Raw genomic sequence first — 115,343 nt, forward strand, 5'->3', positions numbered from 1 at the left:
GGGAGCCCTCTGTGTCGATATGGACTCCGCCGCTGTGGCAAAAGTGTGCCACGAGAACGAGAAGAAGTTCCTCGCCATAAAGACGATCGTTGACATATGTGGAAAGGAAACGGAAGAAGAGTTCAGAAAAAACTACGAGAGATATGGCTTCCTCTCCAACCTGATCCTCCTCGACGTTCTGAAAAAGTGTGTCTTCTAAGCGAAGACCGCCGAGAGGGCTATGGAATAAAACTTCGTTTCTTCCGAGTCTGCACGTGATGTGAGAACTACAGGGACTTTCCCACCAAGAATGATAGATGCGGATTTCGCTTTAGCAAGAAAAACCAGAGCTTTGTACAGAATGTTCGCCGCCTCTATATCTGGCAGTATCAAGATGTCGGCCTTTCCCGCCACAGGGCTTTGTATCCCTTTCTTTTTCGCCGCTTCTTCCGACACAACGTTGTCCAGCGCGAAGGGCCCATCGACGATACACCCTTTTATTTGCCCTCTCTGGTTCATCTTCGAGAGAACGGCCGCTTCCATCGTGATGGGCATCTTTGGATTCACGACTTCTATGGCACCGACAACGGCAACTTTCGGTGTTTCTAAACCCATGACGTTTGCCACTCGAACACAGTGTTCTATCATGTCAACCTTCTGTTCCAGAGTGGGGCTTATCAGCATACCGGGATCGGAGATTATGAGAGGCCTCGGGAAATCGGGTATCTCCATCACGCTCACCATCGCCATCGTTTTTCCCGTTCGAAGTCCGTACCTTTCGTCCAGATAGATCTTCATCAAATTTCCTGTCTTTATCTTTCCCTTCATCAGAAAATCGCATTCTCCCTTTGAAACGGCCTCCACAGCGAGTCTTCCCGCTTCTTCTGGGGGACAATCTACGATTTGGGGCGTCTTCCATTCAGGGACGAGTTCCTCGATGATCCTGGTGATCTCTTCCTCTGGACCGAACAGAACGGGCTCGCACACTCTCTCTTTCCAAGCCCTGCAGACAGCTTCTATCACGTGATCATCGTTCGCAGCCGCAACTGCGAGCTTTTTTCCCTTTCCTTGAGCCATCTCAACCAGTTTTTCCAGAAACATTCTATCACTCCTCACAGAAGACCTTTTTCCTTGCCGTACTCGAGGACAACTTCCTTGAGCCTTTTGATCCCTTCAACGATCTTTTCATCTGGCGGCAGACAGAAGGAAAGCCTCATAGAGGGACTCGGCTCGTCGTATACTTTGAAAACCATTCCAGGAACGTAAAACACCTTCTTTCTCTTCGCGTACTCGAACATCTCCCAGGTGTCGAAACCCTCGGGAAGGGTGAGCCAGATGAAGAGACCACCTTCCGATTTCACCCATTTCACGCCTGGTATGTCGGAGAAGTACTCTTCAAGAGCGTTGAGCATCACCGTTCTCTTTCTTCTGTAGAGTTCGATGGTGGGTTCCAACTGCTCGAGAAGATCGTACCTCTCCAAATAACGGGCAGCGAGACGATGAGTGATAGCGGGACTGCACAGATCCGCAGACTGCTTTGCCTGAACGATCTTTCTGATGAACTCCTTGCTTCCCGCCACCATCCCTATTCTGAGACCCGGTGCCAAGACTTTGCTGAACGTGTTGAGAAGAACCACCCTTTCTGGTCCACCTATCTTGAAGATGGGATCCACAGTTTCTCCTTCGTACCTCAAAGCACCGTAGGGATCGTCTTCTACTATGAAGAGGTCGTACTTTTCTGCGATTTCGACGAGCGCTTTTCTCTTCTCCAGAGAAGTCGTGACTCCCGCTGGGTTGTGGAAGTTCGAAACAACGTAGATGAACTTCACCTGTTTTATTTTTCCATTTTTGTCGAATTCGGAAAGCTTTCTTTCCAGAACATTGAGATCCATTCCGTCGTCTTCGAGCGGGACCACCACGAAGTTCGCAAGGTACTGTCTGAACGCGTTTATGGCTCCGAGGTATGCGGGATCATCGAGGACGCAGTAACTCTCATCGTCGAGGAAGAGTTTTCCAATTAGATCCAGTGCCTGCTGGGATCCAACGGTGAATACCAGATTGTCTTCGTCGAGTCCTGTGATACCGTACATCTTCTCCAGAAGTTTCAAAATTTGCTGTTTAAGAACGGGATCGCCTTCCGTTGTGGAGTACTGAAGGGTGTAATGGTACTCTTTCTCTATGATTTCCTTTGCGATTTCTGCAAGTTCTTTCCTCGGAAAAGTCTCAGGATCGGGCACTCCCCCTCCGAAAGAAATGGCATCTTTGTCCGCAGCAAATTTGAGAATTTCCCTGATGATGGAGGATTTCATGTTTCGGCCTATCTTTGAGATCTTGTCTTCTAGATTCACAACAACACCTCCTGGGGTATTTTTTCTTCTGAAGAATTATACACCAGTACTGGTGAAATTTCTGCATTAAAATTCAACGTGTATTCTAAAAATTGAGAATTTGATAGAAAAACTGGTATACTTTGAAGTATGCAAACACTATTCTGGAGGGATCCTGGGTTGATAGAGCGGGTGATAAACAACATCGAAAAGGTGATAAAAGGAAAGAGAGAAGCCATCGAAGTTGTTGTCGCAGCGCTTCTTGCAAAAGGGCACGTTCTCATGGAAGATGTGCCAGGAGTTGGAAAGACGATGCTTGCAAGAGCCCTTGCGCTATCCCTTGGAGTGGATTTCAGACGGGTTCAGTTCACACCGGACCTCCTTCCGACAGATCTTACCGGTCTGTACATATACGATAGAAAGAAAGAAGACTTTGTCTTTAAAAAGGGGCCCGTGTTCACCGATGTTCTCCTCGCGGACGAGATAAACAGGGCAACACCGAGAACACAATCTGCGCTCCTTGAGGCGATGGCAGAAGGTCAAGTGACCGTGGATGGAGTCACACACAGGCTTTCTGAGAGATTCTTCGTGATCGCCACGCAAAACCCAATCGAGTACGAAGGGACCTTCCCTCTCCCGGAAGCTCAGCTCGACCGTTTCATGATCTGTGTGAAGATGGGGTATCCCGATGAGGAAGCAGAGATTCAGATGCTCACATCCCAGGAAAAAGAGCATCCCATAAGCCAGCTGGAACCGGTCATGAACCCTGATGAGCTTTCAGAACTTCAAAAAAAGGTGAGGAATGTTTTTGTGAGCGACGAAGTGAAGAAATACATCGTCGATATAGCCAGTGCCACAAGAAATCACCCATCGCTTCTTTTGGGCATGAGCCCCCGTGGAAGTATAGCCCTCATGCACTTCTCCATGGCTCTCGCTTTTATGGGTGGGAGAGATTTTGTCCTTCCAGACGACGTGAAAAGAGCCGCTGTGTACGTGATACCCCACAGAGTGATCCAATCCGCAGAGTCCAAACTCAAAAGGGAGAAAAAGGAGGATATAGTGAGAGAAATTCTCGACCGTGTGAAGGTGGTCAAATGAGGGTAAGAAAGAAACCACTTGTGATTCTCACAATCTTTTCCGTCGCAGTATGGATCCTCACACAGAACAACATTTTTCTTCTGATGGTTTTCTTTACCGCAACGAGGTGGCTGGATCTTCTCTTGACTCTGAAGGCCATTCCAAAAATAAAGATAGAAAGGCATATCACAAAAACCAGACTCTTCGTGGATGAAAAGGCAGAGATGATCTACAAGATCAGATATTCTGGTCATTTGCGGATTTCGATGAAACTCAACCCGAGTTTTTCTCCCGTCAGATTTTTCAAAAAAGACACCGAAGAAGTTTCTCTGACACCATCTTCTTCAGAAAAGCTGGTGTTCATTTTCTCGTTTGGAACACGTGGAAGAAAGATCCTGAAGGGATTTTCTATAAAAATCGAGGACACGTTCGCAACTTTTTCTGTGGAAAAGGAGTTCAACGCAGAGGACGAGGTGATCGTTTTTCCCGAGTACGTGCCGATCGAATTCTACAAAGAGGCCCTGAAAGAGCTCCTGCCGGGTAGAAAAAGCCCCCAGAGACTTCTCGAGGACAACACGATGCTGAAGGGACTCAGAGATTACAACGGAGAACCGATGAACAGAATACACTGGAAAGCCTCCGCGAGATATGGAAGGTTGCTCGTGAAAGAGCACGACCACACTGCACTGGGAAGGGTGAAGATTTTTCTCGATCTGAACCTTCCAAAAGGTGTCCAGCTGGGAGAAGTCTGGAAAGAACTGAGGAGGTACTACGAAGAGGAAGCGGTGCGGTTCGTGGCGAGCGTGGTGAAAGACCTGAAAGAACGTCACACACCAGTGGAATTAACGGTCATAGGTGAAGAAATCTGGAAGAATCACGATCGAGACTGGGTGATGGATTTTGAACTGCTCGCCACCGTGAGAGGAACGGACAATCCTCGTTTCGATACGAAGAGTGTCCTGGAGACGGTCGTATTTGATCCTTCGGATACTGTTCTCCTTTTCTGCGTACACCTGACGGAGCAGGAGCTTCCCTTACTTCTCAGAGTGAGGTCTCAGGTTTCAAAATTGATCGTATTTGTCATACCATACGGTTTACGCGATCCAAACACGAAGCCTTTCAGGAGCTATCTCCTCATGAGGAAGGATCTCCTCGATCTTCTGGAAAAGGTGAAGCTGCTCGAAGAGAACCACGTGATCGTGAGGGGAGTGCGGGAGAACATGACCGTTCAGGAGGTTGTAGAAAGTGTTCCATGATGTGTTGTTTGGTAGCGCTTTACTTCTGGTTCTGATGAAAGATATCAACCTCTACTCTCTGTTGCTCCTTTCAGGCTCAGCGGTAACGGCGATACTAAAGAGAATCTCCAGAGCCTACCTGATCGTTCTTCCGGTCTCAGGGATCCTCCTCTGGATACTTTCGAAAGAAAAAGACCTGGTTTTCGCATCTCTCATAATTACTTTCTTCCTTGTGTTTTCAGATTTCGAAAATGAAAGGTCAAAAGTGTATTCGCTGGCCTTCTTTTTCGTGCTTTCGTTGATATTTGAGAAAAATCCATCTTCATTCCTTTTTGTCTCCGGAGCTATGGCCCTCTTTTTCCTTCATGAGAAGAAGTTCCTCTACGCTTCTTTGGTTCCACTTCTGGCTTTTGTTCCAGAATTCAGACTTCCATTCCTTCTTCCAGAAACGCATCAGCCAGAAAGTGGTGAATCGGTCCAACAGATGGTGAAAAACGTTGTGGTCGTGATAGAAAAATTCACCCAGAGTGGTAGTCTTGCTATGAAGCTTCTCTGGGAAGTCATTTTCTGGGTCGCTGTGGCAGGTGTGGTGCTACTCGTTGTTGTTTTCTTCAAAGAGTTTCGAATGAATTTAAAGGTGTCACATTATGTCCTTGCTGCTCTCGGTGTTTTTGTGGTCAGCTTTTATCTGTTCGTATTGTTCGTGAACACGGTGGTTCGGAACGTGAACCTCGACGTAGGAATTCCAGAACTCACACCAGTAGGTCAGATGCTTTCGTCCACACCTTCCGCTTCTGTGACCGTCGTTGAAATTGAAAGAAATCCTTCGTGGAATTCGGTAAGATGGATTTTAACCGCTGTTTCTCTTTTCGTGGTGGTATTGTTCTTCCACACCACTTTGAAGCTCTTCCTTAGAACGTTGAAAACGTCGAGCGAAGAAATTGAAACGGAAGAATCGAGAGAGGAAGAAAAAGAAGATGTTGAAGAAAAGGAACATCACACCGAACGAAGAGTAATACACACGTTAGAAGACGCGTACCTCTTCCTGAGGTGGAAATATTTTCCAGGAAAGGAACATCTCACTCCGTACGAGTTGATATCCGGGAAAAAGTTTCGACACTTTAGAGATTTGACCGAGCTGTACGTCGAAAGTAAATATGCAGGAAAAGGAATAAAACTGCCTGAGAAAGAAATAGCAAAGATTTTCTCGGAATCAGAGAAAGAACTGAAAAAGACAAACATTAACCTCCAGAAAAATCTGCATTAAGATTCAAAAGGATTTCTTGACCGTTTCGTGGTGAGCCTGTAAAATACTTATAAAAATCATTCTCATGAGGGGAGGGAAGAGATATGAGGAAGGTACTGGTAACCGTTCTTCTTGTATTGACAGTTTTGAGTCTTTTCTCCGCTGTTAAGATCGCTGTGATTCTTCCAATGACGGGTGGCATTTCCGCTTTTGGAAGGATGGTGTGGGAAGGTATTCAGATCGCTCACGAAGAGAAACCTACGGTTCTGGGAGAAGAGGTAGAACTCGTTCTCCTTGACACCAGAAGTGAGAAAACAGAAGCAGCGAACGCAGCAGCAAGAGCCATTGACAAAGAAAAGGTCCTCGCAATAATCGGTGAAGTGGCCAGTGCACATTCTCTCGCCATAGCACCTATTGCAGAAGAGAACAAAGTTCCTATGGTGACTCCTGCCTCCACGAATCCACTCGTAACACAGGGAAGAAAGTTCGTCTCCAGGGTTTGTTTCATCGACCCGTTCCAGGGAGCAGCCATGGCAGTATTCGCTTACAAAAATCTGGGTGCAAAAAGAGTGGTTGTGTTCACAGATGTCGAGCAGGACTACAGTGTCGGACTCTCTAATTTCTTCATAAACAAGTTCACTGAACTCGGAGGACAGGTGAAGAGGGTGTTCTTCAGAAGTGGTGATCAGGACTTTTCCGCACAGCTTTCCGTTGCGATGTCGTTCAATCCGGATGCAATCTACATAACAGGGTACTACCCGGAGATCGCCCTCATTTCCAGACAAGCAAGACAGCTTGGATTCACCGGTTACATTCTGGCAGGTGACGGTGCAGACGCACCGGAACTCATAGAGATCGGTGGAGAAGCAGTGGAAGGCCTTCTCTTCACCACACACTACCATCCGAAGGCAGCCAGCAACCCTGTTGCAAAGAAATTCGTTGAAGTGTACAAGGAGAAATACGGAAAAGAACCAGCTGCGCTCAACGCTCTCGGATACGACGCTTACATGGTGCTTCTTGACGCGATCGAAAGGGCAGGAAGCTTTGACAGGGAAAAGATCGCTGAAGAGATCAGAAAAACGAGAAACTTCAACGGTGCCAGCGGTATCATAAACATCGACGAGAACGGAGACGCTATCAAATCCGTCGTTGTAAACGTTGTGAAGAACGGTTCCGTTGACTTTGAGGCTGTCATCAATCCTGATGACCTCAAGTAAAAACTTCCATTGAAACAAGCAAAAGCGAGGCCCCTCAGGGGCTTCGCTTTCTTTGATTGAAGAAAGGAAGGTGAAAGAGTGGTATTCTTTCTCCAGAATCTCTTCAACGGAATCATGCTCGGAGGTTTGTACGCGCTCATAGCGATTGGTTACACCATGGTTTATGGTATTCTGAGGCTCATCAATTTCGCCCATGGCGATGTTATGATGATGGGTGTCTACTTCGCCTTCTACGCTGCTACTCTTCTTTCTCTGAATCCACTTTTTTCTGCCATCGTAGCGATCCTCGGAGCAGCGCTATTGGGTTTTCTCATAGACAGAGTTGCTTACAAACCTCTGAGAAACGCTCCCAGGATTTCCGCTCTTATCACCGCTATCGGAGTTTCTTTCTTCCTTGAGAGTCTCGCTGTGGTCGTTTTTGGAGCCATTCCCAAGTCTTTTCTGAAGGTCTTCAAGGACAGGACCATACTGAACAAAGTGCTGACTGTAGCGGGAGCCAGAATACCACTCCTCACGTTCCTCGTGATCTTCATCACCGCTGTCATTCTGATAGTCCTGTTCTTCATCGTTTATAGAACGAAGATCGGTATGGCTATGAGAGCGATTTCCATGGATATTCCAACGACTGCCCTCATGGGTGTCAACGTGGACGCCGTCATCGGTTTCACGTTTGCCCTCGGTTCGGCACTCGCTGCTGCGAGTGGGATCATGTGGGCAATGAGATTTCCGAACGTACATCCTTACATGGGTTTCATGCCAGGTCTCAAGGCTTTCATTGCGGCGGTGTTTGGAGGAATAGGTTCGATCCCCGGAGCTGTTCTCGGTGGCGTTCTTCTCGGTCTCATTGAGATATTCCTCGCAGCTTATTTCCCAGCTGTTATGGGTTACCGGGATGCGTTCGCTTTCATCATCCTGATCATCATACTGCTCGTGAAACCTTCTGGACTTCTCGGTAAAAAAATCGTGGAAAAGGTGTGATGAAGATGGAGAAGAAACTATCTGCACGAACGAACTTCATTCTCACGGTTGTTTTCCTGATCTTCATGGCCCTTCTTCTCTATCTGGCCGATAGATACATGGACAGCTACAAGCTGAGAGTAGTGAGGCTCATCGCCATATACGGTATCATGGCGGTGAGTTTGAACCTGATAAACGGTATCACGGGTATCTTTTCTCTTGGACACGCCGGTTTCATCTTGATAGGTGCTTATACGGCGTCTCTTCTCACACTTTCACCAGAGCAGAAAGCGATGTCTTTTATAATAGAGCCGATCGTTCCCTGGCTTGCGAACGCGCACACCGACTTCTTCACCGCCACAGTGGCAGGCGGTGTTCTGGCAGCCGTCTTCGCTTTTCTCATAGGGTGGCCGGTTTTGAGGCTTTCCGGTGATTACCTCGCGATAGCGTCCCTTGGGTTCGCAGAGGTGATAAGGATCATCGCTCTCAACGCCATCAGCATCACAAACGGCCCTCTCGGTCTCAAGGGAATTCCGGAATACTCAAACATCTGGTGGTGTTACGGCTGGCTATTCGTAACGGTTCTGTTCATGGCAAGCCTTGTGAACAGTAGCTACGGAAGAGCTTTGAAGGCCATCAGAGAAGACCGCATAGCAGCCGAAGCCATGGGAATAAATGTTTTTAAACATCAGCTTCTTTCTTTCGTCATAGGAGCCTTCTTTGCGGGTGTTTCTGGTTCGCTCTACGCGCACTGGCTCACCACGATAGATCCCAGAACGACCACACTCGGTCCCATGCTCACCTTCTACGTTCTCATCATGATAGTTCTGGGTGGGCTCGGCAGTATTTCCGGTTCGCTCATAGGAGCCGCTCTCTTCGCTATACTCTTCGAGTGGCTCAGGGATCTGGAAGAGCCTTTCACGTTCTTCGGCATACACGTTCCCGGTATAAAGGGAATGAGGATCCTCGTGATATCCGCTATTTTCATCCTTGTGATGATCTTCTGGCAGAGGGGTATCATGGGAAGGGAAGAACTCACCTGGAACAATCTTTACAGATGGCTCTTTGCTCGTCGCAGGGGTGGTGAAGAGAAATGACGGTCACGGATCTTTCCAAGAAACCTCTCCTCCTTCTGGATCATGTGACGATGCAGTTCGGTGGACTCGTAGCTGTGGACGATTTCACGAACGAAATCAGAGAGGGAGAACTCGTCGGTCTCATAGGACCAAACGGTGCGGGAAAGACAACCGTATTCAACGTGATAACGGGTATATACACCCCTACGAAGGGAAGAATCGTGTTCGACGATATAGATATCACAGGGTTGAGACCGTACCAGATCACACACCTTGGAATCGCAAGGACTTTCCAGAACATCAGGCTCTTTTCTGACATGACCGTCCTCGAAAATGTTCTTGTGGCTCAGCACCACGTTCTCTCCAATCCCGATGCAGACAGAATTCTTGTGAAGCACGGAAAACCGAGAAAGGGCCACGGACGTTTCTGGTTCTGGAGGGCTGTCACGAAAATCGGATACTTGAAGAAAGAAAAAGAAATGGTGGAAAAGGCCAAAGACCTCATCAAAAGGGTGGGACTCGAAAAGGTGATGTACGAGAAGGCTTCCTCGCTTCCGTATGGAGAGCAGAGAAAGCTGGAGATAGCCAGAGCCCTCGCAACGGAACCGAAACTGATCTTGCTGGACGAACCCGCCGCAGGTATGAACCCGAAGGAAACAGAGGACCTCATGGAGTTCATAAAACAGATCAGAAAGGACTTCAACCTGACGGTGCTTCTCATAGAGCACGATATGAGAGTGGTCATGGGAATTTGTGAGAGAATCATAGTGATGGACTACGGCAGAATCATAGCGGAGGGAACGCCGAAGGAGATTCAGAACGATCCACGTGTGATAGAGGCGTACCTCGGAAGGGAGTGGGAGAGTGTCTGACATCGTCCTTGAAGTCCAGTCTCTCCACGTTTACTACGGTGCGATCCACGCCATCAAGGGAATAGACCTGAAAGTCCCGAGAGGTCAGATCGTAACGCTGATCGGAGCAAACGGTGCGGGAAAAACCACAACACTCTCCGCGATAGCAGGACTCGTGAGAGCGCAGAAGGGAAAGATCATCTTCAACGGCCAGGACATAACAAACAAGCCAGCTCACGTGATAAACAGAATGGGAATAGCTCTGGTTCCCGAAGGAAGGAGAATCTTTCCGGAACTCACCGTCTATGAGAATCTCATGATGGGAGCGTACAACCGGAAGGACAAAGAAGGAATAAAACGTGACCTGGAATGGATCTTCTCGCTTTTCCCGAGGTTGAAAGAGAGACTAAAACAGCTGGGAGGTACTCTTTCCGGTGGAGAACAGCAGATGCTTGCAATCGGAAGAGCTCTGATGAGCAGACCAAAGCTTCTGATGATGGACGAACCTTCTCTGGGGCTTGCTCCCATCCTGGTCTCCGAAGTTTTCGAGGTCATCCAGAAGATCAACCAGGAGGGAACCACCATTCTCCTGGTAGAACAGAACGCCCTCGGTGCTTTGAAGGTTGCCCACTACGGTTACGTCCTCGAGACTGGACAGATCGTTCTCGAGGGAAAAGCCAGCGAACTTCTGGACAACGAAATGGTCAGAAAGGCCTATCTCGGTGTTGCATAAAGGGGGGAAAACATGCTTGTCAAGGACTTCATGACGAGAAATCCCATCACTATCGCTCCAGAGACCTCTTTTTCTGAGGCCCTCAAACTCATGAAACAGAACAAAATCAAACGCCTCATAGTGATGAAGAATGAAAAGATCGTCGGTATCGTAACAGAAAAAGACCTTCTCTACGCATCTCCCTCCAAAGCCACGACACTCAACATCTGGGAACTCCACTACCTTCTTTCCAAGCTCAAAATCGAGGAGATCATGACAAAAGATGTCGTCACAGTGAACGAAAACACACCGATAGAAGATGCGGCAAGGATAATGGAGGAGAAAGATATAAGTGGGCTCCCCGTAGTTGACGATGCGGGACATCTTGTTGGAATCATTACACAGACTGATATCTTCAAAGTCTTCGTGGAGATATTCGGAACCAAGAGGGAAGGAACCATAAGGTACACGATGGAAATGCCAGACAAACCGGGTGAACTTCTCGAAGTGGCAAAGAGAATCTACGAAGCAGGCGGGAACATCATCTCCATCGCAACACTTTTCGAAGAAGGGAAGGATTCTTACCTTGCCACACTCAGGGTGGAAAACATCGACCATGAAAAGTTCGTGAAATCCCTCGATGAAATCGATGTGAAGCTTCTGTATTACCATTCAAACTGAATCGTTAGCCCCCTCGCTGTGAGGGGGTGTTTCTGTGTTATAATTATTTTGGACTTTTTCAGTAGAAAAAATGAAGAGGAGAGAGAACATGAGTTTCGCCGTTGCGGAAGTGAGTTACTGGATGGCTCTTGGATACGGCCTCCTCGCATTTTTCAGCCCATGTGTTCTGCCCCTGATCCCCGCTTTTCTTGGCGTGCTCTTTGCCTCGAAAGGAGATTTCCTGAAGGTCATAGGTTTTTTCGTGGGAATATCTTCTCTCTTTTCAGTCATAGGAGTCCTTTTTGGACTGTTTGGAAATTTCATTCCTACTTACATACTCACATGGATTTCCGGGCTTGCTCTCGTAGTCTTTGGATTGTTTTACCTGTTCGATGTTGAACTTGTGAAGATGAAAAAGAATCCCAACGTGTGGCGCTACAAAGGGGAAGGATTCCTGAACGGTTTCTTACTCGGTGGTAGTGTGGGACTCGTGTGGATTCCCTGCTCGAGTCCTATACTGGGAAGTATCCTCGCGATAGTGGCGAGTGGAAGAGAACCGGTGAAGGGGGGAGTTCTCCTTTTCCTCTACTCTCTGGGTATTTCGATTCCGTTCATACTGATGGGAGGATTCGTCAACAGACTTTTGAACCGCGTCAGTTTCAAAAAACCTGTGTGGATGAACGTTCTCAAAGTAGTGGGTTCTCTCTCACTCGTTCTCGTTGGAGTGCTCATTCTCACGGGAAGGTTCATCACATACTGATGGGAGGATGGTACTGTGAAAAGGTTCTTAATCATCGCGATTTTGGCTTTGAGTGTGATCTCACTGGCCCTCACTTTAGATGATGCCTACAGACTCGCAAACATCACCCAGAGAAAGCTGATCATGATGTTCTCGAGTCCAACCTGTTACTACTGTAATCTGTTCAAGAAAGAAGTATTCCCGAAAGAAGATTTCCAGGAAATTCTGATTCCAAACTTCGTCTTCGTTGAGCTGTACGCCACAGATGAAAAAACCACACTCTTTGCGAAGGAAGTTCTGGGAGAGGAATCGGTTAGCTACAGGGATCTCTTCGCTGGATTTGGTGTGAGAGGAACGCCTACGTTTTTCTTTTTCAAGGGAAAAGAAGGTCTGGGATACCTTCCTGGCTACGTGGACAAAGACAACTTCATAAAGATTCTGAAATACGTCGCTCAGGAGTTGAAAGAAGACTTCCAGACCTACCTGAAGAAAGACGATCCGTTCGTGGGTGAGCCGTTGATCATCGAAATTTCCAAAGAAGACGCAGATTTCGTTCTGAAAAAAGATAAAAACGCTGTGAAAGTGGATACCGTACCGAACGAAGTGAGAAGAGACAGGATATACGTGACGGATTCGCCAGATGTTGCAAAGACCCTTCAGGAAAAAGGCGCTCTCCGTGTTCTGCTCGTTAAATGAAAGAGGGTGCTTCCGCACCCTTTTACTTTTTGCAACGATTTCCTCTTGAGTCAAATTTCACGAAAGCGTTAAATGAAACGATGAAACTCCACATCTGAAGTCCAAAAAAGGATGGTATCATTAATAATAGCAACGATCACAGAAAAGGAGGTACGAAGAGTGGAGAAGATCAAGGTTAAAAACCCCATTGTCGAACTCGACGGTGACGAGATGGCACGCGTGATGTGGAAGATGATCAAAGAAAAACTCATCCTTCCCTATCTCGACATCCAGCTGGTTTACTTCGATCTCGGAATAGAGAAGAGAGATGAAACAGACGATCAGATCACGATCGAAGCGGCAAAGGCTATCAAAAAGTACGGTGTCGGCGTCAAGTGTGCAACGATCACCCCGGATGCGGAGAGGGTAAAGGAGTACAATCTGAAGAAAGCCTGGAAGAGTCCAAATGCCACCATCAGAGCGTATCTCGATGGAACGGTTTTCAGAAAGCCCATCATGGTGAAGAACGTGCCACCGCTTGTGAAGCGCTGGAAAAAACCGATCATCATAGGAAGACACGCCTACGGTGACATATACAACGCTGTGGAAGCAAAAGTAGAAGGCCCAGCAGAAGTGGAACTTGTGGTGAGAAACAAAGAAAACAAAACACTCCTCGTACACAAATTCGAAGGAAACGGTGTTGTCATGGCAATGCACAACCTGGAGAAATCGATCAGAAGCTTCGCTCAGTCGTGTATAAACTACGCTATCTCTGAAAAGGTCGACATCTGGTTTGCGACGAAAGACACGATCTCCAAGGTGTACCATGCGTACTTCAAAGACATATTCCAGGAAGAGGTCGACAAAAGAAAAGAAGAACTCGAAAAAGCTGGAGTGAACTACAGATACATGCTCATAGATGATGCGGCTGCGCAGATTTTGAGAAGTGAGGGCGGCATGCTCTGGGCCTGTATGAACTACGAAGGGGATATCATGTCCGATATGATCGCCTCAGGATTCGGCAGTCTCGGCCTCATGACGTCGGTTCTCGTCTCTCCCGATGGGGTCTACGAGTTCGAGGCAGCCCACGGCACGGTGAGAAGACACTACTACAGATATTTGAAGGGAGAAAAGACCTCGACGAATCCAACCGCATCGATCTTCGCGTGGACAGGTGCTATAAGGAAAAGGGGAGAACTCGACGGAACACCGGAGGTGTGTGAATTCGCAGACAAACTGGAGAAGGCTGTGATAAACACCATAGAATCCGGTGTGATCACAAAGGACCTTCAGCCTTTCACAGAACCACCGATCGACAAGTATGTCACTCTCGAAGAGTTCATAGACGAAGTGAAGAAGAATCTCGAAAAATTACTGTGAGCGGGCGTGTCCCGCTCTTTTCAATATCTCACCCTGGGATCTATCAGAGCGTTGATCACGTCGACGAGAATGCTTATCACCACCACGATCAAAGCGAAGAAAACGACCGTGCCCTGTATGGCAGGAAAGTCCCTGTACCTGATCTTCATCACAAGATAACTTCCAAGACCGGGCCATGAGAAAGTGGTTTCTGTGAGGACCGCACCTCCCAGAAGGAGTGCGAACTGCAATCCCATCATCGTGAAGATGGGTACCAGAGCGTTTTTCAGGGCGTACCTGAACAGAACCACCCTCTCCTTCAAACCGCGAGCACGAGCCGCCTTCACGAAATCCTGGGCCAGTGTTAAAACGGTGTTGTTTCTCACCATACGGACAAAGACGCTGGAGATCACAAGGCCGAGCGTGAGTCCCGGAAGTAAGAGATGTTCGAAAACGTCTTTCAGCGCTTCCCAGTTTCCTGTGAAAAGCGCATCTATCGAATAGATACCCGTTATCACTTTCAAATTCATAGTGGGTGACAATCGTCCGCCAACGGGAAGCCATCTCAAGATAACTCCGAAGATGTACTGCATCATCAAACCGAACCAGAAAACCGGAACCGCGTACATCACCATTGAAAACATCCTGGCACCTATATCAACTCCACTGTCCCTTTTGTACGCAGCGAAGCTTCCCCAGAAGATGCCTATGAGAACGGCTACGATGAAAGCGAAGAGTGTCAGCTCCAAAGTCGCGGGAAATCTCTCCTTTATTTCTTCCCAAACGGGTCTTCCCGTCAGTGTAGATTTTCCCAGGTCACCTTTGAGAAGATCTCCGATGTAATCGAAAAACTGGACGATGATAGGTTTATCGAGACCGAGTTCGTGTCTCTTTTGTTCGATGACCTCCTTCGGTGCTTTCCCTCCGAGAATAGCGAGCACCGGATCCCCGGGTATGATCCTGAGCACCAGGAATATGAGTGCCAGAAGGATGAATATCATGGGGGCAGCGAGGAGAATTCTTGTTATCACGTAGTTTTTAAGAGACATCACGGCACCTCCGAAAGCCGCCCCGGGAAGGGGCGGCGGAGTTCACTCTTCCCAGTAGAGTATGTAGTATCTGAATATCTGTGTGGGTTCAAGCAGAATTCCTTTCACCTGTTTTTTCGCTGCACAGGTTGCAACTCCCTGCCAGAGCGGTATGTAAGGAACATCCCTTGCAAGAATCTCCTGGACTTTGTAGTAGATCTCTGTTCTCTTTTCCAGATCGGTGAGTTTTCTCGCTTCTATCATCAGGTTTTCTACCTCAGGATTCGAGTAGAAGCTACCGAGGGATTTCGCACCACTCTCACTGAGGAACGGCCAGACGTAGTCATCCGGATCAAGGTAATCGGGGTACCATCCAAGGAGGAAGAGACCCATCGTTCCGTTCAGGAAGTACTCCACGTAGGTGGACCACTCCGCATACTTCAGGTTCACTTTTATGACACCGGTTTCTTCGAACGACTCTTTCAGCACCTGAGCGACATCCGCTTCTGTCGTTCCGTAGTGTGAAGGTGTGTACCACAGGTCTATCACGAGGGGATTGTTCTCATCGTAGCCAGCTTCCTTGAGGAGCGCTCTTGCCTTTTCTAGGTCTCTTTCAGGGAAAACATCCTTGTGTCCCCACATGCCTTCCGGGATCATCGAGTACAGTGGTTTTGCAAGTCCCACGAACACATCTTCAACTATGACATCTCTGTTCACCGAATAGGCGAGTGCCTGTCTCACCTTCACGTTGTCGAACGGGGGTTGTGTGACGTTGATCACCAGATATCTGATCTGTGGACTGTTACCTTTGTAAACGACGATGTCTTCTCTTCCCTCGAGATCGATAACATCTCTGGGGTCGAGATGTCTGTAAGCGACATCGATTTCTCCCGTCTCGAGTGCCAATCTGAGTGTGGAAGCGTTCTCATAGAAATTGATCACGATGGTCTTTGTCTTTGGTTTTTCACCGAAGTAGTTCGGATTCGCTTCGAGAACGATTCTCACATCTCTGATCCATTCCTTGACCCTGTATGGACCAGAAGCTGACGGGATACCTTCGTAGAAGGAATCAGCTGGATAAACCTTCGGATTCACCGGATACGCAACGGTGTAACCGAGGACGGAAACGAACGCAGAGAATGGATACTTCAGAGTTACACGGAAGGTGTAGTCGTCCACCACTTCTGTTTTTTCGACGACATCAGAGAGTAAGAATGCCGGATCTCCATTCAGTTTCATCACCCTGTCGAAAGAGTACTTGAAGACGTGTGCATCGATGGGTGTTCCATCCTCGAACTTTGCATCCTTTCTCAGATAGAACGTGTAAACCGTTCCTGTTTCATCGACTTCCCATCTCTCTGCCAGAACGGGCTTGAGAACGCTGGTTCCTATTTCGTAATCAACCAGTCCAACCATGACGTTTTGAAGGATGTTTGAAGAAAAGTAATCGTAACAGTTGGCAGGATCGAGAGTTCTGATTTTGTCCGTTGTACCCACCACGATGATGTCTTTTGCCGCGAAGGAGAGCGTTACTGTTAAGATCAGAAACAACCAGACTAACTTTTTCATACCCACTACCTCCCTTCAGTTGTAAAGATGACATGCCACCTTATGATTTTCCTCCACAGCCTTGAGTTGAGGTTCTTCTTTCATACAGATATCCATTCTGTAAGGGCAGCGCGGGTGGAATCTACAACCAGATGGCACGTCTATCGGGTTTGGTGTTTCTCCCTCAGGGATGAACTTCTTTTTCTTCTTGAGAGAAGGTTCCGGTACGGCGGATATAAGAGCCTGTGTGTAAGGATGCTTTGGATTGAGGTATATGTCCTCAAAATCACCGATCTCCACAATCTTTCCGAGGTACATCACCGCGATTTCGTCGCAGACGTATTTGGTCGTAGCGAGGTCGTGTGTGATGAAGAGCATGGTGAGGTTGAATTCCTTTCTGAGTTCCTGAAGGAGCCTCAACAACTGCGATCTCACGGAAACATCGAGCATAGCCACCGCTTCATCTGCCACCACCAGACGGGGTTTCAAAATCAAAGCACGGGCAATGACAACTCTTTGCCTCTGGCCACCGGAAAGCTCCCTCGGATACCTTCTGTAGATATCCTCCGCGGGCTCCAGATTCACTCTCCTCAACATCTCAAGCACCATCTCTTTTCTCGACGATCTGTCTCCGATTCCGTGAATTTCAAGGGCGTGTTCTATGGCTTTTCCCACCCTCATATATGGATTCAGAGAGGCCATTGGATCTTGAAAGATGATCTGCATTTCTTTTCTCAGCTTCCTCATTTCTTCTTTTGAGAGTTTTGTGATATCTCTACCATCAAAAATGATTTTGCCATCGGTGGGTTCTTCAAGTCTCAGAATGACTCTTCCCGTTGTGGTTTTTCCGGATCCCGACTCCCCCACCAGCCCCAGACTCTTTCCTTCATCAATCTGAAAATTCACACCATCCACCGCTTTCACAAACTTCCTGGGTTTTCTCAAAAGCACATCTATCGGTCCCTGTTTCACAGGGAAATACTTTTTAAGGTTCTGCACTTCAATCAGTGCCATTTTGATCTCCTCCGTAAAGCCAACATTTCACGCGCGTTCCATCTATTTCGAACTCCGGTGGTTCTTTCTCCCAGCAAATTTTCATTGCCTTCTCACATCTTGGAGCGAACCTGCAACCTTCAGGGGGATTCGAAAGATCAGGAGGAGAGCCTGGAATGTATCTCAGTTCTTTATCGTTCACGTCCGTGTTCGGAATAGACCTCAGAAGACCAACGGTGTATGGATGAAGAGGATTGGTGAATATCCTCTCTTTCGATGCGAGTTCCACGAGGTGCCCTGCGTACATCACCCCTATTCTGTCTGCGGCTTCCGCGACCAGTCCCATATCGTGGGTGATCAGAATCATGGCGGTTCTGTGCTCTTTCGTCAACTTCTCAAGCAGTTCCATTATCTGAGCCTGAACTATCACATCCAGAGATGTAGTGGGTTCATCGGCGATCAAAACAGCGGGATTGAGAACTATGGAGAGGGCGATCATCACCCTCTGTCTCATTCCACCGCTGAACTGAAACGGGTAATCCTTCAGTCTGTTCCTGTTTATCCCGACATCTTCTAAGGCCTTCGCTGCAAGTTCTCTGGCGTCCTCCTTACTCAGTTCGGGTCTGTGGGTGAGGATCATCTCTACAAAATGATCCTCTATCCTGAGAATCGGATTGAGCGACGTCATCGGATCCTGGAAAATCATCGCAACTTTTGAACCTCTTATCTGTCTCATTTCCTCGTCCGAAAGAGATGAAATATCTATTCCTTCAATTTTTATACTCCCATCAATCTTTGTTCCTTTTGGAAGAAGCCGCATTATGGAAAAACCGAGGGTAGACTTTCCACAGCCGGATTCACCGACGAGACCCAGGGTTTCACCTTTCTCTAGGTGAAAGGAGACGTTTTCGACGGCGTTCACAGTTTTTTCTCCAGTTTTGTATCTCACGCTCACGTTTTTCAGTTCGAGCACCTTCATTTGCTTCTCTCCCCGATATTCGGATTGAGAATTTCGCTCAATCCTTCACTGAACATGGAAAAACCAAGAACGGAAGTGATGATTGCAAGGCCGGGGAACAACACTCCCCACCAGGCTCTACTCAGGATGAACCTCTGGCCGTTGCTGAGGTCGAATCCCCAGTCCGGAGTGGGAGGAGCTATTCCAAGTCCAAGAAAACTGAGTCCCGCTTCCGTCATGATCGCATCAGCGAGGTTCATTGAGAGAACCACCACTATCGATGGGAAAACGTTGGGAAGCACGTATTTGACCAAGATTTCCCAATCTTTCGCACCGAGCGCCCTTGCCGCTTCCACGTAGAGTTCGTTTTTCACACTCGTGACCTGGTTTCTCACCACTCTGAAATATGTGGGCGCATAAACGACGGCGATTGAAACGGCTATGTTCATCATTCCGGGTCCCAAAACTGCCGCAACTGCTATGGCAAGAATCAGACCCGGAAAAGAATAAACAGCATCCATAACAAGGGTTAAAACACGGTCGAAAACCCCTCCAACGTAACCAGAGATCAAACCGAGGGGAATACCTATCGTGGACGCTATGGCAACGGCAAGGAACGCCACCATCAGAGCGATTCTCGAGCCATAGATCACCCTGCTGAAGACATCCCTTCCGAGATTGTCGGTACCGAATATGTGTTTCTCTGAAGGAGGTTGCAAAGACCTTCCCACTCGCACAGTGGGATCGTAGGGGGCAAGAACAGGAGCAAAGATGGCCAGAAAGATGTAAAACAAAAGAATGATCATTCCAACAAAAGCCAAAACACCCGTTCTTCGTCTGAACAGTTTGAAGACTGGCTTGAAGACTTTCTCAGAGATCACAACCTTCGACCTCGCTTCTCTTTTTTCATAATAATACCACATACTGGAATAAGTTTCAATTTCCGAATTATTTTCCCACAAGCCAGACGGTCTTCTCTTTGCCCCTCACAAAGTAGGCAGGAAGAGGTTCTTCCTTTAGAATTTCCGCTAGTCTGTTTATCTTTTCTTTTCCCCTGATGAGAAAGAGCACGTACAGTGATGTGTTCAGTGCACGAAACGTCAGGGTGACTCTGGGAACCTTAGGGTCACCGGAAGGATCTGTGAAAGTCACAAGGTTGTCTTTATTTCCCGTTTCCAAGTCGAATATGGACGCGACATGGCCATCGGGACCCATTCCAAGAATAGCGAGGTCGAACTGGTCGGTGATCGATCTTATCTCCCTTTCATATTTCTCGCAGGCTTTTTCAATAGGAAGAGAAGTGTCAACGTAGTGAACATTACCGGAAGGGATCTTTGCTCTGCTGAAAAGAACCTCGTTTATGTTCCTGAAATTGCTTTGATCTGAGTCGAGGGGCACGTACCGCTCGTCGCTCAAAAAGAAGTGGATGCGATTCCATGGGAACTTCTGTTCTGCCAGTTTCTCATAAACGGGAAGTGGGGTTCTCCCGCCGGCGAGAACGACGAAGATCTTATCCTTTTCCTCGAGAAGTTTTTCCATCTTTGTGCGAATTTTCTCGACTACAAAATCAACGTACCCATCTTCGAGCAGGTATATCACAGTTTTCTCCATTTTCTACCGTCCCTTTCTATGAGTAGATCGGCTTCTCTCGGTCCCCACGTTCCCGCCGGATACACATAAGGTGAAAAGCGAACGGGATCGTTTTCCCAGGCTTTGAGAACGGGATCGAGAAGTTCCCAGGAAACTTCGAGGTCGTCTCTTCTCATGAAAAGTGTAGGATCTCCAAGTATCACGTCCAGAAGGAGTCTTTCGTAAGCGTCGGGCAGTTTCACTCCAAAGTAATCCTCGTATCTGAAGTCCATACTGAGAAGCTGTGGAAACATGCCGGGACAGGGCCTTTTCACCTGAAACTCAAGAGAGATTCCCTCGTTTGGCTGCAAGGTGAAAACTATCGTGTTCGGCTCCAGTTCATCAGAAGGTACACCGGCAAAGATCGAATGAGGAATCTTCTTGAAAACAACAGCAACCTCGGTTATTTTCTTGGGGAGTCTCTTCCCGGACCTCAGATAGAAGGGTACACCGCTCCATCTCCAGTTGTCTATGAAGAGTTTCATGGCAACGAAGGTTTCCACGTTGGAGTCTTTGGCCACACCCGGTTCCTCTCTGTAAGCCGGCACTTCTTTTCCGTTCACAACCCCTCTTCCATACTGGCCTCTGACGATCCAGCTTTCCAGTTCCTCCACAGGGAACGGTCTGATCGATCTGAGAAGCTTCACCCGCTCGTTTCTGAAATTCTCTCCATTGAAAGAAGAAGGAGGTTCCATGGCGATCAGTGCGAGGATCTGAAGCATGTGGTTCTGGAAGATATCCCTGAGGAGTCCCACGTTTTCGAAGTATCCTGCCCTGTGTTCGACTCCTATGTCTTCGGCCATCGTGATCTGAACGTGATCCACGAACTTGTTGTTCCAGATCTCCTCGAATATGAAGTTGGCAAATCTGAACACCAGTATGTTCTGAACGGTTTCTTTTCCAAGGTAATGATCAATTCTGAAAATCTGATCTTCCTGGAAGTGTTTCTGAAGAGTATCTTCCAATCTTCTGGCTGACTCCAAGTCTTTCCCGAACGGTTTTTCAATCACGACGCGCGCGGGTTTCCTGTTCAATCCAGCCTTCGAGAGATTTTCCAAAATAGGAATGTACAGATCCGGTGGAACAGCAAGGTAGAAGATCAGGTTACTGGAGCCGATCTTCTTCATGAGATCGTCAACGGTGTTTTTCAACGGTTTGAAGCTCTCAAGATTCTGATAATCCACGCTGATGTAACTGCAATGTCTCAAAAAGTCGGGATGAGCTTCGAATCTGGATCTGAATTCTTCATCATCCATATTCGTTCGTGCCGCACCGAGAACGAAAAAGCGTTCGGGCAGAATACCTGCCTCGAACAACCTGTTCAAAGCGGGAATGAGCTTTCTTTTTGTGAGGTCACCAGAAGCACCGAAAATCACCACTCCGAAGGATTGCTCAATCCTGGGGAAACACCGGAGGATATCATCTGGACATCTCTCTAACCCCAGTTTGCATTTCATATTCTCACCTTCTTTATAAATTTTTTACCATAAAATAAGGGATGTCTAATTTCTTTTATGTTAAAATCTTCTGAAAGGGGGGATGCTTATGAAACAGCTCAAAAGGTCCAGAAAGAACAGGATCATAGCGGGTGTCTGTGGAGGATTTGCGGAGTACTTCAACGTCGATCCGACTCTCGTAAGATTGATCTGGGTTCTCATCACACTCGCGTGGGGAGCGGGTCTTCTGCTCTACATGATCGCCTGGTTGATCATACCTGAAGAAGAGGTGAAAACAGAAAGCGAAGAAAAACCACTTCAAAACGCAGAAGGGTTGAAAGTGTTAGTCGGTGGGCTTCTCATTTTTCTGGGAATCGTCTTTCTCGCGTCCGCTTTTTTCCCAATCTTCTTCGGTGTGGCATGGAAGGTGGTTCTTGCCGTTCTGTTAGTGATCTTTGGTGTTCTCCTTCTTCTGAGGAGAGATGAAAAATGAAGATAATATTTGGTATATTTCTCATTTTCCTGGGAGTTCTGCTCCTTACAACGATCTTTCTGGATCTTTTCTCTCTTTCATTCTTCACAAGAATATTTCACAATCTTGGTCTCTTCTGGCCGATGATGCTGATAACTTTCGGTATTTATTTCATCTACCTCAGCGTGAAGAAAAAGTGGTTGTACTTCCTGAGCGTGGGTGTCTTTTCCGCTTTTCTGATACTGCTTCTTGTGTGGCCATACGAGTATGTTTCGACACCTGGAAAATATCAGGTTTTCACCGGTGTGAATAGAATTTCGTTCAGAAGTGGAGGATTCACTGTCAGGTTCATCGAGGGTGAAGAGCTCAGGGTGTCCACGTCAAGCGGAATAGAAGTATCAAAAGTCGGTTCAAATCTAATCGTGAAGGGTTCTCTCTGGAAAAAACTCGGGCCAAAGATGGTGGAGGTCGAGCTACCGAGGGATACATTTGAACTTTCATTTGAAGAAGGTGCTTTCACGGTGAAGGGCGAATTCGAAGAAAACAGGTTCACACGGATTGAAACAAGAGACAGTGTTTTGAATATAAGATTCGGCTTTCAAAAGATGAACGTCCCGCTTTACTTCGAGGCAGAAGACTGCGTTCTGGAAGTTCTGTTCAGAGTACCCGGCGGGATCTCTTACTTCATCGATAAGAAAGACGGACTTCTTCTGAAGACCATCGAGAACCTTGTCGAGTCGGATCTCAATCCTGATCTCTTCTTCAACCTGAAAGACGGTGTCTTCAGTATTCATCTTGAAGGAGGTATCTAATGTGAAGGTGCTCGCTATTAGACACGTCGAGATAGAGGACCTTGGAATGATGGAAGATATCTTCAAGGAGAAGAACTGGGGTTTCGAATACCTGGACACTCCAAAAGGAGAAAAACTTGAAAGACCTCTCGAAGAGTACTCCCTCGTGGTGCTTCTTGGAGGTTACATGGGGGCCTACGAGGAAGAGAAATTCCCTTTCCTGAAATACGAATTCCAGTTGATAGAAGAGACTCTGAAGAAAGAAATTCCCTTCCTTGGAATCTGTCTGGGATCTCAGATGCTCGCCAAAGTTCTTGGTGCAAGTGTCTACAGGGGAAAAAACGGAGAGGAAATAGGCTGGTTCTTCGTCGAAAAGGTCTCCGACGATAGATTCTTCGGGAAATTTCCGGACAGACTGCTGGTGTTCCAGTGGCACGGAGACACTTTCGATCTTCCACATGGAGCAACCAGGGTCTTTACTTCCGAAAAGTACGAAAACCAGGGGTTCGTCTATGAAAAGGCTGTGGGTCTTCAGTTTCATATAGAGGTAGGAGCCAGGACCATGAAACGCTGGATAGAGGCATACAGGAGTGAACTCGAAGAGAAGAAGATAGATCCCAGGGTTCTTCTCGAAACAGCAGAGAGGGAGGAAAAAGTCCTGAAAGGACTTTTGAGGTCTCTTCTGGAAAGGATGGTGGAAAACTGAGGAGGTGCTAGTGTGAGATCTCCTCAGATCCACATCCTCGATTTCAACGGAGTTTACGAAGAACAGCGGACTCTGAAATCACTCGCTGAGTTTGTGTTTTTTAAAAGAATCGAAGGTGTCAGGTACATGGTTCTTCCCGAAAAGATCCCTGAAATTGAAAACATCCTTCCTCCACACCCGGGAGTAACGTTTCTGGGGGATGGAGAGTTTCACCACCTCACTTACCTCATCATCAAAAAAATAAAGAGGCCTTTCGTACTGGTTGTGTTCGACAATCACCTCGATGCCAGAGAGGAGGAGTTTCTCACCTGCGACAGCTGGATCAGAAAAGCTCTGAAACTGAAACACCTGGTGAAAGTTGTGGTTGTAGGCACTCAGGAGCAGGAAAAGATCCACAGGGTGTTTTACTCCGAAACAGATCCTCAGAAGATCCTGAAACTTTTTGGAAGATATCCGGTGTATCTGAGTGTTGACAAAGATGTTCTGAATATCGGAATAACTGGCTGGGAAAGAGGAAGAGTTTCACTGGAAGAACTCCTCAACGTGCTACGTCACATTCCCTTGAGAAAGATTCTGGGATTGGATATCTGCGGTGAACCGGATCCGCTGGAATTCTGGAAGATAAAAGAAAGCGAGAAGATCAATCTCTCAATCCTCAGCGCCCTGTTCTTTGAGAAGCTTCACTATGTACCTGGCAGCGAGCATCTGGAACGGAAGCCAGCTCACGTGACTTGATGGAACCCTTATCCTTTTGGGCTTTCCAAGGTACTCCCATAGAATGTCTCTTGTGCTCTTTGGAAGTGCTTTGTCGAACATCGCTTCCATCATCACGATCCGCGAGGTATCCACGAACTTCGCGTAAGCGAGCGGATCGAGCTTCAAAAGAGGATGTATGTTTGAATTCAACATTTCCTGAACCGAGGAAAATTCCTTCAGTCTCTCCAGATCGTTTCTGTAGGTGTCGTAGAAATTTTTCTCATTTGTCATTCCGTGTTCTTCTCCCTTTCCACTTCTCAACTCACGCCTCACAAAAGACAGAGTGGGTGACTTCCAGAACAGAGTGGCAAAGTCACCACCAGCCATCATGATGATCGTCTTTTTGAAATCGCTGCTCATCGCGTTGAGTAAAACAGCGATCATCCCACCAAGACAGTACCCGAAGAGGCAGTTCCTCTCGTGCCACATCTTCTTAACTTTCAAAAGTTCCAAAAGACTGAGTAGATCTGTGAGAGCGTGTTCCCAGAACCTGGTCATCTTTCCCAGGTCGGAGGAAAAATAGTCCTTCCCGCTCACAGAACCGTGCGCTACGCGGATGAAGTTTCCCGGCAAAACAGGAACTATCGCCTCTATCTTCCTTTTGGAAAGATAGTAAGCCATCCGAAGAAGATACAGAACGTTTCGGCTTCCAAGTCCCTGAAGTATCATCACCGACCCCACTTTTTTCCTCTTCGGTGAGAAGATGTACACCTCCACAGGATCTGTTCCTTTTTCCGCGTCTGGATAGGTCGATTTGAACTTCAAAATGGAAATCCGGACATTCTTTGTCCTGTGAACGTATCCGAGGGAATAATCGGAAGGCACCTTTACGTGTTCGAACACACTTTCACCTCTTCAAAAACGATACCGTTTCGTAGAGGATCTTCACCGTCAAAGGATCTTTCAGAACGAACTCAAAACCGTGTTTCCCCTTCGGATGAAGCCTCAGCTTTGCCTGCACACCGTTTTCTCTGAGTTTTTTATACATTTTAACAGATGAGATGTAAGGCACAACGTCGTCTTTCATGCCGTGAACCAGCATGGTGGGAGGCACCTTCGGGTTCACCCAGGTCACAGGAGAGTAGAACACATAATCTTCTTTCTTTCGTACGGGAAGTCCCTTCAACGTCGTTGCAACAGAGAACCTCGCGAAGAGAGAGGATGTTTCCATGCTCCACAGGTCGAGAAGATCGCAGGGAGCATACCAGGCTACCACGTGACCATCGAAATCTTTTTTTCCTTCCTTCGAAGATCTCATCGCGTGGTACAGAACAAGGTGCCCTCCCGCTGAAAGTCCCATGAGATTCAGGTTTTTAATCAGCAGATGCTCCCTGTTTTCATTCAGGAAAGAGACAGCACTTTTCAGATCTTCCAGAATATCTTCGATGTAATGAAAGTAGCCGTATCTGTAGTCAAACGTCGCTACCGCGAAACCGTTCGCATTGAGGAATCTATACCAGGAAACGTTGTTGGGTTGTCTCCTGTATCCGGAGATCCATCCCCCACCGTGTGCAAAAAGCACGAACGGGTAACTCTCTCTCTTCACAGATGGATAATACACGTCCATTTTCAGGCCGTTTTTGTATTCGTAAGTGTAAACATTGCCCGTTACCGATTTTTTTAGCTTTATCGGAAGTCTTCCCAGAACGGCGTTTCTCACCACAGGAAGGGAAAGCAAGAAAAAGAAAAGAAGCCCCAGAAGGGCATTTGAAAACAGCACAACGAAAGAGATTATTATCAAGACAAACTTGATTATCAGCTTAACCATGGTCTCCCCTCTTCAACTCAAGAAGCTGTGCACCACGTAGAAATATATCATGATGCCTGTCACATCGACGATCGTGGTGAGAAGCGGTCCTGCCATGAAGGCCGGGTCAATTTTGAAGATACGGGCGATGAAGGGAAGAAGCGCGCCCAAGATATTTGCATACAGAATTACTACGAGTAAGGCTGTTGCAACGGCGAAATTCAATGTGGGATCAGAAGAGATCAGAAAAGCCCTCAGGTACAGAACACCCGCAAGAATAAAACCTAAGATAGAACCTATCAGAGATTCTCTCAGCAGAACCTTCCACCAGTCTTTTGCGGTTATCTCGTTTAAACTCATTCCTCTTATTATGAGAGCAGATATCTGAGAACCAATGTTCCCTCCAGCATCCATCATCGTTGGAATAAAGGCTGCTATCAGTGGTATTGATGCGAGGAACTTTTCATAGCCTGATATGATATTGCTGTTTATACTTTCAAGAAGAAGAAGCGCCACAAGCCATGGGGATCTTTTCAAAATAAACTTCCATACAGGAGTGTGGAAATAGGGTGTGTAAGTAACACTCATTGAGGCCATCTTCTGTATGTCTTCCGTTGCCTCTTCTTCGATGACGTCAACGAGATCGTCAAAGGTGATCACACCAATCAATCTCTCTTCGCTGTCAACTACCGGTAGTATGATCAGGTCGTATTTCTTCATGAGTTCCGCCGCGAGTTCCTGGTCATCAGTGGCGTGAACAAAAACAGGATCCTTGTTCATGATTTCCGATACCTTCTGATCGGGATCGGCAACGATCATGTCTCTGAGCTCAACGGTTCCCTTGAGTTTTCTTGTTCTATCTATCACCATGAGAGAGTAGATGTTCTCTTTCTTCTTTCCTTCTCTTCTCACCTTTTCCAGTGCTTCCCTGACGGTCATATCCTCGAAAAGCTCTACGTATTCTGTGGTGGCAAGCCTTGCCGCAGAATCTTCGGGATAATTCAGGATGTGAAGCAATTCCTCCCTCTCCTGTGGAGGAAGGTATGAAAGGAGCTTCTTCACCACGTTCGCGGGCATCTCTTCGAGCAGTTCTACCTTGTCGTCTGGATCCATCGATTCGAAAATCTCCTTCAGCCGTTCCTCTCTGAAAAGTTTTATGAGTTCCAACTGATCATCGGGTTCGAGTTCGCTGAACACTTCAGCGGCCTTATCCTTGGGAAGGAGTCTAAAAACGACCACTTTCAGGTCAGGCGGAAGCTTTTCAATCATCTCCTTCACGTCGGCGGGATCCTGTTGTTCGAGAACTCTTTTGAGTGTCTTGAAGTCTCCTTTTTCGATCAATTCCTGAAGATCAATTTCCACTTTGATCTTCATTCTCACACCTCCTCAGGCTGCTTTTTTACGGAGGAAGACTGGTGCTTTCCACTTAGGATCCACCTCCCGAAATGTAATCTGCGTAGATCTATTCTAACATTACGCTGGAAGAGAAACCAGTACAGAAAGAAGAATTTTTCAACGAACATATTCCTTCTTCAACGTTAATTTCCGAAAAGAGTATAATCTAAAGTAGGAGGTGGTAACATGAAAGTCACATTCCTGGGACACGCCGTGGTGCTGATAGAGGGAAAGAAAAACATCATCATCGATCCTTTCATTTCAGGAAATCCGGTTTGTCCTGTAAAATTGGAGGATCTTCCAAAGATCGATTACATACTCGTGACACACGGACACGGAGATCACCTCGGGGATGCTGTAGAAATAGCAAAGAAAAACGATGCCACGGTGATATCCAACTACGAAATCTGCCATTACCTCGGAAAAAAAGGTGTGAAGACCCATGCCATGCACATAGGTGGAAGCTACCTCTTCGATTTTGGCAGGGTGAAGATGACACCTGCCGTTCATGGCTCTGGAATTCTCGATGGAGACAGTATGATCTACGGAGGAAATCCTGCTGGCTTTCTCATCACGCTCGAGCGAAAAAAGATATACCACGCAGGAGACACCGGTTTGACCAGGGAGATGGAACTTCTCGGAGAAGAGAACGTGGATGTAGCGTTTCTTCCAATCGGTGGAAATTTCGTCATGGACGTGGAAGACGCCGTGAGAGCAACGGCGATGATAAAACCGAAGAAGGTTGTTCCCATGCATTATGGAACATGGGAACTCATCTTCGCGGATGTGGAACTATTCAAGAAGAAAGTGACGGAAATGAGTGTTGAATGTGTGATTCTTGAGCCGGGAGAATCGCTGGAATTGTGAGGGGGAAATAGTTTGCAGGTTTTCTTTTACGTTATCTCGTTTGGATTTCTTGTGTTTGCGCTTTATCTTTTCTGTCATGTGAGAAGGAAGATCGAGTACTACAGACAGCTGGAAAAGAGCCTCGATACCATAGTTGATGGACTTTCAAAACTCGATCCGAACTCGCCTGAAGAAGAGTTCTTTCAGAAAATCCTGGATATCGCGATGGAAGTGGTTCCAGAAGCAACAAAAGGAATCGTCTCCAGAATCACCCCATCAGGAGACTGGGTCTTTGTTGCCTCGAGGGGACACATTGTAGATCTGTTTGGAAAAAGATTTCCATCCAGATATCTGTTCAGAGCTGGAAAAGATCCATTAGAGGTTGATTTCCTTGACTATGACAGGGGACTTTTTCCAGACGACATGTGGAAATTCTTTGAAAAGACTCTCCGAGGTACGAGAAAGAGCCTCGTTGTGGGTATATTTTCTGGAGACGAATTTGTGGGAAACATCGCCCTCGACAGTCCTTACTTTGGCTTTTCAGAACTTTCAAAAAAGATCTTGAAATCACTTGGAAACCTTACGAGCACCTATCTTCTCATGAGAAAAACTCTGACAAACGAACAGCAACTTCAAAAGATCATGAGCACCATATTCACCCTCTTGCTCCTTTTCAGAAAACCCATCTCAGCCGAAGAATTTCTCAAAGAGGCCCTGCAGAAGATCGTAGAAGCGAGTAATGTTTTCACAGGGGGAATCGTATTCGAAGGGGACATCCCCGTATTTCATATGGGTATGGAGAAGATACCGGAATTCGATTTTGGAAAATCCCGAGAAGAGACAGAAAAAATAGAAAAACTGGAGAAAGAAGGTGCTCATTACATCATCGTGAATCTGAAGGATGAAAACATACCTTCTTACCACATGGTTTTTCTGTCGAATGAAAACATAGCACCTTCATTCTTTGGCGTTCTCAATACGTTTGCGGAAGTGGTGTCTCTCTACCTGAGGGAATATCATCTTCACCAGAAGTACCGCGAACTCGCACTGAAAGATCCCCTAACCGAAGCTTATTCAAGGCACTACTTCAACGAGTGGATATTCTCTCACATGGCGTGGCTCAGGCGAAACCAGAAGAAGTCCATTCTGGTGATCATGGATGTAGATGGTTTGAAAATGATAAACGACACTTACGGACATTTGATGGGTGACAAAGCACTCATTGAATTTGTCAAAGTCCTTAAGAGAACCATTCGGGAGTCAGATCTTGTTTTCAGATACGGTGGCGATGAGTTTCTCCTGGTGCTCGTCGATAGCACCAAAGAGAACGCTGCCGGTGTTCTGAAAAGGGTAGAAGAAAACCTTAAAAATGTAGACTTGCCCTTCAACATAGAATTCTCCGTTGGTTATGAAGAGATAGACGGTTTCATACCGATAGAAAGAGTGCTCTCGAGAGCAGACGATCTCCTCTACAAAAACAAGTTCAAAAAGAGAGGTGGTTCAGAATGAAAGATGTGAGCATTGTCTTGAGTGGGGAAGCGGGACAGGGAATACAGACAGTCGAGAACGTCCTAACACGGGTTTTAAAAGACTCCGGATTCCATGTGTTTGCCACCAAAGAGTACATGTCGAGAGTGAGAGGAGGAAACAACACCACGGAGATCCGGGTTTCATCGAGAAGGGTTCGTTCCTTCGTTGACAGAATAGACGTGCTCATACCCCTGGGAAAGGGGGCCACAGAAAGGCTGAAGAATCGTATCACGGAAAAAACACTGGTCATCGGAGAGGAAGAGTTCATCAAAGAATCACCCGGAGAAAAAATCGTGGTACCTTTCCTGAACATAGCAAAACAGATTGGAAAGAGCATATACGCGAATTCAGTTGCCATAGGTTTTCTCTCTGGACTGCTCGGCGCCGATGAATCCGCTCTGAAAGACCAGATCACCAGACAGTTCAGCAGTAAAGGTGAAGACATCGTGAACGACAACATCCGCGCTGCGCTGGAAGGATACAAGAAAGGTCAAGAACTCTCTCAGAAAATCGAATTCGACGTTGAAAAAGATTCATCGATAAAGAATGAGGTTCTTCTGAATGGAGCAGAGGCTGTGGGACTCGGAGCGATCGCTGGAGGCTGTAATTTTGTCTCCTCCTACCCCATGTCTCCCTCCACTTCCGTACTTGTTTTTCTTTCCCAACACAAGAACAACTTCGGAATAGTGGTGGAACAGGCAGAAGACGAAATCGCCGCCATGAACATGATCATCGGAGCGTGGTATGCCGGTGCGAGAGGTCTTGTCACCACATCGGGTGGAGGCTTTGCCCTCATGGAAGAAGCCCTCAGTCTTGCCGGAATGATAGAATCACCCGCTGTGATTCATCTGGCACAGAGACCTGGACCCGCGACCGGTCTTCCCACAAGAACGGAGCAGGGAGATTTGAACCTGGCTCTGTACGCTGGACACGGAGATTTTCCAAGGGTCATTTATGCTCCCGGAAACGTGGAAGAAGCGTTCTATCTGACACAGAAAGCCTTCAACGTTGCTGACAAATACCAGGTGCCGGTCTTTGTGCTGACGGATCAGTATCTTGTTGACTCGTATTACAACCTTCCTGGTTTTGATTTGGACGAATTGAAGGTGGAAAAACACTTCATAAAAACAACAAGAGACTACATCAGGTACGTTATCACCGAAGATGGTATCTCTCCAAGAGGAATTCCCGGATACGGTGAGGGTCTTGTGAAGGTCGACAGCGACGAGCACGATGAATTCGGTCACATAACTGAAGATTTCGATACCCGTGTGAGAATGGTCAACAAGAGGCTCAGAAAAGGAGAAGCTTTGAAAAAAGAACTTGTAGAACCAAAACTGATCGGTGATGAAAACTACCGGGTTCTTCTGGTGGCCTGGGGTTCCACTCTGGAACCGATAAAGGAAGCGATAGAAGATCTCAATGGAGTGGCGCTCCTTCATTTTTCTCAGGTCTGGCCAATCGATGAGTCCGTCTCGAGGTACTTCGAAAAGGCCGAAAAAGTTGTGGCAGTGGAAGGAAATGCGACAGGGCAATTCGCGAATCTGATCCGCCAGGTGACGGGTTTCCACATAAAGGATAGAATTCTCAAGTACAGTGGCCTTCAGTTTTCCGTCGAAGAGTTGAAAGAGAAAATAGCGGAGGTGTTGTGAATGAGGCTGGATGAATACATAAGCAAGGATATTGCTTGGTGTCCAGGGTGTGGAAACTTCGGAATAAGAACCGCTCTCATGAAGGCACTGGAGGAACTGAACGTCGATCCACGACAGGTGGTCATTGTATCAGGTATAGGTCAGGCAGCGAAGATGCCCCAGTACGTTGGTGTTAACATGTTCAACGGACTTCACGGAAGAGCACTTCCCGCAGCGACGGCGATAAAGGTGGCGAATCCGAACCTCCTTGTGATCGCAGAAAGTGGAGATGGATGTATGTACGGTGAAGGTGGAAACCACTTCATACACACGATCAGAAGAAACCCGGATATTGTGAACATAGTCCACGACAATCAGGTTTACGGTCTCACAAAGGGACAGGCCTCTCCCACGAGTCTGAAAGGCTTCAAAACACCCGTACAGGTGGACGGTGTGATCCTGGAACCGTTTAATCCTTTAGCTGTTGCTATAGCACTCGATGCTTCCTTCGTTGCAAGGACTTTCATAGGAGATATGGAGTTCACAAAAGACATCTTGAAAGAAGCGATAAGGCACAAAGGGTACGCCCTCGTGGATATCTTCCAGCCGTGCGTCACTTTCAACAAGCTGAACACGTACGAATGGTACAAAGAGAACACATATTACCTGAAAGACCACGATCCCACAGATAGAGAACTCGCCTTCAAAAGAGCTATAGAAGATGAGAAACTCCCACTTGGAATATTCTATGTGAACAAAAACAAAGAGACCTTCGAGGAACTCGCAAGAAAAGGTGACAAAACACCTCTCTATGAGTACGAAGTGAATTTTGAAAGACTGAAGGAGTTGATCGAAAGCAAAAAGTCATGAAACTCGCTGTTTACGTCCATGTTCCCTTTTGCAAGAGCAAGTGTGTGTACTGCGACTTCTACTCCGTTGTTTCTGAAAAATTCGACGAGTATTTCTCTTGTCTCCTGAAAGAGATCGATCTCTACGAAGAAGTACTCAGGGAAAGCGAGATAAAAACCGCCTACTTCGGTGGAGGGACTCCTTCGGTCGTCTCTCCTTCTTTTTTGGGAATGGTTCTGGAAAAACTGGAGAGAGTCTCCAGAAGTTTCACACCAATTGAAATAACCATCGAAGTCAATCCGGAGTCCGTTGAACCAGAAAAACTGAAGATCTACAAACAAATTGGAATCAACAGAATCAGCCTCGGTGTTCAGGCCTGCGACGACACTGTGCTGAAGAACACTGGAAGGCTCTACAACGAAGAAACTCTCAAGAAAAAAGCAAAGATAATCCTAGAGCGGTTCGAAAACGTGAACTTCGATTTCATCCTTGGACTTCCCAGTGAGACCGACATCACACTGGAGAAGAACTTTCGTTTCCTTGAAGAATTTCCTCCTCAGCACGTTTCGCTCTACCTCCTCGAGATAGACGAAAAAACAAAACTCTTTGATCTCACCACAAAGGGTCTTGTAGAACTTCCTGAAGAAGGCGATTTGGAAAGAAGGCACGACCTTTTCGTCGAATTTCTGAAAGAACGGGGATTCGTCAGATACGAGATCTCAAATTTTGCCAAGCCAGAGAAGGAATCTCTTCACAACATCTTCTACTGGAGAAATGAAAACTATCTGGGACTCGGTGTTTCCGCGGGTGGACACATCGGAAGGCTTCGATACGTGAATGTCTCTGATCTCAAAGAGTACGAGGAAAAAATCACCAGAGGAGAACTACCTTACGAATACGTGCATGAAAACACAGAAGAAGAGGAAGCACTGGAGACCGTCTTCATGGGTTTGAGGATAAAGGAGGGAGTAGAGTTAAACCGGGTGAGAATCCTCCTTCCCTTGCTGGAAAAGTTACAAAAAAAATATCCTTGTTATGTGGAAGTGAAAAATGGTAAAATTTTTCTGAGCGAGGATGGTATGAACCTCTCAAAGAAGATACTCTCTGATCTCATCGAATGGTACAGGGAGGGCGGGAGATGACACACATAGTTCACAAGGGTCTCGATTTCTTTGTAAAACCACAGAAGGTTTCACTCAATCTGAACATGAAGATCGGAAGCTTGAAGGTTCATCCCGAGGATTTGAAGCTCTTGATGAAAAAGGTGCCAGTTTTTATGATGAGTTACTACGACAACAAGGCTTTCATGGAAAGGGAACTCGAGATCTCATCGGCGGATTTTCCAAATGGTGTGGTCTTTTTTTCTTATTATGAACCGGTTCCTGCGGAACTCAACTGGGACGTGGACAAAAAACTCATCTCTCAGCTCACAAAGTACTTCCATCTCTACGATTTGGTTCACTCTATAAATTCTCTCATAGACGAAACAGAAGGTTCTTCACTGCACATCGGTGTTTATGAGGAGTGGCTTGACAGAATAATGGTGAAAGTTCCAAGCGAAAACACGGAAGAGCTCAGAAACATGCTTTCCAGATTCTCTCTTCTCTACACGACAAAGATCCTGTGGAAAATCTTCCGTGGAAACTTCGAGGAACTGAAGAAGAGAACACACGAGATAGCCTACAAACTCTACGAAGTGGCTGGGTTCTGAATTTTCTTCATCACCCTCCCCTGAGGAGTCTGTCCTTTTCAGATTTCCTTTCATTAATCATGTCTATGTTCTGGTTTACAGAAATATTTTTTAATTGACACCATCTTATAATCAACGTAGAATACTTCTGAAAGAAACCTCTCTGAGAGGAGGAGAAATTGTGCTGGAGAAACTTCCCGAGAACCTGAAAGAGCTCGAGAGCCTTGCCTACAACCTCTGGTGGAGCTGGTCCAGACCTGCTCAGAGGCTCTGGAGAATGATCGATTCAGAAAAGTGGGAGGAACACAGAAATCCCGTCAAAATACTGAGAGAAGTCTCAAAGGAAAGACTGGAAGAACTATCGAAAGACGAGGACTTCATCGCTCTCTACGAACTGACGCTCGAGAGATTCACAGACTACATGGAAAGGGAAGACACCTGGTTCAACGTGAACTATCCCGAATGGGACGAAAAGATAGTTTACATGTGTATGGAATACGGACTGACGAAAGCACTTCCGATCTACTCCGGAGGACTCGGTATCCTTGCCGGAGACCACCTCAAATCAGCCAGTGATCTTGGCCTTCCTCTCATAGCCGTAGGTCTTCTTTACAAACACGGGTATTTCACTCAACAGATAGACAGTGACGGAAGACAGATCGAGATCTTTCCAGAATACGACATCGAAGAACTCCCGATGAAACCTCTCAGGGATGAAGACGGAAACCAGGTGATCGTAGAAGTACCCATAGACAACGATACTGTAAAAGCGCGTGTGTTCGAGGTACAGGTCGGAAGGGTGAAACTGTATCTTCTCGACACTGACTTCGAGGAAAACGAGGATAGATTCAGAAAGATCTGCGACTATCTCTACAATCCCGAGCCTGATGTGAGAGTTTCCCAGGAAATTCTGCTCGGCATTGGTGGAATGAAACTCCTGAAGACTCTCAAGATAAAACCTGGAGTCATCCACCTGAACGAAGGTCATCCCGCTTTTTCATCCCTCGAAAGGATAAAGAGCTACATGGAAGAAGGATATTCCTTCACCGAGGCCCTTGAGATCGTCAGACAGACCACAGTTTTCACGACACACACCCCCGTCCCCGCAGGTCACGACAGGTTCCCGTTCGATTTCGTGGAAAAGAAGCTGACAAAGTTCTTCGAAGGATTCGAATCCAAAGAACTGCTTATGAACCTTGGAAGAGACGAAGACGGAAATTTCAACATGACGTATCTTGCTTTGAGAACCTCCTCCTTTATAAACGGAGTGAGCAAACTTCACGCTGACGTATCGAGAAGGATGTTCAAAAATGTCTGGAAGGGAGTTCCGGTGGAGGAGATCCCCATTGAAGGCATCACGAATGGTGTTCACATGGGAACTTGGATCAACCGTGAGATGAGAAAACTGTTCGACAGGTACCTCGGAAGAATCTGGAGGGAGCACACTGATCTCGAAGGAATATGGTACGGAGTTGACAGAATACCCGATGAAGAACTCTGGGAAGCGCATCTGAATGCAAAGAAGCGATTCATAGATTACATAAGAGAGTCCATTAAAAGAAGAAACGAAAGACTCGGAATCGACGAGCCACTGCCGGAGATCAGCGAAAACGCACTCATCATAGGATTTGCCAGAAGGTTCGCAACTTACAAGAGGGCGGTTCTTCTTTTCAGTAACCTGGAAAGACTCAAGAGAATTGTCAATAATCCCGAAAGGCCGGTTTACATTGTGTACGCTGGAAAGGCCCACCCGAGGGACGAGGGTGGAAAGGAATTTCTCAGAAGGATCTACAAAGTTTCACAGATGCCTGATTTCAAGAACAAAATCATCGTACTTGAAAATTACGACATCGGAATGGCTCGACTCATGGTGTCTGGTGTTGATGTGTGGTTGAACAATCCAAGAAGACCCATGGAAGCGAGTGGAACAAGCGGAATGAAAGCCGCAGCGAACGGTGTTCTGAACGCGAGCGTGTACGATGGCTGGTGGGTTGAGGGATATAACGGCAGAAACGGATGGGTGATAGGCGATGAAAGCGTGCTTCCAGAAACAGAAGTGGATGATCCAAAGGACGCTGAAGCCCTGTACGAACTTCTCGAAAACGAAATAATTCCTACCTACTACGAAAATAGAGAAAAGTGGGTTCTCATGATGAAAGAAAGCATAAAGAGCGTGGCTCCAAAATTCAGCACCACTCGAATGCTCAAAGAGTACACGGAAAAATTCTACATAAAGGGACTTTTGAACAGGGAATGGCTGGAGAGGAGAGAAAACGTCGAAAAAATCGGTGCTTGGAAAGAAAGGATCCTCAAGAACTGGGAAAATGTATCCATAGAACGCGTTGTTCTTGAAGATTCAAAAAGTGTGGAAGTAACTGTGAGGCTGGGAGATCTCACCCCTGATGATGTGTTGGTCGAACTTATGGCTGGAAGAGGAGAGGGAATGGAAGATCTTGAAGTGTGGAAAGTGATACACATCAGAAGGTACAGGAAAAAGAACGATCTATTTGTTTACACTTACAACAATGGAGTTCTCGGTCACCTTGGATCTCCCGGTTGGTTCTACGCGGTGAGAGTGATACCGTACCATCCCAGACTTCCCATCAAGTTCCTCCCCGAGATACCGATTGTCTGGAAAAAGGTTCTCTGACGAGGGGCTTCTGCCCCTCATTTTCCTTATAGTGGAAATTTGGAAAGCCCGCCATCTACGACGATGGTCTGTCCTGTTAAGTAAGAGGCCTTTTCGGAACAGAGAAATGCCACAACACTGGCTATCTCTTCGGGTTTTGCCATCCTTCTCATGGGGATCTGAGATTCCACCTGTTTTTTCTTTTCTTCACTGAGAAGCTCTTTCACCCTCTCTGTCTCCGTCCAGCCCGGTGCCACACAGTTCACTGTGATACCGTACGGTGCCACTTCAAAAGAGAGTGTCTTTAGAAATCCGGTGAGGGCCATCCTCGCAGAATTGGATGTGTAGAGATTCTCTATCGGTGAGATCACAGAAAAAGAAGTGATGGCTACGATCCTTCCCCAGCCCTTCTTTTTCATCGCTGGAAGATAGTTTCTCACGATTTTGATCATGTTCAAAAAGAGGCTGTCGATCGCTTCTTTGAAATCCTCATCCATAAGTTCATCGAAGAACCCTGCCTTTGGCCCTCCTGTGTTCAGAACGAGAATGTCCACCTCTTTCACCTTTTTGAACAACGGATTGAGATCCTTTCTGAGATCGCAGACGACGTATCCGTGTCCACTTCTTTTCAGAAGCTCTTCATTTCTCGCACAGATGGTAACTTCCGCTCCTTCCTGACTCAGAGCGTTCGCCACGGCTCTTCCAATACCCCTGCTCGCCGCAAGAACGAGTGCTTTCTTATCCCCGATGCCCAGTTCCAAGGTCTCCTCCCCCTTCCAAGAACTCTATGAATTTCTCCACGATAGCAGAATCGAACTGTCGCCCCGCATTTCTTCTCAGCTCTTGAATCGATTCTTCGACACTCTTTCCTCTCTTGTAGGGCCTATCGCTTCTCATGGCCTGATAGGAATCCGCTACGCACAGAATACGGGCTTCGAAGGGTATTTCTTCGCCTTTGAGACCGTCCGGGTACCCTTTACCGTCCCATCTTTCGTGGTGATGCCTTATCCAGATCGCAACGTCCTCGAAACCGTCGATCTCCTTGACCAGTTCGTATCCCTTAACGGGATGTATCTTTATCAGCCCAAATTCCCGTTCATCGAGTTTATTCGTTTTGTTCAAAACAACCTGGGGTACGTAGATCTTTCCAATGTCGTGTAGAAGGCCTGCCCAGTAGAGTTTTTCCAACTTCTCATCGTCCAAACCGAACATCTTTCCGATCTCAACAGCGTAATAGGCCACCTCTTCCGAATGTCCTTTTGTGTAATAGTCGTAATACTCAAGTGCTTTCACCCAGGTTTTAACGATGTCTCTGTAGAGTTTCCTTTCTCTGTTTATCAACTTTCTGTACGTGCATATGGCAGAAACGATGGTTAGAAGCGACTTGAGAACTCCTTTTTCATCTTCGCTGAGATCGTCTTCCAGCACGATGTAACCGCGTTTTTCACCTGAATGAGATATTTCAAATACCGCTCCTTCAACTTTTTCAGGTGTGCGATCATCGAGAATCACTTTCAAGTCCTTCACATTCAGAAGGTATTTCACGATTTGTCCAACCTCGAAAGAGAATCTGGATTTGTCTTCGATGAAAACCAGTTTTGCCATTCTCTTCACTGATTCTCTGAATCTCTCGTTGAGCTCTCTGATCTCACCATAGAGCTTCTCGAGTTCTTCCTGGTTCGCGGAGACCTCCTGATAGAGGGCTTCTATCTCTTCGTTCTGGGCTTTCAATTCTTCGTTTGCTTCTCTCAGCTGAAGAGTTCTTTCCTCAACTTTTCTTTTCAGCAAATAGATGAACGACAAGGCAATGCCAAAAGCTATCGCGAAGGCCGAAGTTCCATAAAAGACCACCCTCAAGAGCCATGGAGGTGTCACGAGGGCAAGTGGTATGTAGTTTCTGATGATTTCATTTCTTTCTCTCTCGGAAATACGGCTCAGTCCAACATTTATAAGTGACAGAACACTCTCATTATCCCTCAAAACGGCAACGTGAAGATAATTTGTCTCAAGATGAAGAGTTCGAAACTCAGGAAGGATGTCACCCTTTGAAAGGTAATACCTTGCCACTATATCATCACCAAGGAAAACCGATATCTTTTTCTCTTTCAACGCTTTCACGATGGAAGAATAATTATCGAAAAACTCAAATTCCACATCAGGGTTTTTCCTGCGAAGAGTTTCCACAGCGCCTTCTCCTCTGAGAGCGCCAACAACGTAAGAAGACAGGTCTGAAAAATCTCCTATGGGAAGGTCTTTCCTGAAGAACACACAGGATCTCATTTCGAAGACTGGTCTGGAAAAGGAGAAAATTTCTTCTCTCTCTGGTGTTTTAAAGATCTGATCGATTGCATCCACTTTTCCTTCGACCAGCAACTCTTGCGCTCTGTACCACTTCACAGGCACGAGCTCAACTTCCACACCCGTCTTTTCTGAAAAGAGCTTCCAGAAATCGACGGAGATCCCGATAAGATTTCCGTTTTCATCGTAAAAAGAAAATGGTGCGTAGTCCTCATCGAGGGCTATCCGAAGGGGCTGAGAAAAGATCGAAAGTGAGAAGATCAGAAAGAAAAGAACAATCCCCCTGATCCCTATCACCCTCTTCCCTGTTCTGTTTAGATTCTATCATGTTCGAGAGGATCTTTGAGAACCTTTATCCTTCTTCCATGTTTCTCTATGTATCCTTCCCTCTCCAGTTCCTGAAAGACCCTCGAAAGCGCCGGTCTGGCACAACCAAAAAGTCTGGAGAGCTCTTCTAAGGTGACAGGGAGTGTCAACTCTCTCTCTTCGTTCATGTGATGCACCAGGAAGTTCAACACTTTTTCTCTGAGCGTCTTCATGGTGAGGAAAAAGAGCTTCTCAGAAACCACCCTGAAATGTTCCGACACATCTCTCAAAAAGAAAAGAAGAAACTCTCTATCTTTCATCAAAAGATCAATAAAAACCTCTTTCGGTATCGAGAGAATCTTTGAGTTCTCTCCTGCCACCACGTTCACCGGGAATCTAGGTTCGCTGGAGAAGATGAAACCAGATGCGATGATCTGAACGGGTTTTATTTCATCGATCTCAAGGGTTCTTCCGTTTTCGGAGACATGTTCCGTTTTCAGGGTTCCTTCCAGGAGAACGAGCACGTCTTCTATCGGTTCATCCTGGTATTTCACGATTTCACCTTTTTTGAACACGATTATTCTCCCACATGGGAGCAGTTTTTTCAGATCCATTCTCTCACCTCGTAACAATTGTTACAGACAGGATTATCCCAACCTAATTATACTTCATGGTGGAAAACCCAGAAAAAGGAGGGAAAAGCATGCAGATGTTCTGTTATCAGTGTTCACAGGCTGCGAATGGTACTGGTTGTACAGAGTACGGTGTTTGTGGAAAGAGTCCGACGGTTGCAAGGCTCCAAGACAACCTCGTCTTTGCCATAAAAGGGATCTCCGCCTACTACTACCACGCGAGAGAACTCGGTTACGATGATCCCGAGATCGCAGGTTTCCTCGATGAAGCACTCTACAGTACTCTCACAAATGTGAACTTCGACGCACAGTCCTTTGTGGAGTACGCACTCGAGGCGGGCCGAATGAATCTGAGAGCGATGCAGCTTCTGAAGAAGGCACACATCGAAACTTACGGAGAACCCACCCCTGTTGAGGTGGAAACCGGAACGAAAAAAGGAAAGGGAATCATCGTGACAGGGCACAACCTGAAGGCTCTCGAAGAACTCCTGAAACAGGTCGAAGGAACGAATGTCTACGTTTACACACACTCCGAGATGCTTCCAGCACACGGATACCCCGGTCTGAGAAAGTACAAGAATCTCGTGGGGAACTTAGGAAAAGCCTGGTACGATCAAAGAAAGCTGTTCGCAGAGTACCCCGTTGCCATCCTGGGAACTTCAAACTGTGTCTTGATTCCCTCTGAATCGTACAGAGACAGGATGTTCACAACAAGCATCGCAAGACTCCCCGGTGTGAAACACATAGATGGATACGACTACACCGAGGTGATAGAGAAGGCAAAGAGCTTGCCAGATCTTGAAGAAAAGCCGGGAAGTTACAAACTCAGAACAGGATTTTCCACGTCCGCAGTGGTCTCTCTTGCAGACAGAATAAAAGAACTCGTGGAGGCTGGGAAGATAAAACACTTCCTCGTCGTAGGAGGATGCGATGTACCGTTCAAGAGGAACGAGTACTACAGAGAGTTCGTTCAGAAACTCCCTAAGGAAACCGTTGTGATCACACTCGCATGTGGGAAGTTCAGGATAAACGACCTCGATCTTGGAGACATAGAAGGCATTCCGAGACTCATCGATGTGGGACAGTGTAACGACACGATCGTGGCGATAGAAATCGCCCAAGCACTCGCGAAAGTTTTCGGTGTGGAAGTCACAGATCTTCCTCTCACGCTCGTTCTCACCTGGATGGAACAGAAGGCAGTTGCGATCCTGTGGACACTTCTCGCGCTCGGTCTGAAGAACATATACGTTGGACCCGTTCTTCCCGCGTGGGTGAACGAGGACATTCTGAAAGTACTCACCGCAGAGTTCGGATTGAAGACGATCTCGGAACCGGAAAAGGACATAAAAGAAATACTGAAGGTATGAAAAGAAATACTGAAGGTATGAAAAGAAATACTGAAGGTATGATTTTCCCCGCCACCCGGCGGGGTTTTTTACTTTACGAATCTCATAGAAACTCTTCTACGATCTTCCCCAGTTCTTCGAAATTTCTTGCAACCGGGAAATCTCCAGAGGAATCACCTTCAGGTGAGAAGAGTACGAAATCTATTCCGGTGCTCCTGGCACCCTCGAGATCACTGTTGAGGTCGTCCCCCACGTAGAGGACTTCTTCTTTTTTCAATTTCATTCTCTCGAGTGCCATCCAGAAAATGCGAGGATCTGGTTTTTCAACTCCCGCTTCTTCGGAAGTGAGAACGAAATCGAAGAATCTATCGAGTCTCAGTTTCCTGCTTCTTTTCTCCTGAACGAATTTGACTCCGTTCGTCACAACAGCCATTCGGAGATCTTTCTTCTTCAGCTTTTCGAGGAATTCTTCTGCACCTAGAAGGAAATAGGCCTCTTCAGAGAGAAACTCCAGGTAATCTTTTGCAACCTCTCCCAGATCCAGCGGAAGGTCCAGCGTTTTCAGAAATTCTTCGAACCTGGCTATAACAACGACGTCTTTCGATACCTTGCCTTCTGCGAGTAACCTCCACCACTTTCTGTTTATTTCTCTGTACAAAAACACCTGTTCCTCGGTGAGAGGAATTCCGTACTTCAAGAACGTTCTTTTCAGAGCCTGATCTTCGCTCTTTTCAAAATCCAAAATCGTCCCGTCTAAATCGAATAGAACTCCTTTTTTCAACTCAATTTCAACTCCATTTCGTACTGTACGAGAACTCTCTGGAAGCCATTCATTTCGAATGAACGAGAAAGAGGATCATCTTCGGGCACTGCTGTGCATGTCACAGTAGTTTTTCCGCTCTCTTTTTGTATATGATCCACACACTCTCTGATGAACTCGTCCATGCTTCCACGCAGGGCAAAAGCGTCCACTATGTAGACACTCTGGGAAGTCTCACCCCAGACCAGGTACCCTTCTCCCTCTCTCCAGCTTGCTCTCTCCATTCGATATCGCCCATCCGCAAGAAGGAGAGTGGTACACTCCCTTTGCCAGTTCGGGTTTCTTTTAAAATCCGTTCTCGCCTTGAGGGCGTACATATGGATCCTTTTCTCGTCCGTTTCGAAGAACTTCACCGTACCCGTTCCATCTATCCTCCTGTCAAAGAAATAACTGTAGAGCTCCCTTTTCTTTTTGAAACCATTCTTCTCGTAAAATCGAACCGCTCTTTGATCATCCGCTACAACTTCGAGAACAACGCTCTTTACACCTTTCCACATGAGATGTTCCAGCGCATGCTTCAAGATCATATCTGCGAGGCCTGTTCCTCTTTTCGGTTTGATCACTCCCATGGAGTCTATTCTACCTCTGTCTTTCCTTATGCATAGGAGGATGAATCCCACCGGAACTCCATCTTCAAAAAACACGAAAGAATCGTCAAGAGAGATCGAATTTTCTCTCACATCGAGGTTGAAGTTGTAAACATCCCAGTTCACGGGTACCGCATAATCCCTGAAAATCTCATTCACGAGGTTCACAAGATCTATCACAGAAACTTCACTCGCTTTCTTTATGGTCACCCCATGAGATTCAACCCCCCTTGCTTTTTTTCGGGAGGAGTCACGTTTCCCGCCTTCTTCACGGCTTCTTTCCAAACTTCGAGCAGTTCTTCGAGCATTCCACGAACTTCCTTGATTTTTTCCACATCTTTTTTCACGTTCCCCTCAACAAGCCTCTGGAACATGTAGTTGTAAAGGGCTCTCAGGTTCTGTGCGATCGTCCCACCCTTTTCCATGTCGAGGGAAAGGTTGAGCTCGGTGATGATGTCCTGTGCCCTCGTCACTTTCTCGTTGAACTCAACGAATTTTTTATCGGCCAACAAATTCTCGGCCTCTTTCAAAACTTCTATCGCCTTCTCGTAGAGCATCTGAACGAGCTTAGCGGGACTTGCGGTCATCACCATCTTTTCAAGATAGGTGTTTTCCTTCATCTTTTCACCTCTCAGGACGGTTCTTTCTGAAGCAACTCTTCAACTCTTCTGAAGAACTCTTCATAGTATCCAAAGACGTCCTTGAGCTCCCCATCTATAAGATCCGCTATTTTCACCAGATCTTTACTTTGAAGAGCGTTCACAAAGTCTGTGAGGATACGAACCAGGTTCTCCTCTTCAACTTTCAGTCCGAGTTCTTTCGAATTGATCCCGGTGATTCTTACGGTGTTCATACGAACGTTCTCCATCGCGTTCAGTCCTTCGGCGAGATCGTTTATACTCCTGTATCCCTCTGTGGTTCCAGCAACAACTGCGTCTGCCACCTTACTAAGGAGAGGTTTCACCCGTTCTATGTACCTGAGCACCTCTTCAATTGTTTCGAGGAGAAAATCCCTCAATGGAGAGAGTTCCAGTTCGATTTCCATTTCCTCGTTTATTTCCATCTGCTTCAAGTCTTCCAGTCTGGAGAGAGGCTGTTCTTCTTGGTCTATAACTATTCTTTTCACAACGAGATTCTCTTTGTTTTCTCTCACTCGATTGAGAAGTTCTCCCAAAGTCTGGACCCCTTCAACGACTATCTCCTCACCGTTCACGATCACCTTCATCGAATCACTCCTTTCGCAAAGAAAAACCGTGTTAGCGCACAGATGGTTTTGGAATCTTCTATCTCCGCGTTCCTGAGCAGAGAAAGTACCTCTTCGATGTGTAATTCCTTAACTTCAATGAACTCATCCGGATCTGTGTTCTGAGTGGTCTTTTCCAGGTCTTCGGCAGCGAATATGTGTATCACTTCCGTGGTGAAACCCGGCGTGGTGAAGATCTTTCCGAGATAAGAAAGCTTCTTCGCCCTGTAGCCAGTTTCCTCCTCGAGCTCTCTTTCTGCACACTCTTCAGGAGACTCTGCGGGATCCATCTTTCCCGCGGGAAGCTCCAGAAGGACCTGCTCGATTGGATACCTGTACTGTTCAACGAAAAGAATCTTCTCACCGAGCACAGGAACGATCACCACAGCACCGGGATGATCCACCACTTCACGGGTGGACACTTTGCCATCTGGAAGCCTCACATGGTCTACCCTCACACTTATCATCTTTCCTTCGAAGACTCTTTTGCTCTCGATTCTCTCTTCGTAGAACTTCACCTTTACACCTCCAGTATTTTCTCCACTTCTACCGGAACGATGGCCGACACACCGTTTACCATGGTCACCCCATGTAGAAGATCGGCAGCTTCCATCACGATTTTATTGTGCGTGATCACGATGAACTGGGTGTGCTTCGAGTTCTCTTTGAGGAGCCTCTTGAATCTTTCAGCGTTGTAGTCATCGAGAGGAGAATCAACCTCGTCGAGCACGTAGAAGGGGCTCGGTTTTATCTCCATGAGGGCGAAAAGCAGAGCCAATCCCACGAGCGCCTTCTCACCACCCGAAAGAAGGCTCAGTTTCTGATCTCTTCTTCCCGGTTTTCTTATGGATATTTCAAAACCCGCGTCGAGAATACTTTTGGCTTCAGAAACGATGTTGAGCCTTCCCTCACCACCGAAGAAGAGAAGAGAAATGAACCTGTTGAAGCTTTCGTTCACTCTCTGGTAAACGTCGAAGAGTAAACTCTCTGCTTCTCGATCCGTTTTTTCTATGATCTCTTCGAGTTTTCGTTTCGCTTCCTCGAGATCTTCTTTCTGTTTCAGTATTTCTTCGTACTCTTCGCGGAGTTTTTCGTACTCGTCTATCGCCGTGAGATCGACGGGGCCGAGGTACTTTATTTTGTTTTCCAAATCTTTTATCTGTCTATAGATCTCCTCGAGCTTTTCCTCACCGAGTTCCTCTACATCTTCTTCGTTTCCGGAAAACTCCTCCAGAAGATTCGCTATCTTTAACCTGGTCTCCTGGAGAGCCAGATCTATCTGATGGAGGTGGTTTCTCAGTCCTTCCTTTTCTTCCTTCAGTTCGTTCATTCTGTTTTCCACTTCTTGAAGTTCTCGCATCTTCTCTTCTTTACCTGATCTGTGGAGTTTCATGGCTTCGAACACATTGTCCATTTCTTTCTTCAAGTGCTCGATTTCTCTTTCGTGTTCTCTTATGAACTTTCTGTAGTTTTCCATTTCCTCTTCAAGGCTCGTCATCTGCAACTTTATGTCTTCCGTTTCCCGAGCAATTCGTTCTATCGTTTTTCTTGTGTCTCGCATTTCCTTTTCGTATCGATCTTTTGTTTCCAGGAGATTTCCAACCTCTGCTCTGAGTGTGAAAATCTTTTCGTTGAGTTCATCGAGGATCCTCTTTTCTTTCTCGAGTTCTTCGGAGTATTCGGCCAACGATTTTTGAAGGTCTTCTCTGTTCTGTTTCAGTTCGTCGATTTCCTCGAAGATCTTTTCTCTTCTCGCGTTCAGTCCTTCTTCTTTTGCTCTGTACTCAACCAGGAGCTTCTCCAGATTTTCCACTTCTTCTTGAAGCTGATTGATGGTTCTCAGGATCTCGGACAGAACAGTCTTGGTCGAAGACGATTTCCTGGAGAGTTCGAACAGCTCCCTCTGGACGAGCGTTTCCTGGTTTCGCAGGTTTTCCTGTTCTGTCTTCAGACTGGCCAGTTCATCCCTATTTTCTGCGATTTGTCTCTCTGTTTCTTCCATTTCCTGCTCCAGATGCTTCAGTTTTATGTGTCTTTCAAACACGTTGATCGATCTTTCTTCCTTTCCTCCTGTTATAGCCCCTCTTCCGCTTATGAGTTCACCATCGAGGGTAGCGATTCTGGTGTTCAGCTGGTATTCTTTCTTCATCCTGATCGCATCGTCGAGTGTTTCCACCACTACGGAATTCCCAAAGAGAAATCCTCCAAGAACCTCGAGATCTGAAGGAAGTTTCACCAAGTCAACGGCGTACCCCACAAACCCTTTCTCTTTTTCCAGTCCGGATATCCTGTTGAAAGAACCGTCTATCAGATCGAGTGGAAGTATCGTCACTCTTCCTGCTTCGTTCCGCTTCAGAAACTCCACGATCGCCTTCGCTGTATCTACGTTTCTCACCACGATGTTCTGAGCCATCCCACCGAGAAGTACACTCACAGCGAGGGAGTACTTTTCATCCACCTCTATCAGGTTCGAGACTACATCAACGAGTCCGGGAAAGCGCTCCTTTTCCTCGAAAACTGCTCTCACGGCCCGTGAGAATCCCTTGTACTCTCTCATGTCACGCTCGATCATTTCTTTTTCGAACAGGATCTCTCTCAGTCTTCTCTCCTTCACGTCTATTTCCGAGGTGATTTTTCTGATTTCTTTCTCGACCTCTTCCAATCTCTCACGAACAGTGTTCAATTCTTCTGTCAATTTTCTTTCTTTCTCATCGAATTCTTCCACACGCTTTGATATTTCTTTGAATTCGCTCTTCTTATCTTCGAGTTCTCTTCTCCTTGTCAGTATCTGGTTTTCCGTTATTTTTCTTCTCTTTTCGAGGTCCTCGAGTGTTTCTCCTATCCTCAAAAGCTCGCTCTCCAGTTTGAGTATCTGCTTTTCTAACCTGGAGATCTCGTCCCTGACTTTCAGAAATTCTTTCTCTTTCTCACTGAATCTTGAGAGAAGATTTTCTTTTTCTTTTTCGAACGCTTCGAGTTCTTTTGCCTTTTTCTCGTATTCTCCTGTCACTCCCTTGAATATGTACTCCATTTCTTCAAGACGTCTTTTGTGCTCTTCTCTTCGCTTTTCCAGCTCGTCGAGCCTGGTGGATAACTCCACGTACTTGTTTTCACTGTCTGCGAGCTTTGAAGAGTAGAATCCTTTCATCTCCACAAGATCATTCTGTCTTTTTTTATAATCCTCGAGGAGCTTCGTGTAACGTTCTATCTCCTGGTCCATCTCTCCGAACTCACTTCTCAGAGTACTCCACTTCGTCTCCAGTTCCACCAGTTCTTTCTGGATATTCTTTATTTTCTCGTTTGTCTTCTTCTCTTCTTCCTGGTAGAATTCCAGTTTTTTCCTTTCTCTCTTCAAAGCGTTTCCGTAGTAGATTCTTTGAAGTTCTTCAATCTGAGCAGTGTATTCCCTGAACCTTTCAGCACGCTTGGCCTTGAGGTAGAGAGATTTCATCTGCCTTTCACGCTCGAACAGAACGTCTTTCACTCTGTCGAGGTTCACCTTCGTTCTTTCGAGGTTCATCTCTGTTTCCTTTTTCTTCTCCCTGTATATGGAAACCCCTGCAGCCTCTTCCAGCAGCAACCTCAATTCTTCTGGAGAGGCATTAACAATTCTATCTATCTGTCCCTGTCCCACAATGGAGTAGAAGTCCACTCCAAGACCGGTACCTGCAAAGCGATCTCTGATGTCTTTCAATCTGACCGGGTTTCCGTTGAGGTAGTAAGTGTTCTCTCCTGTTCTCTTCAATTCACGGGCCACGGTTATTTCTTCTCCGTTCTCTTCAAAGACGAGTTCCACGTAGGCAGAACCAGCGGGTGGAAGGTTCTCTGATCCCGCAAAGATCATATCGAACTTTTCACTCGCGCGGAGCTCTTTCTTCGACTGTTCACCGAACACCCATTTTATAGCATCTATGATGTTAGATTTTCCACTACCGTTGGGGCCAACGATAGCGGTTACACGATCGGAGAAACCTATCAGGGAAGGTCTTCCAAAGGATTTAAAACCCTTTAAGTATAGTTTTTTCAGTCTCAAACCGATCCCCTCCCACACGTTAGATTTTATCATCATAGAGTGATAAAATTGATAACTGCAAGGAGGTGAAAATATGCAGTACAGGGATTTCGGAAAAACCGGAGTGAAGACGTCGCTCCTTGGTTTTGGAGCCATGCGACTTCCCGTTATTGGAGAGGATCACTCGAATATCGATGAAGAGAAAGCCATCGAAATGATCCGGTACGCCATCGATCACGGCGTGAACTACGTTGACACTGCCTATCCTTACCACGGAGGAAACAGTGAAAGAATCGTGGGGAAAGCACTGAAAGACGGATACCGCGAGAGGGTGTTCCTTGCAACCAAGTCTCCCGTCTGGAAAGTGGAAAAACACGAAGATTTCGAGAAGATCCTTGATGAACAGCTGGAGAAGCTCCAGACGGATCACGTTGATATGTACCTCATGCACGCTCTGAACAAAGAAAGATGGGAAAAAATCAGGAATCTGAGATTCTTTGATTTCTTCGAGAAAGCGAAAGCAAATGGAAAGATAAGATTCGCGGGCTTTTCGTTCCACGACGGCTATCCAGTTTTTAAAGAAATCGTCGATGGGTACGACTGGGACTTCTGTCAGATACAGCTCAACTACATGGACGTGAACTACCAGGCAGGGCTGAGAGGATTGAAATACGCTGGATCAAAAGGACTTGCCGTTGTGATCATGGAACCGCTCAAAGGTGGAAAGCTCGCGAGACTTCCAGAGAAGGTCATGAAAATTCTAAGGAAATACAACAGAAACTGGTCTCCAGTGGAACTGAGTTTTAGATGGCTTGGACATCACCCGGAAGTTTCCACCATACTGAGTGGAATGAGCACCCTCGAACAGGTGAAACAAAACATAGAGATCATGAGCAAGATCACTCCCGGCAATCTCACAGACGAAGACATGAAGATGATAGAAGAGATAAGAAGAACCCTCGAATCTTTCGCTGTGATAAACTGTACTCAGTGTGGATACTGTATGCCGTGTCCGAACGGTGTGGATATACCCGGAAACTTCCGTCTGTACAACGAAACCATCATGTTCGAAGATTGGGAAGGTGGAAGAGGAACGTACAGATGGTTCGAGAGTCAAAAATCCGCCGCTTCCTTCTGTGTTGAATGTGGTGAATGCCTCAGTAAGTGTCCGCAAAAGCTCGACATACCGAACCTTTTGAAAAAAGTCCACAAGGAGCTGGTAGGGGTCAAATGAAAAAACTCGTCTGGCAGGTGCTCCTCGCGGGCACCGCCCTTCTGATCATTTATTCTTTCTTGATCGGCACCCCTCTTAAAATTCACTTAGCGACTCACTGGGAAATTGTCCTTCCCAGAGTTCTTTTTCTTCTCGGATCTTTCTTGCTGAACGCCCTGTTTTCCCTGACGGGATCGTATGTGGTTCTTTTCGGAAGCGCTTCTCTGTTTTTTGGAGCGCTGATAAATTTTCTGGAATTTTTCTTTGTTTATCCGCCTTTGTTCTATCCCGTTAAATCGATATTTTACGTGTTCGGTTCCCTCCTGATTTTGATTGGAATTTCTAGGGTACTTTTAAAACTGAAGAGATTAATCCTGATGTTCAAAGGACTCTTCGAAGAAAACAACGACATGGTGATCTACTACGATCCATCTGGAAAGATTGTTGAAGTGAATCAAGCCGTCGAGAAGTTCCTGGGGTACACCCGTACTGACCTTCTCGGAAAAACCATAGAGGAGATCTCCGGTTCAGTTGAAGAAAGATTTTTGTTTCAAATCGAGAATTTCTCACACGATGGGATAAAGAGTCTGGAAAGAGAATTTCTTTCAAAGGATGGGAGAACCGTTATATGTGAAAGCAAGTTGATTCCAGTATATGAAGGAAAGAAACTCGCTATGATTCAAGAGATCGCTCGTCCCATCGATGATATAAAGAAAATAGAGGACCAGATCAGAAGAGAAAGAAAAAGATTCCTCGCTTATTTCAACAACACTCCCGTTTTGAGCGTCATCCTGAGAGAAGATGGAACGATTGAAGATGTGAACGAAACAGGCTGTAAACTTCTGGGAGTGAACAGAGAACACCTTCTGAACAAAAACTGGTTCGACATGTTCCCTGAAAGCTTCCCACACGAAACTTTTGAAGGATCGTTCAAAGAAAAAATAGTCCACGAAGGTATCATAGATGGAAGAATCATAAAATGGGTGTTCATACCTCTTGAAAAGAACAGAGTGATGGTGACAGGTCTTGATATCACCGAATTGAAAGAAAACCTCACAACCCTTGAAAAAGACAAAAAATTCTATCAACTTCTTCTGGATCTTTCAAAAAGCCTTCTATCGCTCGGATGGAACGATTTCGTGTTCAAACAGTATCTTTCTCCGCTCGGTGAAGTGTTCGGTTCAAAGAGTGTGGCCCTGTACGAAAAAAAGAACGGGAATTTTGTTCTGACAGCCTCTCTCAACGGTTCTTTCGAAGAGATTTTGTCCAGGATACCGGAAGACATAGATTGTGAGAATGAAATGTTGGGAATTCCTCTTGAGTACGAAACTGAAACTTTTGCAGTGCTTCTCATCGGCTGTGGAAAAACCGACGAGAGACTTTTTGAGATGGCCAGACTTTTGAAAAATTACCTAGAACTCATCTACTGGAAATTGAAGGGGGAGGAGAGGATCCTCTGGCTTGCCGAACGCGATTCCCTGACGGGTGTGTACAACAGAGAAGCGTTCGAAAACAGACTCGCTTACCTCATCAACCTTTCAAAGAGGTACAACAGAAAACTCTCCTTCGTCTTCATCGATCTTGATGATTTCAAGCGTATAAACGACTCAAAAGGCCACCTGGTTGGAGATCGAGTTCTGAAGGAGTTTGTAAACAGACTCACTTCGCTTCTGAGAAAATCGGATGTAGTTGGTAGACTAGGAGGGGACGAATTCGGTATCGTACTCTCTGAAACGGATCGAACGGGAGCGGAAATTCTCATGAAGAGAATAGAAGAGCACTTCAGAGAACCTGTTCTGGTGGATGGGAAGCAGTTTTTTGTGAATTTTAGCTACGGTATCAGCGTGTTCCCCGAAGACGGAGAGAGTGTGAAAGAACTCCTGAAGGTCGCAGATGAAAGGATGTACATGAATAAATTCAGCAAGAAGAGGGGGAGAGAGAATGTCTGACAGACCAAGAAGGTACAAGATATTCATGGACAAAAAGAAGAGGATCGCTCTCATAGCACATGACAGAAGAAAGAGAGATCTTCTTGAGTGGGTGAGCTTCAATCTTGGAACGCTCTCCAAACACGAGCTTTACGCTACAGGTACAACCGGCGCTCTCCTTCAGGAAAAACTCGGTCTCAAAGTACACCGACTGAAAAGCGGACCCCTCGGTGGAGATCAGCAGATCGGTGCAATGATCGCCGAAGGAAAGATAGACGTGCTCATATTCTTCTGGGATCCTCTGGAACCTCAGGCACACGATGTGGATGTGAAAGCGCTCATCAGGATAGCCACAGTGTACAACATCCCCGTCGCCATCACAAGATCCACAGCGGACTTCTTGATCTCCTCACCGCTCATGAACGATGTGTACGAAAAGATTCAGATAGATTACGAGGAAGAACTGGAAAGAAGAATCAGGAAAGTGGTAGAAGGTGAGGAGGGAGAGACTTAGCTACAGCCCGAACACCCTCCACAGCTTCCTCCACACGAAGAGGAAGAAGAACCACCCTGGACGGAGAAGGAAATCTTTTTGTACACTCTTTCCTTTTCATTTGAATCACACTTGGGACACCTCACCTCATCCACTTTGCTGTACGAGGTGAACACTGTGTATTCTTCTCCACATTCCTTGCATCTGAATGCGTAAGTGGGCATCATCTCAGCCTCCCATCATGTATTGTTTCCAGAAGTTTTTCAGGAATATCAGAAACGGAAGTGCGATTAGAACGCCACTAAAACTGAAAAGATCGCCGAGAATGAGGATCGTGATCAGAATGATGAACCAGTGAACGTTCAAGGTGTTGCTCTGTATTTTTGGAGCGAGCACCCACATTTCCAGCTGATTCGCCGCAACGAGGATGATCGTCCCTATGAGAAGACCGCTCAAGCCATGAACGGAGAAGGCTAGCATCAGAAGAGGAATAGCGGATATCACCACTCCAAGGTACGGAACAAAATCCGTTATAAAAGCAAGCATCCCCAAAAAGAACGCACTCGGTATTTTGAAAATGAAAGCACCAAAGCCAACGAACAGCCCGACAAATATCGCAACGAGCACCTGACCACCCACGAACCTTTCGAACTCGGTGTAAGTGGCTTTCAGGAATTTTCTACCGTCACCTGGATTTGTGGGAAACAGGTAGTGTACATTTTCTTTTATGAGTCTCTTCAGCGAGGACACGATAAAGGCTGTGATCACTATGAGTATGGCAGCCGTTATGAAAGAAGGCACATAGCCTATGATTTTATTCACAAGCGAGAGGGCCCTTTCTGAGAAAGACGCACTGATGTTGCTCAATATGGAAGACAACCATCCGGGTATGTCAATGTTCTCCAAACCCGATCTTATTCTGTCTATCTCAGAGAAGACCTTCTGTGCTTCTCTTACGATCACTGGGAAAAAATTGACAGCCGAATAGGCTATCGTGAGGAAGAACAGAACGTTCGATATCACGCGAGGAAGAACACGCGGTTTTTTTATGAATGCCCCCAAAAAGCGTGCAACGTAATCGATAATTATCGAAAGATACAGCCCCATTATCAGAGCGGTTATAATGAAAGGGGAAAGTTTTGCGAGTATTAAAAACAGAACAAGATACAGCAAGGCAAAGTGTTTGTTCTTCAAGTTCTTCACTCCTTTCGATACTATTTTAGCAGAGGTGGGACAGTTGGAATCTTTGAGGGGACTTTTGATTCTGTTCGTTTTAACGGGCCACGCCATCGTTGGGGTGTACAGAGACCTCACTTTTCTCATACCACTACTCAGATTCGTGAGTCCCTCTGTTTTTGTCTTCGTGTACCTGTTTGGTTATTTGCAGGGAAGGGTGAAAAAGAATCCTCTGAAAGTGCTTCGGAAAACTTTTTCCTTCTTTTATTTTTATCTCTTTTGGGCTTCCGTTTCTTTCCTAACCTATGTGTTGTTAGATGAAAAGTGTTCAACCGTCTGGGTAACGAAGAGGGTTTTCAGCGTTGATGATTCAATACTCAAAAAGTATTTGATCACCATTTTTTCCTTCACTGGATCATGGCAGTACTACTTCGTACTGGTTGTAATGATTCTGCTGCTGATATCGATTTTTATAAAAGACCCGCGGAAAATTTTACCATTTTCTTTCGCCGGAGCTGTTGCTAACTCTTCCTTCGTGAGCTTCTGGTTCCTCACGAAGGACAGACTCCTTCCTCCTATAGAAGGTGCGTTGATCACTTATCTCAATCCTGTTCACTGGCTTTTTCCATTTCTGATGGGATACAAAGATGCCTTTGAAAAGAAAAAAAGAGAACCAAGAAGATTCTCCTTGTTTCTTTACACCATTTTCCTCGTAATTGGATCTCTGGAGTACTGGAAAGCGTACGAAAAGTTCCACACACTCCTGGGGATCGATCAATTTTCCCTCACAGGAGTGCTTCTGGGAATCTACAGTATAGAAGTGTTCACCTGGCTAGCTGAGAAGGCTAATCTGTCTCTTTTGAAAAGGATGGGAAGGTATTCTTTCCTTCTCTTCATGATCCACATGCCGTTTCAATGGATGTTCTACGTGTTTTTCGACTCCTTCGTTGATCTTCCCGAGTGGTGTTGGGTGATCATCATGGTGATGTTCTCCTTGATGATCATGGAAATTCTGCTGAAACTGGCGCGAATCCTTCCAAAACCGGTAAGAAAGGTAATCATCGGGGCTTGATATCAACCTTTTTTCAATTTTTTCATTCATTTTACCGTCGAACCCACTTGAAATTAAGAGGGGTATGTAGTACAATTATCCGTAGAGGTTCCGGCGTAGCTCAACCGGTAGAGCGCCTGGCTGTTAACCAGGTGGTTGCAGGTTCGAGTCCTGCCGCCGGAGCCATTTTTTTATTTCAATGTCCCCTTCTTAACATCCTTCATTCTGTACATCAATTCATCGGCTTCTCTCAGGGTCTTTTCAAGAGTTTCTTTAAAGGGAACCACGCCGTAGGAAAACTCCGGCTGAAGAGTATGGCTGTTTTTGAATTCAAGCAGTATCTTCTGGAAGATTTCCTGTGCTTTCTCCGGCTTACATCCTCTCAGTATCACAAGAAATTCGTCTCCTCCCATTCTCACCACGATATCAGATTGTCTCACGTTTTTCCTTGTTGTTTGAACGAGGGTCCTCAAAATTTCATCACCGGTTTCGTGTCCATAGGTGTCGTTGATCTTTTTGAAATTGTCCAAGTCCACGTAAACAAAAGTTTCGTCCCCGCTGAGCTGAAGCTCTGCAAGGATTCCTCGATTGTAGGCTCCTGTGAGAGAATCTGTGAGACTTTTCGTGTGAATGATGACGAGTCGAGTCAATATATCCCTGTAGTGGATGACCAGAATGTATGTGAATCCGATGAACATGGATGCTATTCCGTAGTTGGAGAGAAGTTTCAAATTACCTATTCCAAGACCTATTACAAGTCCATCGTGAACGACGCAGGTCATGAAAAACAAAATAGAACTCACCAGAACTTTAGATTGAATCTCTGGAAGTTGGAAGACAAAATAAAAAGCGTTCACAAAAAGCACAATCGCCACTGTGCTTATGAACTTTTCCATAGTGATCAGATCAGATGCCAGCCAGAACACAACAGCAGCTGAAACATCAAGAAAGAGAATCAATTTATCGAAAAAATCGCTTTTATTGTTGTACATCTTCGAAAAACCTTTCACAAGAAAGTAAAACCCCAGATACGCGGAACTGACCACAGTTTTTCTGAAGAAAAGCAAAGAAGACACGGATCCTATATCCGAATAGTCTAGCAAATCGAACAACCAGACGGCTCAAAGAAGGCTTGCTATTCCAAAGTAAACGTAAGATTTCCTCTCATCTAAAGAAAGAGACGTTGACAGAAGAATCAGCACTATCCCTATGGAAAGCGCCATACCTATGGCCAGCGGGATCATCACCCTCGTCATGAACGAAAGCAATCTGTACTTTTTTGTCTCCGAATATGGGATGATGTACACACCAGAACCCGTTCCGATTCTGTAAAGAACGCTCACCTCTAAGGTGATCTCATTGAAATCATCGGGAAGTTCGAATATCACCGGTTGATTCCAGAAGTAACCGGCCCTTTTCTCTGCAAAACCACAACTTCCTATTTTCACACCATCGACATAGACAGCAAGATAAGAGCGATACATATGTGGAATGTAAAGGTACAATCTGCCTTGATACGGTAGTTTAGATCTGTTAATCTTATGTGTCAGAAAAACTGTGGAGGGCTGTGAAAACATCTTGTCGAACGTGGAGCCCAGTATTTCCATTTCTCCGGATTCACTCACTGCTATCCACGACTCTACTAGATACCCCTCCATTTTCGCAGCGTAGAAGAAGATGGAAAATATCAAAATGAACAGAGCAGCCGCCACCACTATGGAGAAAAAGTAATACCTCAGATAGACAAAAATCTCAGACCCCCCTGAACTCGTGAATGCTGACTCTATTTTAACAAAAAAGGGAGCTCAGGGCTCCCTTAGACTTTTTGAACACCGTCTGAACTCTCAATCTCATGGAAGGTGAGATCTATCCCAAAACGCTTCCTGTAAGACTCTGTCAGCTCTTCTTTTATCTTCCCAAAAGCCCCCTTCTTCGAAATAACGATCACTCCCCCTCCAAAACCACCACCGACCATCCTCGCACCGAGGATACCTTCTTTTCCTTTCAAATAATCCACGATGAAATCCGTCTCCTCACAGGAAACTTCGTACAGGTCTCTGAGACTCTCATGAGAGGAAAAGAGCAGTTTTCCAAGGGTTTCAAAATCTCCCTCTTTCAAGGCCTGGACGCTCTTCAGAACTCTTTCGTTTTCTTCGAGCACGTGCTGGGCGCGTTTTCTCAGAGTACCTGAGAGCCTTTCAAGATCTTCTTTTGTCACCTCTCGGAAACTCTTTTTCCCAAGCACCTTCAGTACCTCTTCACACTCTTGTCTTCTTCTGTTGTACTCCGAAGAGGAGAGTTCGTGTTTTACATTCGAATCGACGAGATTGATCTCGTAGCCTTCCAGTTTCAAAGGAACGTACTCGTACTCGAGAGTCATCGTGTCCAGAAAGATCGCGTGGTCTTTCTTGCCAAAAACGGCCGTGAACTGGTCCATGATGCCGCATCTGACTCCCACAAACTCCACTTCGGCTTCACGAGCGATCTTCACAAGTTCGAGTTTCGACATGTTGAAACCGAAATACTCTGAAATCGCGTAAGCGGTCGCCACCTCGAGAGCAGCAGAGCTGGAAAGACCCGCTCCCATGGGAAGATCGGAAGAAACGGAGATTTTAACAGGAGACACTCTGAAGCCTCTTTTTTCAAAAGAGGCGATGACCCCTGAGATGTAATCCGTCCACTTGTTGAGTTTTTCTATCTTTTCCATCTCCACCGTCTCGTTCATGTTCTCCGAGTGGAAAACGAATCTGTCTGAATCTTCGATCGAGAGAAACACGTACCTGTTCACCGCAAACGGCAGAACGTAACCGTCGTTGTAGTCGGTGTGCTCCCCGATGATGTTTATTCTTCCTGGTGCCTTCACTCTCATATCTCCACCTCCGTTTCTCTGAGCTGTCTCGCTGCTTCTTCGGGAACGACCGGGTTTATGAACGCCCATGTACCCGTCTCAACACTCGCCATCCACTTCAGCTTGTCTTTGTCTCGTTTCGGTGGATTGAACTCCACGTGAAAGTGAAAGAAGTGAGACACGTCCTCTCCGTTGAAAGGTGCTTGGAAGAACATCATCATGTAGGGGAACTCCTGATCGAAGAGTTTGTCGTATTTCGCAGTCACCACCTTGAGAACTTCGGCAAACTCCTTCTTTTCTTCCTTCGAGAACTCCAGAAGAGTGCTCACGTGCCTCTTCGGATAGATATGCACCTCGTACGGAAAGCGGGCATAGAAAGGAACGAGAGCGAGGAAATGCTCCGTCTCGTAAACTTTTCTCTCCTCTCCTTCGTTCTCCAAGATCTCACAGATAGGGCACTCCCTTTTCTCTTCGTACCACTTTCTCATAGCGTCTATCTTCACTTCTATTCTCTTCGGAAGGAAGGGAAACGCGTATATTTGACCATGCGGGTGTGGAAGGGAAGCACCGACTTCTTTTCCGCGGTTTTCAAAGATGAAGATATATTTCACAAAGTCGTGCTGAGAGAGGTCCCTTGTTCTGTCCACCCACATCTCAACGAGTTTTTCTATCTGCTTCAAAGGCATTCCAGGAAGTGCTGTGTTGTGATCCGAGGTGTAAACGACCACCTCACAGACACCGCGGGACTCTTCTTTCTTAAAAGGTCCCCTTTCTTTCCAGTCCACAGGGGGTGGATCTTTCTTCAGAGAGGGGTATCTGTTTTCGAAGGTGACAAGGTCGTACTCCTCGGGAAGTTCGAGACCTCCAACACAGATGGGACACTCCGTTTTCGATGGCTGTACCGGTCTTTTCTGCGTGGCCGCCGAAACGATCACCCATTCGTCTGTGAGCGGATTGTACCTGAGTTCCATCATTCTCTCTCACCCTCTTCGTAGAAGTAGAAGTTTCTTCCGTCTTCTCTCCTGATCACTCTTTTTTTCAAGGGAGATTTTCCTTCTTTTTCCAGGTGGTATTCTCTGCCGTTCAGATCGACCATGATCTTGACGTTTCCTGAGAGAGTTCCGGACGAGACGATCTCGTATTTCAGAACCTCCGACATGATGTTTTGAACCCGTGGTTTTCCACCGAGGAGTTCGAGCGTTTCGTTCAGAACCTTTTTTCCGTGATCTTTGACGAGCGAAAGATCATCGCTTTCTATGATCATGTTGTCGAGCACCCCACACGTGTACGAGTAGAGTTCCTTTTCTTTCGGTGTAAGATCCGTTTTCTCCTCTCTCAGTATCAGACAGTCAGGGTCGTTCAACCAGAGTCTGTCGTGCATGAAGTACCTCGTTATGGCGTTTCTCAGCGCCCATTTTGCAGCGGGAGCTCCGTTGTCTTCTGTATGTTCTCCCCAGAACGGTGTGGTGTCCGGGCCTATCCTCATGCCGTCGACGTATCCCACCGCGGGAAGAAGAGGAGAACCGCATCCGAGGATGAAAGAATCTTCTCCCACGGCCTTTCTGATCATCTCCATTCCCTTTCTGAACGCCTGAATCGGTGTTATATTTTTCTTTCTTTCGCCCGGAATCGCGCCCGCGAAGAGAAAGTCGATCTTGAAGTATCTGTAGCCCATCTTTCTCAGAGATGAGAAGAGATCGAAGAGCCAGTTCAGAACCTCATCGTTCGAAAGATCGAGAGCGTATATCTTTTTGTTCCAGTTTCTGTAAGCCGTCTTTGGCTCTCCGTTTTCCTTCACCACCCAGTCCGGATGCTTGTTGAACACATCCGAAGTTTCAGAAACGCTGAACGGAGCGGTCCATATACCCGGGATGAATCCTTTCTCTGCTATGACTCTTGCCATATCTTCCACCGATGGAAAGTCTCCTTTTGTTACGAGCCAGTCGCCTATGTCCTTCTCATAGGCGTCGTCTATCTGGAAGACCTCGAACGGAAAATCCTTTGCGAGTTCCAGGTTCTTGAGGGTCTCTCCCCAGGTGAGATCGAGGAAGTAATGGTACCAGCTGCACCATCCAGTGGGTGTGTGTTTTGGAACTCTAGCGTTGTTCTCTCTTCCAACGAGTTCCGCGTATTTCTCCAGAAGAAGAGACGTGTTTGGATCTTCGAGTACAACGAGAGGTTCAAGGGGGACGAAGTCGTCGAACTCGACATCGAAGTATTCAAGATACGCCACAAGTTCCCCATCTTCCACAGCGAAGAAAGGATGGGCGATTTTCGAACTCAGAAATCCGTACACCCTTCCTTCTTCGGCCACGAAGTAGTCGCTCTGGAGGTTCCTTTCAAGTACATCGGGCACCACCGAAGCGGTGTATCTCCAGTTCGGATCTATCTTGGGTGGTTTGAAAGAGGAGACATCGACCACCCTGCACGGTCCCCAGGACTGCCAGTTGTTCACAAGTACCTTTTCCGGTGCTTTCGCTCGAAGAACCTCGAGACTTCCCGGATTTCCCTTCACGCTGCCGGAGATCTTCCAGCCGAGGTGTATCTTCTCCACCGCGAACTCAACCGTGAAGCTTTTCTCTTCAAGAACGAATCTTCCCTCTCTGAAGGTTTTTCCGAATATTTTCACACAGATCACCTCACGTAGATGGTTTTTCTCGTGTTCAGATTAGTATGTATCAGATGTTCACCCTTCTTCAATCCCTCCACTTTGAACACCAACTCTTCCCTCTTGAAGGGAGGAATCACCACTCGCCTCACCGAGTGCTCGTTTCCATCAACGAAGATCACTACCTGTTCTTCCTTGCTCAGCGGTGTATCGTTCAGAAGGGACAGTTTCACGTTCAGGGTGTCTCCTTCGCGTATCATGTCTTCTGAGGACATCCCAGCATGGAGCGTTTCGGGGATCGCCGGAAGAACCCTCCAGGATGGGATCTCTTCGCTAATCCTCATTCTGAACGAGTATCTGTGAGGTTCTGGAAGGAGCCTGTATTCGAGGTGTGGTAGTGCGCCCCAGCTGTCGTCTCCTCCAAGGCCCATCTGTCTGAAGTCCACATTCACGGTGACGAAGTCCCTCTCCGAGAGTTCGTTTATGTGCTGCGCCCTCTCGAGATCCTCCATGGAGAAGGGCCAGACGCTGAAATCTATCTGCGGCATGCCCGAGACGAAGAGTTTCAATTTGCCATCGGAAAGTGCGAACCATCTCACATCCGATCTGTTCCCCGTTTCCTGAGGCCTGACATACCTGTGTATCATCTCATCGACAGCCTTTCTGTACTTTGCAAAAAGTCCGCTCTCTTTTCTGTCCCAGTAAGTCTCGTGCGGTCCCCTTCCGTACCACTCCACAGTGTCGAACCCTTCAGGGACCGTGAACTGAAGACCGATCCTTGGAATCTCCTCTGCACCGTCGGCGGGAATCAGAGAAAGGTCCACAAGGATGTCCCCGTTTCCAAAGACGGTGTATGTTGTATACACCCAGCTGTTTCCTGGTACCTGATAGATACTCTGGACGGAAACACGGTTTGCTTCATTTTTCCAGTGCATTTTGAAGAGTTTTCTCTCTTTCGATGCCCTCTTCCAGACGGCGAGCCTCTGCGGCATCCTGTTTCCAATATCGTTGTCGGTTGGTGCTCTCCAGAAGTTGGGAACAATGGGACTTTTCAGGATCTTTCTTCCTCTGTGAATGATCTGCTCTAAAAGACCGGTGAGTTTTGAGAAGATAAACGCTGTGTCTTTTGTTTCAACGGTGAGATGTTTTCCATCCTCCCTGAGTGATACTCCATCTGAAACAGACCTTTTCTCAAAAGCTGGTGCTTTCAAAAGGAACTGCTCCCATGCCACAACGTGGCCTTTTTCTGCCCAGAGGGTATCCTCAGAAAGGGAGAAACTGATCTCGAGAAAGTACTCAGAATCGTCCATTTCCGGGAGTGGTATTTTCAAAAGACGTTTTTCTCCGGGTTCAGCAGAGATCTTGAATGTTCTTTCTTCGATGACCTCTCCATCCTTTCTGATTCTCCAGACACCATCGAACATCTCAAGGTTCGTGAACAGATACCTGTTTTCCACCTCGTAGGTGTCTTTCGATACCTGTCTTATTTTGACGTTCTGATAGATCTTCTTCACCTCGTAAAGTTCCGGCTCAGGTGTTCTATCGGGCAGTACCACACCGTTTATACAGAAGTTTCCGTCGTTTGGTGTGTCACCGAAGTCACCGCCGTACGCCCAGAATTCTCTTCCGTTTTCGTCCTTCTTTCTTATTCCCTGATCCACCCAGTCCCAGATGCACCCTCCGTGAAGGTACGGGTACTTTTCTATCACATCCCAGTAGTCTTTCAGATTTCCCACACTGTTTCCCATCGCGTGCGCGTACTCACACATGATGAAGGGTTTTTCTCTCTTCTTTGAAGCGTACTCAAGAAGAACGTCTATCTTCGGATACATGAGAGAGAAAACATCGACGTAGTACGATTCTCCCCTCCTTGTTGTTCCCTCGTAATGGATAAGCCGCGTGTTGTCTCTTTCCTTTATCCAGAGAGCGGCTTTTTCGAAATTCACTCCGTCTCCCGCTTCGTTTCCAAGAGACCAGAAGATAACACACGGATGATTCTTGTCACGCTCGACCATCCTCTGGATTCTGTCGAGATGTGCCTTCTCCCATTCCGGTCTGTTCGCAAGTGTCACTTCAGGATCCCAGCCTATACCGTGGGATTCGATGTTTGCCTCGTCTATCACGTAGAGTCCAAAATAGTCACACAGATCGTACCACTTCGTCTGGTTCGGATAGTGCGATGTGCGAACTGTGTTTATGTTGTGCTGCTTCATGAGTTTTATGTCCTGAATCATCCTCTCCACCGTCACCGCATGACCCCTGTCAGGATCGAACTCGTGTCTGTTCACTCCCTTTATGTAGAGAGGTCTCCCGTTGAAAAGAAGCGTCCCATCTTTTATCTCTATCTTCCTGAATCCGAAGTTGACCTTCTTTTCGTCCTCTCCCAGTTTCAGCTTCAGAACGTACAGGTGCGGTGTCTCCGCGGACCATTTTTTTGGATCTTCCACATCGAATGCAAAGGAAAGGACTCTGTCCTCCGGCTTTACTCTTTCTTTCACGAGTGTTTTTTCTTCTCCATCCGGTGCGATGAGTGTTAATTCAAGATCTTTTTCCTCTTCCTCACCGAGGTTTCTCATCTCCACGTCCAGAAAGATCTTTCCGTTCCTGTAATTTTCATCCAGATCCGTTCTCACGAACACGTCCCTGATGTGAAACTTCGGCAGCGCGTACAGATAAACGTCCCTGTATATCCCGGAAAGCCACCACATGTCCTGATCTTCGAGATAGCTTCCATCGCACCACTTCAGAACCTCAACGGTGATCAGATTCTTCCCTGGTCTTAGAACATCGGTGAGTCTGAATTCAGCGGGCGTGCAGCTGTCTTTGCTGAATCCAACTCTCTTTCCGTTCACCCACAGATAGAAGAAAGATCGAACTCCTTCAAAATGCAGAAAGATCTCCTTTTTGAACCAATCCTCAGGTATCTCGATCCACCTTCTGTACACCCCGGTCGGATTGTCGTCTTTTGGAACGAAAGGAGGATTCGGTTCAAATGGATACACCACGTTCGTGTAGATGGGCTTTCCATATCCTTTCATCTCCCAGTTGCTTGGAACTTCTATCTCATCCCAGTTCGAGTCGTCGAAGTTCTCTGAAAAGAAATCCTCCGGCACCTCGAAGGGATTCTTTACGAAGAAGAACCTCCAGTTCCCGTTCAAAGAGATGAATTCCTCAGGGTACTCCCATTCCCCGCTGAACGGGTTCAGATAGGTTATGAAAGAGGCGTGAGGTCTTTCCGTTCCTTCACTCACAAGCTGTGGGTTTTCCCATTCGTGGGGCATATTCTTCACCCCTCCACCAGAAAACAGGCCACTTTATGACCCGGGTTTATCTCCTTTAAAAGTGGTTCTTCTTCCCTGCATCTCTGGCTGGCATGTGGACACCTCGGGTGGAATCTGCACCCCGGTGGGGGTGTCACCAGCGAGGGTGGCGAACCGGGAATTCCTGTTCTCAGTTTCTTATCACCGATCGTTGGAAGGGACTGTATCAGATAACGCGTGTAAGGGTGGAGAGGATTTTTGAAGATTTCCAGCGTGGGCCCCTCCTCCACGATCTTTCCCGCGTACATGATCGCCATCCTCGTTGTGATCTGAGCGTGAACCCCCATATCGTGTGTCACCAGGACAACGGTGTTTTTCAAATCACTTTGAATCTTCCTTATGAGCTGCATAACAGCACGCTGAGCCACCACATCGAGTGCCGTCGTCGGTTCATCAGCGAATATGACGCGCGGTTTCAGGACGGTGGCGAGTGCTATGGTAACTCTCTGTCTCATACCTCCCGACAGCTGGTGCGGGAACATATTCAAAACCCTCTCAGGAAGGCCAAGATCCTTCAGATGCTGAACCGCAAGGTCGAGAAACTCCTTAGTCTGCTTTTTAACGTGACTGCTCAGAATCTCTATGAAGGTATCCCTCACTCGTTTCACAGGGTTGAGCACGTGCATTGATCCCTGCGGAATGTAAGAAATAAAACTCCACCTCAATCTCCTTGTTGCTTCACTTTTCAACAATGCTACATTCGTAGGCTTTCCTTCTATGTTGTACAACAACTCACCATCCATCAGACGTAGCGGTGGATCGAGAAGAGCAAGCAAGGCTTTCAAAAGCGTGGACTTTCCACAGCCCGATTCACCAGCTATGCCGTAAATTTCGTTAGGTAGTATGTCAAGGCTCACATTATCAACAGCTTTTACTATTTTTTTACTACCCCAGAGGTCCAGCACGTAATAAGCTTTCAAATTCTTTCCTGATATCAACGCTTCCATCTGTTGGATCCCCCTCAGTGTTCGTTTTCCTTCCATATCAGCAGTCCGTAAGGAGGAATCTTTTGATCTCCTAAAACTATCTGATCCTTCGCTGGTATTTCTAAATCTACCTCCTCAGAGGTGAAATTGAAAGCGAAAATATATTCACCTCTCCTTTGAATGCGTACTCCTTTTGGTAGCCTTTTCGTTTCAATTCCCGATTCTTTTGAAAGTGTTTCAAAGAAATCTACGAGGAAGTCTTCGTTCGGCCAGAAGGCAAGGTAGAAGACGTTTTCCTTTCGGAAAATGGCTCCAAAATCGTCTTTGAATCTTGCAATCACTTCCGTGATGGTGGGATCCACATCCTCTCTCCATATCGAGACAGGATACTCTTTCCCGTTCCAAATGAGAGTTTCAGCGTTGTACCCAAGGCTTTCAACCTGTCTCACCTCGATGGGTATGAGCTCTTTGAGAAGACCAGGAGGCATCTCGGGAGGAATCTGGAAGGTCTCTGTTTTGCTTCCACTTCTTGGACCGAATATGAGAGGACCGCTGTATCTTTTGAAGGTTTCCAAGGCTTCTTCCTTCACGATTGCAAGACTTGGAACAACGACCATTCTGTATCCTTCCAGAGAAGATCCGGGAGGTACTATGTCCACGTTCAGGCCAAGCCCTCTGAGGGCACTGTAGAATCTGAAGACAAGATCGAGGTAGTTCACCCTCTCGCCGTGCGGTTGTATGGAGAAGACCCACGCCGTTTCGTAGTCGAAAACAAGCGCCACCTCACTCTTCACCGGCTCGTTGATATCGATGTTTTTGAGCTTTTCGAAAACCTGCTTTACCTCGTGGTACCCGAAAGAAGGTGCTGAATCAGGTGCCAGAAGTCCAGAGTGCATTTGTTCCTGTGCGAAGGGGACCTGCCTCCATCTGAAGTAAGAGACCACCTCCGCACCATGTGCGAACGCCTGCCACGTCCAGAGTCTCACTGCTCCTTTGGCGGGCCAGAGATTGTAAGGAGCCCAGTTCACAGGTCCTGCTTGCTGTTCCATCACCCAGAATCTTCCTCTGCCCACTCCCCGGTACAGATCGTGCGAGAATGAGATGATGTCCGGGTGTCCCACTCTGTCGAACGGATTTTTTGTCTCACCCTTCATTCTCAGAAAAACGAGGGTGTGTCCGAGCGGGTAATTGTCCCAGGTCGCGAAATCCAGGTCTTTCGAGAGTTTGTAATGATCAAAATCTGTGAAACCGGACATGAAATTGTGTGTGATGAATCTTTCCGGCGAATACTCCCTTATGATCTCCACCTGAATCCTGTTGAATTCCACCACCTGGTCGGAAGCGAACCTGTAGTAATCGAGAAGATGCGACGGATTCGGGTCGGCAGGGGTGAGATTCGGAAGCTCTATTTCGTTGAAGGATCGATACTCCTGGCTCCAGAACACTGTTCCCCACGCTTCATTCAATTTCTTTATGTCGCCCTCGTACTTTCTTTCCAGCCATTTTTGGAAGGCTTTTTTGCACCTCGGACAGTAGCACCTCACTGTATCGTGACAGCCGTACTCGTTGTCCGTCTGCCAGCCTGCGACTGCCGGGTGTTTTCCGTACCTTTTCGCTATGATGGTGACGATTCTTTTCACTTCCTCTCTATAAACAGGGCTGGAGAAGCAGTAATGTCTTCTGGAACCAAAATTTTTCACCCTGCCATCTTTATCAACGGGAAGGATCTCCGGGTGTTCATCGATGAGCCATTTCGGAGGTGTGGCGGTGGGAGTTCCCAGCACGATCTTGAGCCCCATCTTCTCTGCCAGCTCAAGCGTTTTGTCGAGCCAGTCCCAGTTGAACTTTCCACGCTTCGGCTCTATCCTGCTCCAGGCGAACTCTCCAATCCTCACGTACTCTATCCCGAGCTCTTTCATCCTTCTGAAGTCTTCTTCCACTCTCTCTATTCCCCAGTGTTCAGGGTAGTAACAGACTCCGAGCATACATATCACCCCTCGTGAACGTTCACGGAAAGATAAAGAAAAAAAATCGATCAAGCATCAGCCACTTTCCCTCACAACGAGCTCCACATCCAAGATTACTCGTTTTCTTTTCTTTCTTCGCCCCTTCAATCTTTGAAGAAGCATCCTGAACGCCTCATATCCCATTTCGAACTTCTTTATCCTCACCGTTGTCAGAGAGGGGCAAACAAAAGAGGAATAAACGATGTCATCGTAGCCAACAACAGCTACATCTTCTGGTATACGATATCCACGTTCTTTCAAGGCCTTCATTGCACCGAAGGCGAGCAGATCGTTGTAGCAGAAGACCGCATCGAATTCAAGTCCCTTTTCAATCGCTTCCCGCATCGCTTGATATCCGCTCTCTATATCGATGTCTGTTTCAATGATCAGTTCCTCTCTGAATGGTATTCCGTACTCTTTCAAAGCTTTTTTGTATCCTTCAAGTCGCATGTAGGCAGCCGATTTGAACAGATATCCAGTGATCACGAGAATGTTTTTTCTTCCTCTTTTTATGAGGTGTCTAGTTGCAAAAAAACCTCCCTTCACCTCATCGCTGTGGATCTCATCCACTTCTAACTCTTCGAAGTGTCTTCCGACTATGACGAAGGGAACCTTTCTTTCGATCAGAGCTTTTATATCGTCTGATCTGTCCTGAACGGGTGTTATGAGAAGACCATCGACTCTCCTCTGAAGAAGCACTTCTATAGCTTTCTCTTCGTTCTCGTAGACTCTCTCGGTGTTCATGAGCATGATCTGATAGCCGTACTTCCTCGAGGCGGCTTCTATTCCTTTCAATACCTCCGCATAGAACGGATTGGCACTGTCGGCTATGATGACCCCTACGATGTTCGTTTGCTTGCTCCTCAGAGAGGAAGCAGTGGCATTTTTCACATAGCCGAGCTCTCGAGCGATTTTCAAGATTTTTCTCTTAGTCTCTTCACTGATGTCAGGCTTGTTGTTGAGTGCCCTTGAGACTGTGTTTATGGAAACTCCCGCTTTCTCTGCTATGTCTCTGATCGTAACGTACTTTTTCTTCATGGCCTAACCCTCCGGTTACTCTTCTCTGAAAAGATAGAAATCATCAATGAATCCCCAGTCACCTGCCCTTCCCTCGACAGAAACGGTGATCTTTATTCTTCCTGTTTCAACTTTTATGTTCCTTATCTCAGGGTTCTTCCATTCGAGCCAGCCCGTTGTTTCAACTTCTACAGATCGCTCAGTCCCACCGTAATTACTCACCTTCAGAGCAATTTTCACACCTTTTCCTCCCTGGGTCCAGAACCCTACTCTGTACACACCTGCTGGAAGTTCCACTTCTTGGAACAATTCGAAACTGAAGGATTCATCGAGCCAGAAATTTACTGCGTACTCTCCCTGGTGCGCGTTGCTTGAAGGATTGGCTTTCACAACTTTCACCGCTTTTCTGTCTCCCGAAACCTGCCAAGGCGAAAATTCTCCTGTTTCAAAGCCCGGATTTTTCAGATAGTTTCTGCTACCCTTCACAGTGAGTGTCGCGAAAATTTTCCGGTCGATGTCTTTAATGTAACCTTCCACTTCGTAAACACCGGATTTTTCGACGAGTGAAGGATCAAAGTTCCATTCGACGTGCAAAGATCTGATGGAATCGTCGCTGAACAGAACTCTCACAGCATCTGGAAACTTTGGAACTTCTCCCAGGTTGGTAGTAACCTCCACAGGAAGGATCTCTTTTATCGTAATCCCCATTGGCGATGACGTTTTCACCAGTTTGAAGACGTTCAGTGACGGGAGAACGTTCCCGTTGAAATCGAACATAGCCTGATTTTCCCAGGGGTTTCCTTCCCCGGTCTTCCATCCCGCACTCTTCACAGGGATCCAGTCCCCTTCCCAGTAGAAGATCCCGAGCCCATGGCCGTTGGGAACGCTGTTTACCACTTCTATGAGATCTCTCAGAAATGTTGCCTGTCCCTGAACGGTTGCCCTGTAACCACCTGTTAGTTCCATTTCTTCACCATTGAAGATGTTGGGATAGCCGTCTCCATCTTCGAGTGTCCAGGCGTAAGCTGTTTCAACAACGAGCACATCCTTGTTATATCTTGTGGCTATGTCGTAGAGGTTGTTTTTCAGATCCTCGAGGGTTCCGTGCCAGTACGGATAGTAAGATACACCTATTACATCGAAGTCCACGTTTCTTCTTGTGATCTCGTCGAAGAACCATCTGAAGAGAGAGTTGTTTCCACCTTCAGCCAGATGAATAACGATCTTTATATCCGGATCAACCTCTCTAACGGCCTTGATGGCAGCTTTCAAAAGTCTCGTGAATCCGTCGAAACCACCCGCACCTTCTCCAGAAATCTTGCCATCAGGCCAGAGAAAACCATTGTTCACCTCGTTTCCCACCTGGACCATGTCCGGAAGGGCTCCGTTCCTTCGCATGTGGTTCAGCACAAGTTTCGTGTAAGAATAAACCGCTCTTTCTAACAATTCGTCATGGAGATATTCCCACTCTTTCGGTTTGTTCTGCTTTCCAGGATCCGCCCACCAGTCGCTGTAATGGAAGTCAAGAAGCACTTTCATTCCGAGTTTCTTTGCCCTTTTAGCGATTTCTGTCATCTTCAAGTAATCGCAGTTACCCCCTCCGAGAGGATTCCCATTCTCGTCTCTCGGATCGTTCCACACCCTCAACCTGATCCAGTTTATTCCATGATTCTTCAGTATCTCAAGACAATCTTTTTCCACACCATTCTCGAAATATTTCCCACCCAGTTGCTCGATCTCGTAGAGCATAGAAACATCCATTCCAAAGATGAAATCCTCGCGCAGGTTTTTCACCGGGTTGACTATCAAACCAAAGGCCATGGAAGAAATCATCAGCACTAAAAGCACCCCTTTCATCGAATCAACCTCCTTCACTCTTTAACTGCACCCCTTGTAAGACCACTCACGAGGTACCTCTGGAGTGAGAGGAACAGGATCACCATCGGTGTCATTCCAAGAAGGGCTGCCGCAGTGAAAAGTCCCCACTCCGTTTCGTATGGACCCGTGGCGAACGCTTGAAGACCAAGAGCGTACGTGTAGTGCCTCACATTTTGAAGGATGATCCTCGCAACAACGTATTCGTTGAACGTTCCAATGAAGACCAGTAGGAACACCACCGTGAGAATTGGTCTTGCAAGTGGAATTATGATCTTGTAGAAACTCTGGAAACGCGTTGCTCCATCGACGATGGCTGCCTCCTCAAGCGAGGTGGGAATTGTGTCGTAGAAACCTTTTATCAAATACATGTTGTAAGCGATGTTGGTGAGGTATGCGAAGATCAATCCACCGAGAGTGTCAATTCCTATGAATGGAATGTACTTTCCCATGAAGTTCAGAAGATCGTATATGGCAATCATGAAGATCACACCCGGGAACATCTGTATCAGAAGGAGTGCCATGATTCCGTAACGCCTTCCAAAGAACCTCATTCTGCTGAATGGGTAAGCCGCTATAGCACACACGGTCGTTGTTATGAATGCCACTATCAGAGATACAATCACGGAATTGAGAACCCACAACCAGAAATAGTGTTTCGTTTTCTGTTTCCAAATCTGGTCTATTCTGAAAAGCTCCTTGTCTATATTTCTCAGGTCTTTCTTAACTTCGGAGAACGGTACAAGGTCAATCAGATTACCAGCTCGCCTCGATGCGACTGACATGTTCGCCCTGACTTTGTTGACGAAATCCATTTTCACAATGTCGTACATTCTGTTCAGAACACTCGAAGACACGTACACTCCCTGAGATGAAAGGGATATGAGATCACCGTAAGATCTTTCGAGGCCGCTCAGTGAGGTGTGCATTTCTTCCAGTATTGTCTTCAGATTCTCCGGGAAAACATCGAATTTGCTCGCAAAATCTCTGTACTCTTCTATCCACCGCATTTCCTTTACCACTCTGGATATCCTGCTGTAGAGTTCGTCTTTTTCCCAGTAAGAATTCATGAAATCTCGAAGAGTCTTCAGAGCAGAAGAGTACCTGAGGAGATCAGTTTTTTTGAAAGTTTTAACTCTTTCAAGTGAAGAGATCGTTGTTTCAAGATTGTATCTGAAAACGATCAGGTTCAGCGTTCTCTGAGGCTCCAACAGTTTCTGCTGAACCTCAGAAATTTTCTGCTGATACTCAGAAATTTTCGCAGTTAGATCCTTTTCCTGCATTTCAAGATCCTTTAGACGCTCATTGAGAACGCTCAGAACCGCTATTCTGTCTTTTATACTGGCAATAGTTTCGGCGGTTTCCTTCAGAATTCTGATGAGCCTTGGATGCAACTCTTCGTAGATTTTCACAAGATCGGAGAAAAGAAGACGGTCTCTCAAATCTTCGTTTCCTTCGGAGAGTTTTGTAAGCTCTTTTTTCAATTCCACAAGTAAATCTTTCAACGAATCGTATTCAGCGAAGGTGCTCATCTCATCGAGGATTTCATTCAGCATCTGAACGGTTTCTGAGATGTTTCGGGAGAATTCTTCATCATCCACAGGAAATGGACTTCTCAACGTAGTTTGTCTTATTTGTTCCCTGAGATTGTTGAGTTCTGAAAGTGAGATCTTTATCCTTTCCAGCGCTGGTATTATGTCTTTTTCGATCACGAGATTGGCTTCCATCACATCATCCTGGAGAGCACTGTACTGTTGCCTGAGAGAAGACATCTCCTCTTTCACAGCATTCAGTTCTCTTTGAGTTTCTTCAATGAGTTCATCGTATCCATCAGCCAATTTTTCGTAGCTTTCTTTCAGACTCTCTATCGCCCTTTCGTATCCGTCTCTTGTACCGCTGTCAATACCCGTGAACCTTTCCAGCAGCTCTTCCAACGCTTTATGAGCAGTTGAATTGTATCTTTCCTTTGAAAGGACGAGATAAAGAGCCGCTCTGTTTTCCTCCGAATCACTCAGATCCGGTATCTGGATGGATGAAAAAAGTTCTCTCATTTCCTCGATCGTTCTGTTTTTTATCTCTTCGGAATGATCGTTCAGAAACGCATCAACTCTTTCAAAGGAATTCACAGCGTTGTTCAACCTGGCCTCCGTTTCTGACAGATAGGTTTTCACTTTTTCGATAGAAATCTTTACAGCGTCCCTGAGTTCCTCTTCAGACCAGGTATCGTAAGGTTTTACCTTTGAAATCATTGCCTGGAGATCCTGCACGAGAAAGGGAAGATTCTTTTCAGGTGCCACAAGATCCCTGTAATGTTGCAGAGTCAATCGTGACGTGAACAGTTTTGAGGAAAAGGCTGCTTCATCTCTTCTGAGAGACGTTGTTACTACCCAGACAACGGGAAACAGAATCACCGCAATTATGAAAATGAGAAAGATGTGTGTAAAGATATTTCCTCTTCTCTGCACCATTATCTGCTCACCTCTTCGAATGCACCAGACAGCTTGAAGTTCACGAAGCTGATTCCGCCGACGAGGAAGAAGATGAGTATTGAAATGGCACTGGCAAAACCGAAGTCCTGTCCCTGACCACCTTCAAACGCCAGTTTGTAGACGTAAGAGATCAAAATATCCGTGTATCCTGTTGGAGTGGTCGAGTTAGGAATTGGAGGCCCACCACCCGTGATCAGGTATATGATTGTGAAGTTGTTGAAACTGAAGGCGAAACTGCTCACGAGGAGTGGTGCAATGATGGTCATAAGGAGTGGGAAGGTGATGTGTACGAATCTCCTGAATCTTCCTGCACCGTCTATTGCCGCTACCTCGTAGAGCTCTGGTGGAACGCTCTGAAGGGCACCGAGTGAGATCGTCATCATGTACGGAAACGTGAGCCAGACGTTGACGAGAAGGACCCCCACACGTGCCCAGAAAGGATCGTTGAACCATCTTAATGGTTCAAGACCGAAGAGAGGCAAAAGGAACTTGTTGATCACACCGTAAGACTCGTTCAGAAGTCCATTGCGCCAGACCAGAGCCGAAATGAAAACTGGAATGGCCCAGGGAATGATCAGAAGTGTTCTGTAGAGGTTTCTTCCCTTGAGTCTTGAGTTGTTCAAAACGAGCGCAAATGGAAGTCCCACAGCGAGGGAAAGGACCACACTGAGGACAGCCCACACAAAAGTCCAAAGAAATATTCTGAAGAAAGGACCGGAAACCTTCGGATCTTTAACGATCCTCAGGAAGTTTTTCCATCCCACAAAATCTATGAATCCAACAAGGAACGTCTCGTTCCCATTTTCGTCCACATCGTAGAAAGCACCTTCACGTTCTACCAATTCTCTTCCAGTGAGATTGTTCACCACTGTGGTCGTTATCTTCATTTTTCCACCGTCGTATATCTCTTTGTAAGCCAATCTGTAGAGTCTCTCCACGTACATGAATCTCCATTCTCCATCTGGAGCAATTCTCAGAGCTAATTTTTTTCCATCGGGAAGCACGTATTCTGCGTTCACCAAATAGCTTTGAGCTATTCTGCTCTTGAAGTAAGGTGCATTCAACCTCAGAATCTCGTCATCGGGTGAGTAGAAGCTCTTGTAGGTCTTCTCAGCACGGACTACAAGATTGATCTCCGAGAGATCCGCAGGCCATGGAACGATCCTGAAGGTGTCGCCGTTCAGTGAGATCGTTTCACCTGTGATCGGCACCAGATTGAACTGACTCAGGAGGACCTCCTGACCTCGTGCAACAACTGGTTTCGGTCTTTCACCAAGGAAAATGGTATCTCGCGTTTTGAAAAGTATTAGGAAGTCATCAGTAGGAGAGAGACCGTTGTACACCACGAACACCTTATATGAAACAGGAGTCGAATCTACCACATAAGAAAAATTTGGGTCATAGAGAAGTCTCTCTATAGCTTCCTGTCTCGACATGAAGTGGCCTGTTCCATAATTGGTGAACGCCACTTTGAAGGTGAAGTATATCGGATAGAGTACAAGAACAAAAAGCAAAATAAGAGCAGGTATGGTGTATCTGTAAGGATATCCTTTTGGGTTGATAATGAAGAAATCTATTAGAACCAACAGAGAGAAAAGCACTATCGAAAGTTCGTAATACTCGTTCTGGAAAAGAAAAACACCAGCCCAGAAAAGAGCGATGTTCAGAATAGCAAGAAGAAACCAGAGAAACAATTTAACGATGTTTTTCACTGTTTTCCCTCCCTGAATGTGTGGAAGGGGCTGGGAACCCAGCCCCGTAAAATTTTATGTTACTGAATCTGGGCTTTGATTCTTTCGACGGCGTTTTTGAGCGCTTCTTCGACCGTTGCTTTTCCGTTCACAACGAGGTTGAGTGCATCGTTCATAGCGGCCCAGACAGCGGCCATCTGTGGAACGTTGGGCATTGGAATACCGTTGGCTGCGCTCAGTGTGAAACCAACTACGTCTGGGTTATCTCTCACAAGTTCGAGTACGTCCTTTCTGGAGGGAAGTCTTGGGTCTCCAAGGTAGATCCTGTACATCGTTTCCTTTTTTGCAATGAAACTGGTCAGGAATTCGATGGCAAGGAGTTTGTTTGGGGATTTTGCGTTCACCATGAAACCCTGGACTCCAACGAAAGGTCTTGCAGGAACGCCAGGTTCCAGATCGGGGATCGGGGCTACACCGTAGTCTATTCCTGCATCCTTGTACGCCTTAACGGCCCACGGTCCGTTGATGATCATTGCCGCCTGGCCTTCCCTGAACATGGAATCCATGATCTGATAGTTGTCACTGGGATCCAGTATTCCCTCATCGACCATCCTTTTGAGGAGCTTCACACCCTTGATGGCTCCTTCGTTGGCCAGTCCAATATCGTTGACATCCAGTCCTTTCTCTGTCTGTTTGAATACGTATCCACCGTATCCGAAAATGAAAGGAGCAATGTAGTAAAACTCGGCCGCTGAGGTGATGAAACCTCTCACTTCTCCTCCAAATTCTTCATCGATCTGTTTTGCTGTCTCTATGAGTTCGTCCATGGTCTTTGGGGGTTCAGGAACGTAGTCCTTGTTGTAGATGAGTGCTATTGCTTCCATGGCGTAGGGAATACCGTAGAGTTTTCCACCGTAAGAGAACGCGTTGAGGGCAGTTTCATAGAAGTTCTTCAGATCACTGAAGTTCGGAATGGGTTCGATCAAACCGTTGACTGCGAGCTCACCTACCCAGTCGTGTGCTCCAACGATGATATCCGCACCCTGTCCTTCAGGAGCTGCTGTGAGGAACTTGGACTTGATGTCTTGGAAGTTCACGTACTGCACTTCAACCTCTACGCCGTACTTTGCCTTGAACTCCTCTCCGAGTTTTTGAAGGATATCGACCTGCTTCTCAGAGCACCAGATGGTGAGTTTCGGCTGAGCGAGGACAACGAGGGAAACGACAAGCAAAGCGATCACCAGAAATTTTTTCATACCACCTTCACCTCCTTAAATATTGAGTGTCTTCAAATCATCAAGATAGATATTACCATACGTAAACGTTACCGTGAAAGTTACCGTGATGTCAAACGATATCCCGAGGAGATTTTCGATGTTATTTCCAAATAATTTCTTGAGATCGACTTTTACAGCAAAAAAATGAATATTTCTGTGTTTGATTTACATAATGAAGAGGATCTTGAAAAGAGGGACGCTATAAATCCGAAGGAAGACCGGATTATTCTTACTCGCCCGAAGAAATACGGAGCAAATTCGAATTCGTCAGGGGAAGGATCAAAACAAACGAGTACAACCAGATCCCTGTGGAATGGTTGTTCACAGAAGGAGACATCGTCCACGGTCCGGATATCACTCCCGGTGTAGAAAAAAATGAAAAAGCCCCTCTTCGGAGGGGCTTTTATAATTGTTTCACGGATTCTCTTTCGATGATCTCAACAGGTAGAACGACTCTTCTCGCAACCCCTTTCTTCCCGGAAAGTCTCTCGTAAAGAATCTCGAAAGCCACTCTTCCCATCTCTTCCCTCGGTTGTCTCACCGTGGTGAGTGGAGGAATGGTATAGCTCGATATGGGATCGTCGTCGAATCCCATGATGGAAATTTCATCTGGAACAGATACACCAAGATCGTGAAGTGCTTTGAGCGCACCGAAGGCCGAAAGGTCGTTTATTGCAAAGATCGCAGTGAAATCCCTGCCGTGCTTCTTCAGGTACCTTTCCACCGCGTGGTAGCCGTGTTCAGCGAAATAACCGCATGGTGTGACTTTCACATCTATTCCGTGTCTTGTGCTGTAGTCGATGAAACCCCTTTCTCTGTCAGAAAAAGAGTAAACATCTTTTCTACCTTTCAAAAGGAGTACCTTTCTGTGCCCCTTTTCCAGAAGGTACTTTGCACACATTCTACCAGCGGCGTAGTTGTCGATGCCAACGCTGTCGAGCCTGATTTCTGGTTCTTCCCTGTCCACCACAACGACTGGAATGGCACTCTTTATCAATCTTTCAAGCTGTTCTTCGTCCTTCTTTGACGAGCAAACTATGATACCATCTACTCTCTTTGCAAAGAAAACTTCCAGTCTTTCCAGCTCCACGGAGGTTCTGTGAAGTGTTGTTGAAATCATGAGGGTGAAGTCTCTCTTTATCGCTTCTTTTTCTATGCCCGTCAATATCTCGTTGTAGTGAAAGCCACCGAAATTGGGAACGAGAACCCCGATGGTTCTCTTTAAAACAGCCCCCTTCACAGCGTACACAGGGTGATAATTGAGCTTTCTGATGGCGTCGATTACTCTCTTTCTCGTCTCTTCCGAGACGTTATCATAACCATTTATCACGCGCGAAACAGTTGCTATAGAAACACCAGCGAGCCTTGCTACATCTTTGATAGAGGGCACTTCAATCCCCTGCCTTCAGACAGAGTACTTTATGGTTCTTCTCTACCTCTACCATCTCCGGCTTTTGGACGAGACACTTCTCATCCCTTATAGGACACCTGTCGTAGTACTTGCATGGTGCGTTGGATGAAGAGACAAGCTCTGGAACGAATCTCTTGCTGAGATCCCACTTTCTGTCTATCTCCGGAACGGATTCGAGAAGCATTTTCGTATAAGGATGAATCGGGTTGTGAAAAACCTTCTCGGTGTCTCCCATCTCCACTATGTTACCCCTGTACATGATGAAAGTCTCGTCGCTGATGTAATATCCAAGTGAAAGGTCGTGTGTGATAAAGATAACGGACATTCCTCTCTCACGCAGATCACCGAGAAGATTCAATATGTCCACCCTCGTTGAAGCGTCGAGCATGCTGATGATTTCGTCGGCTATCAGAAGTTCCACGTCGAGAAGGAGCGTTCTCGCGATGAGAATTCTCTGCAGTTGTCCTCCGCTGAGCTGATGCGGGTACTTCCCTAAGATCTCGCGAGGGTTCATCCCAACTGAAGCGATCACTTCTTCCATTCTGGTCTTTCTTTCAGAATCAGGGGTGTCCGGGAAAAATTCCTCAAACACCATGTTGAGAACCCTGTCTATTTTGTATATAGGGTTGAAAGATGAGAACGGATCCTGAAAGACCCCTTGTACTTTTCTGTAATATTCTCTGAGTTCTTTTCCCTTTATTTGGGTTATATCCCTTCCATTGACCAGTATCTGACCCGATGAAGGCCTTATGAGTTTCAGGATGAGTTTACCCACGGTGGTTTTTCCACTTCCGCTCTCTCCTATGAGAGATACGATCCTGGACCGTTCTATTTCAAAGGAAACGTCATCAACCGCTTTGAGCCTTTCTTTACCGAAGAAACCCAGAGGGAACTCCTTCGTCAAATTTTGAACCTTCAGAAGACTCAATTTACATCACCTCTTTCGAAGAGCCAGCATGAGACTTTTCTCCCGTCAACGTCGAACACTGGCGGATCCTGTTCACACTTTTCGAACGCATAAGGACACCTGTCTCTGAATCTGCATCCTGGTCCTATGTTGAGGAGACTGGGTGGATACCCTGGAATTCCTTTGAGCTTCGTCTGGGAGTATCTGACACCTATCTTTGGAAGCGAGGAAAGAAGCATCTTAGTGTAAGGGTGAAGGGGCTCCTGAACGATGTCTGCCATTGGAGAGATTTCCGCCACTCTTCCCGCGTAGAGCACCATCACTTTGTCTGCGATCTGATAAAGAACCGAGAGGTCGTGTGTTATGAACGCGAGTGATCCCATGATTTTCTTTTCTCTCATCTCATAGAGCATCTGTATAACCGATCTCTGAGAACTCACGTCTAAAGCCGATGTGATCTCATCGGCTATGAGGACATCGGGATTCATCAACGTGGAGATCACCATCACCATTCTCTGCTTCATTCCTCCAGAGAGTTCGATCGGATACATGTTTAGAACTTTCTTTCCAAGGTTGACGATCTCGAGCCTTTCCTCGATAACATCTTTTTTTCTTTCAAAACTTTCTCCGTGTTCGTGCAGAAGGTCGTCTATGATCTGTTTTATCTTTTTCGTCGGGTTCATAGCGTCCATGGCATACTGTGGTATGATGGAGATCTTTTCGTACCTCACTTTCCTGAGCTCTTTTGGAGATAGTGCCATGATGTTCTTTCCATCGAGGATCGCTTCTCCTCCCATGTACTTCATGGGAGGTTTCAAAAGGATCAAGCCGTTTCCAAGAGTGGACTTTCCACAGCCAGATTCACCCGCAATTCCAAGGATTTCACCTCTTTTTATATCGAAACTCACCCCATCAACGGCCTTCACGTAGCCGTAGAGGGTTCTGTAATAAATTCTCAGATCTCTGACATCCAGTACCACTTCAGCCACGCCTATCACATCTCCCTGAGCTTAGGATTGAAGACTTCATCAAGGCCAGCATTCATAACGTAAAGAGTTGCAACCATCAGAGTGATCACCGCACCGGGAGTGATCGCCCACCACCACATGCCAAGCTGTATAGCGTTCCAGAGAGTGGCCTGCTGCATCATGATTCCGAGGGAGATACCCCTTGTCGGACCAAGACCGATGAAGTCGAGCCCCGTAGCTGCAAGAATGGCACCGCCGAACTGGAGAATGAACACCATGAAAACGTAGGACATCATGTTGGGCATGATCTCACCGAAAATTATTTTCATAGGTTTCCTCGCGGTGATTCTTGCAAGATCTACGAACTCTCTTGTTTTCAAGGAGAGAGTCTGTGCCCTGACAGCCCTCGCGGTCCAGGGCCAGGCGGTGAAACCGATTATGATACTCTCGATGAACACTCCTCTGTAAGGAAGGTACGCCGCTATGATGATGAGGAGCGCAAGTGTTGGTATCACCATGAGTATATTGGTGAACATCATCAGAAGTTCGTCGAACCATCCACCTTTGTATCCTGCAACAAAACCAATGAGAAGCCCAATAACCGTCGCCAGAGTTCCTCCAAGGACTCCCACGAACAAGGAGCTTCTGAGACCGTAGACGAGCTGTGTGAAAATGTCCTGGCCGAAGGTGTTGGTCCCGAGCCAGTGCTCTTTGCTCGGAGGTTGATATCCAGGTCCCACAAAAGCAAGGGGATCCTTATAAGGTGAAAGATAAGGTCCTACCAGAGCCAGGATGATCAACCCGGCGTACACACATATGGCAAAAATGACCTTTTTATTTTTCAAGAAGAAATGGACGAATTCTTTTCTCGTCATGGCTATCAAACCTCTCCCGAATAGGATTTTCTGATTCTGGGATCTATGATAACGTAGAAGATATCAACGAGGAAATTGGCAAGAAGCACTCCAAGGATGATGAACAAAAAGCACCCCTGAATCAGGAAATAATCCTGGTTCAAAATTCCCTGCATGAGGATGTATCCTATACCGGGGTAGGAGAAGACGATTTCCGTTGTGAGAGCACCTGCAACCACCGTTCCGAGCTGGATGGCAAGACCGGTGATCTGCGGGAGGATGGCGTTCCTGTAGGCGTATCTTCTGATGAGTCTCTGAGAAGATCCGAGTGCCTCGAGGTATCTGGAATAGTTCGCTTCCAGTTCGTAGATGATCATGTTTCTCATACCTATTGCCCAGCCCCCGAGCATCACAAGAAACAGAGAACCAAATGGAAGTACCCAGTGGTGCAGAAAATCGAGTATGAAATCCCAGGAGAATGAAGGTGTTATTCCAAAGCTGTAAGCACCTGCGAGGGGAAACAGAGGTATAACCACACCGAATATCCAGGCAAGAAGAATACCAAACCAGAAGTAGGGAGATGCTGTCAGAGTGTAAAAAACAGGCAGTGCAAAGTTATCGAGTCTCTTTTTCCTTGCAACGAAAGCTCCAAATCTGTTTCCTATCGCAAAACTCAGAAGAACGGCTGGAAGAAGCACTATCAGCGAGTAAGGCAAGGCACGAGCTATCACTTTTGCAACTGGTTGAGGATACATGTAGATGCTTATACCAAGGTCACCTCTGAAAAGCGCTTTCCAGAAATTGATGTACTGCTCCCAGAGGGGTTTGTCGAGACCAAAAGCCTGAGTGAAGTAGCTTTGAAGAACCTTGACAGATTCTGGAAGTCCGGCGAACCTTGAGATCAGAAAATTTATAGGGTTTCCTGGCATAAATCGAGGAATAGCCCAGTCAATTGTGACGGCAAAAAAGAAGGTCAGAATGTAGATCAGGATCTTCTTTGTAAGATACTTTCTCAAGACTCCTACCTCCTTCTTTTTTTAAAACCCCGCCCCGAGGGGCGGGGTCATCATTTTACTTTGCTTCAATACCAAAGAGCGTCTTGATTCCTGTGAGCTGCCACCAGCCGTTCCAGCCTATCGGGACAGCGTACGGATTCTTCTCCGTTGGCCAGTTGGTCCACACAGCTTCAGAAGCCTGGAACCATGCACCGTTGTACCACAGAGGAATGAACGGCAGATCCTTGAGCAGTATCTCTGACAGCTTGGCTACTACTTCTTTAATTTTAGCATCATCATTGCTTCTGTTGAGTTCGTCGAGAAGAGTCTCAACTTCAGGATTGGCGTACTTTCCAAAGTTTCCGGAGTAGGAGTACTCGGATTCTACTGCATCCGGATAGAACACACCGTTGAAATAGGACCAGATGGTAGCGGAAACACCGGTTGTAAAGTTGTTGAGTATGAGATCGAACTTTCCACCGTAGAGGTCGTCTGCGTATTTGGAGTAGTCGGGGTATTTAGGTTCGACGTTGATTCCGACTTTCACGAGATCTTCTGCAATGGACTGGATAGAAACCATCCAGTCGGTCCATCCATACGGACACTCGATGGTGAGCTTGAACGGTTTTCCGTTCGGGTCTTCTCTGAATCCATCCTTGTTCACATCTTTGAAACCAAGCTCGTCAAGGATCTTCTTTGCCATCTCTGGATCGTACTTGAATCCGTACATATCAACGACGTCTTTCGGGTAGTACTTCATATAACCGGGAAGCGGCAGGATTCCAGCAGGATTGGCGGCCGTTACCATGTTCTCGTAAGCTCTGGTGACGATCTTTTCAGGATTGATAGCATAAGCCATTGCTCTTCTGAATTCAGGTATGCTGAGAGGATACTTGTTCACGTTGACGAAGATTCCTGCAGTGTTTGCCGGAAGCATGTAAGGAGCGTTTTCGTACCAGGTGACGATTCCGTACGCTTTCTTCAGAACGGGAACACCTGGCAGGAAGAAGTTGCTCCAGTCGAGTTCTCCTTTCATGAGCATTCCCACTGCGACGTTGTTGCTGAGAACTCTCAATTCAACAATCCTTTCAGGTTTGGGGTTGTAACCGAGTTCTCTGATTCCCCACCAGTTCTCGTTCTTCTTGAAGACACATCTGTCGTCTGCCCAGCTTTCAACATAGTATGGACCAGATCCCACAGGGTACTCGTTGGCTGCCTGAAGGACTTCTTCCTCTGTTTTGTTTTCCCAGATGTGTTTCGGCACAATCGGTGTGTTGATAAGCATCTGTTTCCATTCCTGGTACCTTGGGTCGGAGAAGATGAACTTCAGCGTTCGTTCATCGACCCTTTCGATTCTGTCGAGCCAATTCCATACCGGGCTGTAGCTGATACCAGTGTACTTCTTGGCGATTTCGAAGGTGAAAGCCACATCGTCCGCCGTGAGAGGAACTCCGTCCTGCCATCTGAGACCCTTTCTGAGCGTGAGTACGTATTCGTTGTCACTGGCCCATTCTCCTTTTTCTGCAAGCCACGGTTCGAACTTGTCGTTCAGGGGATCGTAGAGAAACAGGGGTTCATAGACAAGACCGATGGTTCCCGCAACCGCGTTCCACGGCGTGAACGGGTTCCAGTTGGATGGAGGAGACCACAGCGCTCCACCCCAGTAGAGCGTTTTGTTTCTCTCGAAGCTCTGTCCGAAAACCGAAACCAATGCCAGAATCAGAACGAGAACGACTAAAAACCTTTTCATAGAAACACCCCCTTAAAAGAGTATGAGATCATTATTTCTACGTGTAAATGTACAGTGAAAATGTTTACATTCCAAATCCAGTCTCCCGGGATTATCGAGATTTATTTCCGATTATTTGTAACAAGTTTTCTTTAACTCGTTGTTACTCTCTCGAGATAATTTTCCAATGCATGTACGGCTGCTCCAAAGGCGATCACCGGTTCCTGTACTTTCGAAAAGCTTATATCCACACTGTGTTTGTAAAGAAGGTGTGTTTCCACTTCGATTTTGATCTTTTCCAGAAAATTCTCACCGAGTTCTTTGAAAAAACCTCCTATGACGATCTTCGATATCCCGAAAAGATGTATCAAATCCAAAAGGCCTACACTGAAATACCTCGCTATGTCATCAAAGTACTTCCTCACTCGAATATCACCAGAATCTCTCGCTTCAGTCAAAGAGCTGAACCCCATAGAACGAATGTACTCCAGAACAATATTTTCATTGCATATATCCTCCAGAAAGACGTACTCGTTTCCATTGAAAACCCTGGTGTATCCGATCTCTCCTGCGTATCCGTTTTCTCCCCGGTAGAGTTCTCCATCGATGATGATGCCAGCTCCTATTCCCTTTCCTGTCAGGATCCAGGCGAAAGAGTCATCCCGCTTTGTATACCACTTTTCTCCCACGGCTCCCATGTCCGCGTCGTTCTCCACCCAGACCTCGATGCCGTACTTCTCTTTCAAAAGGTTCGCCAGAGGAATCTGTGAAAGTGGAAAGTTTCTCGGATCTATGATGATGCCTCTTTCAGTATCTATCGGTCCAGGAGCTGCCACTGTCAACGCTGAAAGTTTACTGCCGAGTTTTTCCATCATATCTTTTGCGCGGTCTATAATTCTGTACATGACATTCAACGTTTCCTCTCTATCGCTCTGAGATGGAAGAGGATGTGCTTCGTGTGCGAGAATGTTCATACTGGCATCTATGAGACAGGCGGCTATTTCGTCCCTCGTCACCTCTATACCGAGAACATGAGCGCAATTCGACGAAATTTTCAAAGATTTTGTGGGTCTTCCCACCCCCTTCGGAGAATCTTTCTCTTCAACGATGATCTTCTTCTCCAGGAAAATCTTTACGATCTCACCGACTGTGGTCTTGGTGAGACCGAGTTCCTCCGCGAGTTCTACACGCGACACGGGTGATTTCATTATTCGTTTCAGAATCCTCGATATGTTTTCTGCTCTCACCGATTTCGGCAAGTTCTCACTTCCTTCACATGGAGTTCCTTTTCACGAAATCTACAATCTCATCAATATATCCAAACGCGAGAGCCACGTGGGTGTCTGCTGCACCGTAGTATATTGCAACTCTTCCTGTGTCGGCGTCGCAGAGCGCGGCACACGGAAAGACAACGTTTGGAACGAAGCCCACCGTTTCGTACTCTTCTTCCGGCGTCAGAAGATAGTACCTCGACCTGTAGAGAACCTTGCTGGGATCGTCGAGATCGAGGAGAGCTGCTCCAAAACTGTACACGTAGCCGTTGCAGGTGAGTGTCACACCGTGGTATATGAGTAGCCATCCTTCGCTGGTTTCTATTGGATACGGTCCCGCTCCTATTTTCAGATTCTCCCACCAGTTGTAACTGCTTCTTCCCAAGACGAACCTGTGGTTACCCCAGTGTATCATATCGGGGCTTTCACTGAGAAATATGTCTCCAAACGGGGTGTGACCGTTGTCGCTCGGCCTGTTGAGCATCAAGTACTTTCCTTTTATCTTCCTCGGGAAGAGAACACCGTTTCTGTTGAATGGAACGTAGGCGTTCGGAAGTCGGACAAAAGTTTTGAAATCCTTGGTCATGCCCACTCCGATCGTGGGACCGTGGTCTTCTGTACAGAAAGTTATGTAGTAGGTATCCTCTATCTTCACTACCCTTGGATCGTAAGCGTAACTCGGCTGGAACGGTTCTCCATTCACATCCACCCACTGTATCTCTTCTGGCTCTATTTCCCAGTTTATTCCGTCTTTACTCCTTCCGAAGTGAAGGAAGGGCCTTGTGTTCTTGTGATCGATCCTGAACACCCCTACAAACTCTCCGTTGTACGGTACAACTGCGGAGTTGAAGACTCTTGCCCCCTTTGGAACCGGGTTTCTTCCAATTATCGGGTTTTTGCTGTATCTCCACACAGGACCAGTGTAGCCTTCCGGCTTTTCTTCCCAGGGAATGTTTGGAATTTTCTCCGTAAACACTTTCATCCATGCTTCCCTCCTTAGATTTAGAGCCCCACCCAAGAGGGTGGGGGAAAATTTATTTTGCCGGTTTAAGATTAAATAGAATTTTCAAGGCACCAGTTTGCCACCAGTTGGCCCAACCACATGGCCAGGCATATGGATTATGTTCGTTAGGCCAGTTAGTCCAAACGTTATCTTGTGTTATAAACGCCATCGCTCCATACCAGAGAGGGATGAAAGGTAGATCTTTTAAAAGGATCTCTCCAAGTTTTCCACAGAGTTCGGTGACTTTCTCAACATTGTCAAGTGGTGTTCTGTTGAGTTCTTCAAGTAAACTTTCCACCTCGGGATTCTGGTATCTTCCATAATTTCCTGTGTAAGAGAATTCAGATTCTAAAGCATCAGGATAGAAAATAGTATTGAAATATGTCCAGGGAGTGCTGCTTATACCTGTTCCATTGGCATTCATTTCTATATCGAATTCTCCTTTGTACATGTTTTCATAGTATTTGGAAGAATCCGGGAAGTATGGTTCAGCGTTTATTCCAACCACCTTGAGTTGATCTACTATCACCTGAATTGCCTGCATCCAGTCGGTCCATCCATACGGACACTCAATGGTGAGCTTAATGGGTTTTCCATCTGGGGCTTCTCTGAAACCATCTCCATTTACATCCCTGAATCCAAGTTTATCAAGAATACTTTTCGCCTCTTCAGGATCGTATTTGAAACCATACTTTTCTACAACTTCTTTTGGATAGTACTTCATCCAAACAGAATTCGGAAGAAAACCAAGGGGATCTGCTTTTAAGACGGCTCCTTCATAGACTCTTTGAACTATTGGATCTACATTTATCGACATAGCAATTGCTCTTCTGAACTCGGGAAGGCTAAGAGGATATTTTCGTGCATTGAGGAAAAGACCAACAACCGTTGATGAGAGGTGATACGGTGGTTCGTCGTACCATGTATTGAGATTATAAACTTTTTTCAAAATGGGAACACCTGGGAGCATGAAATTACTGAAGTCCAGTTCTCCTTTCATCAACATGCCGAGCGCCACGTTGTTACTGAGGACTCTCACTATAACAACGTATTTCGGAGCAGGTTTCACACCCATAACTTTTGTTCCCCACCAGTTCTCAAAACGCTCGAAAATCATTTTATTCTGGTCCCACGAGTGAGCAACATATGGACCTGATCCCAATGGATACTCATTTGATGATTGAAGTATAGTGGTTTCATCTTTTCCTTCCCAAATATGTTTTGGAACAATTGGAAGTGTATAGAGGAGTTCATTCCATTCATGATATCGAGGATCTTTGAACACAAAAATGACGGTTCTGTTGTCGGGTGTTTCAATATGATCAAGCCATTCCCAAACACTACTGTAATGTATTCCCTTGTACTTCTTAGCTATTTCGAAAGTAAATCGAACGTCTTCTGATGTCAATGGAACATTATCATGCCAGTATATACCCTCTCTCAATACAACCCTGTAAGTCTTACTGTCTAACCATTCACCTTTTTCTGCAAGCCATGGATCAAAATTTCCAGTGAGTGGATCGTAAAAGAACATTGTTTCATAGACAAGTCCAGTTGTTCCTGGTACCGCATTCCACGGAGTGAACGGATTCCAATTAGAAGGAGGAGACCACAGAGAACCTCCATAGTACATAGTTTCGTTTCGTTCTAAAACTTGGGAGAACAGACTTGAGAAAAGAAAAACAACCACGAATACCAGTAAAAATCTTTTCATATTCACATACCTCCTGTTCTTTTATAAAGTCTCACATTATCGATGAAAATCGGTCCATCGTACCTCAGATGATCACCGACAATTCCTATGTGAAGTTCTTTCACCCCCGCTGTTCTGTCGAACTCAATTCTTACATGGAATCTTCTGTACTCTTTTCCGCCGAAAGTGATGATCTCCGCACTTTCCACGTTCGCGTTGTTCATGTCGAGGCCTATCTTCACCCAGCCGGGGTTCAGAACAGCGTACGGCCTCAGCCTTCCATTGAGTCCCTCGACGTTTGGAATGTAGATGTCGTACTCGAGGATCTCGCATTCTGGAAGTCTTTCGAACTTGCTTGCTACTCTCACTTCTTCCCAGTCGCTCTTTCCGGGCAGTTTCACGTTTAGCTGCAGTGCTCCATTTCCCACCTCGCCGTTCCATTCAATGTCAGGTGACCCGAACTCTGCCAGGTTCCACTGTTCCACCAGCTTTTCACCTCCTCTGGAGAGGAAAAATCAACCTCCTCTGCGAGCACGTACCGTGCTTCGTTCACCACTTTCACCCTGATGGTGTCTTCCACCGTCTTTCTCTGAAAGTGGCCCTCAAGAGACATTTCATGTTCTCCGTCCGGGATTCGGGTTGTGTCGAGATCGAAGCCGTGGATTCCGTATCCGAGATGTTCTATCTCATCTTCAAAAACCAGATCTTCAACTTTGACAGACAACTTTTCAAACGTGTTGCTGTAGTCGAAAACACCAGCCCTCACTTTCACGGTCTTTTTGATCTCCATGCCGTCTTTTGGAAGGATGAAAAAACAGGTGTCTTCTCTTCTGTCTTCACCTGTGTTGAACAGCTTTGCGTATTTTCTTATCAGTTTCGCTTCCGGGCTGTCATCGTTCACTATTCTGAAACCGTCGTAGTCCGGATAGTATCCTCTCTTGTCTCTGTCCGAACCTTCCCCGATTCCCGCGAGCATCCAGAACATCGCTCCATCTCCACCGAGATCGTAGACCAGATCGTTCCAGAGTCTGTAGATGGCCGTTCTGTTAACAGGTGCGCTCTCTGGAATTCCATATTCTTCCAGAACAACGGGTTTTCTGATCTCTTTTGCGATCTTTATGTGGTCTTCTATCCATTTCGCTCCCCACTGGGCATAGTTCTCTGGACTGACACCCCAGTGGGACGGATAAAGGTGAAACGTGCCGAAGTCCACCGTCTCTATCGAAAGGAGCTTCTTCCAGTCAACACCAGACCAGCCGTTGTAGGCCCACTCGGCTTCTCCACCGTAAGGTTTGACTCCTTCGTAGTTGTTGAAGAATCCTTCGTCCCCCACAGCCACGAGGTGGTTGGGATCCAGACTCTTTATGTAGGAGCTCATCTCCTTCACCCACTCAACGAGCGTGTTCCCCGATTTGTCCGTCTCACAGCGCGGTTCGTTTGCAAGCTCCCAGGCCATGATGGTGGGCTCTTCCCTGTAAGGAACTCCCGTGTAGGTATTGACATGGTTTACGAGGAAGGAGACGTACTTTTTGTACTCTTCTTTGATCTTCTCATCTCTGTAGAAATCGTCGTGATGGGTTCCTCCAAACCACCTCACGTACTGGTTCATCCCACCGAAGTCGTCCCAGTTGTTCACAAGAACGACGATGAGCTTTATACCGAGTTCTTTCGCTTTTGCAATCGTATAGTCGAGTCTTTCGAAACCGCTCTGGGCGTTCGATATTCCTTCTGGCACCCCGAAAACACCGGGCTCAGGATGCATATAGGTGTTCTTGTCCCTGCAGTAACTCTCCCCGTCGAGGAAACCCCAGATTCTGAGCACCTTTATACCCATGTCTCTGGCACTCTCCAGAACACTGTCTATCATTTTGTTGCTCTTGTAGTGCATGTAGTAGTTGTTGCTTCCAATGAATCTGAATTCTTTTCCGTTCAGAGTGAATTTTCCGTTTTCCACTTTCACGAACTCGTCACTTGCAAAGAGAATGAAAGAGAGCTCAACGATCAATAAAATGAACATAAATCTACGCATATCGATCCCTCCTGTTAATTAGTAATCTTTACTTATTTATCAGGGTCATCAAAAAGGAATTTATCACTCAGGTATCTGTAAAATCAAGTCCTATTTTTCGTGATTTTCGACGTTTATTTGTGAAGGTGAGCAATTATTTCCGATTAGAATCCAAAATCTCAGAATCTCTTCGGTTTGAACACTCCTTCCAGGTTCTCGAAGTGTTTCTTCCTCTCCCGGTATATTCTCTGGAACGTTTCCTTGAAGAGCACATCCACAACGGCGATCTCTCCGATGTTCTCCCTGAGGAATTCGTAGGTGTCGTACTTCACGGGCGGGCTTTGAAGCACCAGATGAACCACCTTGGCGAGTTCGGACTGCCCGTTCGTTGTGATTGCGATCGTCTTCGCTCCCATGTCTTTTGCCACCTGGGTGGATTTCACCGTGTCTCTGATGTTTCCCGTGTGACTGATCGAGATCACCAGGTCTTCACCGGTCAGATTCACGGCCTCTATTACCTGAACGTGCGGGTCGTTGGAAAAGAACGTGTGAAAGCCAAGAAGAGAGAACTTCAGGCTCGCGTACTCAGAAACCACTCCCGAGAGTCCCACACCGAAGAAGAGAATGCGGTGGGCGGAGAGTATCCACTCCACCGCCTTTTCCACGTTCTTCATATCGAGGGTGTCCTTGAGCCTTCTGAGGATGTCTATTTCCTCGTCTATGAAATCTCTTCTTTCTATGGTTTCTTCGATCCCACTGAGTTCTCTTGCAAGTGCGATCTTGAAGGCCTGGTAGCCTTCGAAATCGAGCTTTTTGATCATCCTGTGAATCGTGGTTTCGCTCACACCCACGATCTTTGCGAACTCTGTGATCGAGTAGTGGATGACATCGTCCGGCCTTTCGAGCACGTAATCCGCGACTCTGCGCTCTGCGGGACTGAACTGCGTGTAGACGTTCAGAATCTTATCTCTTATCTTCAACTTCCCATTCCTCCCTGAACGAGTGTTTCTTCTCCAGAAACACACCGAGCTGTTCGTACACGTACCTTTCTGCCTCTTCATCCGATAGAGATTTTACCTCTTCCGCAAAACGTGCGGTTCTTGCGAAGTAAAAAGGCAGAAGATTTTCCACCACTTTTTTGTCCCTTGTTTTCCTGTACTGAACAGCGCTCCTGTAGAGGGTGTCGACCCAGGAAGAGAGGCTCAGTGTACCGCTCTCTTTCACTTCCGACAGGATACCGCGATCTATGTATTCCACTTCTTCAAGGGTTTCTCTTGCGAGTTTTTTGAGGTTTTCGATGTCTATACTCATAGGAGGAACTTCCTCTTGAGGAGTTTCACCATAGATGGGAACGTCTTCTATCTTCCATATCTCTTTCCAGGCGTTTTCGTAGGTGATCACAAGTTCAAAAAGCGTTCCCACGACCTGAAGGAACATTCCTTTAAGGTGTTTTCCCGGGTCCTTCACGTCGTGCACCTTGGTTCCAAGAGTTGCCTGAACAACCTTTCCAGATTCGTTTATGGCGGTTGTGGTCATCCATATGTCGATCCCGAATCTTGCAATGTCCGTGTTCCAGATCTCTTTTGGCTTTCCCAGATAAATCTCGAGGAGCTTTCTTCCTACACCGAAATCCCCACCGATGGGCTGGCGCACCTTTTTACCGTAGAGAACGGCCGTCAGAGGAAAACACACGTTGTTCGTGATCGTGCCGTCGAACCTGTGCCTCAGGTAGAAGGGAGTGACGTAATCTGCCTCCCCTTTCAAAACAGGTCCTGCGAGTCTTTCCACCCACCAGGGTTTGACGCTTCGAAGATCCGCGTCGAGAAAGACGACCGCCTCCGCATCCTGCTTCAGGGCAAACTCCATGATCGCTCTCATCGCGCTTCCCTTTCCGGGAATACCTTCATAAACGAAGCTCTCTTTGGGAAGACCGAAAGTATCGGTCTCCATGAAGCGCTCTCTTGTCCCATCTGCCGATCCTCCATCGGAGTTCACGATCATACCATCACCATCGAAGAAATCTACAATTCCCTGCGCCGCTGTTCTCGCAACGTGAGAAATCGTTTCGGCGTTGTTGTAACTCGGTATCCCCACAACCACTTTCATGGTAATACCTCCCTGCTCAGTATGTCTTCCAGTCTCTCTAAACTGAAGTGTTTCTTTCCCACTTCAAAGTTGTGTTCGACAGTTTCCCTGTAAAGAGACGGATCGAAGAGGAGGCGAGAAATTTCCTCGACGGCCTTTTTCAAAATCCTCTCGTCCACCTTTACAAGGCCGTTCTCTCTGAAGTATCGATCTCCAAGACTGACGTATTTCAGGCCGGCTGGTTTTATATCTGATTTGAAGACTTCGTACTCGAAGAGCACCACGGGCTTTTTGGCTGCGATCGCTTCCAGAAGCTGATTCCCCCATCCCTCGAGTATCGATGGATACGTGACAAAATCAGCGACGTTGTAGAGCTTCCAGAACAAAGAGGTGTTTTTTCTCACTTCCTCGCTCAGGACAAGAAGCGATACTCCTTTTGAAGAAGCGTATTCTTTGAGTTCTTTCAGATACTCTTCGTCTTCGCAGATACCGGAAAAGAGAAGGATCACTTCTCCGCTGTATCTCTCTCCGTTGTAGAGATCAGCTTCTTTTTTCGATGTCAGTGTTTCCTTCAGAAGTGACACCACATCTATCGAAAGTTCGATCGCTTTTCTTCTATCGATTCTGGTTGCCTGGAGGGCCACAATCGTGCCAGGCGCTATCTGAAGTTCTTCTCTCACCCTGTGGTACATCTCTTCAGAAGTGATGGGAGAGCTGAAATCCATGACGTTTGGCACCACGACAGAATCGATGTTTCTGCGTCTTTTAAGCTCCCTTTGAGCGATCGTGTTTATGACAACGTGTTTCACGTTTGGAAGATCTGGAGGGAAGTGTTTATCAAGGATCTCCCTGAATCTTCTGTTTTCCGGAATCAGATGTTTCCTCTCCCACCAAAAATCGTGGTGATGCGCGACGAAGTTCTTTTCCAATCTCGAAAGGGCAAGGCCCAGGGACGGAAAGAGTCCAAGGGACCAGATGTTGTTGGGAACGATGAGATCGTAATCTTTCAAGGCTTCGTTCAGGATGTGGAAGAGCTCTTCCTCTTTTTCTTTCAAGAAATCGAGAAACTCTTTTTCACTGAGGAAATCTTTTATTCCTCCGAAGAAGTTCCTGTTCACCCTTTCAAAATCTGGATTTTCAAAACCGATCTCCTTTAGAGTGAGATCGACTCCCTCTTTCTTGTTTCCGGCAACGATGTGGACTTCGTGGCCCATCTTTGTGAGAACCTTCTTCCACTTTTCCATCTCGAGTGAGACACCATCCATGAGACCTCCCCGGTAGTGAATGAGCGCTATTTTCATTCTCTCTCCTCGCTTTCAAAGAGTTCCACCACGTAGTCGTAGGTTCTTCTCTTCATTCGAAGCTCGTTCAGCTCTCTCGCTGTTTTCTCGACATCTATCAGATACTGAAGGGAAAGTTCTATTTCCTTTTTCGTTCTCAGAAGAGAGAAGAGCCGATGCTTCGATCGAGGATCGTCCTTTCCCTCAAGATTGGTAATTTCATCTTCGAGGCTGGAGAGCGTTTCTTTCAAAAATTCGATCACTTCACCTTCCGGGTTCTTTTCCACGGAAACAACGGGAAACTCCGGGAAATTCAAAATGTTCAGTCTCGAAACAAAGCATTGTTTCTCTGAGAGAGACTCTATCGATTTCTCACCTATCTGAAGCGGTCTCAGACCTTCTATTTCTTCGAGGTACGGATTGTACACCCAGAGGTGATACCGATCCTTCACACCGGCCCAGGGGAGAGAAGAGAAGAAGAAAGTTTTCTCCTTTTCGGTGCCGTCAGCTTCAACATCTAAAAGAAGAGGAGGATTATCGAAGAGAAGGTACCATCTGAAGAACTCTTCGCTACGTGGATGAACCGGCAGTTCCATGAACGCAAGATCCACTGTGAAAACTCCTTCACACTTTGCCCCCGGAACATACATCATGGGTCCCGCGTCACCAACTCTGTTTTTAACCTCTTTTGCTATCCACTCAACGGACCTGCTCAAAGTGACGTGTACTTTTCCTTCTTCCATCCAGTACTCTCTAAGACCTCTTGCGAGAATAGTCTTTGAACTTTCTTCACTCCAGACGGACACAAACCCCTGAAACGGAAATTCCCTCACTTCACCTGTTTCTCTTGCTGCAAGCAAAATCCCCTTCAGTTCCTCAGGAGGTGTTTCAGGAAGAAGGTAGGAGTCCTTTTCCTTCCTTTTCACCACGTCAAAAGGCATCTTCGCGAAGATTTCGCCACTTCCCGTTTCATAAACCATTGAAAGCTTGTAGTTTTCCCCCTTTGTCTTCAACGCGATACGCCACTTCACGAGCGGGGTTTCATCGAAGATCACGCGTTCTTTCGTCTCGATCAGGCACTGCGAAGAACGTATCGTTCTTTCCAGTTCCACCACCATCGAGTGTTTCGTCTGCAAAACTGTTCTCATCTTCTCCAGAGAGATCGAAAAATCAGTTTCTTCAACAGAGGTGGTGTAAGCGTCACCATCTTCTTTGAACAGTTTCAAAACACCCGCTTTCCTGTTGTTCAGAACGAGTGTGCCGTCTCCTTCAAAATAGGCTCTGTAGTATTCGTTTTCCCAGGTGAGTTCCTTCACTTCTTTCTTCTCGTCGGCAACTTCTGTTTTGAACAGTCCTGCACCGTTTGTTTTCAACAGGAATGTCCTCTCGCCATCACAGAAGTGATGGTTGTAGGAGAAGGGCGATAGGGAGAGCACGTAGGTTCCCTTTTCGAGATCCGAACGTTCCACAATATGTCTCAGCCTGGATTCAACAGAAGATTTCACAAGGAAATAAATATTTCTGTACGTTCTCTCCATTTTTTCGTGGACGGGGTCAGCACAAACACCGCAGATGTTGTCGTGCGCGAGAGTTTTCAGATAATCCCTCCAGAAAAGATCACTTAACTCCTCTCCGTTCAGAACAGAGAGAAGATCGTTCATTTTCAAAAGCCTCTCTACAAGATCACTTTCAAGCTTCAGATAAGTCCTCGTGGAGAGTGTCCCTGGAAAGACACAGGCGTACCTTCCAGAAAGGAGCTCTCCGGAAAGAGTGGGGGCATCTTCAGGGAATCTCTCGGGAAACTCTTCTGGTGAGACGATCTCAACGTTCAGATAATCGCTGGGATCCTCGGGAGAGAGATCTATATCGTATCCGTCGAGAAGAAGAATTTCTCCAGATCTCGAGAATTTTGCGAGTTTTTCCACCTCGTGTTTCAGTCTCTTCTCAGCGATATCCCGCGTTTCCTTCAAATTGTAGAGGTTCCTGTATCCTCCCACGAGGAAAACACCCTGGACAGCTGTTCCATCGCTTCCTTTCCAGAAAAACTCCTGGGAGATCCCGTCGTTTTCGAAGGAAATTCCCCTCCACAGAAAGACCTTTTCTATTCCAAAGATTCTGTGCAGCTGAGGTTCCTGTGATATGTGACCGAAACTGTCGAGAAGCCAACCAGCATTCATGCGTTGCCCAAAGCGATTCGCGTCTTTTTCTCCTATCTCGAAATTTTTCAAAATGGAAGCCTCACCCGGGATTCTCCAGTCTATCTGGATGTAATACGGACCAACAAGAAGTCTTCCAGATCTCACAAGCTCTCTGAGATCTTCTTCGAGGTCCGGATGGTAAACGAGGAGATCCTCAGCTACGGCGGTTTGACCGTCCAGAACGTACACGAATTCTGGATTCTTCTGAACAAGCTCTTTCACTCTGAGAAAAACTTCTTTCAGCCATTTAGAGGTCACTTCAGAAGTGGTGAACCACTCTCTGTCCCAGTGGTTGTGAACAACCACCTTCACTATCATGAAATCCTCTCTCCCGTTTCAGGGTGAAAGAGATGGATCTTTTCAACATCCAGGAAAAACGTGATCTTCTCACCGCTTCTGAAATCCACATCCCCTGGAATTTTTGCGACGATCTTCTCACTTCCAACGTTGAGATGGAGAATCGTATCCGACATGAGTTTCTCGGCGAAATAAACCTCTCCTTCCAGCTTCAAAGTGTTCGGCTTTTCCTCCAGATAGACGTTCTCCGGTCGAATACCAAGGATCACCTTTTTTGCACCTGGATCGGTCTTCGCGGGAATCTTTATCTCACCGTTTTGGAGGACAACGCTATTTCCTTCCGATCTCACTTCCATCTCTAAGAAGTTCATCTGCGGTGATCCCACAAAACCAGCGACGAAGATGTTCACCGGATGGTGATAGATCTCAGAGGGCGTTCCAACCTGCTGAAGCTTTCCCTGGTTCATCACCGCGATTCTGTCTCCCATCGTCATGGCCTCTGTCTGGTCATGAGTCACATAGATGGTGGTGACTCCAATTCTTTCCTGAAGCTTTTTCAGCTCGCTTCTCATCTTCACCCTCAAAAGTGCGTCCAGATTGGAAAGAGGCTCGTCCATCAGGAGTACTTCGGGTTCGTGAACGATCGCTCGGGCAACGGCAACCCTCTGTCTCTGACCTCCGGAGAGCTGTGCGGGGTACCTGTCGAGGAGTTCGGAGATGTGAAGGAGATCCGCTGCCCACTTTACCCTCTTTTCTATCTCCTCTTTCGGGACTTTTTTCAGTTTCAGAGGATACGCGATGTTGTCGTACACCTTCATGTGGGGCCACACCGCGTAGCTCTGGAAGACCATCGAAATGTTCCTGTCCTTTGGAGGAAGGTTCGTCACGTCGCGATCGTTGAAAAAGATCTTTCCCCCGGTCACCTGTTCGAGACCCGCTATACACCTCAGAAGGGTCGTCTTTCCACAACCAGATGGACCGAGAAGAACGAGGAACTCCCCTTCGTTCACGACAAGGTCGATTCCATCGAGAGCCCTCACATTCCCGAAATATTTCTTCACTCCGTCTATTTTCACCTGCGCCAAGATCGATCACCTCTCATTTCAGGGTGATACCCCACATGCTTACAAGATATTTCCTTATGAAGAATATGAAGACCATCGCAGGAACGGCCATGATCGTTCCCGCAGCGAACTTGAAGTAGTCCGGTGATGCCATGGCGGTGTTCAGAATGTGTGCTGGAAGTGTTCTGTTCGTGAGTGTGAGGATCGAAGAAGCGAAGACTTCGTTCCAGGACATGATGAAGGCGAATATGGCAGATGCGGCGAGGCCAGGAAGAGCAAGAGGCAGCGTGATCCTTATAAACGCCTGGAATCTGCTGAGACCGAAGACCATCCCCGCTTCTTCGTATTCGACAGAGATTCCGGAGAAAACACTGGATGTGATGAGAACGACGAACGGAAGTATCATGGAAGCGTGAGCCAGTGCCACACCAAGCGTGGTATCCGCGAGGTTAAACCTCATGTAAAGAACCACAAGAGGTACCGCCACCACAATCAACGGAATCGATCTTGTCATAAGCATGGAAAGTCTGATGATGTTTTTTCCCGGAAACACGTACCTTGTGAGGGCGTATCCAGCTGGAAGCCCCAGCAGGAAAGAGATTCCTATCGAGATGAGCGCCACCTGCACACTGACCAGAGTGGCTTTCCCACCCCCGAGGGTGACGAACAGCTTGTAGAGATGTTCCAGTGTGAGACTACTCGGAAAGATCCTGCTGGGATTGTAGTAATCCGAGGACGGTGTTAGAGACGCAAGAACAATGAAGAACACCGGCGTCAGAAACCACAGGGAAATGATCACCGAAAGAAAAATTATGAAAAACTTCTTCATCATCGAGCCCCCTCTAAATGTTTTGCACTGAGGAAGGTGATGTAAAACCAGCTAACCACGATGGTGACAAGAGCGATCACGAGAGCGTACGCACTGGCCATCTTTGGGTCGTTCATGAAGGTGTACCAGTAGTAGGTCTCACCAGCGAGAACGGGAATGTCTCTTCCCGCAAGAAGCCACACCACACCGAATATCTGAAACGCGAAGAGAGTCCTCAGAAGGAGCGCCGACATGATCGATGGTTTCAAGAGCGGGAGTATGATCTTTGTGAATTTCTTCCATCTTGAAAAACCGAAGAGATCTGCAGCTTCGAGATACTCTTTGTTTATCGACTGAAGACCCGCCAGGAGGATGATGAAAACAAGGGGAGTAGCCCTCCACACCTCCGTGAGAACGATCACCCAGAATTCCCTCGCTTTGAACATGTATCCAAAGAAATAAATGGGTCTTTCTATCAGATGCAAATTCATGAGAATTTTGTTGAGATAGCCGTTCGGCGAAAATATAGTGTAACTCATGAGTGCTGCTGTCACATCACTCAGAGCCAGTGGGATCGCTATAAAGTAAAGTACCGTCGTGTAACCTTTGAACTTCTGATTGACGAAAAGAGCGAGTCCCAGTGCGAATATGAGCTGAAGGGGAACGATCACTGCTGTGAGAAGAATGGTGTTTTTCATGGCGCCCCAGAAACCACCATTCTCCACAAGGCGCTTGAAATTTCCAAGAAAACCTTCATCGCTTGTAAAAGCGAGTCTGAACGTTTCGAAGAGAGGATATCCCATCAACAAAACGAGATAAAGAACAGCTGGAAGGATCAAAAGAAAAGAAATCCATTTCCCTCTCATGGTGCACCCCCGGAAAAGGGGTGGGGATCCCCACCCCGGGTATCAGAAGAGACTTGCGTCGGGTTCTGGAAGTTCCGCTCCGGATTCTTTGAACAGCTGTCTGATTCGCTCACCGAGTTCCTTCACTACCTTCGCTGGGTCTTCACCCTGGAAGACGATCCTCGTGAAGGCCATTCTGTAGGTTTCGGTGAACTCTCCGCTCTTTGGTCCAAGACTCGGTATGAAGGAAACGATAGAATCCTTCGTGGCGGACTGATTTATCACACCTTCTGCGAGCACTTTGAGGGCACCTTCTGGCACGGCACCAACGGCTTCCTGAACCACTGGGAAGAAACCGACGTTCTTGAGGATTTCAACCTGCATCTCTGGAGAAGTGAGGAAGTCTATCACTTTCGCGGGTTCTTCGAAGTCCGCATCCTTCGGTATGGCAAGGCCCACGAGCACTATGATGTACCCTCTACCCATCGGCCCTCTTGGGACCGGTACAACAACGAAATCGTTAGGCTTTTCAACGATCGCGGGTTTGAGTCTTGCAGTGTGATCCCAGGCGATCCAGACTTCTTCTCTCAGGAGAGGATCGGCCATCCCGTCCCAGGTGGAGCTTGCCGGATGTACGTATTTGAAGAGCTCCTTCAGATAGTTCCACATTTCAACGGCCCTCACACTGTCGAACTTCAGAGCCTGCGCTCCCGTGAAGGATGGATAGATGTAGCCGTGGAGGAACCTGTGCCAGAGTCCCTTCGGTCCGATCGGGAAGCCAAGAAGGGGTTGTTTCGTCTTCTCATAGATGTTCTTTGCCCACTCGAGCAGAGCGTCGTAAGTCCACTTCTCCGTCCCCCTGATGACGTCTTCTTTCGAAAGACCGCGCGGCAGGTAGTCAAATGCCTTTTTGTTAACGGCCATCACGTAAGTTGCCTGGAGCCAGGGAATGAACACCTTTTCACCTTTCACATAAGCGAACTTCTCAAGCGTCTCGATGAAGGTTTTTCCTTCGAATTTGAGATCCTTGAGATCGCTCAGAAATCCTTCGGAAGCCATTATGTAGAGGTTTCCCTGGAGGTCTGCAATCAGGTTCAACGTATTTTTACCGGCTCTGATCTCCGCCTGGAGCCTGCTGTAGAGCTGTGGATACTCGAAGTTGAGGAACTCCACATCGATACCGCTCTTCTTCGAAAATTCCGCGAGTTTGTTGAGCATGAACTCCCTTTCAGCAGCGGGCGTCATCTGTGTAGAAGCGAAGTTTACCTTTCCGAACATGAGACCCGCAACGATCAGAAGAACCATGAAAAACAACCACTTTCTCACCTTGAACACCCCCTTGAAAAGATTTTTCAAAATTGGATATGTGATAGAAAATTTTCTACATCCATATCATAATAAAAAATTGCTCCCTTTGTCAAGAGGTGTTAACATAAAAGGGATATTCGTCCTTTTGAACACTCTATGGAGGGTTTTTTAAGATGGGAGTCTGCAGGATTTGTGGTCTTTCACTTGATGAGATCAGCGATTCGATAGGTGTCTGCCTGGAGTGCCTGAGAGAGGGGAATCTGGATTTTGCAAGGAAGGTCCACAGAAGATGGAGGGAAGAGATCGGTCTTCCCGTTGAAAGGTGGGCTCGTGAAGAAGGAAAGGTGTGTTTCCTCTGCGTCAATTCGTGCGTGATACCGGAAGGGAAAACAGGATTTTGCGGCGTTCTCAGAAACGAAGGAGGCAGGCTCTCCTATATAACAGGCTCTCACAGGAAGGCCTTCCTTCACTGGTACTACGATCCCCATCCAACGAACTGCGTCGCACTACCTATCTGTCCGGAAAGAGAACACAGGGGCTTTTACAATCTCGCAGTCTTCTTCGCAGGATGCAACCTCGACTGCCTCTTCTGTCAGAACATAGATCACAAGTACATGTTGAAAGACGAAAGGATATCCGAAGGAAAGATCATGGACATCGACGAACTCGTTGAGATAGCTATGAAACCACGCGTCTCCTGTGTGTGCTTTTTCGGGGGAGATCCCACTCCCTGGACTGTGTTCGCACTGGAGTTTGCCGTGAAGCTGGGAAATCGCCGAAGGATCTGCTGGGAAACGAATGGTCTTGCTCATCCCAGGATCATGGAGAGGATGGCCAGAGTCAGTCTTGAAAGTGGTGGCATAGTCAAGATAGACTGGAAGGCCTTTTCACCGGAGGTTTATGAAGCGCTGACCGGAGTTGACGGGAAGAGTGCCGTTAGAAGAATCATGGAGAACGTGCAGCTGGTTTCCTCCATGGGTAAGGGAAGAGAAATACCACTTCTTGTTATCAGTGTTCTTGTAATACCTCACTACATCGACGAAAAGGAAATAGAAGGAATCGCAGGGTTCATTTCATCGGTGGATCCAGAAATTCCCCTTGTTCTCCTTGCGTTCGCTCCTCAGCACCTGATGAGCGATCTTCCAACCACCAGAAAACATCACATGGAGAGAGTGAAACAGAAGGCACTCGAAAAGGGTCTGAAGAGGGTGTTCGTGGAGAACGTTTGGCTTCTGAGCTAAAGTCTCATTTCACTTCCCAAAACTCGACGAGTTCAAGCGGTATTCTGTCAATGAAATTCTCTCCGCTTCTCATGATGAACCTGTTTCCGCGGTATGGGTAGGAGGTTCCGGTGACCTGGTAGGAAATATACAGCTGTTCCTTTGCTCTTGTTATGGCAACGTAGAAGATCCTCTCTTCCTCATCGAGATTCCCTTCGGATATCGCGAAATAATTCGGAAAGTCTCCGGGATTCACAGAGATGACAAAAACGACTCTCCACTCGAGCCCTTTTGCCTGATGAACGGTGGTGAGAGTGACCTTTCCCTCTTTTTGAGAGATTTCTCTTTCTATTTCAACGTTTTCCGTCACAGCAAGATCCGTCAGGAAGGATTCGAGACTTGTGTAGCGAGACGCTATTTCAACGAGCCTTTCCAGATCCATCTCCCTTTCACGGAAATCAGGATACCTCGCTTCCAGATATTCGGAATAAAAAGAAGACAGGACGCGCTCTATCATTTCCCCAGGAGAATCGAGCTTTCTGATCTGATCGAGAATATCGATAAACCTGCTGTACTCACCACTGAAACTCACTTTCTTCAGTTCCTGGAAGGGATCCAGACCTTCTTCCACGTAAGCGCTGGCGAGATCCGCTATCTTCGAAGCCGTTCTGTCACCGATCCCGTAGAAGAGCTTTGCAGTCCTCAACCATGCGGATTTGTCCCTTGGATTTTGAACGATTCTGAGAAAAGAAAGAACGTCCTTCACGTGGGCGCTCTCGGTGAATCTGGGACCAGACAACACACGGAAATCTATTCTACTTCGAACGAGTTCCATCTGAAGCTCCAGAGAGTGCGAATGTGATCTGTAGAGAACTGCGATTTCTTCTGGTTTGAACCCTTCTTCTATTAACTCGAGAATCCTCTGAGACACGAACCGCGCTTCTTCGTATCTATCCCAGGTCTTGACAACAACAGGTTTCATACCATCCTTCTTTACCGGCTTCAGTTCTTTTGGAACGGATTTTTTCGGAAGCATGGCGTTTATGAATTTCACAATACTTTCCGTGCTTCTGTAGTTCGTCTGGATCTTGAAGATTTTTGTTCCGGATACCTTTATGAAATCTTCAACGTTTTCGTACCTTGCCCCTCGAAAGGAGTAAATACTCTGGGCATCGTCTCCAACCGCCAGGACGTTGCCGTGTTTCGACGATAGGTGTTCCACTATCCTGTACTGAACGTAGTTGGTATCCTGGAACTCATCAACGAGTACCCAAAGGAATCTTTCCGCCTCTCGATCTCTTATTTCTTTGTTCTCTTCTAAGAGTCTGTAAGCGTAGAAGAGAAGGTCTTCGTAGTCCACCACATTTTGAGAGCGTTTTTCCTGTTCGTAGAGATCGAAGATCTCCGAGATTTCTTCTTTCAAGTCCAGAAACTTTGGATTCTTCACTACGATACTTTCCCTCAAAGATTTGAGAGTATTTTTCATATAAGAATATATAGCCATCAAAACAGAAGGCTGGGGGAAGTTTTTTCTCTCTTCTTTACTCTTTCTTTCGAGGTACTTGCTTCTTGCATGCCTCATGAGGCTCTCCGCGTCTTCTCTGTCCAGGATAGAGTAATTTCGTTCCAAACCCACGTAAGGTGCGTACTTTCTCAAAAAGTAGTTGCACACATGGTGGAACGTTCCGGCGAGCATCTCAGAAAGCTCTCTTCCGGTCACCGTCTTCGCTCTCTCTACCATTTCCCGCGCCGCTGCTCTGGTGAACGTGACCAGAAGAATCCTGGAAGGATCCACACCGTTCGCCAGAAGATAGGCGATCTTGTACGTGATAACCCGGGTTTTCCCAGACCCCGGGCCTGCTATTACAATGCATCTTCCCTCTGATTCAACGACTGCTTTTCTCTGTTCCTCATCCAGATCTTCCAGAAAAGAAAGATTCGCTTCCTTGGGCCTTATCCGGTATTCTTTCATCTCTTCACCTCACCAAAGATGGAGCCGCGCGGGGAAAATGTGGGCGATGAGCATTCCGAGTCCAAGGCCAGCGAGCGCCTCCAGAAAGTTGTGCCCCAGATCCTTCTTCACAGCCGGTCTCAGAACGATGGCATCCATGAATATGATTACAAGGAGAATGGCAGCGATGGAAGTGTAGGGAGAGTCGAATCCCGTGCTTCGGGCGAGTGACCACGCAAGGCCAGAGACGGTGGCCACATGACCGCTGGGCATACCACCGTAGCTCTTCAGCATCTTCACGTCTCTTTTGATCAGAAACTTTATGAACTGAGCCGTCAGGAAAGAAATAACAGCCGTGGTGAACGGCGTGCTCCGAAAAATCTTCCAGACGTCAAGCACGGAATAGGAAATGGATCACATCCCCCTCTCTTACAATGTAATCTTTTCCATGTGTTTCCACAGCTCCGGCTTCACGTGCTTTTTTCAGAGAACCAAATTCCACGTATCTTTCGAAAGGAATAACTTCGGCCTTTATGAACCCTTTCTGTATATCTGAATGAATCAAACCCGCCGCTTCATAGGCAGTGGATCCTTTCTTTATAGTCCAGCTTCTCGCCTCATTCTGCGTCGCTGTCAAAAATCTTATAAGGTTCAGAAGTTTCAAAACCTTCTCGAAAAACTCCCTCCTTTTGTCACCGAAAAGGTTGTACTCTCTCCTGAAAACTTCCGCCTCTTCTTCCGGGAGAAATTTCAATTCTTCTTCGAGCTTCACGTTTATTATAATGTATTCCTCGTCCTTTTCTTTGACGATTTCTTCTATCAGTTTTCTTTTTTCTTCGTCCAATTCATCGACGTTGAAAACCAGTATCTGAGGTTTATCTGTGAGGAGGAAGAGGGATTCGATCACCTCTTCCTCGAATCTGTCGTGCCTTGGAAATTTCGAGGCCTTTTTACCCTGAGAGAGAAACTCCCGAAGATTCTGGAGGAGTTCTACCTCTCTCTTTGCTTCCTTGTCTCCCGTTCTTGCAACTTTCATCCGCTTTTCGAGACGCTTTTGAACAGTTTCGAGATCCTTGAGTATGAGCTCGGTTTCGACTATTTCTATGTCTCTTTTTGGATCCACGTTCTGATACGGATGAGAAACTCTTCCGTCTTCAAAAAGACGGACGACATGGGCTATAACATCCACCTTGCTTATGTGGTCAAGGAACTGATTTCCAAGTCCTTCTCCTTTGCTGGCTCCCTTGACGAGTCCCGCGATGTCAACAATTTCAACGAAAGGATGTACCACCTTCTTTGATCCTTCGTTCTTCGCGAGGATCCCTACCCTTTCATCCTGTACTACGAGAATCCCCACGTTCGGTTCAATCGTGCAGAAAGGAAAACTTTCTGCAGGTACGCTGTTGTCGGTCAGGAAGTTGAAAAAGGAGGATTTCCCCGCGTTGGGAAGACCTACTATTCCCACCCTCTCCAAAGTATCACCTCAGTATTCTTCTTCGTCAAAAAAATCCTCTTCGTCCTCGTCGAAGAAATCCTCTTCGTTGAAAAGGTCAAAATCTTCATCTTCGTCGTATTCATCCTCTTCTTCCTCGAACTCCTGTTCAGTTTCTGTCTGATGAATGGACAGGGGCTTTCTTGGATCAAGCATGCCGTCGAACACTTTCCTTTCTTTGCCGTTGACTACAAGGTACCCTTCCGCTTTGGCAGGTTTCCCGTAGGCAGTGATTACCATCATGATGAGATTTTCATCCACATCGTAACCCGGTTCTGACTCGATCACCAGAGCGTTGTCGTAGTAGAGTTTGTTCTTTACCTCACTGGCATGTTTCTGGATTTTACTGTTGTTGAGAATTTCCTTTGCAGTCTCTTCACTGATATGAATTCTGAGGATATACCTGAAGTCCACGCTCTTCACTCCCCTGAGAAATTTTTTTACGCTTTCCGAATTATACAGGAAAGGTTTTAAAAGTCAAGGGTTCAATCGTTGAACTTCTCCATATTTTTTGAAAGCATTGAGTGTCTTCAGATCTTACCTGTCCAGTACCAACTCCAATTGCAATGTCTTTTCGATGAAGGATTTTTCTTCACCCGCGCACGTGGTGATTCCGAATATGATCGCAAGGTCTTTGTTTAATTTTCCTGCTTATCCTCAAAGGTTATAACTTTCTAGGATGTCATCTGCCAAAATTTTATCTGTTCTGAAAGCTAAATCAACAGACGAATTGGGATAAACGATTGTCCGGTGCAAAATCATATGTTATAATACCAGAGGCTACGGGGAGTAGCTCAGATGGCCAGAGCGCCAGAATCGGGATCTGGAGGTCGCGGGTTCAAGTCCCGCCTCCCCGACCAAGGACGGGAGCAAAGGCTCCCGTTTTTCTGTTTTTTTCAAAGTGTTTACCTCCGATGTAATTTTCATTCATGATTGGAGTATAGAATTTTCAAAAAGGGTGAGGAGGCGAGCGTGTGAATTACGAAGGAAAGACAAAAATTGTTAGGGTCACCGGCGATTATGCCCTGCTCGAGTTCAAAGACGATATAACCGCTGGTGACGGATTAAAGCACGATGTCCTAACGGGTAAAGGATCCATCTGCGCAGAAACAACCGCTATCCTCATGAAGTACCTCTCTGAGAAAAACATCAAAACCCACCTCGTTGAATACATCCCCCCTCGAACGCTGAAAGTCATTCCTCTGAAAATGTTTCCCCTCGAAGTGGTCGTGAGATTGAAAAAGGCAGGCTCTTTTGTGAGAAGGTACGGTGGAGTTGAAGGGGAAGACCTTCCAGTTCCTCTCGTTGAGTTTTTCATAAAAGACGACGAAAGACACGACCCAATGGTTTGTGTTGATCATCTCGAAATACTCGGCATCGCAACAAAAGAACGGGCAGAAAAGATGAAAGAAACGGCGGTGAAAGCCACTCTCGCTCTCAAAGAGTTTTTTGAAAGAGCGAACTTCGAACTCTGGGACATAAAGTACGAGTTCGGCCTTGACAAAAGCGAAAACGTTGTTCTCGGTGACGAAATCTCTCCCGACACGTTCAGATTGAGAAAGAAGGGTGATATCTTCGATAAAGATGTGTACAGAAGGGATCTTGGTGATACCTTAAAAAAGTACAGGGAGGTGCTGGAACTTTGCCGATCTTTAAATTCGCAATAGACGTTCAGTACAGGAGCAACGTGAGGGATCCGCGCGGAGAAACGATCGAACGTGTTCTTAGGGAAGAAAAAGGCCTTCCAGTGAAAAAGTTGAGACTTGGAAAGTCCATCCACCTCGAAGTGGAAGCGGAGAATAAAGAAAAAGCGTACGAAATTGTGAAGAAAGCCTGTGAAGAACTTCTGGTGAACCCCGTTGTTGAGGAATATGAGGTGAGGGAGCTGTGAAACCCAGAGCCTGTGTGGTGGTCTATCCCGGTTCCAACTGTGACAGAGACGCGTACTACGCTCTGGAAATAAACGGCTTTGAGCCGAGTTACGTCGGGTTGGACGACAAGCTGGACGACTACGAATTGATCATTCTACCTGGAGGGTTTTCCTACGGAGACTATCTGAGGCCCGGTGCTGTTGCCGCAAGAGAAAAGATCGCCTTTGAAATAGCAAAAGCCGCTGAAAGAGGAAAGCTGATAATGGGAATATGCAACGGCTTTCAGATTCTCATAGAGATGGAACTCCTGAAAGGAGCCCTTCTTCAGAATTCGTCTGGAAAGTTCATCTGCAAATGGGTGGATCTGAGCGTGGAAAACAACGACACACCGTTCACAAATGCTTTCGAGAAGGGAGAAAAGATAAGAATACCAATAGCGCACGGCTTTGGAAGATACGTGAAGATAGATGACGTGAACGTGGTTCTCAGATACGTCAAGGACGTGAACGGCTCAGACGAACGAATAGCGGGTATTCTGAACGAGAGCGGAAATGTCTTCGGTCTCATGCCCCACCCAGAAAGGGCGGTTGAAGAACTCATAGGCGGAGAAGACGGAAAGAAAGTGTTCCAGTCCATCCTCAACTACTTGAAGAGGTGATGAAGTTGAGATATCTGAACATTCTCAAGGAGAAGCTTGGAAGAGACCCCACCTTCGTCGAGCTTCAGGCTTTTTCAGTCATGTGGAGCGAACACTGTGGATACTCTCACACGAAGAAGTACATAAGAAGGTTACCGAAAACGGGTTTTGAGGGAAACGCGGGTGTGGTGAACCTAGATGATTACTATTCCGTCGCTTTCAAGATAGAGAGTCACAATCACCCGAGTGCGATAGAACCTTACAACGGCGCAGCAACGGGTGTCGGTGGAATCATCAGAGACGTCCTCGCAATGGGAGCCCGGCCAACAGCCATATTCGACTCACTCCACATGTCCCGAATCATAGACGGTATCATAGAAGGAATAGCCGATTACGGTAACTCCATAGGTGTTCCAACAGTCGGAGGAGAACTCAGGATCTCTCCTTTCTACGCGCACAACCCCCTTGTGAACGTGCTTGCAGCGGGTGTTGTGAGAAACGACATGCTGGTCGATTCGAAAGCATCGAGACCGGGGCAGGTCATAGTGATCTTCGGAGGAGCAACGGGAAGAGACGGAATCCACGGAGCGTCTTTCGCTTCAGAGGATCTCACGGGGGATAAGGCAACCAAGCTTTCAATCCAGGTTGGTGACCCGTTCGCTGAGAAGATGCTCATAGAAGCGTTCCTGGAAATGGTGGAAGAGGGACTCGTGGAAGGAGCTCAGGATCTGGGAGCGGGCGGTGTGCTGTCAGCGACTTCAGAACTCGTGGCGAAGGGAAACCTCGGTGCGATCGTCCATCTGGACCGTGTTCCCTTGAGAGAACCAGATATGGAGCCCTGGGAAATCCTCATAAGCGAAAGCCAGGAAAGAATGGCGGTCGTCACATCGCCTCAGAAGGCGAATCGCATTCTGGAAATAGCCAGAAAGCACCTTCTTTTCGGCGATGTCGTTGCCGAGGTGATAGAGGAGCCAGTTTACAGGGTGATGTACAGAGACGATCTCGTCATGGAAGTTCCTGTTCAGCTCCTCGCGAACGCTCCAGAAGAGGACATTGTCGAATACACACCCGGAAAGATCCCGAAGTTTGAAAGGATAGAATTTGAAGAAGTGAACGCGAGGGAAGTCTTCGAGCAGTACGATCACATGGTTGGAACGGACACTGTGGTTCCACCCGGATTCGGCGCAGCCGTGATGAGAATAAAGAGAGATGGTGGATACTCCCTCGTCACACACAGCAGAGCGGATCTGGCCCTTCAGGACCCCTACTGGGGAACCTTCATAGCCGTGCTCGAGAGCGTGAGAAAGACACTCAGTGTTGGAGCGGAACCCCTCGCTATAACGAACTGTGTGAATTACGGGGATCCCGATGTTGACCCGGTAGGACTTTCGGCTATGATGACTGCTCTCAAGAACGCTTGCGAATTCTCTGGGGTCCCTGTTGCATCGGGAAACGCTTCTCTCTATAACACGTACCAAGGAAAACCTATTCCACCCACTCTGGTTGTGGGAATGTTGGGAAAGGTGAATCCACAGAAGGTGGCAAAACCGAGGCCTTCGAAGGTGTTCGCAGTGGGATGGAATGACTTCGACCTCGAAAGAGAAAGAGAACTCTGGAAAGCCGTAAGAAAACTCTCAGAAGAAGGTGCTTTCATCCTCTCTTCGTCACAGCTTCTGACGAGAACTCACGTAGAGACCTTTAGAGAGTACGGTTTGAAGATCGAAGTGAAATTGCCAGAAGTGGAGCTAGCACATCAGATGGTGCTCGTTTTCTCTGAAAAAACCCCCGTAGTCGATGCTCCTGTGAGGGAGATCGGTACGCTCTCGAGGTGATTATATGTGCGGAATTGCAGGAGTCTGGAACGTGAAAGACGCTTTTTCTGTCCTTCACGATGTGCTTCTCGGTCTTCAGCATAGAGGACAGGAAAGTGTTGGTGTTGTGGTAGATGGGTTCAAAACGATAAAAGGAAAAGGGCTCGTGGACACCGTTCTCACTGAAGACAGGTGGGAAGACGCTGAAAAGGGTATCGGGCACGTGAGGTACTCCACGGCCGGATCGCTCGAGGACATTCAGCCAATCGTGGCGTTCACGAGAAAGGGAAGGCTCGCAATCGCACACAACGGGAACATACCCAACGGCGAAAAGTGGATAGAGATGCTCAAAGAGAAAGGAGCAGTTTTTCAGAGCTCGCTTGACTCGGAGGTCTTCCTCCATCTTATTTCGATGTCTGAAGGAGACCTAAAAGAATCCATAGTGAAAGCGCTGAAGAAAGTTCCTCTTGCTTACTCTCTTCTCATCCTCCACGAAGAATTCCTCGCTGCGGCGAGAGACCCGTATGGCATTCGCCCCCTGTTCTATGGAAAGTACGGTGAGGGAATCGTTGCGGCATCGGAAGATGCAGCGCTGAAAGCGATTGGTGTGGAAGACATAGAAGAAGTTCCTCCCGGAACGGTTGTGTTCTTCTCGAACAACGGTGCAGAGACGGTGAAGTTCGCCAGAAAAGAAAAGCGGTTTTGCTCCTTCGAATTCATCTATTTCGCGAGGCCGGACAGTCACTTTCTCGATCAGAGCGTACATATAACCCGTTACAGAATGGGCGAGGAACTCTACAGAGAAAACCCGATAGAAGCGGACGTGGTTGTTCCAGTGCTGGACTCCGGGCTTTCCGGAGCGATGGGATTTTCTTCTGCCTCGGGTATTCCTCTTGACATCGGCCTTATGAGGAACAGATACGTGGGAAGAAGTTTCATTATGCCGGTGGACAGGGAAAAGATCGTCAAGAAGAAGCTCGTTCCCATAGAGGATGTTGTGAGTGGAAAGAGGGTTGTTGTCATCGACGATTCAATCGTCAGAGGAACAACCATGGGCATCATCGTGAAGATATTAAGAGAGGCGAGTGCGAAGGAAGTACACGTTGGCATACACTCTCCACCTGTGCGTTTCCCCTGTTTCTACGGGATAGACACTGCCAGAAAGAAAGAACTTGTCGCGGGAGAACGTGCCGTGGAAGAGGTGAAAAAGATAGTCAACGCTGACTCTCTCTTTTATCTTTCACTCGAAGGATTGAAAAGAGCCATCGGGAGGAGTGAACTGTGTGTAGCGTGCTTCAACGGGGAGTACCTTCACGAATAGTCGTTCTCGCGTCAGGGAACGGGAGCAATTTCGAAGCGATCGTGAACGCGGTGCGAAGCGGTGAATTGAGTGCGAAAATCGAGATGCTCCTTGTGGACAGAGACTGCTACGCGATAGAACGAGCGAAAAGGCTGAAAGTCCCCTGGGAAAAGCTCGAGAAATCCTGGGCGGAGTCTTTGAAAAAAAGACTCGAAGAGTTGAATCCCGATCTTGTGGTTCTCGCCGGTTTCATGAGGATTCTTCCGGCAGAGATCGTCGAAAGGTGGAAGTGGAAGATCGTCAACATCCACCCCTCGCTTCTTCCTGCTTTTCCTGGGACTCACGCCATCGAGAAGGCCTACGAATACGGTGTGAAGGTCACAGGAATCACCATCCACTTCGTCGACGAGGGAGTCGACACCGGTCCCATCATCTTTCAGAAAGCAATTGAAATAAAGAAAGACTGGACTCTTGAAAGACTGGAAGAAGAGATCCATAAGATAGAACATCAGTACTATCCGCTCGTCATTCAAAAGGTACTGGAAGGAAGATGGAATATCGAAGGAAGGAGGGTTATCCTTGAAGAGGATATTGGTTAGTCTCTACGAGAAGGAAAAATATCTGGACATTCTGAAAAAACTCCACGAAAACGGCTGGGAGATCTGGGCGAGCTCCGGTACCGCTAAGTTTCTGAAAGCGAACAGAATAGAAGCAAACGACGTGAGCACCATAACGGGTTTCGAGAATCTCCTCGGAGGACTCGTGAAGACTCTCCACCCGGAGATATTCGCTAGCATCCTCGGACCAGAACCCAGATGGGATGTGGTCTTTGTGGATCTCTATCCACCTCCAGACATCGATATAGGAGGAGTTGCTCTTCTTCGAGCGGCAGCCAAGAACTGGAAAAAGGTGAAACCCGCTTTCGACATGGAAACCCTCAAACTCGCAATTGAGAGAGATGATGAGGAGACGAGAAAGTACCTCGCTGGAATGACTTTTGCGTTCACCAGCGTGTACGACTCGATAAGGGCCAACCAGTTTGTCAAGGGAATTTCCCTTGCCTTCAAGCGAGAAGATCTCCAGTTGAGGTACGGAGAGAATCCTCATGAAAAGGCGTTCGTATACGGAAAACCCGCTTTTGAGATCTTGCACGAGGGAAAGGCAATCTCGTTCAACAATATATTGGACGCGGAAAACGCGTGGTTCGTGGCTAAGAACCTGCCAAAGATGGGTGCGGTTGTAGTGAAACACCAGTCCCCATGTGGTGCCACGATAGGAGAAGACAAAGTGGAAATCGTGAAAAAAGCCATCGAGGCGGACGACGAATCCAGTTTTGGAGGAATCCTGGCCGTGAACTTCGAAATGGACGGAGAAGTGGCGAAGTCACTGAAAAAGTACCTCGAGGTGATCGTGGCACCTTCTTTCACACAGGAAGCAATCGAGATTCTCTCCAAGAAAAAAGTGCGTCTCTTAAAACCTGAGGGTTACACTCCGTGGGCTGGAAAGATGGCATTTGGCTCTCTCGTCTTGAGTGAAAGAAAGTACCCCGAAGGAAGTTTTGAACTGGTAGTTGGAGAGCCTCTCTCGGAAAGAGAGCTTGAGGATCTGGAATTCGCTTACCGTGTTGTGGAAGGAGTGAAATCCAACGCGGTTCTCATAGCAAAAGACGGCGTGACTGTGGGTATAGGAAGCGGACAGCCTTCGAGAAAGAGAGCTGCGTGGATCGCCACCGTGATGGCAGGAGAAAAAGCGAAGGGAGCGGTTGCGGCCTCCGACGCGTTTTTCCCGTTCCCAGACTCACTCGAAATACTCGCTCAGGCAGGTGTGAAAGCGGTGGTCGCTCCTCTTGGATCCATAAGAGACGAAGAGGTGATCGCAAAAGCCAAAGAACTTGGAATCACGTTCTACAAAGCTCCGAGCAGGGTTTTCAGACATTGAGGGGTGAAAGCGGTGAGATTACACATACTTGGTTCCGGAGGAAGGGAACACGCAATAGGATGGGCTTTCGCGAAGCAGGGGTACGAAGTCCACTTCTATCCAGGAAATGCAGGAACGAAGAGAGATGGAACGAACCATCCCTACGAAGGAGAAAAGACCCTGAAAGCCATCCCCGAAGAGGACATCGTGATACCGGGATCCGAGGAATTCCTGGTAGAGGGTGTTGCAAACTGGAAATCCAACGTCTTCGGACCGGTGAAAGAGGTGGCAAGGCTCGAAGGATCCAAGGTCTACGCCAAAAGGTTCATGAAGAGGTACGGTATAAGAACCGCTCGCTTCGAAGTGGCAGAAACCCCAGAGGAGTTGAGAGAGAAGATAAAAAAGTTTTCCCCTCCTTACGTGATAAAGGCGGACGGGCTCGCACGAGGAAAGGGTGTTCTGATCCTCGACTCTGAGGAAGAAGCCATCGAAAAGGGATCGAAACTTATAATCGGAGAACTCATAAAAGGTGTGAAAGGCCCTGTTGTGATAGATGAATTTCTCGCTGGGAACGAACTTTCCGCCATGGCGGTCGTGAATGGAAGGGGTTTCGTGATCCTTCCCTTCGTCAGAGATTACAAGAGGCTGATGGACGGTGACAGGGGACCGAACACGGGAGGTATGGGCTCCTGGGGACCTGTAGAAATCCCTCCCGATACGATCAAAAAGATCGAGGAGCTCTTCGATAAGACCCTGTGGGGAGTGGAAAAGGAAGGTTACACATACCGGGGATTCCTCTACCTTGGCCTCATGCTTCACGATGGCGATCCTTACATACTCGAGTATAACGTGAGACTGGGCGATCCAGAAACGGAAGTGATAGTGACGTTGAATCCCGAAGGATTCATCAACGCAGTTCTTGAAGGATACCGCGGGGGTAAAATGGAGCCGGTGAAACCTCAGGGATTCGCTGTAGACGTCGTTCTCGCGGCGAGGGGCTATCCTGACGCTCCCGAAAAGGGCAAGGAGATCACCCTTCCAGAAGAAGGTCTCATATTCTTTGCGGGAGTCGCGGAAAGAGATGGTAAACTCGTGACCAGTGGAGGACGTGTGCTTCACTGCATAGGAACGGGAGAAACGAAGGAAGAAGCTCGAAGAAAGGCCTACGAACTCGCGGAAAAGGTCCACTTCGAAGGCAAGATCTACAGGAGGGATATCGCTCTATGAAATACACTTACAGAGAAGCAGGAGTCGATGTCGAGAGGGGAGAAAGCTTTGCGAAAACTATAAAAAGCGCTGTAAAGCTTCCCGAATGGGTGATGAAAGAGCCCACGGGATACGCTTCCGTACTCACGATCACAACTCCCCCGGTTGTTGTAACAGCCGATGGGATCGGCACCAAACTCATCCTTCACAGAAAGCACGGGACCTGGCGCTACGCGGCCGAAGACCTTGTAGGTATGAACTACAACGATCTGGTCTGCGTGGGAGCGAGGCCTGTGGCCTTTCTGGACTACCTTGGGGTCGAGAGAATCTCCGAAGAGCACGAATCGTTCATAAAAGAGCTCGTGAGCGTCCTTGACAGTGTGGGCATGAAACTGGTGGGCGGTGAGACCGCCGAGATGCCCGATGTTTATCGTGGAGACTGGGACGCTGTGGGCTTCGCTGTCGGTGTTTTAGAAAGACAAATACCAGTTGATAAGATAGAAGAAGGAGATGTGATTGTTGGTATTCCGTCATCGGGGTTCCACTCGAACGGCTGGTCCCTCATAAGAAGGATCATAAAAGAGGAATCCATAAAGATCGAGGAACTTCCCTTTGAACTTCTGAAAGGAACACGCATATACAGAGAAGTCATCGAAGTGTTCGACCTGGTGAAAGGGATCGCACATGTAACTGGTGGGGGAGTGTTGAGAGCTCTGAAGAGAGTCCTCGGAAAACTCGGGGCGCACGTTTCTCTACCAAAGAGGGACTTCGTTGATTGGATATTGAAGTATGTGGACTTCAACGAAGCGGTCAACACCTTCAACATGGGTGTTGGAATGTTTCTGATCGTGGAAAAACAAAAAGTGGACGAGGTTCTGGCCAGAGTAGATGGAACAGTCGTTGGGGAGGTCTCTTCAGACTGGAAAATCGAGTACGGAGGTGAGGGGGGATAAGTGTGATCGAGAGTTTCGTGAAGGGATTCAAGGAGATGGTTCAAAACACAAAACTCGCTGTGATAAGCGTTATGGCTCTCGTTCTGGGGTTTGTGGCGGAAATGCTCTACATCTTCACTGGGAAGTACGATTTTCTGAGCCTCGATTTCTTCGTCATAAAACTCTTTGAAGAAACACTGCTTGCACTGCTGATGGGGGCTCTTCTGATTCCAAGAAGAAGAGAAAATCCTCTCAGTCTTCTCGTGTTTTCAGCGTTTTACGGGTTGACGATAAGCGCTGGTTTTTCTCTGTTCGTTCTTCCCGGTTTTGTGGCCTTCATGTTTCTCTTCTTTGCTCCTCTGCTTTCCGTGAAGAACGAACCTCCTTCCAGCGTCCTGAAAAAGAATTACAGAATGGTGTTCAAAGGAGAGAAAACGGCGGACGTGTTCCTCTCTGCGGCCGTTGTATTCATCGTCTGGTTCATACCGTATCTGGGTTCCATAATATCGAATCTCTTGAGAGTTGTTCTGGTTTACTCTATGTACCGGGTAATGGAGGGATCCTATGAAAAGACTGAGAGTGACGCTGGCTCAGCTTAATCCGACTCTTGGAGACTTCGAGGGAAATCTAAAGAAGGCAGTAGAAACCCTCAGAGTGGCGGAAGACCGGGGAAGTGATCTTCTAATCTTTCCAGAACTCTTTCTTCCCGGTTATCCTCCCGAAGACCTCATGCTTAGGCTCTCGTTCCTCAGAGAGAACAGAAAATACCTTCAGAAGTTCGCTCAGCACACGAAGAATCTTAGTGTTACCGTCTTGATGGGTTTCATAGACAGCGACGAGGATGCGTACAACGCCGCCGCGGTTGTGAAAGACGGTGAGATCCTTGGAGTGTACAGGAAGATATCTTTGCCGAACTACGGGGTTTTCGATGAGAGAAGATACTTCAAACCCGGAGAAGAACTCCTCGTCGTGAAAATGGATGAAATCAAAGTGGGTATTACCATCTGCGAAGACATCTGGAATCCGGTGGAACCAAGTGCCTCGCTTTCCTTAGGTGAGGGAGTTCATCTCATAGCAAATCTTTCGGCTTCTCCCTACCACGTGGGGAAACCTGCTCTGAGAAAAGATTACCTCTCTATGAAGGCTTACGACTACCACGTGGCCGTGGCTTACTGCAACATGGTCGGGGGTCAGGACGAACTCGTCTTCGATGGAGGAAGTATGGTGGTCGACGCTTCAGGAGAGGTCATAAATTACGGAAAGCTCTTCGAAGAGAATATCATCACGGTGGATCTGGATCTGGACGAGAACCTCAGAGTCTCCCTTGTGGATCCGAGAAGAAGGTACATGAAGACCCATAATTATCCGGTGAAAACCGTGGAAGCGGGGAATCTTCGGGAGAAATCCGGGCATTTTGAACCGGTGGTGAATCCTCTTCCTGTGAGAGAAGAAGAGATGTTCAGGGCTCTGATCACGGGTCTGAGAGACTACGTGAAGAAAAACGGTTTTGAAAAGGTCGTAATAGGGCTCAGCGGAGGAATGGACTCTTCTCTCGTCGCGGTCGTAGCAACAGAAGCTCTGGGAAAAGAAAACGTGAAAGGTGTTCTCATGCCGTCCATGTACACCTCAAAAGAAAGTATCGAAGACGCGCAAACGCTGGCGAAAAATCTGGGCATAGAGACTTTCATCGTTCCCATCACAGATGTGTTTCATTCCTACCTCGAAGCGCTCAAAGACGTCTTCGTCGGGCGAGAACCAGATATAACCGAAGAGAACCTTCAGGCAAGGATCAGAGGAAACTACCTCATGGCACTTTCCAACAAGTTCGGATGGCTCGTTCTCACGACAGGAAACAAAAGCGAGATGGCGACGGGATACGCGACTCTCTACGGAGACATGGCGGGAGGATTCGCTGTCATAAAGGATGTTTACAAGACAGACGTTTATAGGATAGGAAGATGGTACAACAACTGGAGAGGAAAAGAGATCATCCCGGAAAACATTTTCGTGAAACCCCCCACGGCTGAGCTCAAACCCGGTCAGACGGACCAGGAGAAACTACCACCGTACGAGGTGCTCGATGAAATACTGAGACTCTACATAGAAGAAGGGCTCGATCCAGAAGAGATAGCGTCTAAAGGCTTCGACAGGAAGACCGTGCTTGAAGTGACGGAAATGATACGAAAGAACGAATACAAGAGGAAGCAGGCCGCTATTGGTGTGAAGATCTCCACGAGAGCTTTTGGAAAAGACTGGAGAATGCCGATCACAAACAGATTTAAAGAACCTCTTTGAGAACGTTCAGGATCTCCTCGGGTTTCACCAGAGCAACCGCACCCGCTTCAAGAAGCGCTTCACCGTCGTTCAAAGAGTGGACGACTCCATAAATTCTTTCTATGCCGGCGCTTTTTGCAGCCTCAACACCGCTCTTCGAGTCTTCGAAGACCACGACCCCCTCTGGAGCTACATTCAACCCTTCCAGAACGAGAAGATATATCTCTGGATCAGGCTTTCCGTTCTTCACCTGATCACCGAACACCATGATGTCGAAGTACCTTTCGAGATCGAGTCTTTTCAGCCTTTCCAGAGCTTCTCGCTGCGGTGTGGAGGTTGCGAGCGCGAGTTTTATTCCTTTGCTCTTTACGAACTCAAGCGCCTCTCTCACACCTGGGTTTTCCTTGAGAAGCTCAGAGAAAACACACTTTTTTTCTTCGTGGACCCTCTTTCTAAAGTTCTCCAGAGAATCTTCTATCTTCAGCACTTCCATGAGAATAGGAAGACCTTCTCTTTCCGGAACTCCCATTATCCTCCTGTGGAGATCCTCCGTGTAAGGTTTTCCGTAGCTTTCTGCGACTCTTCTGTAAGCTTCGAAGTAGAGAGGCTCTGTGTCCATGAGCACTCCATCCATATCGAAAATCACCGCTTCCATCCTTACTCCTCCTTTCTTTTAAAAGAATAACATGAAAAGTTTAACCTGTCTAAATCGGATCTTTGTGGTAGTATTAAATATGAAACCACAACCAGGGGGGTTTTAGATGGTATCCAGGAGAATATCAGAGATCCCAATATCGAAGACCATGGAACTCGACGCGAGGGCCAAGGCTCTTATAAAGAAAGGAGAAGACGTGATCAATCTAACGGCCGGTGAGCCGGATTTTCCCACACCGAAACCCATCGTGGAAGAAGCGGTGAGATTTCTCCAGAAAGGAGAAGTGAAATACACAGACCCTCGTGGTATCTACGAACTCAGAGAGGGTATAGCGAAAAAGATAGGTGAGAGATACAAAAAGAACATCTCACCAGATCAGGTTGTGGTGACGAACGGGGCAAAACAGGCTCTGTTCAATGCCTTCATGGCTCTTCTCGATCCCGGCGACGAAGTGATCGTGTTTTCTCCCGTCTGGGTCAGCTACATTCCCCAGATCATCCTCGCTGGTGGCACAGTGAATGTGGTTGAGACATTCATGAGTAAAAATTTCCAGCCCAGTCTGGAAGAGATAGAAGGACTTCTCGTTGGGAAAACGAAAGCCGTTCTTATCAACTCGCCGAACAATCCCACCGGTGTGGTGTACAGAAGAGAGTTCCTTGAAAGACTTGTGAAGCTTGCTATGAAAAGGAATTTTTACATAATCAGCGATGAAGTTTACGATTCACTTGTTTACACGGACGAATTCACATCGATACTCGACGTTTCCGAAGGATTCGACCGGATAGTTTACATAAACGGCTTCTCGAAGTCCCACTCCATGACCGGTTGGAGGGTGGGGTACCTGATATCGAACGAAGAAGTGGCGACCGCTGTTTCAAAAATCCAGTCCCACACAACTTCCTGTATCAACACGGTAGCACAGTACGCCGCTTTGAGGGCTTTAGAAGTGGACAACTCTTACATGGCTCAGACCTTTAAGGAAAGAAGAGATTTCGTAGTGGAAAGATTGAAAAAGATGGGTGTTAAGTTCGTGGAACCAGAGGGAGCATTCTATCTCTTCTTCAAAGTTCCAGGTGACGACGTGAGATTCTGTGAAAGACTTTTAGAAGAAAAAAAGGTTGCACTCGTTCCAGGATCCGCCTTTCTGAAGCCGGGGTTTGTGAGGCTTTCTTTTGCCATATCTACAGAAAGACTTACGGAGGCGCTGGATAGAATTGAAGACTTCCTCAATTCTTGTTGATTTCCTGAAGAGAAACTGGCACAGATACCTTTTCGGCGTTCTTTCGCTCATCGCGGTGGACCTCCTTCAGGTTTACATTCCACGTGTCATCGGAAAGATCGTTGACATGCTGAACACAGAGACGATGAACTTCGATACACTCAAAATAATGTTGCTTTGGGTAATGGCCGCCGCGAGTGGGATGTTCACTGGAAGGTTCTTCTGGAG

Annotated in this window: 103 protein-coding genes, 2 tRNA genes and 1 pseudogene (2 of these 106 only partly in view); 46 read left to right on the forward strand and 60 right to left on the reverse strand. The window is 47.0% G+C overall.

What is annotated here, in order from left to right:
* Window positions 1–199, forward strand: partial view of a 5'-methylthioadenosine/S-adenosylhomocysteine nucleosidase gene (mtnN, locus tag AS158_RS00315; RefSeq protein ID WP_012311267.1) — the 3' portion only. 455 nt of this gene lie to the left of the window's left edge; only the last 199 of its 654 coding nucleotides appear in the window; its start codon lies off the left edge, out of view; it ends in the stop codon at window positions 197–199.
* On the opposite strand, the gene AS158_RS00320 is transcribed toward mtnN, so the two are convergent.
* Together AS158_RS00320 and AS158_RS00325 are read right to left on the reverse strand one after the other, a co-directional pair.
* Window positions 196–1,080 carry a phosphate acetyltransferase gene (locus AS158_RS00320; protein WP_038053435.1) on the reverse strand — a complete coding sequence of 295 codons (885 nt, stop codon included), beginning with the start codon at window positions 1,078–1,080 and terminating at the stop codon, window positions 196–198. The genes mtnN and AS158_RS00320 overlap by 4 nt on opposite strands.
* Before the next feature lie 11 nt (window positions 1,081–1,091).
* Complete coding sequence (locus AS158_RS00325; RefSeq protein WP_012311265.1) at window positions 1,092–2,327, reverse strand: PLP-dependent aminotransferase family protein; 1,236 nt, start codon at window positions 2,325–2,327, stop codon at window positions 1,092–1,094.
* A 159-nt stretch (window positions 2,328–2,486) separates the two neighbouring features.
* On the opposite strand from AS158_RS00325, the gene AS158_RS00330 reads away from it, so the two are divergent.
* From AS158_RS00330 to AS158_RS00385, 12 genes are all read left to right on the forward strand, one after another.
* On the forward strand, window positions 2,487–3,404 hold the full coding sequence (locus tag AS158_RS00330) for a MoxR family ATPase (protein ID WP_008195629.1): 918 nt from the start codon (window positions 2,487–2,489) through the stop codon (window positions 3,402–3,404).
* Window positions 3,401–4,639 (forward strand): DUF58 domain-containing protein, encoded by a 1,239-nt coding sequence (locus AS158_RS00335; protein WP_165304289.1) that lies wholly within the window; start codon window positions 3,401–3,403, stop codon window positions 4,637–4,639. The genes AS158_RS00330 and AS158_RS00335 overlap by 4 nt, the downstream gene beginning before the upstream one ends.
* Window positions 4,629–5,885 (forward strand): hypothetical protein, encoded by a 1,257-nt coding sequence (locus tag AS158_RS00340; RefSeq protein WP_165304290.1) that lies wholly within the window; start codon window positions 4,629–4,631, stop codon window positions 5,883–5,885. The genes AS158_RS00335 and AS158_RS00340 overlap by 11 nt, the downstream gene beginning before the upstream one ends.
* Window positions 5,886–5,968: 83 nt before the next feature.
* Window positions 5,969–7,081: an ABC transporter substrate-binding protein gene (locus AS158_RS00345; RefSeq protein ID WP_165304291.1), complete on the forward strand. Its 1,113-nt coding sequence runs from the start codon at window positions 5,969–5,971 to the stop codon at window positions 7,079–7,081.
* 78 nt (window positions 7,082–7,159) lie between these two features.
* Window positions 7,160–8,059 (forward strand): branched-chain amino acid ABC transporter permease, encoded by a 900-nt coding sequence (locus AS158_RS00350; protein ID WP_004080271.1) that lies wholly within the window; start codon window positions 7,160–7,162, stop codon window positions 8,057–8,059.
* Window positions 8,059–9,135 (forward strand): branched-chain amino acid ABC transporter permease, encoded by a 1,077-nt coding sequence (locus AS158_RS00355; protein WP_004080270.1) that lies wholly within the window; start codon window positions 8,059–8,061, stop codon window positions 9,133–9,135. The genes AS158_RS00350 and AS158_RS00355 overlap by 1 nt, the downstream gene beginning before the upstream one ends.
* Complete coding sequence (locus AS158_RS00360) at window positions 9,132–9,986, forward strand: ABC transporter ATP-binding protein (RefSeq protein WP_008195616.1); 855 nt, start codon at window positions 9,132–9,134, stop codon at window positions 9,984–9,986. The genes AS158_RS00355 and AS158_RS00360 overlap by 4 nt, the downstream gene beginning before the upstream one ends.
* Entirely contained in the window at window positions 9,979–10,698 is a 720-nt protein-coding gene (locus AS158_RS00365; protein WP_004080267.1) for an ABC transporter ATP-binding protein, read from the forward strand. The genes AS158_RS00360 and AS158_RS00365 overlap by 8 nt, the downstream gene beginning before the upstream one ends.
* Before the next feature lie 12 nt (window positions 10,699–10,710).
* Entirely contained in the window at window positions 10,711–11,358 is a 648-nt protein-coding gene (locus tag AS158_RS00370) for a CBS and ACT domain-containing protein (protein ID WP_008195614.1), read from the forward strand.
* An 88-nt stretch (window positions 11,359–11,446) separates the two neighbouring features.
* The gene (locus AS158_RS00375) at window positions 11,447–12,097 is read left to right on the forward strand and encodes a cytochrome c biogenesis CcdA family protein (protein ID WP_165304292.1); all 651 of its coding nucleotides are present in this window, start codon (window positions 11,447–11,449) and stop codon (window positions 12,095–12,097) included.
* A gap of 15 nt (window positions 12,098–12,112) precedes the next feature.
* Window positions 12,113–12,772, forward strand: a complete 660-nt coding sequence (locus AS158_RS00380; RefSeq protein WP_011944018.1) for a thioredoxin fold domain-containing protein — start codon at window positions 12,113–12,115, stop codon at window positions 12,770–12,772.
* A gap of 159 nt (window positions 12,773–12,931) precedes the next feature.
* Window positions 12,932–14,131 (forward strand): NADP-dependent isocitrate dehydrogenase, encoded by a 1,200-nt coding sequence (locus AS158_RS00385; RefSeq protein WP_165304293.1) that lies wholly within the window; start codon window positions 12,932–12,934, stop codon window positions 14,129–14,131.
* Window positions 14,132–14,151: 20 nt separating this feature from the next.
* On the opposite strand, the gene AS158_RS00390 is transcribed toward AS158_RS00385, so the two are convergent.
* Genes AS158_RS00390 through zwf form a run of 7 tightly spaced genes read right to left on the reverse strand, consistent with a single transcriptional unit; the run spans window position 14,152 to window position 21,723 of the window.
* Window positions 14,152–15,159, reverse strand: coding sequence for an ABC transporter permease (locus tag AS158_RS00390; protein ID WP_004080232.1), 1,008 nt, complete (start codon window positions 15,157–15,159; stop codon window positions 14,152–14,154).
* A gap of 42 nt (window positions 15,160–15,201) precedes the next feature.
* On the reverse strand, window positions 15,202–16,707 hold the full coding sequence (locus tag AS158_RS00395) for an ABC transporter substrate-binding protein (RefSeq protein ID WP_004080231.1): 1,506 nt from the start codon (window positions 16,705–16,707) through the stop codon (window positions 15,202–15,204).
* Between the two features lie 15 nt (window positions 16,708–16,722).
* Window positions 16,723–17,700 carry an ABC transporter ATP-binding protein gene (locus AS158_RS00400; RefSeq protein ID WP_004080230.1) on the reverse strand — a complete coding sequence of 326 codons (978 nt, stop codon included), beginning with the start codon at window positions 17,698–17,700 and terminating at the stop codon, window positions 16,723–16,725.
* Window positions 17,687–18,658, reverse strand: coding sequence for an ABC transporter ATP-binding protein (locus AS158_RS00405; protein ID WP_004080229.1), 972 nt, complete (start codon window positions 18,656–18,658; stop codon window positions 17,687–17,689). Before AS158_RS00405 ends, AS158_RS00400 begins: the two co-directional genes overlap by 14 nt.
* Window positions 18,655–19,560 carry an ABC transporter permease gene (locus tag AS158_RS00410; RefSeq protein WP_165304294.1) on the reverse strand — a complete coding sequence of 302 codons (906 nt, stop codon included), beginning with the start codon at window positions 19,558–19,560 and terminating at the stop codon, window positions 18,655–18,657. The genes AS158_RS00405 and AS158_RS00410 overlap by 4 nt, the downstream gene beginning before the upstream one ends.
* Window positions 19,561–19,585: 25 nt before the next feature.
* Window positions 19,586–20,248, reverse strand: coding sequence for a 6-phosphogluconolactonase (gene pgl / locus AS158_RS00415; protein ID WP_165304295.1), 663 nt, complete (start codon window positions 20,246–20,248; stop codon window positions 19,586–19,588).
* The gene (gene zwf / locus AS158_RS00420; protein WP_165304296.1) at window positions 20,233–21,723 is read right to left on the reverse strand and encodes a glucose-6-phosphate dehydrogenase; all 1,491 of its coding nucleotides are present in this window, start codon (window positions 21,721–21,723) and stop codon (window positions 20,233–20,235) included. The genes pgl and zwf overlap by 16 nt, the downstream gene beginning before the upstream one ends.
* An 88-nt stretch (window positions 21,724–21,811) precedes the next feature.
* Here zwf and AS158_RS00425 point away from each other — a divergent pair, with 88 nt between their 5' ends.
* Genes AS158_RS00425 through AS158_RS00440 form a run of 4 tightly spaced genes read left to right on the forward strand, consistent with a single transcriptional unit; the run spans window position 21,812 to window position 24,406 of the window.
* The gene (locus AS158_RS00425) at window positions 21,812–22,195 is read left to right on the forward strand and encodes a PspC domain-containing protein (protein WP_038053416.1); all 384 of its coding nucleotides are present in this window, start codon (window positions 21,812–21,814) and stop codon (window positions 22,193–22,195) included.
* Window positions 22,192–22,986, forward strand: coding sequence for a hypothetical protein (locus AS158_RS00430; RefSeq protein ID WP_038053413.1), 795 nt, complete (start codon window positions 22,192–22,194; stop codon window positions 22,984–22,986). Before AS158_RS00425 ends, AS158_RS00430 begins: the two co-directional genes overlap by 4 nt.
* A 1-nt stretch (window position 22,987) precedes the next feature.
* Window positions 22,988–23,671, forward strand: coding sequence for a type 1 glutamine amidotransferase (locus tag AS158_RS00435; RefSeq protein WP_038053410.1), 684 nt, complete (start codon window positions 22,988–22,990; stop codon window positions 23,669–23,671).
* Between the two features lie 12 nt (window positions 23,672–23,683).
* Entirely contained in the window at window positions 23,684–24,406 is a 723-nt protein-coding gene (locus AS158_RS00440) for a hypothetical protein (RefSeq protein WP_038053407.1), read from the forward strand.
* Here AS158_RS00440 and AS158_RS00445 read toward each other — a convergent pair.
* Genes AS158_RS00445 through mgtE form a run of 3 tightly spaced genes read right to left on the reverse strand, consistent with a single transcriptional unit; the run spans window position 24,320 to window position 27,548 of the window.
* Window positions 24,320–25,270, reverse strand: a complete 951-nt coding sequence (locus AS158_RS00445; RefSeq protein WP_038053405.1) for a hypothetical protein — start codon at window positions 25,268–25,270, stop codon at window positions 24,320–24,322. The genes AS158_RS00440 and AS158_RS00445 overlap by 87 nt on opposite strands.
* 4 nt (window positions 25,271–25,274) lie before the next feature.
* A complete protein-coding gene (locus AS158_RS00450; RefSeq protein WP_165304297.1) occupies window positions 25,275–26,195 on the reverse strand; it encodes an alpha/beta hydrolase in 921 nt (306 codons plus the stop codon).
* A gap of 12 nt (window positions 26,196–26,207) precedes the next feature.
* Window positions 26,208–27,548, reverse strand: a complete 1,341-nt coding sequence (gene mgtE, locus AS158_RS00455) for a magnesium transporter (RefSeq protein ID WP_011944004.1) — start codon at window positions 27,546–27,548, stop codon at window positions 26,208–26,210.
* Window positions 27,549–27,755: 207 nt separating this feature from the next.
* On the opposite strand from mgtE, the gene AS158_RS00460 reads away from it, so the two are divergent.
* From AS158_RS00460 to malP, 7 genes are all read left to right on the forward strand, one after another.
* Window positions 27,756–28,436, forward strand: coding sequence for a metal-dependent hydrolase (locus tag AS158_RS00460; protein ID WP_011944003.1), 681 nt, complete (start codon window positions 27,756–27,758; stop codon window positions 28,434–28,436).
* Window positions 28,437–28,448: 12 nt separating this feature from the next.
* A complete protein-coding gene (locus AS158_RS00465; protein WP_165304298.1) occupies window positions 28,449–29,924 on the forward strand; it encodes a GGDEF domain-containing protein in 1,476 nt (491 codons plus the stop codon).
* Window positions 29,921–31,597 (forward strand): 2-oxoacid:acceptor oxidoreductase subunit alpha, encoded by a 1,677-nt coding sequence (locus AS158_RS00470; protein WP_038053396.1) that lies wholly within the window; start codon window positions 29,921–29,923, stop codon window positions 31,595–31,597. Before AS158_RS00465 ends, AS158_RS00470 begins: the two co-directional genes overlap by 4 nt.
* On the forward strand, window positions 31,598–32,446 hold the full coding sequence (locus AS158_RS00475; protein ID WP_038053393.1) for a thiamine pyrophosphate-dependent enzyme: 849 nt from the start codon (window positions 31,598–31,600) through the stop codon (window positions 32,444–32,446). It abuts the gene before it with no gap.
* Window positions 32,443–33,567 (forward strand): radical SAM family heme chaperone HemW, encoded by a 1,125-nt coding sequence (gene hemW, locus AS158_RS00480; protein WP_165304299.1) that lies wholly within the window; start codon window positions 32,443–32,445, stop codon window positions 33,565–33,567. Before AS158_RS00475 ends, hemW begins: the two co-directional genes overlap by 4 nt.
* A complete protein-coding gene (locus AS158_RS00485; RefSeq protein ID WP_004080202.1) occupies window positions 33,564–34,136 on the forward strand; it encodes a hypothetical protein in 573 nt (190 codons plus the stop codon). Before hemW ends, AS158_RS00485 begins: the two co-directional genes overlap by 4 nt.
* Window positions 34,137–34,296: 160 nt before the next feature.
* Window positions 34,297–36,765, forward strand: a complete 2,469-nt coding sequence (malP, locus tag AS158_RS00490; protein ID WP_038053387.1) for a maltodextrin phosphorylase — start codon at window positions 34,297–34,299, stop codon at window positions 36,763–36,765.
* Window positions 36,766–36,791: 26 nt separating this feature from the next.
* Here malP and AS158_RS00495 read toward each other — a convergent pair whose 3' ends face one another.
* Genes AS158_RS00495 through AS158_RS00505 form a run of 3 tightly spaced genes read right to left on the reverse strand, consistent with a single transcriptional unit; the run spans window position 36,792 to window position 39,962 of the window.
* Window positions 36,792–37,505, reverse strand: a complete 714-nt coding sequence (locus AS158_RS00495; RefSeq protein WP_165304300.1) for an SDR family oxidoreductase — start codon at window positions 37,503–37,505, stop codon at window positions 36,792–36,794.
* Window positions 37,483–39,339, reverse strand: a complete 1,857-nt coding sequence (locus AS158_RS00500; RefSeq protein WP_165304301.1) for an HD domain-containing phosphohydrolase — start codon at window positions 39,337–39,339, stop codon at window positions 37,483–37,485. Before AS158_RS00500 ends, AS158_RS00495 begins: the two co-directional genes overlap by 23 nt.
* A gap of 17 nt (window positions 39,340–39,356) precedes the next feature.
* Window positions 39,357–39,962 carry a Crp/Fnr family transcriptional regulator gene (locus AS158_RS00505; RefSeq protein WP_011943997.1) on the reverse strand — a complete coding sequence of 202 codons (606 nt, stop codon included), beginning with the start codon at window positions 39,960–39,962 and terminating at the stop codon, window positions 39,357–39,359.
* Window positions 39,963–40,051: 89 nt separating this feature from the next.
* On the opposite strand from AS158_RS00505, the gene hcp reads away from it, so the two are divergent.
* Entirely contained in the window at window positions 40,052–41,347 is a 1,296-nt protein-coding gene (hcp, locus tag AS158_RS00510) for a hydroxylamine reductase (RefSeq protein ID WP_038053378.1), read from the forward strand.
* Between the two features lie 82 nt (window positions 41,348–41,429).
* Here hcp and AS158_RS00515 read toward each other — a convergent pair whose 3' ends face one another.
* From AS158_RS00515 to smc, 6 genes are read right to left on the reverse strand one after another with little or no spacing between them, the layout of a single operon-like run.
* Window positions 41,430–42,107, reverse strand: coding sequence for a YjjG family noncanonical pyrimidine nucleotidase (locus AS158_RS00515; protein ID WP_038053373.1), 678 nt, complete (start codon window positions 42,105–42,107; stop codon window positions 41,430–41,432).
* Window positions 42,104–42,943 (reverse strand): GNAT family N-acetyltransferase, encoded by an 840-nt coding sequence (locus tag AS158_RS00520; RefSeq protein WP_038053371.1) that lies wholly within the window; start codon window positions 42,941–42,943, stop codon window positions 42,104–42,106. The genes AS158_RS00515 and AS158_RS00520 overlap by 4 nt, the downstream gene beginning before the upstream one ends.
* Window positions 42,940–43,353 (reverse strand): flagellar export chaperone FliS, encoded by a 414-nt coding sequence (gene fliS / locus AS158_RS00525; RefSeq protein WP_038053369.1) that lies wholly within the window; start codon window positions 43,351–43,353, stop codon window positions 42,940–42,942. Before fliS ends, AS158_RS00520 begins: the two co-directional genes overlap by 4 nt.
* 11 nt (window positions 43,354–43,364) lie before the next feature.
* Entirely contained in the window at window positions 43,365–43,958 is a 594-nt protein-coding gene (locus tag AS158_RS00530) for a hypothetical protein (protein WP_011943992.1), read from the reverse strand.
* Window positions 43,955–44,494 carry an NUDIX hydrolase gene (locus AS158_RS00535; protein WP_038053366.1) on the reverse strand — a complete coding sequence of 180 codons (540 nt, stop codon included), beginning with the start codon at window positions 44,492–44,494 and terminating at the stop codon, window positions 43,955–43,957. The genes AS158_RS00530 and AS158_RS00535 overlap by 4 nt, the downstream gene beginning before the upstream one ends.
* A 2-nt stretch (window positions 44,495–44,496) precedes the next feature.
* Window positions 44,497–48,009: a chromosome segregation protein SMC gene (smc, locus tag AS158_RS00540; protein WP_038053361.1), complete on the reverse strand. Its 3,513-nt coding sequence runs from the start codon at window positions 48,007–48,009 to the stop codon at window positions 44,497–44,499.
* 73 nt (window positions 48,010–48,082) lie between these two features.
* Here smc and AS158_RS00545 point away from each other — a divergent pair, with 73 nt between their 5' ends.
* Genes AS158_RS00545 through AS158_RS00555 form a run of 3 tightly spaced genes read left to right on the forward strand, consistent with a single transcriptional unit; the run spans window position 48,083 to window position 51,643 of the window.
* Window positions 48,083–49,222 carry an aldo/keto reductase gene (locus tag AS158_RS00545; RefSeq protein ID WP_038053358.1) on the forward strand — a complete coding sequence of 380 codons (1,140 nt, stop codon included), beginning with the start codon at window positions 48,083–48,085 and terminating at the stop codon, window positions 49,220–49,222.
* The gene (locus AS158_RS00550) at window positions 49,219–51,150 is read left to right on the forward strand and encodes a sensor domain-containing diguanylate cyclase (RefSeq protein ID WP_165304302.1); all 1,932 of its coding nucleotides are present in this window, start codon (window positions 49,219–49,221) and stop codon (window positions 51,148–51,150) included. The genes AS158_RS00545 and AS158_RS00550 overlap by 4 nt, the downstream gene beginning before the upstream one ends.
* Complete coding sequence (locus AS158_RS00555; RefSeq protein WP_165304303.1) at window positions 51,143–51,643, forward strand: methylglyoxal synthase; 501 nt, start codon at window positions 51,143–51,145, stop codon at window positions 51,641–51,643. The genes AS158_RS00550 and AS158_RS00555 overlap by 8 nt, the downstream gene beginning before the upstream one ends.
* On the opposite strand, the gene AS158_RS00560 is transcribed toward AS158_RS00555, so the two are convergent.
* Entirely contained in the window at window positions 51,640–51,849 is a 210-nt protein-coding gene (locus tag AS158_RS00560; RefSeq protein WP_346774442.1) for an FmdB family zinc ribbon protein, read from the reverse strand. The two genes, AS158_RS00555 and AS158_RS00560, sit on opposite strands and share 4 nt — an antisense overlap.
* 1 nt (window position 51,850) lies before the next feature.
* Window positions 51,851–52,816 carry an AI-2E family transporter gene (locus tag AS158_RS00565; RefSeq protein WP_165304305.1) on the reverse strand — a complete coding sequence of 322 codons (966 nt, stop codon included), beginning with the start codon at window positions 52,814–52,816 and terminating at the stop codon, window positions 51,851–51,853.
* 43 nt (window positions 52,817–52,859) lie between these two features.
* Between AS158_RS00565 and AS158_RS00570 the strand changes: the two genes are divergently transcribed.
* On the forward strand, window positions 52,860–53,870 hold the full coding sequence (locus tag AS158_RS00570; protein ID WP_165304306.1) for an acyltransferase family protein: 1,011 nt from the start codon (window positions 52,860–52,862) through the stop codon (window positions 53,868–53,870).
* 89 nt (window positions 53,871–53,959) lie between these two features.
* Window positions 53,960–54,035: transfer RNA gene (locus AS158_RS00575), tRNA-Asn, on the forward strand.
* Between the two features lie 5 nt (window positions 54,036–54,040).
* Here the strand turns inward: AS158_RS00575 and AS158_RS09280 are convergent.
* The 13 genes from AS158_RS09280 to malE form a co-directional block, all read right to left on the reverse strand.
* Entirely contained in the window at window positions 54,041–54,925 is an 885-nt protein-coding gene (locus AS158_RS09280) for a GGDEF domain-containing protein (protein ID WP_241241219.1), read from the reverse strand.
* 45 nt (window positions 54,926–54,970) lie between these two features.
* Entirely contained in the window at window positions 54,971–55,561 is a 591-nt protein-coding gene (locus tag AS158_RS00585; protein WP_165304307.1) for a hypothetical protein, read from the reverse strand.
* A gap of 104 nt (window positions 55,562–55,665) precedes the next feature.
* Window positions 55,666–56,718, reverse strand: a complete 1,053-nt coding sequence (locus AS158_RS00590) for a galactokinase (RefSeq protein ID WP_165304308.1) — start codon at window positions 56,716–56,718, stop codon at window positions 55,666–55,668.
* On the reverse strand, window positions 56,715–57,671 hold the full coding sequence (gene galT, locus AS158_RS00595) for a galactose-1-phosphate uridylyltransferase (RefSeq protein WP_165304309.1): 957 nt from the start codon (window positions 57,669–57,671) through the stop codon (window positions 56,715–56,717). The genes AS158_RS00590 and galT overlap by 4 nt, the downstream gene beginning before the upstream one ends.
* A complete protein-coding gene (galA, locus tag AS158_RS00600; protein ID WP_165304310.1) occupies window positions 57,668–59,326 on the reverse strand; it encodes an alpha-galactosidase in 1,659 nt (552 codons plus the stop codon). The genes galT and galA overlap by 4 nt, the downstream gene beginning before the upstream one ends.
* A 5-nt stretch (window positions 59,327–59,331) precedes the next feature.
* Complete coding sequence (gene lacZ, locus AS158_RS00605; RefSeq protein WP_165304527.1) at window positions 59,332–62,586, reverse strand: beta-galactosidase LacZ; 3,255 nt, start codon at window positions 62,584–62,586, stop codon at window positions 59,332–59,334.
* A 5-nt stretch (window positions 62,587–62,591) separates the two neighbouring features.
* Window positions 62,592–63,572, reverse strand: coding sequence for an ABC transporter ATP-binding protein (locus AS158_RS00610; RefSeq protein WP_165304311.1), 981 nt, complete (start codon window positions 63,570–63,572; stop codon window positions 62,592–62,594).
* Between the two features lie 14 nt (window positions 63,573–63,586).
* Window positions 63,587–65,536 (reverse strand): beta-galactosidase, encoded by a 1,950-nt coding sequence (locus AS158_RS00615; RefSeq protein ID WP_165304312.1) that lies wholly within the window; start codon window positions 65,534–65,536, stop codon window positions 63,587–63,589.
* A 57-nt stretch (window positions 65,537–65,593) separates the two neighbouring features.
* Entirely contained in the window at window positions 65,594–66,595 is a 1,002-nt protein-coding gene (locus tag AS158_RS00620; RefSeq protein ID WP_165304313.1) for a LacI family DNA-binding transcriptional regulator, read from the reverse strand.
* A 15-nt stretch (window positions 66,596–66,610) separates the two neighbouring features.
* Window positions 66,611–68,431 carry a glycosyl hydrolase 53 family protein gene (locus tag AS158_RS00625; RefSeq protein ID WP_165304314.1) on the reverse strand — a complete coding sequence of 607 codons (1,821 nt, stop codon included), beginning with the start codon at window positions 68,429–68,431 and terminating at the stop codon, window positions 66,611–66,613.
* 14 nt (window positions 68,432–68,445) lie between these two features.
* A complete protein-coding gene (locus tag AS158_RS00630) occupies window positions 68,446–70,917 on the reverse strand; it encodes an ABC transporter permease subunit (protein ID WP_165304315.1) in 2,472 nt (823 codons plus the stop codon).
* The gene (locus AS158_RS00635) at window positions 70,917–72,650 is read right to left on the reverse strand and encodes a DUF4896 domain-containing protein (RefSeq protein ID WP_165304316.1); all 1,734 of its coding nucleotides are present in this window, start codon (window positions 72,648–72,650) and stop codon (window positions 70,917–70,919) included. Before AS158_RS00635 ends, AS158_RS00630 begins: the two co-directional genes overlap by 1 nt.
* 59 nt (window positions 72,651–72,709) lie before the next feature.
* Window positions 72,710–73,885 (reverse strand): maltose/maltodextrin ABC transporter substrate-binding protein MalE, encoded by a 1,176-nt coding sequence (malE, locus tag AS158_RS00640; RefSeq protein ID WP_165304317.1) that lies wholly within the window; start codon window positions 73,883–73,885, stop codon window positions 72,710–72,712.
* Window positions 73,886–74,124: 239 nt separating this feature from the next.
* Between malE and AS158_RS09355 the strand changes: the two are divergent.
* Window positions 74,125–74,400 (forward strand): annotated as a pseudogene (locus AS158_RS09355) (hypothetical protein); the annotation flags it as partial.
* Here AS158_RS09355 and AS158_RS00645 read toward each other — a convergent pair.
* From AS158_RS00645 to AS158_RS00730, 19 genes are all read right to left on the reverse strand, one after another.
* Window positions 74,310–75,296 (reverse strand): LacI family DNA-binding transcriptional regulator, encoded by a 987-nt coding sequence (locus AS158_RS00645; RefSeq protein WP_165304318.1) that lies wholly within the window; start codon window positions 75,294–75,296, stop codon window positions 74,310–74,312. The pseudogene AS158_RS09355 and the gene AS158_RS00645 sit on opposite strands and share 91 nt — an antisense overlap.
* A gap of 1 nt (window position 75,297) precedes the next feature.
* Window positions 75,298–76,245, reverse strand: coding sequence for an ABC transporter ATP-binding protein (locus tag AS158_RS00650; protein WP_165304319.1), 948 nt, complete (start codon window positions 76,243–76,245; stop codon window positions 75,298–75,300).
* Window positions 76,242–77,222 (reverse strand): ABC transporter ATP-binding protein, encoded by a 981-nt coding sequence (locus AS158_RS00655; protein ID WP_165304320.1) that lies wholly within the window; start codon window positions 77,220–77,222, stop codon window positions 76,242–76,244. Before AS158_RS00655 ends, AS158_RS00650 begins: the two co-directional genes overlap by 4 nt.
* A complete protein-coding gene (locus tag AS158_RS00660) occupies window positions 77,219–78,067 on the reverse strand; it encodes an ABC transporter permease (protein WP_165304321.1) in 849 nt (282 codons plus the stop codon). The genes AS158_RS00655 and AS158_RS00660 overlap by 4 nt, the downstream gene beginning before the upstream one ends.
* A 5-nt stretch (window positions 78,068–78,072) precedes the next feature.
* Complete coding sequence (locus tag AS158_RS00665) at window positions 78,073–79,062, reverse strand: ABC transporter permease (protein WP_165304322.1); 990 nt, start codon at window positions 79,060–79,062, stop codon at window positions 78,073–78,075.
* 55 nt (window positions 79,063–79,117) lie between these two features.
* Complete coding sequence (locus tag AS158_RS00670; RefSeq protein ID WP_165304323.1) at window positions 79,118–80,791, reverse strand: ABC transporter substrate-binding protein; 1,674 nt, start codon at window positions 80,789–80,791, stop codon at window positions 79,118–79,120.
* 131 nt (window positions 80,792–80,922) lie between these two features.
* The gene (locus AS158_RS00675) at window positions 80,923–82,029 is read right to left on the reverse strand and encodes an ROK family transcriptional regulator (protein WP_165304324.1); all 1,107 of its coding nucleotides are present in this window, start codon (window positions 82,027–82,029) and stop codon (window positions 80,923–80,925) included.
* A 13-nt stretch (window positions 82,030–82,042) separates the two neighbouring features.
* Window positions 82,043–83,023, reverse strand: coding sequence for a glycoside hydrolase family 130 protein (locus AS158_RS00680; RefSeq protein ID WP_165304325.1), 981 nt, complete (start codon window positions 83,021–83,023; stop codon window positions 82,043–82,045).
* A gap of 52 nt (window positions 83,024–83,075) precedes the next feature.
* Window positions 83,076–84,758 (reverse strand): ABC transporter substrate-binding protein, encoded by a 1,683-nt coding sequence (locus AS158_RS00685; RefSeq protein ID WP_165304326.1) that lies wholly within the window; start codon window positions 84,756–84,758, stop codon window positions 83,076–83,078.
* Window positions 84,759–84,760: 2 nt separating this feature from the next.
* The gene (locus tag AS158_RS09285) at window positions 84,761–85,222 is read right to left on the reverse strand and encodes a hypothetical protein (protein ID WP_241241220.1); all 462 of its coding nucleotides are present in this window, start codon (window positions 85,220–85,222) and stop codon (window positions 84,761–84,763) included.
* Window positions 85,141–86,766: a cellulase family glycosylhydrolase gene (locus AS158_RS00690; RefSeq protein WP_241241221.1), complete on the reverse strand. Its 1,626-nt coding sequence runs from the start codon at window positions 86,764–86,766 to the stop codon at window positions 85,141–85,143. Before AS158_RS00690 ends, AS158_RS09285 begins: the two co-directional genes overlap by 82 nt.
* 158 nt (window positions 86,767–86,924) lie before the next feature.
* A complete protein-coding gene (locus AS158_RS00695) occupies window positions 86,925–87,725 on the reverse strand; it encodes a MurR/RpiR family transcriptional regulator (RefSeq protein WP_008195429.1) in 801 nt (266 codons plus the stop codon).
* Window positions 87,709–88,851, reverse strand: a complete 1,143-nt coding sequence (locus tag AS158_RS00700) for a glycosyltransferase (protein WP_165304327.1) — start codon at window positions 88,849–88,851, stop codon at window positions 87,709–87,711. Before AS158_RS00700 ends, AS158_RS00695 begins: the two co-directional genes overlap by 17 nt.
* Window positions 88,848–90,131, reverse strand: a complete 1,284-nt coding sequence (mggS, locus tag AS158_RS00705; protein WP_165304328.1) for a mannosylglucosylglycerate synthase — start codon at window positions 90,129–90,131, stop codon at window positions 88,848–88,850. The genes AS158_RS00700 and mggS overlap by 4 nt, the downstream gene beginning before the upstream one ends.
* Entirely contained in the window at window positions 90,128–92,626 is a 2,499-nt protein-coding gene (locus AS158_RS00710; protein ID WP_165304329.1) for an alpha-mannosidase, read from the reverse strand. The genes mggS and AS158_RS00710 overlap by 4 nt, the downstream gene beginning before the upstream one ends.
* On the reverse strand, window positions 92,623–93,690 hold the full coding sequence (locus AS158_RS00715; RefSeq protein WP_004080048.1) for an ABC transporter ATP-binding protein: 1,068 nt from the start codon (window positions 93,688–93,690) through the stop codon (window positions 92,623–92,625). Before AS158_RS00715 ends, AS158_RS00710 begins: the two co-directional genes overlap by 4 nt.
* A gap of 13 nt (window positions 93,691–93,703) precedes the next feature.
* Window positions 93,704–94,501 carry a carbohydrate ABC transporter permease gene (locus AS158_RS00720; protein WP_010865285.1) on the reverse strand — a complete coding sequence of 266 codons (798 nt, stop codon included), beginning with the start codon at window positions 94,499–94,501 and terminating at the stop codon, window positions 93,704–93,706.
* A complete protein-coding gene (locus AS158_RS00725) occupies window positions 94,498–95,343 on the reverse strand; it encodes a sugar ABC transporter permease (RefSeq protein WP_004080044.1) in 846 nt (281 codons plus the stop codon). Before AS158_RS00725 ends, AS158_RS00720 begins: the two co-directional genes overlap by 4 nt.
* Before the next feature lie 42 nt (window positions 95,344–95,385).
* Window positions 95,386–96,648: an ABC transporter substrate-binding protein gene (locus tag AS158_RS00730; RefSeq protein WP_004080042.1), complete on the reverse strand. Its 1,263-nt coding sequence runs from the start codon at window positions 96,646–96,648 to the stop codon at window positions 95,386–95,388.
* A 155-nt stretch (window positions 96,649–96,803) separates the two neighbouring features.
* Between AS158_RS00730 and AS158_RS00735 the strand changes: the two genes are divergently transcribed.
* Window positions 96,804–97,871, forward strand: a complete 1,068-nt coding sequence (locus tag AS158_RS00735) for a radical SAM protein (protein WP_165304330.1) — start codon at window positions 96,804–96,806, stop codon at window positions 97,869–97,871.
* Window positions 97,872–97,875: 4 nt separating this feature from the next.
* Here AS158_RS00735 and AS158_RS00740 read toward each other — a convergent pair whose 3' ends face one another.
* From AS158_RS00740 to AS158_RS00755, 4 genes are read right to left on the reverse strand one after another with little or no spacing between them, the layout of a single operon-like run.
* The gene (locus tag AS158_RS00740) at window positions 97,876–99,822 is read right to left on the reverse strand and encodes an ATP-dependent helicase (RefSeq protein WP_011943957.1); all 1,947 of its coding nucleotides are present in this window, start codon (window positions 99,820–99,822) and stop codon (window positions 97,876–97,878) included.
* 9 nt (window positions 99,823–99,831) lie between these two features.
* A complete protein-coding gene (locus tag AS158_RS00745; protein ID WP_011943956.1) occupies window positions 99,832–100,200 on the reverse strand; it encodes a divergent PAP2 family protein in 369 nt (122 codons plus the stop codon).
* A complete protein-coding gene (ychF, locus tag AS158_RS00750) occupies window positions 100,193–101,275 on the reverse strand; it encodes a redox-regulated ATPase YchF (protein ID WP_165304331.1) in 1,083 nt (360 codons plus the stop codon). Before ychF ends, AS158_RS00745 begins: the two co-directional genes overlap by 8 nt.
* A gap of 9 nt (window positions 101,276–101,284) precedes the next feature.
* Complete coding sequence (locus AS158_RS00755; protein WP_038053235.1) at window positions 101,285–101,707, reverse strand: hypothetical protein; 423 nt, start codon at window positions 101,705–101,707, stop codon at window positions 101,285–101,287.
* A gap of 369 nt (window positions 101,708–102,076) precedes the next feature.
* On the opposite strand from AS158_RS00755, the gene AS158_RS00760 reads away from it, so the two are divergent.
* The 12 genes from AS158_RS00760 (at window position 102,077) to AS158_RS00815 (ending at window position 113,262) form a co-directional block, all read left to right on the forward strand.
* Window positions 102,077–102,153, forward strand: a tRNA-Pro gene (locus tag AS158_RS00760).
* 114 nt (window positions 102,154–102,267) lie between these two features.
* On the forward strand, window positions 102,268–102,960 hold the full coding sequence (locus AS158_RS00765) for a phosphoribosylaminoimidazolesuccinocarboxamide synthase (protein WP_038053233.1): 693 nt from the start codon (window positions 102,268–102,270) through the stop codon (window positions 102,958–102,960).
* Window positions 102,936–103,184, forward strand: a complete 249-nt coding sequence (gene purS, locus AS158_RS00770; RefSeq protein WP_038053231.1) for a phosphoribosylformylglycinamidine synthase subunit PurS — start codon at window positions 102,936–102,938, stop codon at window positions 103,182–103,184. The genes AS158_RS00765 and purS overlap by 25 nt, the downstream gene beginning before the upstream one ends.
* Window positions 103,181–103,822 carry a phosphoribosylformylglycinamidine synthase subunit PurQ gene (gene purQ / locus AS158_RS00775; protein ID WP_165304332.1) on the forward strand — a complete coding sequence of 214 codons (642 nt, stop codon included), beginning with the start codon at window positions 103,181–103,183 and terminating at the stop codon, window positions 103,820–103,822. The genes purS and purQ overlap by 4 nt, the downstream gene beginning before the upstream one ends.
* Window positions 103,822–105,633, forward strand: a complete 1,812-nt coding sequence (purL, locus tag AS158_RS00780) for a phosphoribosylformylglycinamidine synthase subunit PurL (RefSeq protein WP_206516515.1) — start codon at window positions 103,822–103,824, stop codon at window positions 105,631–105,633. Before purQ ends, purL begins: the two co-directional genes overlap by 1 nt.
* Before the next feature lie 4 nt (window positions 105,634–105,637).
* The gene (gene purF, locus AS158_RS00785) at window positions 105,638–106,933 is read left to right on the forward strand and encodes an amidophosphoribosyltransferase (RefSeq protein WP_165304334.1); all 1,296 of its coding nucleotides are present in this window, start codon (window positions 105,638–105,640) and stop codon (window positions 106,931–106,933) included.
* Window positions 106,894–107,511: a phosphoribosylglycinamide formyltransferase gene (gene purN, locus AS158_RS00790; RefSeq protein ID WP_165304335.1), complete on the forward strand. Its 618-nt coding sequence runs from the start codon at window positions 106,894–106,896 to the stop codon at window positions 107,509–107,511. The genes purF and purN overlap by 40 nt, the downstream gene beginning before the upstream one ends.
* Window positions 107,492–108,850 (forward strand): bifunctional phosphoribosylaminoimidazolecarboxamide formyltransferase/inosine monophosphate cyclohydrolase, encoded by a 1,359-nt coding sequence (locus tag AS158_RS00795; RefSeq protein ID WP_165304336.1) that lies wholly within the window; start codon window positions 107,492–107,494, stop codon window positions 108,848–108,850. Before purN ends, AS158_RS00795 begins: the two co-directional genes overlap by 20 nt.
* 12 nt (window positions 108,851–108,862) lie before the next feature.
* On the forward strand, window positions 108,863–110,056 hold the full coding sequence (gene purD, locus AS158_RS00800) for a phosphoribosylamine--glycine ligase (RefSeq protein ID WP_165304337.1): 1,194 nt from the start codon (window positions 108,863–108,865) through the stop codon (window positions 110,054–110,056).
* Window positions 110,053–110,988 (forward strand): phosphoribosylformylglycinamidine cyclo-ligase, encoded by a 936-nt coding sequence (gene purM, locus AS158_RS00805; protein WP_165304338.1) that lies wholly within the window; start codon window positions 110,053–110,055, stop codon window positions 110,986–110,988. Before purD ends, purM begins: the two co-directional genes overlap by 4 nt.
* A gap of 2 nt (window positions 110,989–110,990) precedes the next feature.
* Window positions 110,991–111,566, forward strand: a complete 576-nt coding sequence (locus AS158_RS00810; RefSeq protein WP_165304339.1) for a hypothetical protein — start codon at window positions 110,991–110,993, stop codon at window positions 111,564–111,566.
* Window positions 111,532–113,262 (forward strand): NAD+ synthase, encoded by a 1,731-nt coding sequence (locus tag AS158_RS00815; RefSeq protein ID WP_165304340.1) that lies wholly within the window; start codon window positions 111,532–111,534, stop codon window positions 113,260–113,262. Before AS158_RS00810 ends, AS158_RS00815 begins: the two co-directional genes overlap by 35 nt.
* On the opposite strand, the gene AS158_RS00820 is transcribed toward AS158_RS00815, so the two are convergent.
* On the reverse strand, window positions 113,246–113,896 hold the full coding sequence (locus tag AS158_RS00820; protein ID WP_165304341.1) for an HAD family phosphatase: 651 nt from the start codon (window positions 113,894–113,896) through the stop codon (window positions 113,246–113,248). The two genes, AS158_RS00815 and AS158_RS00820, sit on opposite strands and share 17 nt — an antisense overlap.
* Window positions 113,897–114,002: 106 nt before the next feature.
* Here AS158_RS00820 and aspC point away from each other — a divergent pair, with 106 nt between their 5' ends.
* Window positions 114,003–115,136, forward strand: coding sequence for an aspartate aminotransferase (gene aspC, locus AS158_RS00825; RefSeq protein WP_165304342.1), 1,134 nt, complete (start codon window positions 114,003–114,005; stop codon window positions 115,134–115,136).
* Window positions 115,111–115,343, forward strand: partial view of an ABC transporter ATP-binding protein gene (locus tag AS158_RS00830; protein WP_165304343.1) — the 5' end (the start) only. Its footprint extends 1,501 nt past the window's final position; 233 of the gene's 1,734 nt are visible here — the first part of the coding sequence; its start codon is at window positions 115,111–115,113; its stop codon lies beyond the right edge, outside the window. Before aspC ends, AS158_RS00830 begins: the two co-directional genes overlap by 26 nt.

The organism is Thermotoga sp. 38H-to (assembly GCF_011057665.1).
In the GTDB taxonomy this organism is placed as follows: Bacteria; Thermotogota; Thermotogae; order Thermotogales; family Thermotogaceae; genus Thermotoga.

Excerpts from the sequence above, each read along its gene's own strand:
- AS158_RS00550 (WP_165304302.1), top strand. The coding sequence starts at position 49,219 with ATGAAAAAACTCGTCTGGCAGGTGCTCCTCGCGGGCACCGCCCTTCTG.
- AS158_RS00375 (WP_165304292.1), top strand. The coding sequence starts at position 11,447 with ATGAGTTTCGCCGTTGCGGAAGTGAGTTACTGGATGGCTCTTGGATAC.
- AS158_RS00680 (WP_165304325.1), bottom strand. The coding sequence starts at position 83,023 with ATGAAAGTGTTTACGGAGAAAATTCCAAACATTCCCTGGGAAGAAAAG.
- hemW (WP_165304299.1), top strand. The coding sequence starts at position 32,443 with ATGAAACTCGCTGTTTACGTCCATGTTCCCTTTTGCAAGAGCAAGTGT.
- aspC (WP_165304342.1), top strand. The coding sequence starts at position 114,003 with ATGGTATCCAGGAGAATATCAGAGATCCCAATATCGAAGACCATGGAA.
- AS158_RS00610 (WP_165304311.1), bottom strand. The coding sequence starts at position 63,572 with ATGGAAGCGTTGATATCAGGAAAGAATTTGAAAGCTTATTACGTGCTG.
- AS158_RS00360 (WP_008195616.1), top strand. The coding sequence starts at position 9,132 with ATGACGGTCACGGATCTTTCCAAGAAACCTCTCCTCCTTCTGGATCAT.
- AS158_RS00530 (WP_011943992.1), bottom strand. The coding sequence starts at position 43,958 with ATGAAGGTGATCGTGAACGGTGAGGAGATAGTCGTTGAAGGGGTCCAG.
- AS158_RS00425 (WP_038053416.1), top strand. The coding sequence starts at position 21,812 with ATGAAACAGCTCAAAAGGTCCAGAAAGAACAGGATCATAGCGGGTGTC.
- AS158_RS00400 (WP_004080230.1), bottom strand. The coding sequence starts at position 17,700 with ATGGCACTGATTGAAGTGCAGAACCTTAAAAAGTATTTCCCTGTGAAA.
- zwf (WP_165304296.1), bottom strand. The coding sequence starts at position 21,723 with ATGAAATGCAAACTGGGGTTAGAGAGATGTCCAGATGATATCCTCCGG.
- galT (WP_165304309.1), bottom strand. The coding sequence starts at position 57,671 with ATGATGGAACTCAGGTACAATCCGCTCACAGACGAATGGGTGATCGTT.
- AS158_RS00390 (WP_004080232.1), bottom strand. The coding sequence starts at position 15,159 with ATGTCTCTTAAAAACTACGTGATAACAAGAATTCTCCTCGCTGCCCCC.
- AS158_RS00725 (WP_004080044.1), bottom strand. The coding sequence starts at position 95,343 with ATGAGAGGGAAATGGATTTCTTTTCTTTTGATCCTTCCAGCTGTTCTT.
- AS158_RS00560 (WP_346774442.1), bottom strand. The coding sequence starts at position 51,849 with ATGATGCCCACTTACGCATTCAGATGCAAGGAATGTGGAGAAGAATAC.
- lacZ (WP_165304527.1), bottom strand. The coding sequence starts at position 62,586 with ATGCCCCACGAATGGGAAAACCCACAGCTTGTGAGTGAAGGAACGGAA.
- pgl (WP_165304295.1), bottom strand. The coding sequence starts at position 20,248 with ATGGAGAAAACTGTGATATACCTGCTCGAAGATGGGTACGTTGATTTT.
- AS158_RS00405 (WP_004080229.1), bottom strand. The coding sequence starts at position 18,658 with ATGAAGGTGCTCGAACTGAAAAACGTGAGCGTGAGATACAAAACTGGA.
- AS158_RS00815 (WP_165304340.1), top strand. The coding sequence starts at position 111,532 with ATGAAAAGACTGAGAGTGACGCTGGCTCAGCTTAATCCGACTCTTGGA.
- AS158_RS00670 (WP_165304323.1), bottom strand. The coding sequence starts at position 80,791 with ATGAAAAGGTTTTTAGTCGTTCTCGTTCTGATTCTGGCATTGGTTTCG.
- AS158_RS00820 (WP_165304341.1), bottom strand. The coding sequence starts at position 113,896 with ATGGAAGCGGTGATTTTCGATATGGATGGAGTGCTCATGGACACAGAG.
- purF (WP_165304334.1), top strand. The coding sequence starts at position 105,638 with ATGTGCGGAATTGCAGGAGTCTGGAACGTGAAAGACGCTTTTTCTGTC.
- fliS (WP_038053369.1), bottom strand. The coding sequence starts at position 43,353 with ATGAAGGAAAACACCTATCTTGAAAAGATGGTGATGACCGCAAGTCCC.
- AS158_RS00685 (WP_165304326.1), bottom strand. The coding sequence starts at position 84,758 with ATGAAAAGATTTTTACTGGTATTCGTGGTTGTTTTTCTTTTCTCAAGT.
- mgtE (WP_011944004.1), bottom strand. The coding sequence starts at position 27,548 with ATGAAGATCAAAGTGGAAATTGATCTTCAGGAATTGATCGAAAAAGGA.
- AS158_RS00370 (WP_008195614.1), top strand. The coding sequence starts at position 10,711 with ATGCTTGTCAAGGACTTCATGACGAGAAATCCCATCACTATCGCTCCA.
- malE (WP_165304317.1), bottom strand. The coding sequence starts at position 73,885 with ATGAAAAAATTTCTGGTGATCGCTTTGCTTGTCGTTTCCCTCGTTGTC.
- AS158_RS00475 (WP_038053393.1), top strand. The coding sequence starts at position 31,598 with ATGAGGCTGGATGAATACATAAGCAAGGATATTGCTTGGTGTCCAGGG.
- AS158_RS00630 (WP_165304315.1), bottom strand. The coding sequence starts at position 70,917 with ATGGTGCAGAGAAGAGGAAATATCTTTACACACATCTTTCTCATTTTC.
- AS158_RS00430 (WP_038053413.1), top strand. The coding sequence starts at position 22,192 with ATGAAGATAATATTTGGTATATTTCTCATTTTCCTGGGAGTTCTGCTC.
- AS158_RS00410 (WP_165304294.1), bottom strand. The coding sequence starts at position 19,560 with ATGTGGTATTATTATGAAAAAAGAGAAGCGAGGTCGAAGGTTGTGATC.
- AS158_RS00335 (WP_165304289.1), top strand. The coding sequence starts at position 3,401 with ATGAGGGTAAGAAAGAAACCACTTGTGATTCTCACAATCTTTTCCGTC.
- AS158_RS00710 (WP_165304329.1), bottom strand. The coding sequence starts at position 92,626 with ATGATAGTGAAGGTGGTTGTTCACAACCACTGGGACAGAGAGTGGTTC.
- AS158_RS00320 (WP_038053435.1), bottom strand. The coding sequence starts at position 1,080 with ATGTTTCTGGAAAAACTGGTTGAGATGGCTCAAGGAAAGGGAAAAAAG.
- AS158_RS00545 (WP_038053358.1), top strand. The coding sequence starts at position 48,083 with ATGCAGTACAGGGATTTCGGAAAAACCGGAGTGAAGACGTCGCTCCTT.
- AS158_RS00735 (WP_165304330.1), top strand. The coding sequence starts at position 96,804 with ATGGGAGTCTGCAGGATTTGTGGTCTTTCACTTGATGAGATCAGCGAT.
- AS158_RS00450 (WP_165304297.1), bottom strand. The coding sequence starts at position 26,195 with ATGGTTAAGCTGATAATCAAGTTTGTCTTGATAATAATCTCTTTCGTT.
- purL (WP_206516515.1), top strand. The coding sequence starts at position 103,822 with ATGAAGTTGAGATATCTGAACATTCTCAAGGAGAAGCTTGGAAGAGAC.
- AS158_RS00345 (WP_165304291.1), top strand. The coding sequence starts at position 5,969 with ATGAGGAAGGTACTGGTAACCGTTCTTCTTGTATTGACAGTTTTGAGT.
- AS158_RS00460 (WP_011944003.1), top strand. The coding sequence starts at position 27,756 with ATGAAAGTCACATTCCTGGGACACGCCGTGGTGCTGATAGAGGGAAAG.
- AS158_RS00470 (WP_038053396.1), top strand. The coding sequence starts at position 29,921 with ATGAAAGATGTGAGCATTGTCTTGAGTGGGGAAGCGGGACAGGGAATA.
- AS158_RS00740 (WP_011943957.1), bottom strand. The coding sequence starts at position 99,822 with ATGAAAGAATACCGGATAAGGCCCAAGGAAGCGAATCTTTCTTTTCTG.
- AS158_RS00700 (WP_165304327.1), bottom strand. The coding sequence starts at position 88,851 with ATGAAAGTGGTTGTGGGGATACCGAGTTACAACAACGCCGAAACGATT.
- AS158_RS00395 (WP_004080231.1), bottom strand. The coding sequence starts at position 16,707 with ATGAAAAAGTTAGTCTGGTTGTTTCTGATCTTAACAGTAACGCTCTCC.
- AS158_RS00620 (WP_165304313.1), bottom strand. The coding sequence starts at position 66,595 with ATGAAGAAAAAGTACGTTACGATCAGAGACATAGCAGAGAAAGCGGGA.
- AS158_RS00660 (WP_165304321.1), bottom strand. The coding sequence starts at position 78,067 with ATGACGAGAAAAGAATTCGTCCATTTCTTCTTGAAAAATAAAAAGGTC.
- hcp (WP_038053378.1), top strand. The coding sequence starts at position 40,052 with ATGCAGATGTTCTGTTATCAGTGTTCACAGGCTGCGAATGGTACTGGT.
- AS158_RS00625 (WP_165304314.1), bottom strand. The coding sequence starts at position 68,431 with ATGAAAGGGGTGCTTTTAGTGCTGATGATTTCTTCCATGGCCTTTGGT.
- AS158_RS00355 (WP_004080270.1), top strand. The coding sequence starts at position 8,059 with ATGAAGATGGAGAAGAAACTATCTGCACGAACGAACTTCATTCTCACG.
- AS158_RS00615 (WP_165304312.1), bottom strand. The coding sequence starts at position 65,536 with ATGCTCGGAGTCTGTTACTACCCTGAACACTGGGGAATAGAGAGAGTG.
- AS158_RS00485 (WP_004080202.1), top strand. The coding sequence starts at position 33,564 with ATGACACACATAGTTCACAAGGGTCTCGATTTCTTTGTAAAACCACAG.
- mggS (WP_165304328.1), bottom strand. The coding sequence starts at position 90,131 with ATGAAAATAGCGCTCATTCACTACCGGGGAGGTCTCATGGATGGTGTC.
- AS158_RS00690 (WP_241241221.1), bottom strand. The coding sequence starts at position 86,766 with ATGCGTAGATTTATGTTCATTTTATTGATCGTTGAGCTCTCTTTCATT.
- AS158_RS00590 (WP_165304308.1), bottom strand. The coding sequence starts at position 56,718 with ATGAGAGTGAAGGCACCAGGAAGAATAAACATCATCGGGGAGCACACC.
- AS158_RS00555 (WP_165304303.1), top strand. The coding sequence starts at position 51,143 with ATGTCTGACAGACCAAGAAGGTACAAGATATTCATGGACAAAAAGAAG.
- AS158_RS00505 (WP_011943997.1), bottom strand. The coding sequence starts at position 39,962 with ATGGATCTGAAAAAACTGCTCCCATGTGGGAGAATAATCGTGTTCAAA.
- purM (WP_165304338.1), top strand. The coding sequence starts at position 110,053 with ATGAAATACACTTACAGAGAAGCAGGAGTCGATGTCGAGAGGGGAGAA.
- AS158_RS00720 (WP_010865285.1), bottom strand. The coding sequence starts at position 94,501 with ATGATGAAGAAGTTTTTCATAATTTTTCTTTCGGTGATCATTTCCCTG.